105 protein-coding genes and 1 tRNA gene (2 of these 106 running past the window's edge) are annotated in these 114087 nt (G+C 71.3%); 34 read left to right on the top strand and 72 right to left on the bottom strand.

The features are described 5' to 3' along the window. From ACFZBU_RS28240 to ACFZBU_RS28195, 10 genes are all read right to left on the bottom strand, one after another. A protein-coding gene (locus ACFZBU_RS28240) for an acetoin utilization protein AcuC (protein WP_391586473.1) crosses the window boundary here: on the bottom strand, nt 1-636 show its 5' portion. It extends 567 nt beyond the left edge of the window; only the first 636 of its 1203 coding nucleotides appear in the window; it begins with the start codon at nt 634-636; its stop codon lies beyond the left edge, outside the window. Nucleotides 637-668: 32 nt separating this feature from the next. After that, entirely contained in the window at nt 669-1868 is a 1200-nt protein-coding gene (locus tag ACFZBU_RS28235; RefSeq protein ID WP_391586472.1) for an MFS transporter, read from the bottom strand. A gap of 65 nt (nt 1869-1933) precedes the next feature. Then, entirely contained in the window at nt 1934-2617 is a 684-nt protein-coding gene (locus ACFZBU_RS28230; RefSeq protein ID WP_391586471.1) for an HAD family hydrolase, read from the bottom strand. Then, nucleotides 2614-3423, bottom strand: coding sequence for a pyrroline-5-carboxylate reductase (gene proC / locus ACFZBU_RS28225; RefSeq protein WP_391586470.1), 810 nt, complete (start codon nt 3421-3423; stop codon nt 2614-2616). Before proC ends, ACFZBU_RS28230 begins: the two co-directional genes overlap by 4 nt. Nucleotides 3424-3507: 84 nt before the next feature. Beyond that, entirely contained in the window at nt 3508-4245 is a 738-nt protein-coding gene (locus ACFZBU_RS28220) for an ABC transporter permease (RefSeq protein ID WP_391586469.1), read from the bottom strand. Further along, entirely contained in the window at nt 4242-5057 is an 816-nt protein-coding gene (locus ACFZBU_RS28215; protein ID WP_391586468.1) for an ABC transporter ATP-binding protein, read from the bottom strand. The genes ACFZBU_RS28220 and ACFZBU_RS28215 overlap by 4 nt, the downstream gene beginning before the upstream one ends. Nucleotides 5058-5195: 138 nt before the next feature. Further along, nucleotides 5196-7049, bottom strand: coding sequence for a dihydroxy-acid dehydratase (gene ilvD, locus ACFZBU_RS28210; RefSeq protein ID WP_391586467.1), 1854 nt, complete (start codon nt 7047-7049; stop codon nt 5196-5198). A 146-nt stretch (nt 7050-7195) separates the two neighbouring features. After that, nucleotides 7196-7813, bottom strand: coding sequence for a TetR family transcriptional regulator (locus tag ACFZBU_RS28205; RefSeq protein WP_391586466.1), 618 nt, complete (start codon nt 7811-7813; stop codon nt 7196-7198). Next, complete coding sequence (locus tag ACFZBU_RS28200; protein WP_391586569.1) at nt 7806-8621, bottom strand: sugar phosphate isomerase/epimerase family protein; 816 nt, start codon at nt 8619-8621, stop codon at nt 7806-7808. Before ACFZBU_RS28200 ends, ACFZBU_RS28205 begins: the two co-directional genes overlap by 8 nt. Nucleotides 8622-8791: 170 nt before the next feature. Next, a complete protein-coding gene (locus ACFZBU_RS28195; RefSeq protein WP_391586568.1) occupies nt 8792-9718 on the bottom strand; it encodes a Ppx/GppA family phosphatase in 927 nt (308 codons plus the stop codon). Nucleotides 9719-10012: 294 nt separating this feature from the next. On the opposite strand from ACFZBU_RS28195, the gene ACFZBU_RS28190 reads away from it, so the two are divergent. Beyond that, complete coding sequence (locus ACFZBU_RS28190) at nt 10013-10756, top strand: hypothetical protein (protein WP_391586465.1); 744 nt, start codon at nt 10013-10015, stop codon at nt 10754-10756. Nucleotides 10757-10778: 22 nt separating this feature from the next. Here ACFZBU_RS28190 and ACFZBU_RS28185 read toward each other — a convergent pair whose 3' ends face one another. After that, complete coding sequence (locus ACFZBU_RS28185; RefSeq protein ID WP_391586464.1) at nt 10779-12368, bottom strand: hypothetical protein; 1590 nt, start codon at nt 12366-12368, stop codon at nt 10779-10781. A gap of 186 nt (nt 12369-12554) precedes the next feature. Beyond that, entirely contained in the window at nt 12555-14060 is a 1506-nt protein-coding gene (locus ACFZBU_RS28180) for a hypothetical protein (protein ID WP_391586463.1), read from the bottom strand. A gap of 133 nt (nt 14061-14193) precedes the next feature. Between ACFZBU_RS28180 and radA the strand changes: the two genes are divergently transcribed. Continuing rightward, the gene (gene radA, locus ACFZBU_RS28175; protein ID WP_391586462.1) at nt 14194-15585 is read left to right on the top strand and encodes a DNA repair protein RadA; all 1392 of its coding nucleotides are present in this window, start codon (nt 14194-14196) and stop codon (nt 15583-15585) included. Between the two features lie 335 nt (nt 15586-15920). Beyond that, nucleotides 15921-17030 (top strand): DNA integrity scanning diadenylate cyclase DisA, encoded by a 1110-nt coding sequence (disA, locus tag ACFZBU_RS28170; RefSeq protein ID WP_391586461.1) that lies wholly within the window; start codon nt 15921-15923, stop codon nt 17028-17030. A 79-nt stretch (nt 17031-17109) separates the two neighbouring features. Here disA and ACFZBU_RS28165 read toward each other — a convergent pair whose 3' ends face one another. Further along, entirely contained in the window at nt 17110-17970 is an 861-nt protein-coding gene (locus tag ACFZBU_RS28165; RefSeq protein WP_391586460.1) for a hypothetical protein, read from the bottom strand. Nucleotides 17971-18151: 181 nt separating this feature from the next. Here ACFZBU_RS28165 and ACFZBU_RS28160 point away from each other — a divergent pair, with 181 nt between their 5' ends. After that, nucleotides 18152-19105: an A/G-specific adenine glycosylase gene (locus ACFZBU_RS28160; RefSeq protein WP_391586459.1), complete on the top strand. Its 954-nt coding sequence runs from the start codon at nt 18152-18154 to the stop codon at nt 19103-19105. On the opposite strand, the gene ACFZBU_RS28155 is transcribed toward ACFZBU_RS28160, so the two are convergent. Next, the gene (locus ACFZBU_RS28155; protein ID WP_391586458.1) at nt 19029-20801 is read right to left on the bottom strand and encodes a hypothetical protein; all 1773 of its coding nucleotides are present in this window, start codon (nt 20799-20801) and stop codon (nt 19029-19031) included. The genes ACFZBU_RS28160 and ACFZBU_RS28155 overlap by 77 nt on opposite strands. 498 nt (nt 20802-21299) lie before the next feature. Here ACFZBU_RS28155 and ACFZBU_RS28150 point away from each other — a divergent pair, with 498 nt between their 5' ends. Next, the gene (locus ACFZBU_RS28150) at nt 21300-21536 is read left to right on the top strand and encodes a hypothetical protein (RefSeq protein WP_391586457.1); all 237 of its coding nucleotides are present in this window, start codon (nt 21300-21302) and stop codon (nt 21534-21536) included. Between the two features lie 88 nt (nt 21537-21624). Here the strand turns inward: ACFZBU_RS28150 and ACFZBU_RS28145 are convergent, their stop codons facing one another. Continuing rightward, on the bottom strand, nt 21625-23895 hold the full coding sequence (locus ACFZBU_RS28145) for an MMPL family transporter (RefSeq protein WP_391586456.1): 2271 nt from the start codon (nt 23893-23895) through the stop codon (nt 21625-21627). 175 nt (nt 23896-24070) lie between these two features. Here ACFZBU_RS28145 and ACFZBU_RS28140 point away from each other — a divergent pair, with 175 nt between their 5' ends. After that, nucleotides 24071-25243, top strand: coding sequence for a sensor histidine kinase (locus ACFZBU_RS28140; protein WP_391586455.1), 1173 nt, complete (start codon nt 24071-24073; stop codon nt 25241-25243). Then, entirely contained in the window at nt 25218-25880 is a 663-nt protein-coding gene (locus ACFZBU_RS28135; RefSeq protein WP_391586454.1) for a response regulator, read from the top strand. Before ACFZBU_RS28140 ends, ACFZBU_RS28135 begins: the two co-directional genes overlap by 26 nt. Nucleotides 25881-25921: 41 nt before the next feature. On the opposite strand, the gene ACFZBU_RS28130 is transcribed toward ACFZBU_RS28135, so the two are convergent. Next, complete coding sequence (locus ACFZBU_RS28130) at nt 25922-26377, bottom strand: GNAT family N-acetyltransferase (RefSeq protein WP_391586453.1); 456 nt, start codon at nt 26375-26377, stop codon at nt 25922-25924. 414 nt (nt 26378-26791) lie between these two features. Between ACFZBU_RS28130 and ACFZBU_RS28125 the strand changes: the two genes are divergently transcribed. From ACFZBU_RS28125 to ACFZBU_RS28115, 3 genes are all read left to right on the top strand, one after another. Beyond that, nucleotides 26792-27949, top strand: a complete 1158-nt coding sequence (locus tag ACFZBU_RS28125) for a DUF2382 domain-containing protein (protein WP_391586452.1) — start codon at nt 26792-26794, stop codon at nt 27947-27949. Nucleotides 27950-28117: 168 nt separating this feature from the next. Beyond that, the gene (locus ACFZBU_RS28120) at nt 28118-28978 is read left to right on the top strand and encodes a sterol desaturase family protein (protein ID WP_391586451.1); all 861 of its coding nucleotides are present in this window, start codon (nt 28118-28120) and stop codon (nt 28976-28978) included. Continuing rightward, nucleotides 28975-29655, top strand: coding sequence for a lysoplasmalogenase (locus ACFZBU_RS28115; protein WP_391586450.1), 681 nt, complete (start codon nt 28975-28977; stop codon nt 29653-29655). Before ACFZBU_RS28120 ends, ACFZBU_RS28115 begins: the two co-directional genes overlap by 4 nt. 7 nt (nt 29656-29662) lie before the next feature. Here ACFZBU_RS28115 and ACFZBU_RS28110 read toward each other — a convergent pair whose 3' ends face one another. From ACFZBU_RS28110 to ACFZBU_RS28095, 4 genes are all read right to left on the bottom strand, one after another. Then, nucleotides 29663-30013 carry a tetratricopeptide repeat protein gene (locus tag ACFZBU_RS28110; protein WP_391586449.1) on the bottom strand — a complete coding sequence of 117 codons (351 nt, stop codon included), beginning with the start codon at nt 30011-30013 and terminating at the stop codon, nt 29663-29665. Nucleotides 30014-30106: 93 nt separating this feature from the next. Next, on the bottom strand, nt 30107-31147 hold the full coding sequence (locus ACFZBU_RS28105; protein WP_391586448.1) for an NAD(P)-dependent alcohol dehydrogenase: 1041 nt from the start codon (nt 31145-31147) through the stop codon (nt 30107-30109). A gap of 144 nt (nt 31148-31291) precedes the next feature. After that, nucleotides 31292-32044, bottom strand: coding sequence for an SDR family NAD(P)-dependent oxidoreductase (locus ACFZBU_RS28100; RefSeq protein ID WP_391586447.1), 753 nt, complete (start codon nt 32042-32044; stop codon nt 31292-31294). A gap of 74 nt (nt 32045-32118) precedes the next feature. Beyond that, on the bottom strand, nt 32119-32808 hold the full coding sequence (locus tag ACFZBU_RS28095) for a TetR/AcrR family transcriptional regulator (RefSeq protein ID WP_391586446.1): 690 nt from the start codon (nt 32806-32808) through the stop codon (nt 32119-32121). 142 nt (nt 32809-32950) lie between these two features. Here ACFZBU_RS28095 and ACFZBU_RS28090 point away from each other — a divergent pair, with 142 nt between their 5' ends. Next, nucleotides 32951-35131: an MMPL family transporter gene (locus ACFZBU_RS28090; RefSeq protein WP_391586567.1), complete on the top strand. Its 2181-nt coding sequence runs from the start codon at nt 32951-32953 to the stop codon at nt 35129-35131. Between the two features lie 129 nt (nt 35132-35260). Here ACFZBU_RS28090 and ACFZBU_RS28085 read toward each other — a convergent pair whose 3' ends face one another. Continuing rightward, nucleotides 35261-37783, bottom strand: a complete 2523-nt coding sequence (locus tag ACFZBU_RS28085; protein WP_391586445.1) for an ATP-dependent Clp protease ATP-binding subunit — start codon at nt 37781-37783, stop codon at nt 35261-35263. A 460-nt stretch (nt 37784-38243) separates the two neighbouring features. Here ACFZBU_RS28085 and ACFZBU_RS28080 point away from each other — a divergent pair, with 460 nt between their 5' ends. Beyond that, nucleotides 38244-38957, top strand: coding sequence for an SCO3374 family protein (locus tag ACFZBU_RS28080; protein WP_391586444.1), 714 nt, complete (start codon nt 38244-38246; stop codon nt 38955-38957). Between the two features lie 112 nt (nt 38958-39069). On the opposite strand, the gene ACFZBU_RS28075 is transcribed toward ACFZBU_RS28080, so the two are convergent. The 4 genes from ACFZBU_RS28075 to ACFZBU_RS28060 form a co-directional block, all read right to left on the bottom strand. After that, the gene (locus ACFZBU_RS28075) at nt 39070-39411 is read right to left on the bottom strand and encodes an Lsr2 family protein (RefSeq protein ID WP_391586443.1); all 342 of its coding nucleotides are present in this window, start codon (nt 39409-39411) and stop codon (nt 39070-39072) included. Between the two features lie 230 nt (nt 39412-39641). Beyond that, nucleotides 39642-40151 carry an amino-acid N-acetyltransferase gene (locus tag ACFZBU_RS28070; protein ID WP_391586442.1) on the bottom strand — a complete coding sequence of 170 codons (510 nt, stop codon included), beginning with the start codon at nt 40149-40151 and terminating at the stop codon, nt 39642-39644. 221 nt (nt 40152-40372) lie between these two features. Continuing rightward, the gene (locus ACFZBU_RS28065; protein ID WP_391586441.1) at nt 40373-41242 is read right to left on the bottom strand and encodes a DUF11 domain-containing protein; all 870 of its coding nucleotides are present in this window, start codon (nt 41240-41242) and stop codon (nt 40373-40375) included. A gap of 162 nt (nt 41243-41404) precedes the next feature. Continuing rightward, a complete protein-coding gene (locus ACFZBU_RS28060; protein WP_391586440.1) occupies nt 41405-41809 on the bottom strand; it encodes a BlaI/MecI/CopY family transcriptional regulator in 405 nt (134 codons plus the stop codon). A 267-nt stretch (nt 41810-42076) separates the two neighbouring features. Between ACFZBU_RS28060 and ACFZBU_RS28055 the strand changes: the two genes are divergently transcribed. After that, nucleotides 42077-42955, top strand: a complete 879-nt coding sequence (locus tag ACFZBU_RS28055) for a M23 family metallopeptidase (protein WP_391586439.1) — start codon at nt 42077-42079, stop codon at nt 42953-42955. 71 nt (nt 42956-43026) lie between these two features. Here ACFZBU_RS28055 and ACFZBU_RS28050 read toward each other — a convergent pair whose 3' ends face one another. The 12 genes from ACFZBU_RS28050 to ACFZBU_RS27995 form a co-directional block, all read right to left on the bottom strand. Then, the gene (locus ACFZBU_RS28050) at nt 43027-43656 is read right to left on the bottom strand and encodes a GDSL-type esterase/lipase family protein (RefSeq protein WP_391586438.1); all 630 of its coding nucleotides are present in this window, start codon (nt 43654-43656) and stop codon (nt 43027-43029) included. A gap of 126 nt (nt 43657-43782) precedes the next feature. Beyond that, nucleotides 43783-45291 (bottom strand): bifunctional lysylphosphatidylglycerol synthetase/lysine--tRNA ligase LysX, encoded by a 1509-nt coding sequence (gene lysX, locus ACFZBU_RS28045; protein ID WP_391586437.1) that lies wholly within the window; start codon nt 45289-45291, stop codon nt 43783-43785. A 254-nt stretch (nt 45292-45545) separates the two neighbouring features. Beyond that, nucleotides 45546-46757: a hypothetical protein gene (locus ACFZBU_RS28040; RefSeq protein WP_391586436.1), complete on the bottom strand. Its 1212-nt coding sequence runs from the start codon at nt 46755-46757 to the stop codon at nt 45546-45548. 90 nt (nt 46758-46847) lie between these two features. Continuing rightward, nucleotides 46848-47636, bottom strand: a complete 789-nt coding sequence (locus tag ACFZBU_RS28035; protein ID WP_020549599.1) for a type III pantothenate kinase — start codon at nt 47634-47636, stop codon at nt 46848-46850. Nucleotides 47637-47751: 115 nt separating this feature from the next. Beyond that, a complete protein-coding gene (gene nadC, locus ACFZBU_RS28030; protein WP_391586435.1) occupies nt 47752-48642 on the bottom strand; it encodes a carboxylating nicotinate-nucleotide diphosphorylase in 891 nt (296 codons plus the stop codon). Further along, the gene (locus ACFZBU_RS28025; RefSeq protein WP_391586434.1) at nt 48639-50288 is read right to left on the bottom strand and encodes an L-aspartate oxidase; all 1650 of its coding nucleotides are present in this window, start codon (nt 50286-50288) and stop codon (nt 48639-48641) included. The genes nadC and ACFZBU_RS28025 overlap by 4 nt, the downstream gene beginning before the upstream one ends. Next, a complete protein-coding gene (panD, locus tag ACFZBU_RS28020) occupies nt 50285-50716 on the bottom strand; it encodes an aspartate 1-decarboxylase (RefSeq protein ID WP_391586433.1) in 432 nt (143 codons plus the stop codon). The genes ACFZBU_RS28025 and panD overlap by 4 nt, the downstream gene beginning before the upstream one ends. After that, nucleotides 50713-51573, bottom strand: coding sequence for a pantoate--beta-alanine ligase (gene panC / locus ACFZBU_RS28015; RefSeq protein WP_391586432.1), 861 nt, complete (start codon nt 51571-51573; stop codon nt 50713-50715). Before panC ends, panD begins: the two co-directional genes overlap by 4 nt. Continuing rightward, entirely contained in the window at nt 51570-52508 is a 939-nt protein-coding gene (locus ACFZBU_RS28010; protein WP_391586431.1) for a Rossmann-like and DUF2520 domain-containing protein, read from the bottom strand. Before ACFZBU_RS28010 ends, panC begins: the two co-directional genes overlap by 4 nt. 64 nt (nt 52509-52572) lie before the next feature. Further along, nucleotides 52573-53007, bottom strand: a complete 435-nt coding sequence (locus ACFZBU_RS28005) for a hypothetical protein (RefSeq protein ID WP_391586430.1) — start codon at nt 53005-53007, stop codon at nt 52573-52575. A 196-nt stretch (nt 53008-53203) separates the two neighbouring features. Then, entirely contained in the window at nt 53204-54385 is a 1182-nt protein-coding gene (locus tag ACFZBU_RS28000; protein WP_391586429.1) for a cytochrome P450, read from the bottom strand. Between the two features lie 34 nt (nt 54386-54419). Further along, complete coding sequence (locus tag ACFZBU_RS27995; protein ID WP_391586428.1) at nt 54420-54878, bottom strand: 2,4'-dihydroxyacetophenone dioxygenase family protein; 459 nt, start codon at nt 54876-54878, stop codon at nt 54420-54422. A gap of 140 nt (nt 54879-55018) precedes the next feature. Here ACFZBU_RS27995 and ACFZBU_RS27990 point away from each other — a divergent pair, with 140 nt between their 5' ends. Then, nucleotides 55019-55828, top strand: a complete 810-nt coding sequence (locus tag ACFZBU_RS27990) for an SDR family NAD(P)-dependent oxidoreductase (protein WP_391586427.1) — start codon at nt 55019-55021, stop codon at nt 55826-55828. 97 nt (nt 55829-55925) lie between these two features. On the opposite strand, the gene ACFZBU_RS27985 is transcribed toward ACFZBU_RS27990, so the two are convergent. The 3 genes from ACFZBU_RS27985 to ACFZBU_RS27975 all read right to left on the bottom strand — a co-directional run bounded on the left by ACFZBU_RS27985 (nt 55926) and on the right by ACFZBU_RS27975 (nt 59149). Further along, on the bottom strand, nt 55926-56624 hold the full coding sequence (locus tag ACFZBU_RS27985) for a response regulator (RefSeq protein WP_391586426.1): 699 nt from the start codon (nt 56622-56624) through the stop codon (nt 55926-55928). Beyond that, nucleotides 56621-57853, bottom strand: coding sequence for a sensor histidine kinase (locus ACFZBU_RS27980; protein WP_391586425.1), 1233 nt, complete (start codon nt 57851-57853; stop codon nt 56621-56623). The genes ACFZBU_RS27985 and ACFZBU_RS27980 overlap by 4 nt, the downstream gene beginning before the upstream one ends. Before the next feature lie 117 nt (nt 57854-57970). Continuing rightward, on the bottom strand, nt 57971-59149 hold the full coding sequence (locus ACFZBU_RS27975) for a sensor histidine kinase (RefSeq protein ID WP_391586424.1): 1179 nt from the start codon (nt 59147-59149) through the stop codon (nt 57971-57973). A 106-nt stretch (nt 59150-59255) separates the two neighbouring features. On the opposite strand from ACFZBU_RS27975, the gene ACFZBU_RS27970 reads away from it, so the two are divergent. Beyond that, nucleotides 59256-60230: an SAM-dependent methyltransferase gene (locus ACFZBU_RS27970; RefSeq protein ID WP_391586423.1), complete on the top strand. Its 975-nt coding sequence runs from the start codon at nt 59256-59258 to the stop codon at nt 60228-60230. Between the two features lie 228 nt (nt 60231-60458). Here the strand turns inward: ACFZBU_RS27970 and ACFZBU_RS27965 are convergent, their stop codons facing one another. Genes ACFZBU_RS27965 through ACFZBU_RS27955 form a run of 3 tightly spaced genes read right to left on the bottom strand, consistent with a single transcriptional unit; the run spans nt 60459 to nt 63613 of the window. Further along, on the bottom strand, nt 60459-61712 hold the full coding sequence (locus tag ACFZBU_RS27965; protein WP_391586422.1) for a CaiB/BaiF CoA transferase family protein: 1254 nt from the start codon (nt 61710-61712) through the stop codon (nt 60459-60461). A 36-nt stretch (nt 61713-61748) separates the two neighbouring features. After that, the gene (locus tag ACFZBU_RS27960) at nt 61749-63119 is read right to left on the bottom strand and encodes a PH domain-containing protein (protein ID WP_391586421.1); all 1371 of its coding nucleotides are present in this window, start codon (nt 63117-63119) and stop codon (nt 61749-61751) included. After that, nucleotides 63116-63613 (bottom strand): PH domain-containing protein, encoded by a 498-nt coding sequence (locus ACFZBU_RS27955; RefSeq protein WP_391586420.1) that lies wholly within the window; start codon nt 63611-63613, stop codon nt 63116-63118. Before ACFZBU_RS27955 ends, ACFZBU_RS27960 begins: the two co-directional genes overlap by 4 nt. A gap of 70 nt (nt 63614-63683) precedes the next feature. Between ACFZBU_RS27955 and ACFZBU_RS27950 the strand changes: the two genes are divergently transcribed. Further along, on the top strand, nt 63684-64835 hold the full coding sequence (locus ACFZBU_RS27950; RefSeq protein ID WP_391586419.1) for an NADH-quinone oxidoreductase subunit D: 1152 nt from the start codon (nt 63684-63686) through the stop codon (nt 64833-64835). Nucleotides 64836-64878: 43 nt separating this feature from the next. Here ACFZBU_RS27950 and ACFZBU_RS27945 read toward each other — a convergent pair whose 3' ends face one another. The 4 genes from ACFZBU_RS27945 to ACFZBU_RS27930 form a co-directional block, all read right to left on the bottom strand. Next, the gene (locus tag ACFZBU_RS27945) at nt 64879-66489 is read right to left on the bottom strand and encodes a hypothetical protein (RefSeq protein WP_391586418.1); all 1611 of its coding nucleotides are present in this window, start codon (nt 66487-66489) and stop codon (nt 64879-64881) included. 212 nt (nt 66490-66701) lie between these two features. Next, on the bottom strand, nt 66702-67598 hold the full coding sequence (locus ACFZBU_RS27940; RefSeq protein ID WP_391586566.1) for an ABC transporter substrate-binding protein: 897 nt from the start codon (nt 67596-67598) through the stop codon (nt 66702-66704). Nucleotides 67599-67648: 50 nt separating this feature from the next. Next, the gene (locus ACFZBU_RS27935) at nt 67649-68323 is read right to left on the bottom strand and encodes an ABC transporter permease (RefSeq protein WP_391586417.1); all 675 of its coding nucleotides are present in this window, start codon (nt 68321-68323) and stop codon (nt 67649-67651) included. Beyond that, a complete protein-coding gene (locus ACFZBU_RS27930; protein WP_391586565.1) occupies nt 68320-69060 on the bottom strand; it encodes an ABC transporter permease in 741 nt (246 codons plus the stop codon). Before ACFZBU_RS27930 ends, ACFZBU_RS27935 begins: the two co-directional genes overlap by 4 nt. A 168-nt stretch (nt 69061-69228) precedes the next feature. On the opposite strand from ACFZBU_RS27930, the gene ACFZBU_RS27925 reads away from it, so the two are divergent. Beyond that, on the top strand, nt 69229-70377 hold the full coding sequence (locus ACFZBU_RS27925) for an ABC transporter ATP-binding protein (protein WP_391586416.1): 1149 nt from the start codon (nt 69229-69231) through the stop codon (nt 70375-70377). 120 nt (nt 70378-70497) lie between these two features. Here the strand turns inward: ACFZBU_RS27925 and ACFZBU_RS27920 are convergent, their stop codons facing one another. The 11 genes from ACFZBU_RS27920 to dacB all read right to left on the bottom strand — a co-directional run bounded on the left by ACFZBU_RS27920 (nt 70498) and on the right by dacB (nt 81051). After that, nucleotides 70498-70983, bottom strand: coding sequence for a DUF3180 domain-containing protein (locus ACFZBU_RS27920; RefSeq protein ID WP_391586415.1), 486 nt, complete (start codon nt 70981-70983; stop codon nt 70498-70500). Then, nucleotides 70980-71567, bottom strand: coding sequence for a 2-amino-4-hydroxy-6-hydroxymethyldihydropteridine diphosphokinase (folK, locus tag ACFZBU_RS27915; RefSeq protein ID WP_391586414.1), 588 nt, complete (start codon nt 71565-71567; stop codon nt 70980-70982). The genes ACFZBU_RS27920 and folK overlap by 4 nt, the downstream gene beginning before the upstream one ends. Next, on the bottom strand, nt 71564-71926 hold the full coding sequence (gene folB / locus ACFZBU_RS27910) for a dihydroneopterin aldolase (protein ID WP_391586564.1): 363 nt from the start codon (nt 71924-71926) through the stop codon (nt 71564-71566). The genes folK and folB overlap by 4 nt, the downstream gene beginning before the upstream one ends. A 192-nt stretch (nt 71927-72118) precedes the next feature. Beyond that, nucleotides 72119-72583 carry a nuclear transport factor 2 family protein gene (locus tag ACFZBU_RS27905; RefSeq protein ID WP_391586413.1) on the bottom strand — a complete coding sequence of 155 codons (465 nt, stop codon included), beginning with the start codon at nt 72581-72583 and terminating at the stop codon, nt 72119-72121. Then, entirely contained in the window at nt 72580-73464 is an 885-nt protein-coding gene (folP, locus tag ACFZBU_RS27900; protein WP_391586412.1) for a dihydropteroate synthase, read from the bottom strand. Before folP ends, ACFZBU_RS27905 begins: the two co-directional genes overlap by 4 nt. A 108-nt stretch (nt 73465-73572) precedes the next feature. Beyond that, complete coding sequence (gene folE, locus ACFZBU_RS27895) at nt 73573-74178, bottom strand: GTP cyclohydrolase I FolE (RefSeq protein WP_020549572.1); 606 nt, start codon at nt 74176-74178, stop codon at nt 73573-73575. Nucleotides 74179-74180: 2 nt separating this feature from the next. Then, nucleotides 74181-76235, bottom strand: coding sequence for an ATP-dependent zinc metalloprotease FtsH (ftsH, locus tag ACFZBU_RS27890; RefSeq protein ID WP_391586411.1), 2055 nt, complete (start codon nt 76233-76235; stop codon nt 74181-74183). A 307-nt stretch (nt 76236-76542) separates the two neighbouring features. Beyond that, nucleotides 76543-77109, bottom strand: a complete 567-nt coding sequence (gene hpt, locus ACFZBU_RS27885; protein ID WP_078979398.1) for a hypoxanthine phosphoribosyltransferase — start codon at nt 77107-77109, stop codon at nt 76543-76545. A gap of 46 nt (nt 77110-77155) precedes the next feature. Beyond that, nucleotides 77156-78136: a tRNA lysidine(34) synthetase TilS gene (gene tilS, locus ACFZBU_RS27880; protein WP_391586410.1), complete on the bottom strand. Its 981-nt coding sequence runs from the start codon at nt 78134-78136 to the stop codon at nt 77156-77158. 228 nt (nt 78137-78364) lie between these two features. Further along, complete coding sequence (locus ACFZBU_RS27875) at nt 78365-79513, bottom strand: zinc-dependent metalloprotease (protein ID WP_391586409.1); 1149 nt, start codon at nt 79511-79513, stop codon at nt 78365-78367. A 134-nt stretch (nt 79514-79647) separates the two neighbouring features. Then, nucleotides 79648-81051 (bottom strand): D-alanyl-D-alanine carboxypeptidase/D-alanyl-D-alanine-endopeptidase, encoded by a 1404-nt coding sequence (gene dacB / locus ACFZBU_RS27870; protein WP_391586408.1) that lies wholly within the window; start codon nt 81049-81051, stop codon nt 79648-79650. Between the two features lie 151 nt (nt 81052-81202). Here dacB and ACFZBU_RS27865 point away from each other — a divergent pair, with 151 nt between their 5' ends. Further along, nucleotides 81203-81694, top strand: a complete 492-nt coding sequence (locus ACFZBU_RS27865; RefSeq protein WP_020549566.1) for an inorganic diphosphatase — start codon at nt 81203-81205, stop codon at nt 81692-81694. 113 nt (nt 81695-81807) lie between these two features. On the opposite strand, the gene ACFZBU_RS27860 is transcribed toward ACFZBU_RS27865, so the two are convergent. The 4 genes from ACFZBU_RS27860 to ACFZBU_RS27845 form a co-directional block, all read right to left on the bottom strand. Further along, nucleotides 81808-83202, bottom strand: coding sequence for an NlpC/P60 family protein (locus ACFZBU_RS27860; RefSeq protein WP_391586407.1), 1395 nt, complete (start codon nt 83200-83202; stop codon nt 81808-81810). Between the two features lie 219 nt (nt 83203-83421). Then, the gene (locus tag ACFZBU_RS27855; RefSeq protein WP_391586406.1) at nt 83422-84360 is read right to left on the bottom strand and encodes a hypothetical protein; all 939 of its coding nucleotides are present in this window, start codon (nt 84358-84360) and stop codon (nt 83422-83424) included. Between the two features lie 40 nt (nt 84361-84400). Beyond that, nucleotides 84401-85120 (bottom strand): DedA family protein, encoded by a 720-nt coding sequence (locus ACFZBU_RS27850; RefSeq protein ID WP_391586405.1) that lies wholly within the window; start codon nt 85118-85120, stop codon nt 84401-84403. A gap of 146 nt (nt 85121-85266) precedes the next feature. Next, nucleotides 85267-86145 carry a metal-dependent hydrolase gene (locus tag ACFZBU_RS27845; protein ID WP_391586404.1) on the bottom strand — a complete coding sequence of 293 codons (879 nt, stop codon included), beginning with the start codon at nt 86143-86145 and terminating at the stop codon, nt 85267-85269. Nucleotides 86146-86263: 118 nt separating this feature from the next. Between ACFZBU_RS27845 and ACFZBU_RS27840 the strand changes: the two genes are divergently transcribed. After that, a complete protein-coding gene (locus ACFZBU_RS27840; RefSeq protein ID WP_391586403.1) occupies nt 86264-87022 on the top strand; it encodes a hypothetical protein in 759 nt (252 codons plus the stop codon). A 110-nt stretch (nt 87023-87132) separates the two neighbouring features. Here ACFZBU_RS27840 and ACFZBU_RS27835 read toward each other — a convergent pair whose 3' ends face one another. Continuing rightward, nucleotides 87133-88113: an LLM class flavin-dependent oxidoreductase gene (locus tag ACFZBU_RS27835; RefSeq protein ID WP_391586402.1), complete on the bottom strand. Its 981-nt coding sequence runs from the start codon at nt 88111-88113 to the stop codon at nt 87133-87135. A gap of 120 nt (nt 88114-88233) precedes the next feature. Further along, nucleotides 88234-88650 carry a MarR family winged helix-turn-helix transcriptional regulator gene (locus ACFZBU_RS27830; RefSeq protein ID WP_391586401.1) on the bottom strand — a complete coding sequence of 139 codons (417 nt, stop codon included), beginning with the start codon at nt 88648-88650 and terminating at the stop codon, nt 88234-88236. 111 nt (nt 88651-88761) lie between these two features. Here ACFZBU_RS27830 and ACFZBU_RS27825 point away from each other — a divergent pair, with 111 nt between their 5' ends. The 3 genes from ACFZBU_RS27825 to ACFZBU_RS27815 all read left to right on the top strand — a co-directional run bounded on the left by ACFZBU_RS27825 (nt 88762) and on the right by ACFZBU_RS27815 (nt 92037). Beyond that, the gene (locus tag ACFZBU_RS27825; RefSeq protein WP_391586400.1) at nt 88762-89613 is read left to right on the top strand and encodes an SDR family NAD(P)-dependent oxidoreductase; all 852 of its coding nucleotides are present in this window, start codon (nt 88762-88764) and stop codon (nt 89611-89613) included. Between the two features lie 94 nt (nt 89614-89707). After that, complete coding sequence (locus tag ACFZBU_RS27820) at nt 89708-90631, top strand: TIGR03619 family F420-dependent LLM class oxidoreductase (RefSeq protein ID WP_391586399.1); 924 nt, start codon at nt 89708-89710, stop codon at nt 90629-90631. Nucleotides 90632-90771: 140 nt separating this feature from the next. Beyond that, nucleotides 90772-92037: a TerD family protein gene (locus tag ACFZBU_RS27815; RefSeq protein ID WP_391586398.1), complete on the top strand. Its 1266-nt coding sequence runs from the start codon at nt 90772-90774 to the stop codon at nt 92035-92037. Nucleotides 92038-92144: 107 nt separating this feature from the next. On the opposite strand, the gene ACFZBU_RS27810 is transcribed toward ACFZBU_RS27815, so the two are convergent. Continuing rightward, nucleotides 92145-92846, bottom strand: a complete 702-nt coding sequence (locus ACFZBU_RS27810; protein ID WP_391586397.1) for a L,D-transpeptidase family protein — start codon at nt 92844-92846, stop codon at nt 92145-92147. 94 nt (nt 92847-92940) lie between these two features. Beyond that, nucleotides 92941-93621 (bottom strand): HAD-IA family hydrolase, encoded by a 681-nt coding sequence (locus tag ACFZBU_RS27805; RefSeq protein WP_391586396.1) that lies wholly within the window; start codon nt 93619-93621, stop codon nt 92941-92943. Nucleotides 93622-93841: 220 nt separating this feature from the next. On the opposite strand from ACFZBU_RS27805, the gene ACFZBU_RS27800 reads away from it, so the two are divergent. Both ACFZBU_RS27800 and ACFZBU_RS27795 read left to right on the top strand, forming a co-directional pair. After that, the gene (locus ACFZBU_RS27800) at nt 93842-94174 is read left to right on the top strand and encodes a hypothetical protein (RefSeq protein ID WP_391586395.1); all 333 of its coding nucleotides are present in this window, start codon (nt 93842-93844) and stop codon (nt 94172-94174) included. 54 nt (nt 94175-94228) lie between these two features. Then, nucleotides 94229-95002: a phosphotransferase gene (locus tag ACFZBU_RS27795; RefSeq protein WP_391586394.1), complete on the top strand. Its 774-nt coding sequence runs from the start codon at nt 94229-94231 to the stop codon at nt 95000-95002. A gap of 240 nt (nt 95003-95242) precedes the next feature. On the opposite strand, the gene ACFZBU_RS27790 is transcribed toward ACFZBU_RS27795, so the two are convergent. Beyond that, a complete protein-coding gene (locus ACFZBU_RS27790) occupies nt 95243-95512 on the bottom strand; it encodes a DUF4235 domain-containing protein (protein ID WP_391586393.1) in 270 nt (89 codons plus the stop codon). A gap of 53 nt (nt 95513-95565) precedes the next feature. Next, the gene (locus ACFZBU_RS27785; protein ID WP_391586392.1) at nt 95566-96351 is read right to left on the bottom strand and encodes a hypothetical protein; all 786 of its coding nucleotides are present in this window, start codon (nt 96349-96351) and stop codon (nt 95566-95568) included. 798 nt (nt 96352-97149) lie between these two features. On the opposite strand from ACFZBU_RS27785, the gene ACFZBU_RS27780 reads away from it, so the two are divergent. Continuing rightward, a complete protein-coding gene (locus ACFZBU_RS27780) occupies nt 97150-97662 on the top strand; it encodes an Ig-like domain-containing protein (protein ID WP_391586391.1) in 513 nt (170 codons plus the stop codon). Nucleotides 97663-97774: 112 nt separating this feature from the next. Here ACFZBU_RS27780 and ACFZBU_RS27775 read toward each other — a convergent pair whose 3' ends face one another. Beyond that, entirely contained in the window at nt 97775-97969 is a 195-nt protein-coding gene (locus ACFZBU_RS27775) for a DUF5708 family protein (protein ID WP_391586390.1), read from the bottom strand. Between the two features lie 748 nt (nt 97970-98717). Between ACFZBU_RS27775 and ACFZBU_RS27770 the strand changes: the two genes are divergently transcribed. After that, complete coding sequence (locus ACFZBU_RS27770) at nt 98718-101390, top strand: SdrD B-like domain-containing protein (RefSeq protein WP_391586389.1); 2673 nt, start codon at nt 98718-98720, stop codon at nt 101388-101390. 133 nt (nt 101391-101523) lie between these two features. After that, complete coding sequence (locus tag ACFZBU_RS27765) at nt 101524-102324, top strand: hypothetical protein (RefSeq protein ID WP_391586388.1); 801 nt, start codon at nt 101524-101526, stop codon at nt 102322-102324. A 37-nt stretch (nt 102325-102361) separates the two neighbouring features. Here the strand turns inward: ACFZBU_RS27765 and ACFZBU_RS27760 are convergent, their stop codons facing one another. Beyond that, on the bottom strand, nt 102362-103669 hold the full coding sequence (locus ACFZBU_RS27760; RefSeq protein WP_391586387.1) for a right-handed parallel beta-helix repeat-containing protein: 1308 nt from the start codon (nt 103667-103669) through the stop codon (nt 102362-102364). A 160-nt stretch (nt 103670-103829) separates the two neighbouring features. Between ACFZBU_RS27760 and ACFZBU_RS27755 the strand changes: the two genes are divergently transcribed. The 7 genes from ACFZBU_RS27755 (at nt 103830) to ACFZBU_RS27725 (ending at nt 112978) form a co-directional block, all read left to right on the top strand. Beyond that, a complete protein-coding gene (locus ACFZBU_RS27755; protein WP_391586386.1) occupies nt 103830-104972 on the top strand; it encodes a Dyp-type peroxidase in 1143 nt (380 codons plus the stop codon). A 1129-nt stretch (nt 104973-106101) separates the two neighbouring features. Beyond that, nucleotides 106102-106392, top strand: coding sequence for a lactococcin 972 family bacteriocin (locus tag ACFZBU_RS27750; RefSeq protein WP_391586385.1), 291 nt, complete (start codon nt 106102-106104; stop codon nt 106390-106392). A gap of 110 nt (nt 106393-106502) precedes the next feature. Then, nucleotides 106503-108593: a hypothetical protein gene (locus ACFZBU_RS27745; protein WP_391586384.1), complete on the top strand. Its 2091-nt coding sequence runs from the start codon at nt 106503-106505 to the stop codon at nt 108591-108593. Continuing rightward, nucleotides 108590-109261, top strand: coding sequence for an ABC transporter ATP-binding protein (locus tag ACFZBU_RS27740; RefSeq protein ID WP_391586383.1), 672 nt, complete (start codon nt 108590-108592; stop codon nt 109259-109261). The genes ACFZBU_RS27745 and ACFZBU_RS27740 overlap by 4 nt, the downstream gene beginning before the upstream one ends. Nucleotides 109262-109490: 229 nt before the next feature. Continuing rightward, nucleotides 109491-109838, top strand: a complete 348-nt coding sequence (locus ACFZBU_RS27735) for a hypothetical protein (RefSeq protein WP_391586382.1) — start codon at nt 109491-109493, stop codon at nt 109836-109838. A 189-nt stretch (nt 109839-110027) separates the two neighbouring features. After that, entirely contained in the window at nt 110028-110681 is a 654-nt protein-coding gene (locus ACFZBU_RS27730; protein WP_391586563.1) for an ABC transporter ATP-binding protein, read from the top strand. A 101-nt stretch (nt 110682-110782) separates the two neighbouring features. Then, entirely contained in the window at nt 110783-112978 is a 2196-nt protein-coding gene (locus ACFZBU_RS27725) for an FtsX-like permease family protein (protein ID WP_391586381.1), read from the top strand. 141 nt (nt 112979-113119) lie between these two features. Here the strand turns inward: ACFZBU_RS27725 and ACFZBU_RS27720 are convergent. Continuing rightward, nucleotides 113120-113193: transfer RNA gene (locus tag ACFZBU_RS27720), tRNA-Thr, on the bottom strand. An 81-nt stretch (nt 113194-113274) separates the two neighbouring features. Beyond that, nucleotides 113275-114087 carry the 3' portion of an alpha/beta hydrolase gene (locus ACFZBU_RS27715; RefSeq protein ID WP_391586380.1) on the bottom strand. The gene runs 738 nt beyond the window's last position, so 813 of the gene's 1551 nt are visible here — the last part of the coding sequence; its start codon lies off the right edge, out of view — the gene reads right to left on this strand; its stop codon occupies nt 113275-113277.

Raw genomic sequence — 114087 nt, 5'->3', positions numbered from 1 at the left:
GTCCGGGAAGCCGGTGCCCGGGAACAGGAAGCGCGGGCTCTCGTGCAGGCTGACGGTGAGCACGCGCGGGTCGTCCCAGAACGCCCGCTGCACCCCGTCGCCGTGGTGCACGTCGATGTCCACGTAGGCGACCCGTTCGGCGCCGAGTTCGAGCAGGCGTGCGATCGCCAGCGCGGGGTCGTTGTAGACACAGAATCCGGCCGCGGCGGCGGGCATCGCGTGGTGCAGACCGCCCGCGAAGTTGATCGCGTGGTCGGCGCCGTCCGGGTGTTCTGGTCCCAGCCACACCGCGTCGGCCGCGGCGATCGAGGCGCCGGCGATCAGCGCGGACACGTCGTGCATGTCCGCGAACGCGGGGGTGTCCTCGGTGCCGATCCCGAACGCCGGATCGGCGTTTCGGGGGTCGAGCGAGGCGGCGCGCACGGCGGCGACGTAGGCGTCGGTGTGCACCATGGCCAGTTGCTCGTCGGTGGCGACGTGCGGTGCGCGCACCCGCAGTTCCGGCAGGTTGTGCAGGCCGAACGCGCGGATCAGGTCGATGGTCAGGCGCAGGCGTACCGGCTTCATCGGATGCCACGAGCCGAAGTCGTAACCGGTCATCCGGTCGTCCCACATCACCTGCACGGCTCGACTCATGCGGTCACGCTACCGTCCGGGCCGGCCCGCGATCATCGGTCGTGAGCGGGTTCACCGTGCGGGGCGAAGGCGCGGGCCAGCGGCACCACGGCGAGCACCAGGAACAGCGGCACCAGCATCGCGACGCGGAACGAGGCGAGGTCGGCGATCCCGCCCACGAGCGGGGTGCCGACCAGGAAGCCGACGTAGTTGAAGATGTTGAGTCGGGCCACCGCCTCGTCCGCGTCCTGCGGCGACTGGCGCCCGCCCGCGGCGAACGTCTGCGGGACCAGGACGCACAGGCCCACGCCCAGGATCACGAAGCCGAGCAGACCCACCGCGGCGTGCGGGGCGGCCAGGACCACCGCGAAGCCGGCGGCGGCGACCACGGCTCCGCCGCGGACCACGTTGACCATGCCCCAGCGGCGGACGCCCAGGTCGCCCACGCTGCGGCCGATCAGTGTGGTGATCATGTAGGCGATGTAGGGGACCACCGCGAACGCCTCGGAGCTGTCCAGCACCTTCTCCAGGTAGACCGCGCTCCAGTTGGCCACCGTCGAGTCGCCGATGTAGGCGAACGTCATCACCAGGCACAGCGGGATCAGCGGGCGCCAGGGCAGCCTGCGGGCGGAGCGATCCGGGTCGGCGACCGACGTCGCGGTGTCGGTGCCCAGGTAGCCGGGGCCGACCACGAGCAGGGCCGGCACGGTGACCACGACGGCTCCCGCGTACATCCACACCAGCGGGACGTCACCCCACGCACACAGCCCGGCGGCGCCGGCGCCGGCCAGGCCGCCGAGGCTGTACGAGGCGTGGAAGCCGAGCATGATGCTGCGCCCGGCCCGGGCCTGGATCGCCACGCCCTGCATGTTCATCGTGGCGTCCACCGCACCGAGGGAGAGCCCGAACACGAAGAGCACGATGGCCAGTTGCCACAGCCGATCGCCCGCACCGACGCCGATCAGGACCGCGCAGACGATCGGCTGGGACACCCGCAGCACCATCCGACTGCCGAAGCGCCTGGCCAGCGCGCCGGCGATCACGCTGCCCACGCCCGCCACGATCGGCACCACCGACAGGACCGCGGTCAGCGTGCCGTCGCCCATGTCGTAGCGGCGCTGGATCGCCGGGATCCGGGTCACCAGGAGGGCGAAGGACGCGCCCTGGATCAGGAAGCACGCGAGCAGGCTGAACCGCGCGCGGCGCAACATCTCGTCCTTGGACGGCCCGGCCGCCGGTTCGGTCACCTGCATGGGCGTGCACGCTACCGACGGGTCACTTCGACGGACAGAGGCCGGGAAGATCTTTTGATGAATCGTCAGATTCCGCGGCCCGGAAAACCGGGTGAAACCGTCCCGATTCCCAGCAGCTCCGGCAGGTCGGCCATGTCCTTGAACAACGAATCGGCGTCCGCCAGCCGCTCCGGCGGGGTCATCGCGGCATAGCCGTGGACGGTCATCCCCGCCGCCCGCGCGGCCTCGACCCCCAGCGGGCTGTCCTCGATCACCACGCAGCGCGCCGGGTCGACGCCCATCGTGGCCGCCGCGTGCAGGAACAGATCGGGCGCGGGCTTGCCCTGCGCGACGTCCTGGCTGCTGAACCGCACCGCGTCGGGAAAGTGCCCGATCAGGTCGGTCCGGGTCAGCGCGAGCCGGATCCGCTCGTGCGTGCCGGACGAGGCCAGGCAGTACGGGACACCCGCGAGGTCGAGTGCGGCGAGCACGTCGGCGATCCCGGCCACGGCCCGCAGTTCGGCCCGGAACCCGGCGAACACCCGCTCGTGGTAGACGTGATCGAAGTCGTCGGGCAGCGTGACGCCGGCCCGCTCGCGCACGATCGTGTGCACGCGGGCCATGGTGCCGCCGAGGTAGTCGCGCAGCGAGTCCTCGTAGCTGGTGGGCACGCCCAGCTCGGTGAGCAGGCCGGCGAGCGCGCGATTGGCGATCGGCTCGCTGTCCACCAGCACCCCGTCGTTGTCGAAGAGCACCAGCCCGGGCTTCACTTGAGGCCCTCGGCGATCTCCTGCGACCGGTTGCTCGCGGCCTCCAGCGCGGCCAGCAGCGCGGCCCGCACGCCGTGGTTCTCCAACTCGCGGATCGCGGCGATCGTGGTGCCGGCCGGGGAGGTCACCGCCTCGCGCAGCAGCGTGGGGTGCTCGCCCGAGTCGCGCAGCATCACCGACGCGCCGATCGCGGCCTGCACGATCAGGTCGTGTGCGGCGGCGCGCGGCAGCCCGAGCAGGATGCCGGCGTCGGTCATCGCCTCGACCAGGAAGTAGAAGTAGGCCGGGCCGGAGCCGGACAGCGCGGTGACCGCGTCCTGCTGCTTCTCCGGGACACGGATGGTCTTGCCGACCGAACCGAAGATCTCCTCGACCCGCGCCAGGTGCTCCTCGGTGGCGTGCGCACCGCCGGAGATCGCGCTCATCCCCTCGTCCACCAGTACGGGCGTGTTCGACATGACCCGCACCACCGGGGTGCCGGCGGCCAGGCGTGCCTCCAGGAAGGAGGTGGTGATGCCCGCCGCGCCGCTGACGACCAGCCGGTCGGCGGGCACGTGCGGGGCCAGCTCGTCCATCAGCGCGGCCATGTCCTGCGGCTTGACCGTCAGGATCAGGATGTCGGCCGCCTTGGCGGCCTCGGCGTTGCCGACCGCCTCCACGCCGTAGCGGCGGCGCAGATCCTCGGCACGCTCGGCCCGGCGCGTGGTGACCAGGAGATCGCCCGGGCTCTTGCCCGCCCGGATCATCCCGGACAACAGCGCTTCACCGATTTTCCCGGTGCCGACGACGGCGACCCGCTGAGCCATGGCCCCACACTTTCTCGCGTCCGTTGCTCCACCGGAGGCACGCCGGGTGCCTCCAGTGGCCACCGTACGGTACGTACACGTGTCCTATGGGGTGCGCCGGCGCAGGGTCAGCGCACCGAGCCCGAGAGCCGCGAGCGCACAGCCGGCGACCACCGCGATATCGCGAAGCAGCAGGCCGGAGACCTCGCTGTCGGTGGTCAGTCGGAGCATCGCGTCCACCGCGTAGGACAGCGGAAGCACGTCGGAGACGGCTTCGAGCGCCGGCTGCATCTGCTCCCGCGGCACGAACAGCCCGCACAGCAGGAACTGCGGCAGGATCACCGCGGGCAGGAACTGCACGGCCTGGAACTCGGTGTGGGCGAAGGCGCTCACCAGCAGTCCGAGGGCGAGTCCGAGCAGCGCGTCCAGCACCGCGACGCACAGGATCAGCCAGGTCGGCCCGGCCACGTCCAGACCCAGCAGTGCGATCGCGAGACCGGTGGCCACGGCCGCCTGGACCACCGCGACCAGACCGAAGGCGAGCGCGTAGCCGCCGATCAGTTGCAGCTTGCCGATCGGCATGGTGAGCAGCCGCTCCAGCGTGCCGGTGGACCGCTCGCGCAGCGTGGCCACCGAGGTGACCAGGAACATCACCACGAACGGGAAGATCCCCAGCAGCGGTCCGCCGATGTGGTCGAACTTGCGCGGGTCGGCGTCGTAGAGCCAGTACAGCAGCGTGAGCAGCACGCAGGGCACGAGCAGCATGAGCGCGATGGTGCGCGGGTCGTGCCGCAACTGGGCGAGCACGCGGCGCGCGGTGGCGGTGGTGGCGGTGCCGGTCATGACGCGCTCCCGGAGGCCGAGGCCGAGGACTCCGCCGAGGACTCGGGCGGGGACGAAGGCGAGGGGGTGGTGGAGGTCGAGCCCGGCCCGGCCGCCGCGTCGACCAGTGCGAGGAAGGCCGACTCCGCGTCCCGCGTCCCGGTGCGCGTCAGCAGCGCGGCCGGGGTGTCGTCGGCGAGCAGCACACCGTCGCGCAGCAGCAACAGCCGCTCGCAGCGCTCGGCCTCGTCCATCACGTGGCTGGACACCAGCAGCGTGACGCCGGTGTCGGCGAGCCGGTGGAACAGGCCCCACAGGTCGCGCCGCAACACCGGGTCGAGGCCGACCGTGGGCTCGTCCAGGACCAGGAGCTCCGGTGCCCCCAGCAGCGCGGCGGCCAGCGAGACCCGGGCCCGCTGCCCGCCGGACAGCCGGGCCACCGCCGCGTCCTGGCGGTCGACCAGGTCCACCTCGCCGAGCACCCGGTCCACCTCGCTCGCCGCGGCGCCCAGGATCGAACCGAAGTAGCGCAGGTTCTCCCGCACGGTCAGGTCCGCGTAGACCGACGGCGCCTGGGTCACATAGCCGATCGCGCTGCGCAGCCTGCGGTGACCGGCGGGCCGGCCCAACACGTCCAGCCGCCCGCTCACCCGCGACTGCACGCCGACGATCGCGCGCATCAGCGTGCTCTTGCCGCAACCGCTCGGCCCGAGCAGCCCGGTGACGCTCCCGCGCGGCACCACGAACGAGACGTCGTCGAGCACCACGCGCCCACCACGTACGACCCGCAGCCCCTCGGCCCGGATCGCGTCGCCTCCGGAATAATTCATCATGTGTTGAATATGAGCCTGTCGCCCCACGCCGTCAAGCGTTCCGGGCATTCCTGTTCACCGCGTCGGCCCGATGAGTGCGAACGCCGAAAGGGGCGCCCCGGCCGCAGCCGGGACGCCCCTTTCGAAAAGCGCCGTGGGTCAGTCGAACATCGACACGTCGCGCACCGCGCCGCGGTCCGCGCTGGTGGCCATCGCCGCGTACGCCTTCAACGCGGTGCTGACCACCCGGTCGCGGTCGACCGGGCGGTACTTGCCCAGGTCGTGCAGCAGCCGCTCGCGACGCTCGGCCAGCTCCTCGAAGGAGACCTCCAGCTCGATGCGCCGGTTCGGGATGTCGATGGTGATGATGTCGCCGTCCTTGACCAGCGCGATCGTGCCGCCGGCCGCCGCCTCCGGTGAGACGTGCCCGATGGACAGACCCGAGGTGCCGCCGGAGAAGCGCCCGTCGGTGATCAGCGCACACTTCGCGCCGAGCCCGCGGCCCTTGAGGAAGGACGTCGGGTAGAGCATCTCCTGCATGCCCGGACCGCCCTTGGGGCCCTCGTAGCGCACGACCACGACGTCGCCCTCCTTGACCCGCTTGGTCAGGATCGCGTCGACGGCCGCCTCCTGCGACTCGACCACCACGGCCGGCCCGGAGAAGGTCCAGATCGACTCGTCCACGCCCGCGGTCTTGACCACGCAGCCCGCCTCGGCGAGGTTGCCGTACAGGATGCCCAGGCCGCCGTCCTTGCTGTACGCGTGCTCGACGTCGCGGATGCAGCCTGCGGCCACGTCCAGGTCGAGCGAGTCCCAGCGCTCGGACTGGCTGAACGCGGTGGCCGAACGCACGCAGCCGGGCGCCGCGTGGAACAGCTCGACCGCCTCGGCGGAGGGCGAGCCGCCGCGCACGTCCCAGGTCTTGAGCCACTCGGCGAGCGAATCGGTGTGCACCGAGCGCACGTCCTCGTGCAGCAGCCCGGCGCGGTACAGCTCGCCGAGCAGCGCGGGCACGCCGCCCGCGCGGTGCACGTCCTCCACGTGGTACGGCGCGTTGTTCGGCGCCACCTTGGCCAGACACGGCACGCGCCGCGAGAGCGCGTCGATGTCGGCCATGGTGAAGTCCATCTCGGCCTCCTGCGCGGCCGCGAGCAGGTGCAGGATGGTGTTGGTCGAGCCGCCCATGGCGATGTCCATCGCCATCGCGTTCTCGAACGCCTGCCGGGTCGCCACGTTGCGCGGCAGCACGCTCTCGTCGTCCTGCTCGTAGTAGCGCTTGGTGATCTCCACCACCGTGCTGCCCGCGTTCTCGTACAGCGCCCTGCGCGCGGTGTGCGTCGCGAGCACCGAGCCGTTGCCCGGCAGCGCCAGGCCCATCGCCTCGACCAGGAAGTTCATCGAGTTGGCGGTGAACATGCCCGCACACGAACCGCACGTGGGACACGCGGCGTCCTCGATCCGCTCCAGGTCCTCGTCGGAGACCCGGTCGGAGGCGGAGTCGGAGATCGCGGTGATCAGGTCCAGGTGCGGACGCACCCGGCCGTCCACCATGACCGCCGTACCGGCCTCCATCGGACCGCCGGAGACGAACACGGCCGGGATGTTCAGCCGCAGCGCGGCCATCAGCATGCCGGGGGTGATCTTGTCGCAGTTCGACACGCACACCATGGCGTCGGCCTGGTGCGCGTTGACCATGTACTCCACGGCGTCGGCGATCAGCTCGCGCGAGGGCAGCGAGTAGAGCATGCCCGAGTGGCCCATCGCGATGCCGTCGTCGACGGCGATCGTGTTGAACTCGCGCGGGATGCCGCCCGCCGCGGAGATCGCCTCGGACACGATCCGGCCGACCGGCTGGAGGTGGGTGTGCCCCGGTACGAACTCGGTGAAGCTGTTGGCGACCGCGATGATCGGCTTGCCGAAGTCTTCACGCTTGACGCCTGCGGCCATGAGGAGCGCGCGAGCGCCCGCCATTTCGCGACCGTGGGTGACCGTCCGAGACCTGAGTTGCGGCACTGCACACACCCTCTCAGCAATTGGTCCGGTGGATCCGGGGTGCTTTCGAGCTTACGTCCGCGAACGGGAACGACGGGGCGGACGTCCACCATGCGACCCGCCGCGGGCCGGTCCCGGGTGGGCGTCCGCCCCCGCCCGGTCGGCGCTCAGCCGGTCAGATGGCGCTGCAGGATCGGCGCGAGTCGGTCCGCGACGTGGGCCGCCGACGTCGAGGCGATCGGCTCCAGCCGCAGCACGTAGCGGGTGAGCGCGACCCCCAGGAGTTGGCTCACGCACAGGTTCGCCCGCAGCGCCCCGTCCTCGCCGCCGATCCCCTCGGCCAGGCGCGCGATCAGTTCGGCGCCGACGAACTCGCGAAACGCCGGGTTGCCGCCGTCGGACACCGCGGTGCGCAGGATGGCCAGCAACCGGGTTCCGGTGTCCGGGTGCTCCCACAACGTCACGAACGCCTCGGCCAGGCGCTCGCCCGCATGCTCGACGCCCGCCGCGAACACCCGGCCGATCAGCTCCTCGGGCTCCAGCGGCAGGTCCATCGCGGCGATGAACACCCGGTCCTTGGGGCCGAAGTAGTGGTGCACGAGCGCCGGATCCACCCCCGCACCGCGGGCGATCGCGCGCACCGACGCACCGGCGTAGCCGCGCGCGGCGAACTCGGCGCGGGCCGCCTCCAGGATGCCCTCGCGGGTCGCCGAGGCGTCGCCGCGCCGGCCGGGCGGTCGGCCCGGACCGCGCCGCGCGCCGGCCGCGGTTCGCGCCTCAGCCATAGCGCCGCTCCGCCTCCGCCTCGGCCGCCAGATGCAGCCGGGTGTACGCGAGCGCCTCGGCCAGATCCCCCTCGCGTTCGGCGCGCGAGGCGGCTCGGCGGGTGTTGACCTCCAGCACGATCGCCCCGGCGAACGAGGTGCGGGCGAGGTGTTCGAGCAGTTCCGCGCACGGTTGGGTGCCGCGCCCGGGCACCAGGTGCTCGTCCTTGAGCGAGCCGCTCCCGTCGGCCAGGTGCACATGCCCCAGCCGGTCGCCCATCCGGGCCAGCATGTCCAGCGCGTCCGAGCGCGAGGTCGCGGTGTGCGACAGGTCGAGCGTGAAGTGCCGGTAGTCCTCGTCGGAGGGGTCCCAGTCCGGCGCGTACGCGGCGACCTCCTTGTCCCGGTAGCGCAGCGGGAACATGTTCTCCACCGCGAACAGCACGTCGGTCTCGCCCGCCATGCGGTCGATGCCGCGCACGAAGTCGCGGGCATAGCTGCGCTGCCAGCGAAACGGCGGATGCACCACGACGGTCTTCGCGCCGAGTCGCTCCGCCGCGTCCCGCGCACGCACCAGCTTGGTCCACGGGTCCGTCCCCCACACCCGCTGGGTGATCAGCAGGCAGGGCGCGTGTACGGACACGATCGGCACGCCGTGGTGGTCGGACAACCGGCGCAACGCCTCGATGTCCTGACTGACCGGGTCGGTCGAGACCATGACCTCGACCCCGTCGTAGCCCAGCCGGGCCGCGATCTCGAAACCGTCGGCGGTGGACTCGGGATAGACGGAGGCGGTGGACAGGGCGATCTTCGCGTCGGGGACGCGCAGAACCGCGTCCGGCACCCGCGCCTCGGACGTGTCGGCCCCCGTACCGTGGAGTATGTCGTGGTCGGCCACGTCGCCCAGAGTAGAACCATCCGCCGCCCACCCGGCCATTTCCCACCCATCGGTACGGGCGATCCGCGCGCCGGCCACGGCATCCGGGTGACCGGCCGGCCTCAGTCCATCCAGTCCAGCCGCCGCAGGATGATGCCCTCGCGCAGCGCCCACGGACACACCTCCACGGCGTTCACGTCGAACAGGTCCAACGCCGCGTCGGCCACTATCGCGCCCGCGACCAGTTGCGGGGCCCGACCCACGGACACCCCCGGCAGACCGGCCCGCTCGCTCGCGGCCATCGCCGCGAGCCGGGGCAACCATTCGGCCAGGCCGGCCCGGCTGAGCGAGCGCTTGACGTAGGGACCCTCACCCGAGGACGCCGCGCCGGCTATCCGGGCCAGCTGCTTGAACGTCTTGGACGTGGCCACCACGTGGTCGGGCCGGCCGAGCCGGCTGAACTCGGCGACCGTGCGGGCGATCTCCGCGCGCACGTGCTTGCGCAGTACCCGCATCTCGTCCGGCGACGGCGGGTCGGTGTGCAGCCAGGACCGGGTGAGCCGGCCCGCGCCCAGCGGCAGCGAGGCCGCCGCGTCCGGCTCCTCGTCCACGCCCGCCGCGATCTCCAGCGACCCACCGCCGATGTCGAGCACGAGCAGCCGCCCGGAGGACCAGCCGAACCAACGACGCACCGCCAGGAACGTCAGCCGGGCCTCGTCGGCGCCGGTGAGCACCTGGAGGTCCACGCCGGTCTCGCGGCGCACCCGATCGAGCACCGCCTCGGAGTTGGCCGCCTCGCGCACCGCGGACGTGGCGAACGGCAGCAGGTCCTCGACGCCCTTGTCCTCGGCGATCTCCAGGGCGGCGGCCATCGTCCGGACCAGCAGATCGACCCCGTGCGGGGCGATGCTCCCGTCCGGCTCCAGGAGCTCCGCCAGGCGCAGCTCGCGCTTGTGCGAGTACGCGGGAAGGGGTCGAGCACCCTGATGGGCGTCGACCACGAGCAGGTGGACCGTATTGGAGCCCACGTCGAGAACACCGAGTCGCATGGTCATGAAGGTAATCCGTCGCCCCCGGCGCGCGAGCGGGGGCGTTCCCTCGGTTGCCACACCTTTGCCCGACGGACCCCCCGGCCGCGAGCCCGAGGCCGGGTCCGGCGGATCCCGGTGGGGCCGCGCCGCCCGGCATCCGGCCTACGGGCTCCGCGCTGCGCCCGCCTCGCCGCACCGGGGAAACAGCGAAGGGAACGACTGTGCGGCCGCTTCTCCGGCACGCCGAGCCACGGCACCCGACGACGCGACCTGATCCACCAGGATCCGCCGGACACGGCCTAGGCTTGTCCCGTGCCTGAGGTAGACCTGGATTTTCCGCGCGCTTGGTTCGAATTCCCCGACCCCGAGGACGCCGATCAGCTCTTTCGCTGCGACCTGACCTGGCTGACCTCGCGTTGGCAGTGCATCTTCGGCTCCGGCTGCCACGGGGTGGTGGCCGGGCGGGCGCCCGACGGGTGCTGCTCGCTGGGCGCGCACTGGTCGGACGAGGACGACGAGACACGGGTGCTGACGTGGGCCGAACGGCTCACCCCGCAGACCTGGCAGTTCCACGACCTGGCCATGGAGCAGGGCGTCAGCGAGTTCGAGGACGGCGACAAGCGCACGCGCCTGGTCGACGGAGCGTGCGTGTTCCTGAATCGGCCCGGCTTCGCCGGCGGCACGGGCTGTTCGCTGCACGCCCTCGCGCTGCGGGAGGGCGTGCACCCGCTGGAGACCAAGCCGGATGTCTGCTGGCAGCTGCCGGTGCGCCGGACCTACGACTGGATCGACCGGCCGGACGAGACCCGCGTGCTGATGGTGACCATCGGCGAGTACGACCGCCGGGGCTGGGGACCGGGCGGCCACGACCTGCACTGGTGGTGCACCGGAAGCACCGAGGCGCACGGCGCGGGCGAGCCGGTGTACGAGTCGTACGGCCCGGAGCTGCGTGAATTGATGGGCGAGGCGGCATACGCGGTGCTGGTCGCGGCATGTCAGGCCAGGCTGGCGGCCGGCCGGCCGTTCGCCCCGCACCCGGCGGATCCGATCGACTGAGCCCGGCCGGGTCGGGTTCGGCTCAGCCGGTCGGCTCGGGGCTGCGCGGCGGCGGCGTGCTCGCGGGGGGTGTGCTCGGCGGCGGGGTGGAGGGCGTCGGCTCACCGGTACTGCCCTCGACGGTGATCACGGTGCCGCCCGGATCCACCACCATCCTGGCCGTCCACGCCCCCCGCGGGGCCCGCTTGGAATCGACCGAGACGGTGACGGTGTCCTGCTGCCCCGGGGCGAGCGTGCCGTGTGCGGGGCTCGGGCGCAGCCAGGTCGCCGCCGTGCGGGCCTGCCAGTCGACCGGGACCGAGCCGATGTTGCGCAACGTGACGACCGTGCGATCACCGGTGTGGGTGGCGCTGACCAGAGGCGGCACGGGAGCGGGCGGCCCGGGCTGCGGGAGTACGGCGACACCGGGCGCGACCACCTCGGCGGCGAGCGGGGCGGGCGCCGGCGCGGAGGAGGTCGGGGCGAAGCCGGGTCCGCGCGGCGCGCCCGGGGCGGCGGGGCTCCCCGTCGTCGCCGGCGATCTCGCCGGCCCGATCGGCGGCGAGGCCGTGCCGGGGCCGGCCGGGCTCTCCACCCGTGCGGAGGCGATGGTGACCGCCTTGGCGCCGGACTCGCCGGCGGATCCGCCGGACGCCTGCCACAGGGCCAGCGCGGGCGCGGCGACCACCGCGGCCACCACGACCGCCGCGATCACCGTGGCCCGGCGTCGGTTGCCGCGCTCGACCACGCCGGCCCGAAAGACCGGGAAGCCGGCCCGGTCGAACTCGGCGACCCGCCGGGCGATCTCCGGCGGCCGCTGGGCCGAGCGCCCCTTGCCGACCTCACCCAGCACCTCGATCCGCAGCGCCGCCGGCGGCGCGACCAGCGCAAGGGCGACCGGCGCCGCCGCCGCACCCGTGGTCGGCGCCAGGTAGGTCGCGGCGCGGCGCACGTGCGGTCCGCACCGCCGACACGTCTCCACGTGCGCGATCAGCCGCTCGCGCAGCGCGGAGGTGAGCCGCCCGGTGGCCAGTTCCTGGCCCTCTGGGCACCCGGACGAGGCCTCGACGCCGGCGATCGCCGCCCGGGTCCGGTCCACCTCCCGACCGGCCGCCAGCAGCAGGCTGCGGGCGTGCTGTTCGTCGCAGCCGAGCACGGCGGCCAGGCCGCGCGGGTCGAGCCCGTGTCGCACGGACAGTTCGAGCGCCTCGCGCTGCTCCGGTACCAGGCCCACGGCGTCCGGCCAGGCCAGTTCGTCCAGGTCGCCGCGCCGGGCGGGAGGGCGGCCCGCCTCGGTGCCGGGAAACAGATCGGCGGGCTCGTCGGCGCCCGCGGCCAGCGGCGGCAGGCTGCGCTCGTGTGCCCACACCACCCGCACGTCCTCGGGCCGCCCCGGCCCGGTGCCCACCCGCACGTGGGCGTCCAGGCGGACCAGGCACTCGTACCGGGCGAGCGCGTACAACCACGGTTTGAGCAGGTCCAGGTCGGGGAGCCGGCCGATGTGACGATCGGCCAGCACGAACGTGCTGCGCAGCGACTCCGCCGCCGCGTGGTGATCTCGGAGCACCGAGAGGCAGTAGGTGTAGAGCCCTTCGGCGTAGGCGTCGTAGGCGGCGCGTCCCCATGACAGCACCGCGGCGGGGGGAGCGGAGCAAGGAGCTCCGCCAGGAGCGGCTCCCGGGCCGGTTACCGAATCCGTCACGCTGGTGAACGTAGGTGTCCGAGAGCCGTCGACTCAGGCGATTTGCACTTTCATACGCCTTTCGAGGTCGACAATCATACTTTCGAGTGAATGTCCGTCACCTTTGGCCGGATTCTTTCATCGAACGTCCGCACGACGCCCCTCGCCGTTGACCACGAGCGAAGCACCCGTCGGATTCGCCGAAAGGATCACCTTCCACGTGGTGGCCGGGGTCCTGTCCGAATTCGCGGAGATCGTGATCGATATCGACTGACCATTGGCCAGCGTCCCGGAATTCGGACTCACCGTGAGCCAATCATTTTCCGCCATGCCCACGGACCACGTGACCGGCCCGCCGGTCGCGGTGAGCCGGACGGTCTGCGCGGCGCCGTCCGCGCCGAGCTCCACCGACGTGCGCGACCACGCGAGCGTGCCCCGCGGCGCCGGGTTGCCCGTCGTCTCCAGCGCCCGCGGCCGATTCACCGGCACCCCGCCCGCCGACGCGGGGCCGGCCGTCGAGGGCTTGGCGCTCCTGCTGGTGCGGGCGGTCGGCTTCGCGCTGTCGGCGCGCGTACTCGGCACCGAGGTCGGCGCACTCGACCCGGGCGACCTCGACGGGGCGACACTCGGGGCGGGCGCGAGCGCGGACACCGCGGGCGGCCGGCCGACCACCGGCTGATCCGGCGCCTCGGTCGAACCCAGCGCGACCGGCGATCCCGCGTCCCCGTCGCCCGGGCGCACCAGCACGGCCAGGCCGAGCACCAGCGCCACGGCCACCGCCCCCGTCACCACGACCGGAACCCGCGAGCGGGGCCTGCCCATCCCCTTCGGGAAGCCGCTCCGGTCGACCGGCCCGCCGCCCTCCCACCCGCCTGCGGCCGTCGTCCCGGCCCCGAGCAACCCGGTCCGGATCGAATACGGCGCCGCGGGCGGTACTGCGGCGACCAGCACCGCCCGCGCGTCCACCTTCCCCGGCCGCAACACCACACAGTCGGGGCACGAGTCGACGTGCAGGTAGAGCGGTTGGCGCAGCGACGCCTCCACCGCCGCACCCGCGTCCGGCAGCAGCAGCGCGAGTTCGGGGCAGTCCCGCCGCGCGTGCGTGGCCACCGCGTACACCGCGAGCGCGTGCTCGAACTGCTCCCGAGCGCGGATCAACGCCCGCTCCACCCGCCGCTCGGAGAGCGCCAGCACATCGGCCAGTTCGCGCTCGTGCAGGCCGTGCCGTACGGACAGGTCCAGCGCGATCCGCTCGACCTCGTCCACCGCCCACAACGCGTACGGGACCAGGGGCACCAGGCGCCGGCGATCGGGCACGCTCCAGGCCGCCCCGCCCGCGGCCAACACCTGCTCGACCACCCCGGGCCCGCGTCGGTCGACCGCCGTCAGGGCACACTCGGCCCGGGCCAGCCCGTACAGCAGCGCCCGGGCCCGGCCCGGCTCGCGCAGCGCGCGGATCCGCTCGGGCGCCACCGCCAGCGTCGCGCGCACCGCCTGTGCCGCGACCCCCGGCTCGTATCCCAGCGCCACGCAGAACCCGAACAGGGCGTCGCCATGGGCGTCGTACAGCGCGACGGCATCGGGCGCCGCACCGCTCACGTCCGTCGTACCCGACCCCTGCCCCGCAACGTCCCCACCCGCCATGCCGCCTCACGGTAGGGAGAACGTCCCATGGTCACCATCGCTTTGCCGGCTCGGTGACAGGATCAAGACATTCCGACCATGATCGATCGGCGGCCGGCGATCGATGTCGGCGCGGGCCGTTAACGTTCCTGGCATGGCCAGGACCACCACGAAGGATCGCCCGTCGTACCGCTGCACCGAATGCGGCTGGACCGGGCCGAAATGGCTGGGCCGCTGCAACGAGTGCCACGCCTGGGGCACGGTCGAGGAGTTCGGCGCGCCCAAGGCCCGTTCGATCGTCGCCGGACCCGTCACCACCGCCGCGCTGCCGATCGGCCGGATCGACGTCCAGGCGGCCAAGTTCCGCTCGACCGGCGTGGAGGAACTGGACCGCGTGCTGGGCGGCGGCCTGGTCCCGGGCGCGGTCGTGCTGCTCGCGGGCGAGCCCGGCGTCGGCAAGTCCACCCTGCTGCTGGACGTGGCCAGCAAGTCCGCCTCGCCGGCCGCGCGCACGCTCTACATCACCGGCGAGGAGTCCGCCGCCCAGGTCCGGCTGCGCGCGGGCCGGATCGGCGCGCTGAACGAGGAGCTCTACCTCGCCGCCGAGACCGACCTCGCCGCGCTGATCAGCCACGTCGACGCGGTCAAGCCCGCACTGCTCGTGGTCGACTCGGTGCAGACCATCGCCTCGCCCGCGATCGACGGCGCGCCCGGCGGCGTGTCCCAGATCCGCGAGGTCACCGGCGCGCTGATCCGCATCGCCAAGGAACGCAACATCGCCACCGTCCTGGTCGGCCACGTCACCAAGGACGGCTCGATCGCCGGCCCCCGCGTGCTGGAGCACCTGGTCGACGTCGTGTTGCACTTCGAGGGCGACCGGCATGCCCGGCTGCGCCTGGTCCGCGCGATCAAGAACCGCTACGGCACGGCGGACGAGGTCGGCTGCTTCGAGCTGCACGACGAGGGCATCACCGGGCTGACCGACCCCAGCGGCCTGTTCCTGACCCAGCGCCAGGAGCCGGTCTCCGGCACGTGCGTCACGGTCACCCTGGAGGGCAAGCGCCCGCTCGTGGTCGAGGTACAGGCGTTGGTGGCACCGTCCCAGATCCCCACCCCGCGCCGGGCCACCTCGGGGCTCGACTCGGCCCGGATGGGCATGGTGCTCGCGGTCCTGGAGCGACGCGGCGGGGTGCGGCTGGAGAAGACCGAGATCTACACCGCCACCGTCGGCGGCGTGAAGCTCACCGAGCCGGCCGCCGACCTGGCCGCGGCCCTCGCGCTGGCGGGCGCCGCCGCCGACCACCCGCTGCCGTCCAAGCTGGTCGCGGTCGGCGAGGTCGGCCTCGCCGGCGAGATCCGTCGGGCCACCGGCGTGCAGCGCCGGCTCGCCGAGGCATTCAGGCTCGGCTTCACCCACGCGCTGGTGCCGCCCGACCCGGGCAAGATCCCCAAGGGCATGAAGGTGATCGAGGTGGCCGACATCCGCGAGGCACTGCGCGCGTTCAACCTGGTCTCGCACCGCGAGCGCAAGGCCGACCGCGAGTGAGCGGGCCGCCGCGGGCCCGCCCGGACACGACGCAGGCGGTACCGCGCCATGCCGGCCGGCAACTTTCCGGTGCCCCGAGGAGTGACCACGTGTCGCCTCGGAGATACTCGACAAGCGGAACGGCATGCGCGACCTGTGCCGAAACACGGCTTCGGGCCGGATAAGGCGACCGGTCGGCGGCCGGGAGGCACTAGACTTTTCCACCGATCTTCCGACGTAGCGGCCGACCTGTGTCGACCGCAGGTCCTGAGGCGCTCCCGGCCGTGCATACCGGAGCAAATGCCCGGGTGACGGCCGATGGCCGGCCGAGGATGGCAACGACCACGGGGAGTTCTGTGGCTACGAATGACCGGACCGACAAGGGCACGAGCGCCGATGCGGCCCTCGTGAGGGCCGCGCTGCAGTCCGTGGCCCCGGGCACCGCACTGCGCGACGGCCTGGAGCGCATTCTCCGGGGCAACACGGGCGGCCTGATCGTGCTCGGTTTCGACAAGACGGTGGAGGCGCTGTCCACGGGCGGCTTCGTGCTCGACGTCGAGTTCTCCGCGACCCGGCTGCGCGAGCTGTGCAAGCTCGACGGCGGGGTCGTGGTCGACCGCGAGTGCACGAAGATCGTCCGGGCGGGCGTCCAGCTCGTCCCGGACCCGTCGATTCCGACGGAGGAGACCGGCACCCGACACCGCACCGCCGAGCGGGTCAACAAACAGACCGGCTATCCGGTGGTCTCGGTGAGCCAGTCCATGCGGCTGATCGCGCTCTACGTCAACGGCAAGCGGCACGTGCTGGAGGACTCGGCGGCGATCCTGTCCCGGGCCAACCAGGCGCTGGCCACCCTGGAGCGGTACAAGCTCCGGCTCGACGAGGTGTCCGGCACGCTGTCCGCGCTGGAGATCGAGGACCTGGTCACCGTGCGGGACGTGTGCGCGGTGTCCCAGCGGCTGGAGATGGTGCGCCTGATCGCCCGCGAGATCGACGGCTACGTCACCGAGTTGGGCGTCGACGGGCGACTGCTCTCGCTGCAACTCGAAGAGCTGATCGCGGGGGTCGAGGACGACCGCAAGCTGGTCGCCCGCGACTACGTGCCCGAGCGGGCGATCAAGCGCGGCCGCACCGAGGCCGACGTGCTCGCCGAGCTCGACGGTCTCGCCCATGCGGATCTGCTCGATCTGCAGACGGTGGCCCGGGCGCTCGGCTTCACGTCGGGCCACGAGGTGCTCGACTCCGCGGTCAGCCCGCGCGGCTACCGACTCCTCGCCAAGGTCCCCCGGCTCCCACCCGTGGTGATCGAGCGGCTCGTGGAGCACTTCGGCGGCCTGCAGAAGCTGCTCGCGGCCAGCGTCGACGACCTCCAGGCCGTGGACGGCGTCGGCGAGGCCAGGGCGCGCAGCGTGCGCGAGGGCCTGTCCCGACTCGCCGAGTCCTCGATCCTGGAGCGCTACGTGTAGCCGCGGTCGTACGCAGGACACCAGAAGGGCCCCGGCGCGTGCGCCGGGGCCCTTCTCGTACTCGGATGCGGACGTCCCGCTACTTGCCCACCGTCGCGGTGAACACGAACTCGCCGGACGGCTCCAGGCCCGCCAGCGTGCCCTTGGCGCGGTAGGCGGCCTTGTCCGCGGGAGCCGCCTTGGTCTGGCCGCCGTTGGTGGCGCACTGCCCGGCGTTGGAGCGGGTCCAGGCCCAGTCCCGGGTGATCGACACGGCCTGGGCGGCGCCCTGCTGCAACTGCCGCACGTCGGTGGGGGCACCGGCGGCACAGTCGGCCGAACTCCACAGCCGCTCGCTGCCCGAGAGCACCTCGATGTAGGCGCGGCTCGGCGCGAGGTCGACGTAGCAGGTCGGGCCGGACTCGTTGGTGACGATCAGCTTGAGCGCCACGTTCTGCGAGGCGTTGTACGCGCTCTTGCCCGACTCCACCGGCTGGATCTGCACCCGGATCATGCTCGGCGTGCACCAGTTGCCGCCGGCGGGGGGCGCCGCCTTGCCACCGCCGGGCGCGCCGCCACCGGGTGTGGTGCCGCCGCTGCCGGCACTGCCCGCGGACTGCCCGGCGCTCTGGCCCGTTTGCCCTGCGGACTGGCCGGCCGTGCCCGCCGACGCGCCGGCGCTGCCCGCACCGGGCGTGCCGGTACCACCACCCGGGATCGGCGGATTGGCACCGTTGGTCGGGTTGGGCCCCGGCGTGATGGCGCTCGGACCGGGCGAGCCCGATCCGGTCGCGATCGGCTTCTTGTCCGAGGCGTTCTTCTTGTCGTCGGAGTCCCCACCGGCAGTACATGCCCAGGCCACCAGCGCGATCAACAGCGCGAGGGCGAGCAGCACGACGACCCGCCGTCGCCAATACACGGTTGACGGCAGGTGACCCACGGGACGGCGCATCGAGTCCACGCGCAAACTCTAGGGGTAATCGTTACGCCGTCCGGTGTAGCCACACCGTCGAAAGCGTTGGAATTTCGCGCCGTGTCGCGGCCGAAGAAGCCCTGGTCGCAGGCTCATTCCGGCATTTGCGGGCAGAAGCCCCGGTCACTCGCCCGAGTGACCCCGCGTAACGTGCGAGGATCAGGGAGAGATGTCACACGCACTGCACGAGCCGATCCTGGACTGGTACTCGGCCCATCGACGCGATCTGCCCTGGCGCGCCCCCGACGCATCCGCGTGGGCGGTCGTGGTCAGCGAGTTCATGCTGCAACAGACCCCCGTGGCCCGGGTGTTGCCGGTCTACGACGCCTGGTTGACCCGCTGGCCCACGCCGGCCGCGCTGGCCGCCGACGAGCCGGGCGAGGCGGTACGGATGTGGGGCCGACTCGGCTACCCGCGCCGCGCGCTGCGGCTGCACGGCGCGGCCGTCGCGATGGTCGAGCGCCACGACGGCGAAGTCCCCTCCGCACACGCGGATCTGCTGGCGCTGCCGGGCGTCGGCGAATACACCGCCGCGGCAATCGCCTCGTTCGCGTTCCGGCAGCGGCACATCGTGCTGGACACCAACGTGCGCCGGGTGATCGGCCGGGCGATCGACGGCGTGGAGTACCCGCCGCAGGCCACCACGCCGGCCGAGCGGCGCACCGCGACCACACTGTTGCCCGCCGCCGCGGAACGTGCCGCGACCTGGGCGGTGGCGATCATGGAACTGGGCGCGCTGGTGTGCACCGCGAAGTCGCCCAAGTGCGTGGGCTGCCCGATCGCCGCCCTGTGCGCATGGCGGCTGGCGGGCAAGCCCGCGTACGACGGCCCGCCCCGGCGCGGCCAGACCTATGCGGGCACCGACCGCCAGGTCCGCGGTCGGCTGCTCGCGGTGCTGCGGGAGAGCGCCGGCCCGGTCTCCCAGGCCGCGCTGGACGCGGTGTGGGACGAGCCCGTCCAACGCGCACGGGCACTGGACGGGCTGGTCGCGGACGGACTGGTCGAACCGCTGGCGGCGGGCGTGTACCGACTGCCCGCCGGTCCGCTCAGTGGCAGTACTGCTTCTCCGCATCGATCGGATTCGTCGGAATCCGCATCGAGTTCCGTTTCGGCGACCCGATGAGGTTCTTCCAGAATCGCGATACCGACATGGGTTCGCGGGTCGCTTCCCGGAGTTCGCGAATACCGCCGCAGTTCAATGCGCGCCGAGCCGCCTCGACCTTGGCCGGATCGACATTGCGCAGGTCCAGTGCGGTACCCGGCTCGGTGAAGTCGGCCAGAATCCATTCGATGTAGGTCAGCTTGTCGTGCCCGGACCGGGTGCGATAGTCGAGGTCCAGGTGCGCGCCGAGCGGATTGGCCAGGCCGAAGATGTCGATCGCCAGTCCCGAGGTGGGCACCAGCACCGCCGGCTGCCCGAGCGCGCCGTAGACCACCGAGTCGGTGACCGGGACGTGGTACTTGAGCGGCGCCGAGCGGAAGTCGAAGTTCAACATCCAGAACTTGTCGGGCTCGTGGTAGTAGGTCAGGTAGACGAACTGCGCGCCGGGCGTCGCGGTGTCCTTGCGCCACTCGGTGCCAACGCCTTCGAGCCGCTTCACGAAGGCGTCCCGGTAGGCCTTCGAGGTGACCGGGTTCCGCTCGCCGGTCCAGGTCACGTACCACGAGCGGGTGTCCTCGATGTTCTTCGGACCGAAGCCCTGGTACGGCACTCGCATCGAGGCCGCGCAGATCACCGACCACACGGCCAGCCCCGCCGCGGTGCTCGCGTACAGCCGCTGCAACGGCAGCACCAGGACCGGCAGTAGGAACGCGAAGGTGCCGGGCAGCAGCAGTCGGGCGTGCATGAAGTCGCCGCCCACCACGATCACGTAGCCGAGCAGCACCGTGCCCACGACCAGCGCGGTCGCGGTCAGCACCCGGATCCGGTAGCGCTCGAAGTCGCCGATCGAGCGGCCCACACCGACCAGCAGACCGACCGCCACCACGGTCAGCAGCAGCGGCGCCCAGATGTTGTACGGGCTCGCGTAGTCCTCGAAGTAGGTCCAGCCGCGACCGACGTCGGTCTTGGTGCCCTCCTTGGCTATCGCCGTGTTGGGTAGCAGGACGCCGTAGTAGCCCATCCGGAAGATCTGGTAGAGCACCGGGAGCAGGCCACCGCACAGCGCGAGCAGGGCCAACCGCCTGCGGGAGGGCCGCAGCAGCAACCACGCGGCCACCGCGAAGACGATCGTGCCCAGCGCGAGGTCGGGCCGCACCAGCACACCCATCCCGAGCGCGAACGAGGTCCACGCCTGGCGGGTGAGGGAACTGTCCCGGTCCAGCCGGCCCAGCAGCAACCAACTCGTGCCCAGCCAGACGAAGATCAGCCCCATCTCCAGGCCGGACGTGGCGAAGTCCCAGAACGGCGGCAGCGCGGCGATCACCAGCGCCCCGGCGGGCAGCGGCCATCCACCACCCGGAAGGTCGCGGTACAGCCGCCGCGTGCCCATCGTGGCGATCGCCAGACCGGCGACCGCGCACACCAGTGAGCCGTACACCGCGACGGCGACCAGGTCGATCCCGGTCACCCCGCCGACCAGCGCGAGCAACCACGGCCACAGCGTGGACGTGGCCGCCTCGGCGCGCTCGCCCACGTTGAAGTTGGGCCCGTTCCCGTCCAGGATCTGCTGCGAGACGCGGACGAAGATCAGCCCGTCGTCGCCGATCCAGCGTCGCCGGAAGGCGGCCAGTCCGAGCAACAGGGCCGGGACCAGCACGACGGCCAGGGCCCATCCGGTCCGCGCATCCGGCCGATACCACGGCCTTTTTCGCGACATTTCCGGATCGGCATTCTCCGTGCCCTCGGTCGCATTCTTTTCGACCAAGGCGTTTTCTACGCCCATCGCCTTGCTCCCGAGCTCTTGTCGTCCCGCACACCGATCGGCGGCATAATATCATCGTGGAAATAGCCGCCTGAAATTGACCCTCATCGATGTTCGGCAATTCGATCGAAAACTGTATCGACGATCCGAGCGGCGCGTGTCATTTCGGCGACCATTATTTTCCAACGCGGCGGAACGACCGGGCAAACGGATTGCAATGCGCATGCCGGCCGGCCGACCCCGGGTGCCGCAGCCCCCGCGCCGCGGCCGAGCCCGTCGGCCCGTCGACCCGACCCGCCGGCCCGCCGCACCCCGGCCGCGACCGACCCGGAAACCTTTCTGTCCCGAATCCCGGCGCCCGGCGCACGGCCCGCGAATACTGGGTGTACACACGCCCATCACGGAACGCGATACGGCTCGATCGTGGGCGCACACCGATCGAAGGGGAACGCGGTGACGGAGGAAGCCGGACGCGACGAGTCCACGGCGGGCGACGCGATCCGCTGCATGGGGTGCCAGGGCACCGGCCTGGACACCTCCGGCCGGGTGTATCGCAGCCGGCATCGCGAGGTGTCGACGATCTGGGCCGGTACCCGCTGTCCGCACTGCCGAGGCACCGGTTGGCTGCACAACGGCCCCGCCGACCCCCCGGAGGGCTCCCTCGGCGGCCCCTGGCGCACCGGCAGGTGACGCCAGGCGGACGCGGCTGTGGCGAGCGAGCGCGGCAGCGGTTCGAGGGCGTGATCCGGCGGTTCGGGACGGGCGGGCAGGAGTTGTGTCAACGGTCGACCAGCCGTGGCCGCGGGGCCTCACCCGTGGATCCCGCGTCGGTGTCGTCGGTGCCGACCGGGCCGCGGGGAAGCATCCGGTCCAGCCACTTCGGCAGCCACCAGTTGGTCCGACCGAGGAGTGTCATGGTCGCCGGTACCAGCACCATGCGTACGACCGTGGCGTCGATGAAGATCGCGGTGGCCAGGCCGAGCCCGAACATCTTGATCGAGGGGTCCTCGGAGACGGCGAAGGACAGGAAGACCGCCACCATGATGAGAGCGGCCGAGGTGATGATCCGGGCGGTGCCCGAGATGCCCTCGACGATCGCCGTGCCGTTGTCGCCGGTGCGCAGGTACTCCTCGCGTACGCGGGAGAGGAGGAACACCTCGTAGTCCATCGACAGGCCGAACAGGATGGCGAAGAGGAACATCGGGATGAACGACACGATCGGAACCGTCGCTTCCAGCCCGATGAGTGCGCCTCCCCAGCCCCACTGGAAGACCGCGACCATGATGCCGTAGGCCGCGCCGATGCTCAGCAGATTCAGCAGTACCGCCTTGAGCGGTACGAGTATCGAGCGGAAGACCAGCATCAGCAGCAGGAACGACATCGCCAGCACGGCGGCGACGAACGCCGGCAGGCGTTGGCTGGTGCGTTGGCCCACATCGGACAGGCTCGCGGCGGCGCCGCCGACGTGGGCCCTGGCCGGGCCGTGCCCGATCGCCGTGGGCAACACGTCGGTGCGCAGCCGGGCGATGGTGTCGGCCGTGGCCTTGTCCTGAGGGCTGGTGGTCGGGAACACCACGAGGGTCGCGATCCCGGTGGCCCGATCGATGTGCGTCGGCGCGACGGACGCGATGCCCGGATCCGCCGCGACCGTGGCGACGAGTCGGTCCAGCACTCCCGGATCGCCGGTGGGGTCCGCGGCGATGACGAGGGGACCGTTGGTGCCCGGGCCGAACCCCTCGGCGACGAGGTCGTAGGCCCGGCGCTCGGTTCGGCTGTGGGGCAGTGAGCCGTCGTCGGGCAGGCCGACGCGCAGCCCGAGCACGGGCAGCGCTGCGGTCAGCAGCAGCCCCGCCGCGCCGACCGCGTACGGCACCGGGTGTCGGCTGACGTGCCCGATCCAGCGACGCCACCCGGCGGCGTGGGCGGCGCCCGCCGCCGGGTCCCGCCGCCGTGCGAGTCGGCCCGGCTTCCCGGTCCGCAGAGCCCGGCCGATCCGGCCGGCCCTGCCCAGACGTGGGCCGGCGGCGCCGAGGAAGGCCGGCAGCAGCGTCACCGACGCGAACACCATGGTCAGCACGACGATCGAGACGGCGAACCCGCCCACCGTCATGAACGGTACGTTCGCGACCGCCATGCCGAGGATCGATACGACGACGGTGCCGCCGGCGAAGACCACGGGCCTCCCCGCCGTGGCCACCGCTCGCCCCGCCGCCTCGCGGGGATCGAGCCCGCGCGCGAGGTACTCCCGGTGCCTGGCGAGCACGAACAGCGCGTAGTCGATGCCCACTCCGAGCCCGACCATGCTGCCCAGGACAGGGGCGAAGGTCGGGACGTCCGTCACCCCCGCCAGTACCGTCATCGTGGAAACCCCGACGGTCAGCCCGAAGACCGCCATGCCGATCGGCAGCGCGGCGGCGACGAGCGAACCGAACGCCAGGAACAGGATCGCGGCCGCGGCGAGGATGCCGATCAGCTCGCTCACGCCGCCGTCGGGGTCGGAGAAGGCGTAGAAGAGATTCCCGCCCATCTCGATGCGCAGGGGCAGTTCGGCACGCAGCCGGCCGCCGAGATCGACGAGGGCGTCGAGGTCTTCGGCCGACAGCCGGCTCTGGTCGGGGTACTGCACCCGCACGACCGCGATCCGCCCGTCGGCCGAGACCAGGCCGCCGCGCACGCCGGTGTCCCCGCCTGCGTCGAGTGCCCCCGCCGGGTCGCTCGTGCCGAGCACGTGCGGCAGCCGCCGCACCTCGGTCTGCAGCCGCGTGAGAGCGGTGCGCGCGCTGCCGTGGTCGAAGAACGTCGCACCGCCGTCGAGGGGGGTGACGACCACTTGGGCGGTCATCCCCTCCTGGCCGGTGCCGGCCCGCTCGATCAGTTGCGCGGCCCGTTGGGAGTCCAGTCCCGGAGCGGTCATCGAGTCCGCGGTCCGCCCACCGAAGGCGATCGCGGCAAGGACGGCAAGCGTGGCGGCGATCAGCCATGCCGCGATCACCCGCCAGGGATGGCAAGCGGCGCTTGTGCCCAGGCGCAACAGGGCTTTCGAGAGCATCGGTTCCTCCAACCACCTCGGCGGCCGTCCTTGTACGGCCGCCGATGCCGAGGTTCCTCGCCACGGCGCTCTGCGGCATCGGCTCGCGGGCCGCGGATCGGTCGGCCCCACGGCGGAGTGACGCCCCGTCCTTTCGGCCGATGCGCGGCACGCCGCGGTCCCTAGGCTGAGAACCGTGCTGCGAGACGACCTGCGAACCCTGTGGACCGAACCCCCGCCGCCCGACGCGCCCGCCCGGGTGTGGCGGGACTGGGCGCTGCTCGCCGCGAGCCTGGGCGCCGTGGTGCTGGAGGCCACCCTGCGCGACAACGTCCTGTGGCGGCCGGTGGCGGTGGTGTGCGCCGTATGGCTGTGCCTGCTGCCCCTGTGGCGCCGGACCCGCCCACTGGCGATGGTCACGCTGGCATTCGGCTCGGTGATCCTGCTCCAGCTGGCCTCGCTGGTCGCCGGACCGCGCGAGCCCGTCGGCCTGGACACCGGCGCGGTCGTGCTCATGCTGGTGTATGCGCTGTCCCGGTGGGGATCGGGACGGGAGATCGTGCTGGGCGGCGCGGTGATCCTCACGGCCTTCGCGCTGTGTGCCGTCATGGGCGAAATCCCGGCCGCCGAACAGGTCGGGGGCTTTGTCTTCCTGTTCCTGCCCGGCTTGATCGGGGCTGCCGTGCGGTTCCGGGTGACCGCTCGCGAGCGCCAGTTGGAGCAGGTACGTTCCCGCGAGCGTGAGCAGCTCGCCCGGGAACTGCACGACACGGTGGCCCACCACGTTTCGGCCATGGTGATCCGCGCCCAGGCGGGCCAGGTGCTCGCGGGCACCGACGCGTCCGCCGCCGTCGAGGCGCTGGAGGGGGTCGAGGAGGAAGGGGCGCGCACGCTGGAGGAAATGCGAGCCATGGTCGCCACGCTGCGCAACCGCGGGACCGGCGCCGAGCTGGCGCCGCTTGCCGGTGTCGCGGATCTGGAGCGCCTGGTGCGCACCCCGGGTGGTCGCCTCAGCGTCGACCTGGGGCTCGACGGTGAACTGGACACGCTGCCCCCGGCCGTGGACGCGGCCGTCTACCGCATCGTGCAGGAGTCGATGACCAACGCCATGCGCCATGCGGTCGACGCGACCGAGGTCGTCGTCCGGGTCACCGCGGAACGGCACACGGTACGGGTGAGTGTGCGCGACAACGGCCACCGCACCGGCCGAGGCCGTGCCGGATACGGACTTGCCGGACTGCGCGAGCGCGCTGCCCTGCTCGGCGGCAACCTGCAAGCCGGCCCCGGCGCCGACCAGGGCTGGCATGTCGAAGCCGAGCTGCCGAGAGGGAGGACCGAGAGCGGTGCCCATCCGCGTCCTCGTCGCTGACGACCAGACCATCATTCGCACCGGGCTGCGGATCATGCTGAACGCCCAGCCCGACATCGAGGTGGTCGGCGAGGCCGCCGACGGACGGGAAGCGGTACGTCTGGCCCGCGAACTGCGCCCCGACGTCTGCCTGTTCGACATTCGCATGCCCGTGATCGACGGGCTCGAGGCCACCCGGTCGGTCGCCGGCCCGGGCGTCGCCGACCCGCCGGCCGTGGTCGTCATCACCACTTTCGACCTCGACGAGTACGTCTACGGCGCGCTGCGTGCCGGCGCCCGCGGATTCCTGCTCAAGGACACGGGACCGGACCTTCTGGCCCAGGCCGTACGGTCGGCGTCCGGCGGTGAGGCGCTCATCGCGCCCAGCGTCACCGTTCGTCTGCTCCAGGCATTCGCGGACCTGCCCGCCGGCCGGCCCGTGACCCAGCCGGTCTCCCCCGTCACCGCCCGCGAGGAGCAGGTGCTCCTCGCCGTCGCTCGCGGGCTGACCAACACCGAGATCGCCGATGCACTGCACATCAGCCTCAGCACGGTGAAGACGCATCTGGCGAGCCTGATGGCCAAACTCGGCGCCCGCAACCGGGTCGAGATCGCGATGTGGGCCTACGAAACGCGCCGTATCCTCCCCGGGGCCTGAGCCGGGTGCCGGGCCATGTCCCAAGGCCCGCCGGACACGGCCTAGTCGGGCACGACGGATCGCAGGTATCGACGGAAGCCGAGAGCCGTGGTCCCGAAGCCACAGGCTCGGTAGAACTCCTGCGCCTCGCCGGTGTCGGCGGCCAGGAGTTGCAGCTTGTAGCACCCCGCATCGCCGGCGAGCGTGCCGGCGGCGGCCAACAGCCGGCTGCCGGTCCCCTGTCTGCGGCGGGCCGCCGCCACCACGATGTTCTCCACGAACATGATCGAGTGCCCGCCCCGGGTGAGGTTGGGCAACACCACGCAGTCGGCGGTGCCGACGATGTCCCCGTCCAGATCCGCGACCAGCACCGTACGACCGCGCTGCGTGGCGATGTCCGCCCAGATCAAGTGGGCGTCCTCGATCGGCAGCGGCACGTCGTCGGGATGGAATTCCGCGTACAGCGCGAGCAGCCCGGGCAGATCCCGAGCCGTCGCGGGGCGGATGGTCATGGTCATAACGAAAGCCTACAAATCCCGAACCGCCCACCCCGAGTGCGCGCCGACCCGATCGTCGCCGAATCGGTCATCGGGCATCCGTCGTCGGCCATCGGGAACCCGACCGCCCGCCCGGCCCTCGCCGCACTCCCTCCACAGGCGCCCCGAGCAGCGCCGATCCTCTTCCTGGTAACCGCTCCAGCCCGACTGGTCACTCACCCACACGGGTGAATCTCGCCGACCCCGCTCGTCGGCCGACACGGGTTGCATTCCCGCTGATGACAGCGCCGCGACGGGCCCTCGGCCGGCACCGCCCCGACCGCCTCCGGTTGTCGCTTCGGCCGAATCGCCGTCTGCTGGTGATCGGAGCTCCCACACGACGACCGCCATGTCGCGACACCCTTGCCGCGACGCCGGGAACAGGAGCGTTGGCTCGTGAAGACGAATGTCACCCCGCAGGAACTCATCGGCCGCAAGGTCGTCGATTCCGAAGGCAACAAGATCGGGACCATCGGTCAGGTGTACCTGGACGACCGCACCGGCGAGCCGGAATGGGTCACCGTCAAGACCGGCATGTTCGGCGGACGCGAGAGCTTCGTGCCGCTGGGCCCGGCCGACATGCAGGGCGACGACCTGCGTGTGCCGTTCGACAAGGAACTCGTCAAGGAGGCGCCGAGCCTGGGCACCGACGAGCACCTCTCGCCGGAGGAAGAGGCCCGCCTCTACCGTCACTACAGCGTCACGCCGTCCAGCGGCATGACCCGCACCGAGACCTCCCAGGGCACCGGCACCGGCACCGGCACCGGCACCGCCGGTACGGCCGCCGGAACCGCCGGAGCGGCCGGCGCCGCCGGTGCGGCCGGCACCCACCGGCGGGCGGACATGTCCAAGTCCCAGCTCGCGGGTTCGGACGACGGTTACGAGGAGCTGACCGGCAAGCACGATCCGTCGGTGCGCACCAACGACCCGCCGACCGGCCGCACTCGGACGCCGTCCACCACGGCCACCGGGCTCACCGGCACCACGACCGGCCGGCACGCCCGGTCGGGCATGGATCCGGATGCCAAGGCAGGCATGGCGTCCTCCACCACGGCCCGCACGACCGGTGCCGGCACGGGCACGGCCCGGGCCGGGTCGATGTCCGGCAAGGCCGGTTCCGACGACGTGATGACCCGCTCCGAGGAGCGGCTGGACGTGCACGTCGAGATGGTCGAGGCCGGGCGGGTGGCACTGCGCAAGGTGATCGAGACCCAGCAGGTGGAAAAGGTCGTGCCGGTGATGCACGAGGAGTGGGAGATCGTCCGCGAGCCGATCGACAGCTCCAACCGCGGCGCCGCGCTCGAAGGTCCGGACATGCGCGAGAGCGCGCAGGAGATCGTGCTGCACGCCGAGCGGGTCGTCGTCCGCAAGGAGGTCGTCCCGATGGAGCGCATCCGGCTGGTCGCCAAGCAGGTGCAGGGCGAGCAGCGGGTGACCGAGGAGGTTCGGCGCGAACGCATCGAGTTGCACGACGGGGACAAGGTGCAGGTCCTCGACGGCAAGGGCGAGCGACTGGACAAGAACGAGCGCATGGACAAGAACAAGAACATGTAGGCCCGTTCCGCTCCGCCTCCCGCGAAGCCCCCGATCGCCCCGCCCCCGGCACGTCCGCGACGGCGGCCGGGGGCTTCGGCCGTATTCGGGGACGACCGGCACGACCGGGGGAAATCAGCGGGAAATCACCTCTTCCGCCCGGCGTTACTCGCCAGTAGGGTCCGAGACATGGACCTCACGGTGTTCGCCATTCCGGCCTTCACCCTCCTCCTGGTCGTCGAGTGGGTGTCGTACCGCTTCGCCCCCGACGACGACGAGCGCGGGTACGCGGTGAAGGACACCGCGACGAGCCTGACCATGGGCCTCGGCAGCATCGCGGCCGGGCTCGGCTGGGGGTTGTTGACCGTACTGGCCTGGGACGGGCTGCACGAGCTCACCCCGCTGCGGTTGGGGCACACGTGGTGGGCGTGGGTGCTCGTGATCGTCGGCGTGGATTTCTTCTACTACTGGGAGCATCGCGCCGGACACGAGATCCGGCTGTTGTGGGCCAGCCACGTCGTGCACCACTCCAGCCGGCACTACAACCTCTCCACCGCGCTGCGACAGACCTGGACCGGGGCGCACCACATCGTGTTCATCGGGCCGATGTTGCTGCTCGGGTTCCCGTTGGCGATGGTGGTCACGTCCTTCTCGATCAACCTGCTCTACCAGTTCTGGATCCACACCGAGCGGATCGACAAGCTCTGGAAGCCGATCGAGTACGTCTTCAACACGCCGTCCCACCACCGCGTGCACCACGGTTCGAACCGGCAGTACCTGGACCGCAACTACGGCGGCATCCTGATCCTGTGGGACCGGCTGTTCCGCAGCTTCGAGCCCGAGGGCGAGCCGGTGAACTACGGGCTCACCAAGAACATCGAGACGTACAACCCGCTGCGGGTGGCCTTCCACGAGTACGCGGCCATCGCGCGCGACGTCCGGGCCGCGGGCACCTGGCGGGTGCGGTTCGGCCGGGTGCTGCGCGGACCCGGCTGGCAGCCCGCGACCGAGGCGGTCGAGGCGGCGGCCGTCGCCCGGGCCGGCGCGTGAGGGCGCGCGCGCTGCTCGCCACGTACCTGACCCTGGGCGTCGTCGACACGGTGCTCGCCGCGAGCGGTGTCGACGGGCCCCGCTGGGTGACCAAGACGTTGCTGATGCCGGTGCTGATCGCCTTCGTGTGGGTGGCCGCACGCCCCGGTGCGCGGCCCGACCTGCGGCTGGCGATCGGTGCCCTGGCGGGTGGGTTCGTCGGCGACGTCGGGTTGCTCGTGGACCACGACGCGACCTTCATGATCGGAATGGCCGGGTTCGCGGTCGGCCACGTCTGCTACCTCCTGGCCTTTCGGCGCATGGGCGGCACGCTCTCCGCACGCCGGGCCGTCGGGTACCTGCTCGCCTGGGGCGCGACGATGGCGCTGGTGTGGCGCGGCCTGGACGACCTCCTGCTGCCGGTGCTCGGCTACAGCCTCCTGCTCACCGCAATGGCGGCGTACGCGGCGGGGGTCGGCCGGCGCACCGGACTCGGCGGCGCGTTGTTCCTGCTCTCGGATGCGGTGATCGCACTGGGCATCGCCGACGTGGACCTGGTGCCGGGTCAGGACGCGGTGGTGATGCCCACCTACGTGGCGGCCCAGTTGCTCCTCGCCCTCACGTGGGCGACGTGGCCGTTCGGCCGCCCACGCGCCGACGAGGCGGTGGACCGTCGGTCCACCGCCTCGTCGGGCTGAGTCGGCCTCAGTCGGCGTACTTCGCCGCTGCCGCCGTGTACTGCGGCTCCGGGTTCATCGCCGCGGCGAGCCGCAGGAACGGTGCGGCCTCCGCACCGCGGCCGGCCCGCTCCAGGGTCCGGCCCAGTGCGTGCGTGGCCCACGCGTCACACGGGTCCAGCTCGACCACCCGCCGCAGCGTCGCCTCGGCCCGGCGCAGTTGGAGCGAGAGGAAGTACGCGCGGCCGGCCAGCTGCTGCACGGCCACGTTGTCGCGCTCGTCCTCCAGCACCGGCTCCAGGATGCGCAGCGCGCCCAGCGGGTCGCGTCGCTCGACCAGTTCCTCGGCAACTCGGTAGTTCTCCAGGGTCAGCGTCACGGTGGCTCCCTTCGCAATGCTCGTGACGGCGTCGGACACCAGACAGAACCGAGTACCCCGGCCGGGTATTCCGCAGGTGGCTCGGTGCCCGGATCAGGCCCCCGGGACGAGCACGGCGCGGCCGTTGATCCGGCCGTGGTGCAGCCGGTCGTACACGTCGGGAGCCTGGTCGAGCGGGAACTTCTCCACATGCGCGCTCACCGCGCCGCGCCGGGCCAGCTCGATCAGTTCGATCAGTTCGGCGCGGGTTCCCCAGTAGGGCGTGCTGACCGAGCACTCGAACGGGATCAGGCCGAAGCCGACCGGGAGGGTGCCGCCGCCGATGCCGACGATGGTCAGGTCGCTCTCCGTGGCGGCGCACTTCGCGGCCAGGTCAACGGTGGGCTGGACACCCGCGAAGTCCAGCACGAGCTGCGCGCCGACGCCGTCGGTGGCCTCGCGGACGATGTCGGCGGCCTTGTCATCGGACCTGATCGCCAGATGCGCACCCGAGGCGCGGGCCAGTTCCAGCTTGTCCTCGCTCACGTCCAGGGCGATCACCCGGGTGGCGGACAACGCGCGCAGCAGCTGCACACCGATGTGGCCGAGGCCGCCGACGCCCAGGACCACGGTCGTGCTGCCCGCGTGGAGCTTGTCCAGCGAGCGCTTGATCGCGTGGTACGGGGTCAGCCCGGCGTCGGTGAGCGGAACGGTCTGCACCGGGTCCAGGTCGCCGATCGGGACCAGGTGCCGGGCGTCGTCGATCAGCACGTAGTCGGCGAGCGCGCCGGGAGCGCCCAGCCCGGGCGGGCGGATGCCCAGCTCGGCGGCGCGCGTGCAGTAGTTCTCCTTGCCCTGCGCGCAGGCGTGGCAGGCGCCGCAGCCCCACGGTCCGTAGACCACGACGGCGTCGCCGACGGCGAAGCCGCTGACCCCCTCGCCCAGGGCGGCCACGATGCCGGCGCCTTCGTGGCCGAGGGTGAGCGGGGCGTTCGGGCCGAAGGTCCCCGGCGGTTGACTCATCACGAAGATGTCGGAGTGGCAGACACCGCCGGCGGTGACCTCGAGCAGCACCTGCCCGGGGCCCGGTTCGGGCGCGGGGATCTCCCGCACCTCGACCGGCTTGCCGAACTCGACGTATTGCACGGCCTTCATGGGTTTCTCCCTTTCCGGCGTACCGGTCCCCACGTGGGTACCCGGGTGGTGCTCGGGTGGCACGGTGGGCCGGCGACGTCAATGGTCAGGCTATTACTCGCCAACCGATTGGATTACCGGGGCGGGGTATCCGCACGCCCGGCTCTACGGCGCGGTGTAGCCGCCGTCCACCAGGTGGTAGCTGCCCGTGACGAAGGAGGCCCGATCGGAGAGCAGGAAGGCGACCGGTTCGGTCACCTCGTCGACCGTGCCCAGCCGGCCCATGGGATGCAGCCTGGCCAGTGCGGCGTGCGCCTCGGCGTCGGATTCCTTCAGCAGCGGGGTCTCGATGAAGCCCGGGCCGATCGCGTTGATCCGGATCCCGCGCTGCGCGTACTCGATCGCGGCGGTCCTGGTCAGGCCCAGCACGCCGTGCTTGGCCGCCACGTAGCCGACCGCGTTCGGGAAACCGACCGAGGACAGGATCGACGCCATGTTGACGATCGCGCCGCCCCCGGATTCCAACATCGCCGGGATCTGGTGGCGCATCCCGTAGAAGACGCCGCTCAGGTTGATGTCGATCACCTTGCGCCACCCGTCCGTCGGGTACTCGCCGGTGTGCGCGTGCGGGCCGGTGATGCCCGCGTTGTTCACCGCGAGGTGCAGTCCGCCGAACGCCTCCACCGCCGCCCGCACGAGCGCGGCGCAGGATTCCGGCTCGGCCACGTCCACCCGCATCCCCCGGGCGGTTCCGCCGGCCTCGGTGATCTCGGCGGCGACCCGGGCCGCACCGGCGTCGTCCAGGTCGGCGACCACGACGCTTGCGCCGTCGGCGGCGAGCCGGCGGGCGATCGCGGCACCGATGCCCGAGGCGGCACCCGTGACGATGGCGGTCTTGGTTGCGAAGTCGGCGCTCATGCCTTCGATCCTGCGAGCGGGCGACCGCCGGCGCCCGTCGGACGGGACCTAATGGGGGACGGCGGCGACCGGCCTCACAGACCGCTCAGGGCCACGTCGATGCCGCGCCGGACGATGTCCGCCTTGATCTCGTCCGGGAGATGGGCCAGCTCCGTGTCCAGCAGCAGCACGCTCAGACCGTGCACGGCGGACCACATCACCACGTCCGAGTACTTGCGCCGCTCGGCGGGGAGTCGTCCGAGCGCGACCAGTTCGTCCAGCGCCTGGGACATCAGCGAGTAGGACTCCTCCGACTCGTCCGGTGTACCGGGCAGATGCCCCTCGTCGTCGCCCGCGGCCCGAGCCGCCTGCCGGCGACCGATCATCGGCTCGCCCTCGGTGACCCCGTGGAAGATGGTCCGGAACAGGCCCGGCTCGGCGAACGCGAAGCGCACGTAGCCCAGCCCCGCCGCACGCAGCCGACGCAGTGCCTCGTCCCCCGGATCCGGACACGGCTCGCCCGCGGCCAACTCGGCCCGCATCGTCGCCGCGAGCATCGCCAGGCCGCGATCCTTGACCGCCACGACCAACTCGTGATGGTTGGCGAAGTGCCGGTAGGCGGCAGTGGAGGACACGCCCGTCGCGCGCGCGGCCTCGCGCAGCACGATCGCCTGCGGACCACCCGCCCGGGCCCGTTCCACCGCGGCCTCGGTCAGCGCGTTCCGCAGGTCGCCGTGGTGATATCCGCGACGACCCGAGGTGCCTGCCGCGTGTTCGCTTGCCATGGTTCTCCGTTCGATCCAGCCCCATGTTGACACTGCGCACATTCGATGCCAAGTTATCAATGCAAACATTGTTATCGGCGTCAACATGGCTTCTCCGGCTCTGGCACGCCGTCCCCACGGACCGCATGGAAGGTCGATGATCATGCTCGAACGACTGGGGGATCTCGTATTCCGCCGGGCACGCGCGGTGCTCGTGGTCGGCGCGTTGTTGTTGCTCGTCTCGGCCGGGGTGGGCTTCGGAGCCTTCGGCAAGCTCCAGGCCGGCGGATTCGACGCGCCGAACTCGGCCTCCACCCGGGCCCAGGACGAGATCAAGCACACCTTCGGCGGCAGGCCCAACCTGGTGGTCGAGGTCCGGGCCAAGGACGGCTCGAACGTCGACGCACCGGCCGTCGCGGAGGCCGGCCGCCGCCTCACCGCGTCCCTCGCCGCCGTACCGGGCTTCGACCAGGTGGCCTCCTACTGGACCACCAACGCGCCCGGGCTCAAGGCCGACGGGGGCCGCGGCGCGCTGCTCGTCGCCCACTCGGTCGAGGACGACGTCAGCGAACTGCCCAAGGCCGCACAGCTGCCCCCGGACAGTCCGCTCAAGGTCCGGGTCGGCGGCGACGCCTCGATCGGGCCGGCCGTCAACGGCCAGGTCGGCAAGAGCCTGGCGATCGCCGAGTCGATCGCGATACCGCTGACCCTGCTGCTGCTCGTGCTCGCCTTCGGCAGCCTGATCGCGGCCCTGGTCCCGCTCGTGATCGGCTTCATCGCGATCATGGGCACCTTCGCCGAGTTGTTCGTCCTCGGCAGCCTGACCGACGTGTCGATCTTCTCGATCAACCTCACCACGGCGCTCGGCCTGGGCCTGGCGATCGACTACGCGCTGTTGATCGTGGCACGACACCGCGAACTGCTGCACGCGGGGCACGACCTGCACGACGCGGTGGTGGGCACGCTGCGCACCGCCGGGCGGACCATCGTGTTCTCCGCCGCGACGGTGGCCGCCGCGCTCGCCGTGCTCCTGGTCTTCCCGCAGTACTTCCTGCGCTCGTTCGCGTACGCGGGCATCGGCGTGGTGATCGTCTCCGCGCTCGCCGCGCTGATCGTCGCCCCGGCCCTGCTGACCGTGCTCGGACCGCGCGTGGAGTCGATGCGGATCAAGGGCGTCCGAGGCGTCCAGGGCGCGGAGGCGCCGATGTGGTCGCGGCTCGCCGGCTTCGTCACCCGCCGGCCCGCGCTCACCGCGCTGCCGGTGCTGGCGGTGTTGCTGCTGGCCGCGTCACCGCTGCTGGGGGTCACGTTCGGCACGCCCGACGAACGGGTCCTGCCGACCGACACCCAGGCGCGCCAGGTCGGCGACACGCTGCGCGCGGACTACAGCCTCGACGACACCCGCACGCTGGACGTGGTGCTGCTCGGCTCCGGCGCCCAGGCCCCGGTGGACGCCTACGCCGCCCGGCTCGCCACGCTGCCCGGGGTGACCCGGGTGGACAGTGCGGGCCCGGACCGGATCCGGCCGAACGCGCGTCTGCTGTCCGTGGTCACCACGCTGCCCGCCAAATCGGATGCCGCCCAGGACCTCGTCCACGACGTCCGGGCGATCCCGGCACCGGACCGCACCGAGGCCCTGGTCGGCGGCACGGACGCCCGCCTGGTCGACACCAAGACCTCGATCGGCGACCGGCTGCCGCTCGCCTTCGGGTTGATCGTGCTCAGCACGTTCGTGCTGCTGTTCCTGTTCACCGGGAGCATCCTGCAACCGCTGCGTGCGTTGCTCCTGAACGGGATCAGCATCACGGCCGCGGTCGGCATCACCGTCTGGGTCTTCCAGGACGGACACCTCTCCGGCCTGCTCGGCTTCACCCCGCTGCCCATGGACACCTCGATGACGGTGCTGCTGTTCTGCATCGCGTTCGCGCTGTCGATGGACTACGAGGTGTTCGTGACCAGCCGGATCAAGGAGCTGCACGACGCCGGCGCGTCCGACGAGGACGCGGTCCGGCAGGGTCTGGGCCGCACCGGACGGATCGTCACCACCGCCGCGGCGCTGCTCGCGGTGACCTTCGTGGCCTTCCTGACCAGCAGCGTGAGCTTCCTCCAGCTGTTCGGCTTCGGTGCGGCGCTGGCGATCCTCCTGGACGCGACCCTGGTCCGGGGCATCCTGGTGCCGGCCGCGATGCGCGTGCTGGGTCGGCACGCGTGGTACGCCCCGCGGTTCCTGCGCCGGGTGCACGACCGGGTGGGCCTGCACGAGTCGACCGAGCCGGCGGTGCCGTCGGCCCGGTCGGCTGCCGCGAGCGAGACCGGCGAGCGCGTATCCGACGGCATGCGCTGACCCGGCGCGGCCGATCGGCCCTGCCCGGTTCGCCGACGGCTCGGTCGGCAAAAAAGGGGCCGCCTCCGGGAAGTGATTCCCGGAGGCGGCCCCTCCGTCGTTGCCGTGCGCGGTTTCCCGCGGGCCCGACTACTCCTTGGTCAGGTTCGGGCCCGAGCCGGTCGCCTCGATGGGCGGTGCGTCCGGCAGCGGGGCCTTCTCCATGCCCTCGAAGGTGAACTTCTCGTCCTTGCCCTCACCCTCGGTGTCGACCACGATGATCGACCCGGAGCGCAGCTCGCCGTAGAGGATCTTCTCGGAGAGGTTGTCCTCGATCTGGCGCTGGATCGTCCGCCGGAGCGGACGGGCACCCAGCAGCGGGTCGTAGCCCCGCTTGGCGAGCAGTGCCTTGGCGGCGGGACGGAGCTCGATGCCCATGTCCCGGTCGCGCAGCCGCTCGTCCACCTTGGCGATCATCAGGTCGACGATCTGGATGATGTCTTCCTCGGAAAGCTGGTGGAAGACGATCGTGTCGTCGACACGGTTGAGGAACTCGGGACGGAAGTGCTGCTTCAGCTCTTCGTTGACCTTCGCCTTCATCCGGTCGTAACCGGTCTTGACGTCGGACGATCCGGAGAAACCGAGGCCGAAGCCCTTCGAGATGTCCCGGGTACCGAGGTTGGTCGTCATGATGATGACGGTGTTCTTGAAGTCCACCACCCGACCCTGGGAATCGGTCAGTCGACCGTCCTCCAGAATCTGCAGCAGCGAGTTGAAGATGTCCGGGTGGGCCTTCTCGACCTCGTCGAACAGAACCACCGAGAAAGGCTTGCGACGGACCTTCTCGGTGAGCTGGCCACCCTCTTCGTAACCCACATATCCGGGCGGCGAACCGAACAGCCGGGAGACCGTGTGCTTCTCGGAGAACTCGCTCATGTCCAGCTGGATGAGCGCGTCCTCGTCGCCGAAGAGGAACTCGGCGAGCGTCTTGGACAGCTCGGTCTTACCGACGCCGGACGGGCCGGCGAAGATGAACGAACCACCGGGACGCTTCGGGTCCTTGAGCCCGGCGCGGGTGCGCCGGATGGCCTGCGAGAGCGCCTTGATGGCGTCCTTCTGGCCGATGACCCGCTTGTGCAGCTCGTCCTCCATGCGGAGCAGACGGGCCGACTCCTCCTCGGTCAGCTTGAAGACCGGGATGCCGGTGGCGGTCGAGAGGACCTCTGCGATCAGTTCCTCGTCGACCTCGGCCACGACGTCCATGTCGCCGGCCTTCCACTCCTTCTCCCGCTTCGCCTTGTCGGCGAGCAGCTTCTTCTCGCTGTCGCGCAGGGACGCGGCCTTCTCGAAGTCCTGCGCGTCGATCGCGGACTCCTTGTCCCGACGCACGTTGGCGATCTTCTCGTCGAACTCGCGCAGGTCCGGCGGCGCGGTCATGCGCCGGATGCGCATCCGCGAGCCGGCCTCGTCGATGAGGTCGATCGCCTTGTCCGGCAGGAACCGGTCGGAGATGTACCGGTCCGCGAGCGTCGCCGCGGCCACCAGGGCCTGGTCGGTGATCGACACGCGGTGGTGCGCCTCGTAGCGGTCGCGCAGACCCTTGAGAATCTCGATCGTGTGCGGCAGAGACGGTTCCGCGACCTGGATCGGCTGGAACCGGCGCTCCAGCGCCGCGTCCTTCTCCAGGTGCTTGCGGTACTCGTCGAGCGTGGTCGCACCGATCGTCTGCAGCTCGCCGCGCGCCAGCATCGGCTTGAGGATGCTCGCCGCGTCGATCGCGCCCTCGGCGGCGCCCGCACCGACGAGCGTGTGCAGCTCGTCGATGAACAGGATGATGTCGCCTCGGGTGCGGATCTCCTTGAGCACCTTCTTCAGCCGCTCCTCGAAGTCACCGCGGTAGCGGGAGCCCGCCACCAGCGCGCCGAGGTCCAGCGTGTAGAGCTGCTTGTCCTTGAGCGTCTCGGGCACCTCGCCCTTGACGATCGCCTGGGCCAGGCCCTCGACGACGGCGGTCTTGCCGACGCCGGGCTCGCCGATCAGGACGGGGTTGTTCTTGGTGCGGCGGGACAGCACCTGCATGACCCGCTCGATTTCCTTCTCGCGCCCGATGACCGGGTCGAGCTTGCCTTCGCGCGCCGCCTGGGTCAGGTTGCGCCCGAACTGGTCGAGCACGAGGGACGTCGAAGGCGTCCCCTCCTGGCCGCTTCCGCCCGGCGCGGTGGATTCCTTGCCGGTGGAGTAGCCGGAGAGCAGCTGGATGACCTGCTGGCGGACCCGGTTCAGGTCGGCGCCGAGCTTCACGAGGACCTGGGCGGCGACGCCCTCGCCCTCGCGGATCAGGCCCAGCAGAATGTGCTCCGTGCCGATGTAGTTGTGGCCGAGCTGGAGCGCCTCGCGAAGCGACAGCTCGAGGACCTTCTTCGCACGGGGCGTGAAGGGGATGTGACCGGACGGGGCCTGCTGACCCTGACCGATGATCTCCTCAACCTGCTGACGCACTGCCTCAAGCGAGATGCCGAGGCTCTCCAGGGCCTTCGCAGCGACGCCCTCACCCTCGTGGATGAGGCCGAGGAGGATGTGCTCAGTACCGATGTAGTTGTGGTTGAGCATCCGGGCCTCCTCCTGAGCCAGGACGACAACCCGCCGCGCGCGGTCGGTGAACCTCTCGAACATCGTTATCGCTCCTCAGAGCGGTCGTGCAGATCGGGGACGGTCCCCTCCCTGTCCTTCCGCATGCTAGTCCTGCACGCAGGACCGCTCGATTCGTCCGTGAAGACGTGCGACCCACGTGTTGCGGACCGCGTTGGACAACTAGTCAAACCCGATGGTGCGTGTCGGTGTTCCCGCCGGCCACGTCCTGAGGCCGATTCCGAGTACGCCAGAAGCGAACGCGGCTTTTTCCGGCACACACCCGCCCCGGCACCGGTACCGATTCCGCCTCCCCGACTCCCCACCATGTCCGGGTCATACCCAGGACGACACCCGCTGTATACCGGCAGGTCACGACCACCGTGCAGGCAATCGTGCGGGCGCTCGGCGAGATTCGGCGCGGCCGTGCCGCGCGTCGTGTCACTCATCGCGGTTGCCATGTCACCTTTCGTAACCTCGCTGTCGTCCCGGAGTTGAACACGTTATGGCAGCCACCCTTGTTTTCGCGTCCCGTTCGGCGCCCGTCGTGCCCGGTCCGTTGGACGAGGCCCTCTGGTACGCGCGGGCCCTCGGCTGGCCGGCGGGCCCGGGATCGCCCGACGCGGCGGGCGGGCTCGCGGTGGCGACCACCGATCCGCAGGCGCTCGCCCGGTACTGGGCGGCCGACCCGGCGGCCTCGGTACGACTGGCCGCCGGGGTGCGGTTCGACGTGCTGGATGTTCCCGGGGCGGCCGGCGTCCGGGCCCTGGACCGGGCCGAGCGGCTCGGGGTCCCGGTCGGGCCGGTGGCCGCGACCGGCACGGGGCGGATCCAGTTCTTCGTGGCCCCAGGGGTCGCGGGCGACCTGCCCGCCCTGTTGGACTGGCTGGACTGGGCCGATCTGGACTTGGACCTGCGCGCGTACGGCGAGGGCGACACGGTGGCCGCGCCGTCGCCGTGGCCGGCCACCTGGCGGGCGCCGTGGCCGCGCTCGTGGGAGCACGCGCGCTGGTTGCGCCCGCCGGTGGAGCCGGGCCGCGTGCGCCCCGTCGGCGACCTCGGGGCCCTCGGCGCGGTGCTGCACGTGGACGTGCGCTTCCCGGACGTCACCCGGCTGCTGAGCACGTTGGCGCACGCGTGCCAGCACGTGCGGCTGTTCCCGCGGCCGCGCGCCACCGAGCCGAGGCCGCTGACCCACCACCGTCCGGTACCGGCCTGAGGCACGGCCGGCCACCGGCCCCGGCGCCGATCCGGTCCCGGGAAAACGACATGAGCGGTGCCCTCCCCCGGTTCGTTCGGGGGAGGGCACCGCTCGATGATGGCGTCGACGATCAGGCGTGGGCCTTCTCGTAGGCGTCGCGGATGTTGCCCGGCACGCGACCGCGCTCGCTCACGTCATAGCCGTTCTCCTTGGCCCAGGCGCGAATCTTGGCGGTGTCGCCGGAGGCGGCACCACCCTTGGCCACCTGGCGGACGCCGCGGCGAGCCGCGACCCGGCCACCGGTCTTACGGCCGGCCTCGACGTAGGTCGTCAGGGCCGCGCGGAGCTGCTCTGCGTGCGTGGCGCTCAGGTCGATCTCGTAGGAGACACCGTCGAGCGCGAACGTCACCGTCTCATCGGCCTTGCCGCCGTCGAGGTCGTCAACGAGAAGAATCTGGACCTTCTGTGCCACCAGGATTCCCTTTCATCGGGAGGGTTCAACCAACTCAAGAAAAGGAAACCGCTTTCTGCGGGAAAATACAAACCCACCCGCGCGGAACCCGTCGAGTCGGCAATACGTTACCGGGTTTGTGGTTGCGACTTCACCGCACACCACACCGTCATGGGCAAGAAGCGTCAAGGGGTTCGCCGGCGTGGGGCACGCGATCTCCACCACACTCACGCGGTCTACGCGGATCGAGATCACTGCCAGAGATGGAGCAGCATCCGCGTGTTGCCAAGGGTGTTGGGTTTGACGCGTTCCAGATCCAAAAACTCGGCGACGCCCTCGTCGTACGAACGCATCAGTTCACTGTAGACATCGCGGTCGATCGGGGTCTCCTCGATCTCGACGAAGCCGTGCTTCGCGAAGAAGTCGACCTCGAAGGTCAAGCAGAATATCCGTCGAACACCGAGCCAACGCGCGGTCTCCAGGAGTTTGCTGAGCAAGAGGTGGCCCACTCCGTGGCCGCGGCACACCGGATCCACCGCGAGAGTGCGCACCTCGGCGAGGTCTTCCCACATCACGTGCAGCGCACCGCACGCGACCACCTCACTGTCCGCGTCCCGCTCGGCGACCCAAAACTCCTGCACGTCTTCGAAGAGGGTGACCGTGGGTTTGTCCAGAAGGATACGCAGCCCCACGTACCCATCCACAAGGCGTCGAATGGCCCGCACATCGGACGTTCTGGCACGTCGGATCGTCACTTCCATGGGCTGACGCTATCGCGATCACGATAGCCGTCGCCGCTCCGCCCTGTTTACCACCGATCTGCCCCGGTGGAAGCGGAAACACCCGGACCGACGACGGAGGTCCGGGCGGGGTTTCGCACCGCCCGGACCTCGCGTTCTTCATACATCCGGCACCGATACCCGCAGCCCGCCGCCACCGTCGTGGAGTGATCGGGTCGGATATGGACCGATTCCCCCGGTGATTACCGGGTCTTGGAATCGGCCACCCGCGTGCTCGCGCAAGCCGCCTCGGCGTCGTCGCCACACGCGTTGCGGATGACCGGCTTGGCACCCGGCGCACTGACGAAACTCGATCGCGCGGTCATCTCGGATCCGGCCGCGCCTTGCGGCACCTGGAACACGAGAATCAGGGTGACCTCGGAGCCGCCCTTGATCCCGCCGGTCTTCCACACTCCGGTCGCCGCGTCGAATTCCCCCTGCGAGACCTTGGATTTCGTCGGTTTCACACCCGCCGGCAACGCGTTGCGCACGACTGCGGACTTCGCCTCGTCGCCGCCGGAGTTTCGTACGGTCACCGTGTGGGTGACCGTGTCACCCGGCTTGGCCTGCACGGGGTCGGCCGTGCGGCGCAATTCCAGCTTGGCCGTCGAGGCCGGATCCACCGCCCGGGTGGGCGGCTGGTCCGGCAGCGTCACCGAGGTCGTGTCCACCCCGAGGTCGGCCGGGTTCGGCAGGTCCGGCAGCGTCACCCCCGGCGGCAGCGACGTGGCCGGCGTGCCCATCAGGCTCCCGAGCGTGTCCTGGAGCCGCTGCCCGAGCGTCGCTCGCAGCTGATCGAGTTGGCCGCGCAGGTCGGCCATCGCGTCGTCCAGCGCGGTCATGTCGGACCGCGAGGGTGCGGGCACGCGCGAGGTCGACCACAGGGACCACCCGTGCGACGTGGTCCACCCGTTCGCGGTGGTCCACTCGTACGACCTCGTGACCGGGTCCGGCTGCTGCCGGGGTGCAGCTGCCGCCTGGCCGACCGTGGCCGGAACGGCGCCCAGCACCGCGCTGGCCGCGACGCCGGCCACCACGAGGGCGCGTCCCGTCCGGGTTTTCACTCGCATCATGTCGGTCCACTTTCCGTTCCGCCGTGCAGAAGTCGCATTTCTTACGTAGATCATTAATACGATTACGCAGAGTTGCACTCCGAGGCGGCGCGAGCTGCGCCGAACGAATTGGCAACGCCTCCGAACAGCCCACGGCCGCATCGAACGGGCCGTCGATTCGGCTCAGGGCAGCGCGACCCGCAACGCGTCGCGCAACGCCTGGATCTGTTCCGGCGTCATGCCCTCGACGAAGTGCACGAGAGCACCGGCGCGACTGTCGCCCGCCGCCCAGTCCGCGCGCATCAACTCGGCGGTATACGCGTCCCGCGAGCGCACGGCTTCGTACCGAAAGGCCCGCCCGTGCAACCTGCGGCGCAGCAGACCCTTGCGAAAGAGTTTGTCGAGCACGGTCATCACCGTCGTATAGGCGAGCTCGCGTTCCGGCAGCAGCGCCTCCTGCACCTCGCGCACCGACGACGGGCGATTGAGCCGCCAGATGCAAAGCATCACCCGGGCCTCGAGTTCGCCGAGACGCTGCATGCCGACCTCTTCCCGAAACCTCGTCGCGTGGTGAGCTGCATCACGCATGGCGCGCGATCTCCTACGCGGCATCGTAGACACGGTTTCGTCCGGAATTGTGGCATTGGGCTCGCCTGTGCCTCGGATGCGGCTCGGATGCGGCGATTCGAGACTCAGGCGTATGCGCGAGCACGGGACGGACTACTACGCAGCCACGTAGTGTCCGCTCCGTCACGACTTGGTCGATGTGCGGTGGATTGTTACCACTGATCCCGGCCCAGTCGTCGATTCCCCGAGGTGTTCGTGCCGCACTCCCCCGAAGCTCCGCACACGTCCGTGTCCACGTCCACGTCCACATCCACGTCCGCCGATCGGCTTTCGCGGCTGAAGACGCTGCGTCCGAGCCGTCCGGTCACCATGGTCGCCGGCCTCGCGCTGCTGGCCATGGCCGTCACCACCGGGGTGCAGGCGTCGGGGTCGGATTCGGGCACGAAGCGGGCGGCCGGCTCGCCGAGCGCCGATCCGGAAATCGCACAGCGGCTCGCCGGCCGCGGCGCGGACGTCGCGGCCCGCTCGCAGGAGCGCCCGGCGTTGGACGCCGCGCGGGAGGCCGAGCGACAGGCCGCGGCGGACGCCTCCGCGCGGGCGGAGGCGGAGCAGGCCCGGGAGGCCGAGCGAGCCGAGCAGGCGGAAGCCGAGCAGGCCGAGCAGGCCGAGGCCGAGCGGGTTCGGGAGGCCGAGCGGCAGGCCGAGGCCGAGCGGGTTCGGGAGGCCGAGCGGCAGGCCGAGGCCGAGCGGGTCGCGGCCGAACGGGCCGCCTCGGGATGGGTCGTGCCGACGTCCGGCTACACGCTGACCGGCCGCTTCGGCAACAGCGGCGCCCGCTGGGCGCACACGCACACCGGCCTGGACTTCGCGGCGCGTTCCGGCACGCCGATCAAGGCCGCCGCCGCCGGGAAGATCGCCTCCGCGGGCACCGCCGGCGCGTTCGGCAACCGGATCGTGATCACCCACCCCGACGGCACCCAGACCTGGTACTGCCACCAGTCGCGATTCGCGAAGACCTCCGGCTCGGTGACGGCGGGCGAGGTGATCGGCTACGTCGGTACGACCGGCAACTCCACCGGTCCGCACCTGCACTTCGAGGTGCATCCCAAGGGCGGCGCGGCCGTGGACCCGAACAAGTGGCTGACCGGCAAGGGCGTCGCGCCCTGATCGCCCTGGCCTGAGCGCGCTGCCCCCGGCGCCCGCATCGAGCGGGCGCCGTGCGCGCTTCGGCCGAGCCGTCAGCTCCCGACCGCGAGCGAGTCCAGCCAGTCCCACCAGCCGCCCACGGCGATCAGGGCGGCGAGCTTGGCGTAGCCGGCCGAGTCGCAGTGTGCCCCGTCGCCGTACGCCTCGATGCTCGCCCACCACTCGGGGTCCTCGCGCAGGGTGCGCTGGAGGGGCACGAAGGTGATGCCGCGCGCGGCGCACGTCTTCGCGTACGCGTCCTCCAGGGCCAGCGCGTCCTCGCCGCCGTCCACCTCGCCGGGGACCGGCGGCGCGCCGACGACCAGGCAGGTCCAGCGGGCGCCGGTGGCGGTGTCCAGTATCGCGTCGAGGTTGGCGACGCTGTCCTCGTGCCCGACCCGGCGCCGGCCGCGCTCGATCCTGACGTCGTTGACGCCGAACGCGAAGACCATGCCGGTGCCGTCGGCGTGCCGCATCCGCGGGACCGCCTCGCCGTACCAGCGCTCCGCGACGTCGGCCGAGGTCTCCAGCCGCACGCCGAGGTTGTACGCGGTCAACTGCCGGCCCCGGCGACGGGACTCGGCCGCGAGGCGACCGACCCATCCGCCGCCGGCGAGATCGCCGACGCCTTGGACGAACGAATCGCCGGCGACGCAGATCCGGAGATCGGGGGCTGCTTCCATGCGGCCGACCCTATGCGTACGAACGGGTGACGCGCCCGGGAATACGACAGGAGCCCCCTCGGGGGCGACGATCGGTCACCGAGGGGGCTCTCCTGCGCCGGAGCGGCGGACCCGCCCCGGGGTGGATCAGTCGGTGGTCGGCTTCACCAGCGGGAACAGGATCGTCTCGCGGATGCCGCGGCCGGTGAACGCCATGATCATCCGGTCGATGCCCAGGCCCAGGCCGCCGCTCGGCGGCATCGCGTATTCGAGCGCGCGCAGGAAGTCCTCGTCGATCCGCATGGCCTCGACGTCGCCACCCGCGGCGAGCAGCGACTGCTCGGTGAGCCGACGACGCTGCTCGACCGGGTCGACCAACTCGGAGTACGCGGTGCCCAGTTCCATGCCGAAGCCGATCAGGTCCCACTTCTCCGCAACGCCCGGCGTACTGCGGTGCTGGCGGGTCAGCGGCGACGTCTCGATCGGGAAGTCGCGAACGAAGGTCGGCTCGGCGAGGGTGTGTTCGACCAGCGCCTCGTAGATCTCCTGAACCAGCTTGCCCTGGCCCCACGCCTTGTCGTACTCGATCTCGCGCGCGTCGGCGAGCTTGCGCACGGTCTCGATCGGCGTCTCGGGGGTGACCTCCTCGCCGACCGCCTCGGATACCGAGCCGTAGACGGTGATCTCGCGCCACTCGCCGGAGATGTCCACCTCGCGGTCGCCGTAGCGGAAGGTGTGCGTCCCGAACACGGCCTGGGCCACGTGCTGGTACACCTCGCGGGTGAGCGTGGCCATCGTGTTGTAGTCGCCGTACGCCTCGTACGCCTCGAGCATGGTGAACTCGGGGTTGTGCGTCGAGTCCGCGCCCTCGTTGCGGAAGTTGCGGTTGATCTCGAAGACCTTCTCGGCGCCGCCGACCACCAGGCGCTTGAGGTACAACTCCGGCGCGATGCGCAGGTAGAGGTCCATGTCGTACGCGTTGATGTGGGTGACGAACGGACGCGCGGTGGCGCCGCCGTGCACCGGCTGCAACATCGGGGTCTCGACCTCCAGGAAGTCCCTGGTGTCGAACCACTCGCGGATCGAGCGCACGATCCGGCTGCGGGTGCGCAGCATCGCACGCGACTCGTCGTTGACGATCAGGTCGACGTAGCGTTGGCGAACCCGGGCCTCGGGGTCGGTCAGGCCCTTGTGCTTGTCCGGCAGCGGGCGCAGGCACTTGGACGTGATCGCCCAGGTGTCGACCATGATCGACAGCTCGCCGCGGCGGGAGGTGATGACCTGGCCCTCGACGCCGACGTGGTCGCCCAGGTCGACATCGCTCTTCCAGGCCGCCAGCGACTCGGCGCCGACGCCGTCGAGCGAGACCATCACCTGAATGTCGCCGTCACCGTCGCGCAGGGTCGCGAAGCACAGCTTGCCGCCGGTGCGGTACAGCACGACCCGGCCGGTGAGGCCGACCCGACGCCCGGTCTCCACATCGGCCTCGAGACCGTCGAACTCCGCGCGCAGGGCGGCCACCGTCGTGCTGCGGGGGAATCCGACCGGGTACGGGTCGGTCCCCTCGGCGCGAAGTCGATCGAGCTTGTCGCGGCGGACCCGCATCTGCTCGGGAAGGTCGTCGATCTGCGGCTGCGCTGCGCTCTGCTCGGTCACGGGACAAGGCTACCCATGGCCGACCGGCTCCCCGAACCGATATCCGCCGGACCGGACAGGGCCCGGCCGTGAAACAACCCCGGCGGCGGGCTCCCGGGTCGGGGCTGCGACGAGGATCGCGTGGGGGCGGCGCCGACTCCGACGGTCGGGGTCGGCGATGAAGCCGTCCCGGCTCTCCTACGGCGGATCCGGGCGGGAAGGAGCGCCGAACGGGGCTTCGCCCGCCCGCCGCGCCCGAACTCGGTGTCGCAGCGTCAACCGGTGCCGGTGTGCAGGATTTCCGGGGCCGGGAGTTGGCCGAGGGGGCGGCCCTGACGGCGGTGCGGAATGACCGGGGAGAGGGTTTCCCGGGTGGGGGCGGGCCCGGTGGAGGGTCGGGCGGGCTCGGGTTCGGCCGCGTCGGGTTCGGCCCCCCGGGCTTCGGCGGGGTCGGGCTCGGGGTCGGCGCACTCCGCTTCTGCGCACTCCGCTTCTGCGCACTCGGGTTCGGTGCGCTCGGGTTCCACGCACGCGGGGTCGGCGCGCTCGGGTTCGGTGCGCTCGGCTTCGGCAGGCTCGGGGGCGAGAGTTGCGCGCTCCGGAGCCCCGTCGTCCGGGGTCTCCTGGGCTGCCGACTCGGGTCCGCAGGCTTCGCGTTCGGCCGGCTCGGGTGGGCAGGATCCGGCTTCGGCGGGCTCGGGTTCGGGGGCTTGGGGTTCGACCGGCTGAGGTTCGACCCCTTGGAGTTCAACCCCTTCGAGTTCGACCTTTTGGGGTTCGCTCGCTCCCGATTCGGCTGCCTCGGGTTCGGCCGGTTCGCAGTATTCGGCCGTCTCGGGGGTGTCCGTCGCCGATCGGGCCGGTTCGAGGGCGGCCGGGTCGCCGTGGGTGGTCGGCGTGGGGGCGGCCTCCGGGAGTGGTGGTGCCGCGAAGGGGGTTGCCGGCGGCGGGGCGGCCTGGGCGGCGGGAGCCCGGCGTCGGGGTTGCGCCGCGGGGCGGGGGCGGGTGGGGATCAGGATGTCCAACGGGTCGGTGCGGGTGGCCCGGTCGGCCTCGGCGGCGGCGCGGCGGTGGGCCCGGGCGGCGAGGCGCTGTTCGAGGTCGACCTCGGCCAACCGGGTGCAGCGGTGCAACAGCGCGATGCGGCTTGCCCGTTCGCGCTCACCGCAGGGCAGGTCGACGGTGCTCCGCAGGGCGGCCAGGTCCTCGGCCGACGGGATGTGCGCGACCTCGTCCACCGCGTTCCGCAGGCAGTCCAGGAACGTGGACGCGGTTCCCGGCAGCGCGGCCCGATAGCGCCGCAACTCGGCCGTCATGAACGTGCGCAGCCGCTCCCGCTCGTCCTGCGCCTCGCCGATCGCCCGGCCGAGCAACCAGAAGTCGACCGAGTCGCGACCGCCGCGCAGCGCAACGGCCAGCGCGCGGCGCAGTACCCGCACCTCGTGCGCACTGAAGGCCATCCCCTGGTCACCATGTGGCGTCGGCATAACACGCACTGTATGTGGCGAGATGGACAATCCGGCTTATTTGATGCGTGTGTTTTTCCGATTTGGAGCCGGCCGCGAGGCCGGCTCCGCTCAGACCGCCGCGTTGCGCTCGTAGACCATGCGCAAGCCGATCAGGGTCAACCACGGCTCGTGCACGTCAATCACCGAGGCCTCGCCCAGAACCAGCGTGGCCAGCCCGCCGGTGGCCACCACGGTGACCGCGTCCGGGTCGTCCGGGGACAGTTCGGCCGCCATGCGCTTGACCACGCCGTCCACCTGCCCGGCGAAGCCGTACAGGATGCCCGCCTGCATCGCCTCGACCGTGCTCTTGCCGATCACGCTGCGCGGGCGCATCAGCTCGATCTTGCGCAACTGCGCGCCGCGGGCGCCCAGCGCGTCCACCGAGATCTCGATGCCGGGGGCGATCGCGCCGCCGACGTACTCGCCCTTGGTGCTGACCGCGTCGAAGGTGGTCGCGGTGCCGAAGTCGACCACCACGCACGGGCCGCCGTACAGCTTGACCGCCGCGAGCGCGTTGATGATCCGGTCGGTGCCGACCTCCTTGGGGTTGTCCATCAGCACCGGCACGCCGGTCTTGACCCCGGGCTCGACGACCACCGTGGGGATGTCGCCGTAGTAGCGCCGCACCATGTCGCGCATTTCGTGCAGTACGGACGGCACGGTGGAGCAGATCGCGATGCCGTCGATGCCGTCGGCACCGATCAGTGGGTGCTGGCCGAGCAATCCCGCGAGGACGACGGCGAGTTCGTCCGCGGTCCGCCGGGCCTCGGTCGAGATGCGCCAGTGCTCGACGATCTCGTCACCGTCGAACAGGCCGAGCACGGTATGCGAGTTACCGACGTCGATGGTGAGCAACATCGTGGGCGTCCTTGGTGTTCTGGCTCGGGCCGTGGGGGACGGAGCGCGGCTTCGGAAAGGGAAGAGCGGCGGGGCGGGGCGGGGACGGGCTGATCCGGTGAACGGTACCGGTCGCTCAGGCGCGCAGATCCACGCCGACGTCCAGGATCGGGGCGGAGTGGGTGAGCGCACCGACCGCGATGTAGTCCACGCCGGTCTCGGCGACCTCGCGGGCGGTCGCCAGGGTGAGGCCGCCGCTGGCCTCCAAGCGGGCCCGGCCCGCAACCAGGGTCACCGCCTCGCGCATGCGGTCCGGCGTCATGTTGTCCAGCAGGATCAGGTCGGCGCCCGCGTCCAGGACCGGCGGGATCTGGTCGAGGTGGTCCACCTCGACCTCGACCGGCACGTTCGGGAAGGCCGCCCGCACGGCCTTGAACGCCTCGGCGACGCCGCCCGCGGCGACCACGTGGTTGTCCTTGACCATCGCCGCGTCGGACAGCGACATCCGGTGGTTGACCCCGCCGCCGCAGCGCACCGCGTACTTCTCCAGGGCGCGCAGCCCCGGCGTGGTCTTGCGGGTGTCCCGGACCGAGGCACCGGTGCCCTCGATCGTGTCCGCCCACGCGCGGGTGGCGGTGGCCACGCCGGACAACCGGCACAGCAGGTTGAGCGCGACCCGCTCGGCGGTGAGCAGCGTGCGGGTGCTCGCCTCGGCGGTGAACAGCACCGTGCCGGGGGTCACCGCGTCGCCGTCCCGGACGTGCCGGGTGACCACCAGGTCGGCTCCACAGACCAGTTCGAGCACCGCCTCGGCGACCGGGAGGCCCGCGACCACGCCCGATCCGCGGGCGGTGAACTCGGCGTGACCACGCGCGTCCTCGGGCACGGTGGCCACCGAGGTGACGTCCACGCCGCCGTCGAGGTCCTCGGCGACGGCGGCGGTCACCAGCGCGGCGACGGCGAGCGGGTCGAGCCCGGCCTCGGCCAGGCGCGACGTGAGATCGGCGGACAGCTGGGCGGTACTCACGCGGTCGACTCCTTGGGTTCGAGTGCCTGGTAGGCGACGTGCAGGGCGCCCTCGCGCAGCGACGTGACCAGGTTGCCGCGCCACGCGGCATCGTCGAGGTCCGGGCGGTCCTCGCGCCAGTGGCAACCGCGCGTCTCCTCGCGGATCAGCGCGGCCCGGGCGAGCGCGCTCGCCACCAGGTGCAGATTGGTGGTCTCCCACGTCTGCGTGCACGGATCGGCGCTGGTCCGGGCGGCCAGCGCGGACAGCGCCTCCTCGGTGTCGGCCAGGCCGGCCGCGTTGCGCAGCACCCCGGCGCCCGAGGTCATCGCGCGTTGCAGGCGCAGCCGGACCTCCTCGCCGAGCAGCCCCGCCGGGCCCTCGGGGGCGACCGGCGCGGCGAACGGCGGCATGTCCCGGGCCAGATCGGCCGCGATCCGCTCGGCGAAGACCAGGCCCTCCAACAGCGAGTTGGACGCGAGCCGGTTGGCGCCGTGCACACCCGTGCAGGCTACCTCGCCGCACGCGTACAACCCCGGCACGCTGGTCCGACCGTGCAGGTCGGTGCGAACGCCTCCACTCGCGTGGTGCGCGGCGGGCGCCACCGGGATCGGCTCGGTCACCGGGTCGATCCCGTGGGCACGGCAGGCGGCCAGGATGGTCGGGAAGCGGTGCTTCCACATCTCCGCGCCGAAGTGCCGGCCGTCCAGGTACATGTGCTCGGCGCCGGTCTCGGCCATCCGGCGCATGATGCCCTTGGCCACGACGTCGCGCGGGGCCAGTTCGCCGAGTGGATGACGATCCGTCATGAACCGGATGCCGGCCGCGTCCACGAGGTGCGCGCCCTCGCCGCGGACCGCCTCGGAGACCAGCGGCTGCTGGCCCTCGGCGCCCGCGCCGAGCCACAGCACGGTCGGGTGGAACTGGACGAACTCCAGGTCGGTGACCTCGGCCCCGCCGCGCAGCGCGAGCGCGACCCCGTCGCCGGTGGACACCGACGGGTTCGTGGTGGAGGAGAAGATCTGACCCATGCCGCCGGTGGCGAGCACGACGGCGCGCCCCACGGCGGCGCCGACCCCGTCTCGCGCTCCCTCGCCCATCACATGCAGGGTGACCCCGCAGGCGCGCCCGGTGGCGTCCTTGAGCAGGTCGAGCACGAGCGCGTTCTCGATCACCTCGATGTCCGGCGTGGCCTGCACGGCGGCGACCAGTGCCCGCGATATCTCCGCACCCGTCGCGTCGCCGCCGGCGTGCACGATCCGGTTGCGCAGGTGACCACCCTCGCGGGTGAGCAGCACGTCGCCGTCCGGTCCCCGGTCGAACTCGGCGCCGGTGTCGATCAGTCGGCGCACCGCGTCCGGACCCTCGGTGACCAGGACCCGGACCGCGTCCTCGGCGCACAATCCGGCGCCCGCCACGAGCGTGTCGTGCAGGTGCTGTTCGGGGCTGTCGCCCTCGCCGAGCGCGGCCGCTATCCCGCCCTGCGCCCAGCGTGTGGAGCCCTCGTCGAGCTGTGCCTTGGTCACCAGCAGGACCCGGCCCGCCCGGCGCGCCCGCAGCGCGACGGTCAGGCCGGCCACCCCGGAGCCGACCACGATGACGTCCGCGCGCACGCTCCACCCGGGATCGGGGGCGGCCAGGCGCGCGGGAAGTGCGGGCGTGTTCATTGCGCGGCCCGGTCGCCGACCACGCGGTCGCCGCGTACCGTTTCGCCACCGGGAAGGGCCTCGGCCGGGTCGTGACCGGTTCCGGTGATCGTGTTCGCCGCGTCCACGAACACCACGCGCGGCTTCAACGCCCGCGCCTCGGCGTCGGTGACCTGGGCATAGGCGATGATGATCACCAGGTCGCCGGTGTGCACCAGGCGGGCGGCGGCACCGTTGATGCCGATCACGCCGGTGCCGCGCGGGCCCGCGATCGTGTAGGTCTCCAAACGGGCGCCGTTGTCGATGTCGACCACGTGCACCAGTTCGCCGGGGAGGATGTCGGCGGCTTCGAGCAGATCCTCGTCGATGGTGATCGAGCCGACGTAGTGGAGGTCCGCCTGCGTGATCGTCGCGCGGTGGATCTTGGACTTGAACATCGTGCGCATCATGACCGGGGGACTCCCGTGATCTTCAGGCGGGCGTTGTCGATGAGCCGGGTGGCGCCCACGCGGGCCGCGATCGCCAGGATCGCCGGGCCGACGTGGTCGGCGGCCACCGGGGTGAAGTCGTCGATGTCGACCAACTCCACATAGTCGGGTTCCAGCACGGCGCGCAGCACGTCCTCGGCGGCGGCGCGCACGGCGTCCGCACCGTCGCCGGCGCGCCGGGCGCCCGCGTCGAGCGCGCGGCTGAGCGAGAGCGCGATCTCCCGCTCGGCCGGGGACAGGTAGCGGTTGCGGCTGGACCGGGCCAGCCCGTCGGGTTCGCGGACGGTGGGCACGCCCACGATCTCGACGGGGAAGTTCAGGTCGCGCACCATGCGCCGGATCAGCGCGAGTTGCTGGGCGTCCTTCTCGCCGAAGAAGGCGACCTTCGGTGCGGTCAGGTGCAGGAGTTTGGCGACCACGGTGAGCATGCCGTCGAAGTGGCCGGGTCGAGAGGCCCCTTCGAGCACCGCGCCGGTGGGTCCGGCGGCGATCCGCACCCGCGGCTCGCCGCCGGGGTAGACCTCGTCCACCGAGGGCGCGAACACCACGTCGGCGCCCGCCTCCCCGCTCAGTTCCAGGTCGGCGTCCAGAGTGCGCGGGTAGCGGTCCAGGTCCTCGCCCGCGCCGAACTGGAGCGGGTTGACGAACACGGTGACCACGACGTGGCCGGTCGGACCGACGAACTCGCGTGCCGCCCGGATCAGCGCCGCGTGGCCCTGGTGCAGCGCACCCATCGTCATCACCACGGCGCGCAACCCGTACGGCCGGGTGTCCTCGGTGAGCTCGGCCGCGGTCCGGGCCACCCGTACGGCGGTCACGGTCGGCCTCCCTCGGCCAGCACGCCCAGCAGCGCCTCGGCCGCCTCGGCCTTGAGCAGGCCGGCGTTCAGCGCCCGGTCGGCGGTCAGCCGGGCCATCGCCACGTAGGCGGCCAGCGCCTCGGGCGAGACCCGGCGCAGTTCGGCCACGTGCGCGGCCACGGTGCCCGCGTCGCCGCGCGCGACCGGGCCGGTCAGCGCCTGATCGCCGGCGCGCAGCGCGTTGTCCAAGGCGGCACCGAGCAGCGGTCCGAGCATGCGGCCCGGGGCGCGGACGCCGGCCGCGCCGAGCAGTTCGATCGATTGCGCGACGAGGGTGACCAGGTGGTTCGCGCCGTTGGCCAGGGCCACGTGGTAGAGCGCGCGGTCGCGCTCCTCGATCCACTCGGGTTCGCCGCCCATCTCCACCACGAGCGCCTCGGCGACCGGGCGCAGCGGCTCGGGCGAGGTGACCCCGAAGGAGCAGCCGACCAGTCGTTCGAGGTCGATCGTGCTGCCGGTGAAGGTCATCACCGGGTGCAGCGCGAGCGGGAGCGCACCGGCGCGCGTGGCCGGTTCCAGGACGTCGACGCCGTAGCGGCCCGACGCGTGCACCAGGAGTTGACCGGCCTTGATCGCGCCGGTCTCGGCCAGGCCCTGCACGAGCGCTTCGAGCGCGTCGTCGGGCACGGTCAGCAGGGTCAGGTCGGAGGCCGCGATCACCTCTTGCGGGGTGACCAGCGGAACACCCGGCAGGAGGTCCTCGGCGCGGCGCCGGGAGGTCTCCGATACGCCGGAGGCGGCCACCACCGAATGCCCGGCGAGGGCGAGGGCGGCGGCCAGGGTCGGGCCGACGCGGCCGGCGCCGACGACTCCCACGCGCAGCCGCGCGGGGCGGTCGGCGGGGTCGGGCGAGCGGCCGTGTGGATGCGGACGTGCGGTGATGTCGTTGTTCACGCGAGCGAGCCTTCCGTTCCAGTCCGCGGCGGGTACCGGACGAGTACTGGCCCGATCAGGGTACTCACGCGCCGCGCGAGCCGGTCCCCGGGTTGGTCGGCAGGTCGGTCGGCAACGGGCCCGGCGGTGCCCACCGATAGCGGGTGGAGCCCGCCTGGTGGACGACGCGGTGCACGACCTTGCGTCGGATCAGCTCGGGCCCGCGCATGCCGATCGCGCCGAGCGCGGTCAGCACGAGGCCGGTCAACAACATCGTGCCGGTGACCACCCGGGCCACCCGGACGCTGCGCGGGCCGCCCTGGGTCTGCAGTGTGTAGGCGGAGGGGGTCGAGCGATCCGCGTCGGCGGTCGATTCCACCGATGCGGCGCTACTGCGCTCGGGTGACGGCGAAGGGGTCGGGCCGGCGTCCAGGGCCCCGGCCGCCGCGACGATTCCGACCGCGGCGACCGCGAGCGCACAGCGTCGACCCGCGCGTATGACCAGCTGACGGCTTCCCATGGGGAGCCTCCCGGAGACCGGTGACGATTGACCAGGGGCGAGGGTTCGGCCCTCTTCTTTCCCCGAGTCGGTCGCTTATGTGTCCCCTTTCGACCGCCTTCGCATGCCTCCCGTCCTGCGCAGGACCCGGCGGCCGGGCCCTGCCGGGGCGGGGCCCGGGCCACCCGGCCGCCGGTCACCGAAGGTCATCCCGGCGCTACCCGAGTCGGACCGGCAATCGGGTGAGCGCGTTGTTGAGGTTCGAGCGCAGCCGCTCGGGCTCGCCGATCGCCTCGATCGTGGGGTACCGCGCGAGCAGCTCCTCGAAGAACACCCGCCCCTCCAGCCGCGCGATGTGCACGCCCAGGCAGAAGTGCTCGGCGAAGCCGAAGGACAGGTGCGGGTTGGGCCTGCGGGTGATGTCGAAGCGCTGCGGGTCGGTGAACACCTCCTCGTCGCGGTTCGCGGAGGTGTAGTACATGGCCACCTTGTCGCCCGCCTTGATCGGCACGCCGCGCAGCTCGGTGTCCCGGGTGGCGGTCCGGCGGAAGTAGTGCAGCGGGTTGGCCCAGCGCAGGATCTCCTCGACCGCGCCCGGGACCAGGGCCGGGTCCGCGCGCAGTGCCGCGAGTTGCTCGGGGTGGGTCAACAGCGCGTGCAGCCCGGCGGACAGCATGGTCTTGGTGGTGTCGTTGCCCGCTGTGACCAGCTGCACGAAGAACTGGCCGAAGTCGAGGTCGGTCATCATTCGGCCGCCGAACTCGGACTCCAGGATCAGCGAGGTGACGTCCTCGCGCGGCTCCTCGGCCCGGCGCGAGGCGGCGAAGCCGATCGCGTAGCGGGCCATCTCGATCGCCGCCCGGCCGCCCTCGCCCGCCGTGTTGCGCTCGGCGAGCGCGTGGATGTGGTCCCAGTCGGCCGGCGGCAGACCCATCAACTCGCCGATCACCTGGGTCGGCAGGCTGGAGGTGACGTCGTGCACGAACTCGACGTCACCGGTGCCCACGCGCGCGAAGATCTCCCGACAGATGGTCCGGATCCGGTCCTCCATGCCGCCGACCACCTTCGCGGTGAAGGACTTCACCAGCGGCTTGCGGTAGGCGCGATGGCGCGGCGGGTCCATCGACAGCAGCGTGCCGCGCAGGGCTTCGAGCCGCTCGGGTTCGAGGTCCTCCAGGATGATCCCGCCGGCCTCGGCGGAGAAGATCGCCGGGTTCTGCGACACGTACTCGACGTCGGCGTGCCGGAGCACGGCCCAGTAGCCCGGCTGTCCGGGGATGTCCTGCCAGTGCACGGGGTCGGTCCGGCGCAACTCGGCGAACAGCGCGTGCGGCGGGCCGTCCAGATACAGCTCGGGGCTGTAGAGATCGGGTCCGGTCGGGGCGGGCGTGACGGTCATGACATCTCCCTCGCAACCTCGGATCGGACCGTCGTCAGCCCACGACCACGTTCGGCCGGCCGAAACCCTGCGCCTCGCACAGGGCGTAGTAGGCGCGCAGCGTGCCCGCGCCGTCGGTCACCGAGGTGATGTTGCCGTCGGCGTCCAGGTTGAGGTTGGCGCCGTACATCTGGAACCACACCCGGGTGTCCGGCTCGACGCAGGTGAGCGTGTGCACGGAGCCGGCGGGCTCGTACAGGAACGAACCGGCCCGGTTCACGTAGTCGTACTCGGTGTATTTCCAGGCACCGGACACGGTGTATCCGTAGACGGGGCCGGTGTGCCGGTGCGTCTCGACGGCGAAGCCGGGCTGGAAGATGTTCTCCACGATCCACAGGCCCTCCTCTTCCTTGACGCACAGCACCTTGAGCTTGTTGCCGCCGCCGATCTCGACGAACGGCAGGTCCTCGGCGCCGATGTGCACGGCGGGGCGTCCGGTCTCGGTGGTGGTCATGCGGGTTCCTCCCGAAGGCGAGCACTGCTCCTGTAACGGTGTAACAGCATGCCTCAAGGACCGGTGAGTTTCGAGGGCCGCGTGGGATGGGCAACACCATCGATCGCACATGCGGCGAGGATGGAGACGGGGAGCGGGAGATGGGACAGCTCGACGGGAAGGTGGCCGTGGTCACCGGCGGCGCCAACGGAATCGGTCGCGCGTGTTGCGAGCGCTTCGCCGAGGAGGGCGCCGACATCGTGATCGCCGACCTCCTGGACGAGGCCGCGATCGGCACCGTCGAGGCGGTCGAGAAGCGCGGCCGACGGGCCACCTACATGCACACCGATGCGAGCAGCCCGACCGACATCGGGACGGTGATGCAGCACGCGATCGACACGTTCGGGGCGATCGACGTCCTGGTCACCGCGGCGGGCATCAGCACGGCCGACTACGTCAGCGGCCGACCGAGCAACACGGCCGCGGTCGAGCGGGATCCGATCAAGCGGTTCGTGGACAGCCCGCTCGCCGAGTGGCAGCGCGTGCTCGACGTGAACCTGACCGGGACGCTGCTCGCGGTCCAGGCCGCCGCGCGCTGGATGGCGGCCCAGGGTCGCCGCGGCTCGATCATCACCATCGCCTCGATCGCCGCGAAGCACCCCGAGGCGGGGTCGGCGGCCTACTCCGTGTCCAAGGCGGGCGTGTGGATGCTGACCAAGCAGGCCGCGCTCGTACTCGGCCCGGCCGGGATCCGGGTCAACGCGATCGGTCCGGGCTTCATCGAGACCAACATGACCGCGGTCCTGCGCGGCATGCCCGAACTCGAACAGCGCCTGCTCGGCAGCGTGCCGCTGGGCCGGATGGGCAGCGCCCGCGAGGTGGCCAACGCGGCGCTGTTCCTGGCGAGCGACCAGTCGTCCTACTTCACCGGCGAGATGTTGCACCCGGACGGCGGCTTCTACACCGACTGAGCCACCGCGTGCCCGCACCCGCACGCGGGTCGCACGATCCGCCTGCGGGTGCGGCCACCGGTGCGGGTGCGGGTACCACCGGTGTGATCGGCGGGACTTACCGTCCCCGGGCCTTGACCAGGCCCGTCTCGTACGCGAGCACCACGACCTGGACCCGGTCGCGCAGTCCGAGCTTCATCAGGATGCGACCGACGTGGGTCTTGATGGTGGCCTCGGACAGGAACAGCCGCTGGGCGATCTCCGCGTTGGACAGGCCCTGGGCGACCAGCATCATCACCTCCAGCTCGCGTTCGGTCAGCGCGTCCACCACGTCCGGCCGCGGCTCGTGGTCGCTGGGCAGGATCGGCGCGAACCGGTCGAGCAGGCGCTTGGTCGTGCTCGGCGCGACCACCGCGTCGCCGGAGGCCACCGCCCGGATCCCGGACAGCAGCTCCGGCGGCGGGACGTCCTTGAGCAGGAAGCCGCTGGCTCCGGCCTTGAGCGCGGCGAACGCGTACTCGTCCAGGTCGAAGGTGGTCAGCATGAGCACCTTGGGCCGCAGCCGGCCCTCGGGCAACACCAGCGCGTTCTCACCGCCCTCGGCGCAGATCCGCCGACACGCCTCGACCCCGTCCATCCGCGGCATCCGCACGTCCATCAGGACCACGTCCACGTCCACGTGCCGAAGCTTGTCCAGCGCCTCGACCCCGTCGCCGGCCTCGGCGACCACGCTCATGTCCGGCTGGGCCTGCAACACCATGGTGAAGCCGGTCCGCAGCAATTCCTGGTCGTCGACCAGCATCACCTTGATGCTCACTGAGCTCCTTGAAGAGTCGTCCTGATGGGCGTGGCGGAGGAGATGGAGGAGTCGTCGGGACGGCCGGCGTAGGGCAGCATCGCACTGACCGACCACCCGCCCCCGATGCTCGGCCCGGTCCGCAACCGGCCGCCCAGCATCGCGACCCGCTCACGCATGCCGACCAGGCCGTGGCCCATCCCGTCGCCGGGGGCCGCCGCACCTCGGCCGTCGTCGCTGATCTCCATTTCGAGCCCATCTTCCCCGTAGCCGACACCGACCGTCGCGGTGGCATCGGGACCGGCGTGTTTGCGCGTGTTGGTCAGCGCCTCCTGGACAATGCGGTAGGCGGTCAGCGCGACGCTCTGCGGCAGTTCGACCGGCACCCCCTCGACCCGGAGCTCGACGTTGAGGCCGGTGGTGCGCACCTGCTCGACCAGTTCGCCGAGTTGTTCGACACCGGGCTGCGGTACGTACGCGTCGGTCTCGCTCTGCGAACGCAACACCCCGAGCAGTCGGCGCATCTCGGCGAGCGCCTCGCGCCCGGTCGACGCGATCGTGCCCAGCGCCTCGCGGGCCCGGTCCGGCGACGACTCGATCGCGTACGCGGCGCCGTCCGCCTGCACCACCATCACCGACACGTTGTGCGCGACCACGTCGTGCAGCTCGCGGGCGATCCGGGCCCGCTCGGCCGCCGCGGCGATCTGCGCCTGCTGGTCCCGTTCGAACTCCAGCCGGGTGGCCCGCTCCTCCAGTTCGGCGTAGAACGCCCGTCGGGTGCGCATCGAATCGCCCAGCACCCACGCGATCGCGAGCAGCACCACGAGGAAGCCGAAACCGATGACGTTGTCGCGGAACGAGGCGTCGTCCGATTCCGGGAAGCGCCCGAGCAGGATCGCCGGTCCGAGCAGGATCATCACGAGCCCGGTGCGCGAGAGCCATCGCGGGCCGGACTTGGCGGCCGTGTACAGCGCGACGAGCATCGCGTAGTTGGCCGAGGTGAGCGTGTCGTCCCAGACCAGCTGCATCAACCCGCCGACCACGACCAGGGCGGTGGCGGTCAGTGGCCGCACCCGGTGCAGCACCATGCCCAGACTGAGCAGCACCACGATCACGAGCCACCACCAGCGCGGAACGGATGCGGCGGGGTCCTCCAGGACCTGGAGCAGCGCAAGGCCGAAGACCGGAATCGTGCATACCGAGTCGACCCACAGGGGGTGTGCTCGCAGCCACGCATAGATTCGTTGCACACTTCGACGCTACGTGGCGCCGGGCCGTATGCGCGTCAACCGACGTACCGAATCGTTCCTCCGCCACAAGTCGCACCCGACCATGCGGCGCGCACACCCCTGGTGCCGTCGGGGCGCTCAGACGCCCTCCCCCGGGCGTACCGGCAACCGGGCCAGGACCTGCCAGCCGCCGCCCGACCGGGGCCCGGTCTCCAGCCGGCCGCCGAACAGGGCGACCCGCTCGCCCATGCCGACCAGGCCGTGCCCCATCCCGTCGCCGGGAGCCGCGGCGCCCCGACCGTCGTCGCCGACGTGCAGTTCGACGTCCTCGCCCAGGTAGCGCAGCCGCACCAGCGCCTTGACGTTCGGCCCACCGTGCTTGCGGGTGTTGGTCAGCGCCTCCTGAACGATCCGGTACACGGTCAACGCGACGCCCTGGGACAGTTCGACCGGCACCCCCTCGACGGTCAGGTCGACCGCCAGGCCCGCGCTGCGCACCCGCTCCAGGAGGTCTTCCAGCTGCTCGACGCCCGGTTGCGGGACGTAGGCGTCGCCCTCGTTCTGGGCGCGCAGCACGCCCAGCAGTCGGCGCATCTCGGCGAGCGCCTCGCGTCCGGTGGCGGAGATCGTGCCGAGCGCCTCACGGGTCAGCTCGGGCGCGCCGTCCAGCGCGTATGCCGCGCCGTCGGCCTGCACCACCATCACCGACACGTTGTGCGCGACCACGTCGTGCAACTCGCGGGCGATCCGGGCCCGCTCGCTCGCCGCGGCGATCTGCGCCTGCTGGTCCCGCTCGCGCTCCAGCCGGTCGGCCCGGTCCTCCAGCTCGACGTAGTACGCCCGCCGGGTGCGCATCGAATCGCCCAGCACCCACGCGATCACGAACGGGCCCATCAGCAGCAGCGTGAAGAAGACGATGCCGGTGGTCGGCACATCCGGGTTGTCCCACCAGCGCAGCATCGCCGCGATCGGCGCGAGCACTCCGCCGACGAGCGCCGAGCGCGAGGCCCAGCGCGGGCTGTAGGCGGCGGCGCTGTAGGCGATCGCGGGCATGGCGAGCGCTTCCAGACCGGGCGGTATGTCGTCGAAGAGCTGGAAGATCCCGATCGCGAGGGTGACCACCAGCGCGTGGGTGGGCAGGCGCCGCCGGATCAACAGCACGAGCGACATCGTGCCGAGCGCGATCAGATGCGGGACGTCGGGCGGGCCGGGCTGGTCGATGATCACCTCGAACAGGCCGAACATGAGCAGCAGCAGCGCCCACGCTCCGTCCACGAGCAGGGGGCGTCCGCGGAGCCAGGCGTACAGGTGGTGCACACAGGCAGGGTAGACGGGCACATCCGGCCGTCCGCAGGCCGGACGGACCGGCACGGACCGACCTCGCTCGCACGGCGGCGATCTCGGGCCGGTACCGTCGGGAGCGATGGAACGACGGCTGACCTGGAAGGAAGCCACCCGTCGGGCGTTGTACGGAGCCGAGGGCTTCTACCGCCGGGCCGAGGGCCCCGCCGGGCATTTCCGCACCTCGGTACACGCCTCCCCGCTGTTCGCCCGCGCACTGGCCGAGCTCGCGCGCACCGCCGGTCTCGACACGATCGTGGACGTGGGCGCCGGGCGCGGCGAGTTGCTGGTCGCGCTGCGCCGGGTCACCCCGCACCTGGAGCTGATCGGCGTGGACATCGCCGGCCGGCCGGAGGCGTTGCCGCCGTCGATCGGCTGGGAGCCGGAGACGCCCCCGGGCCGGACCGCGCTGCTGATCGCCAACGAGTGGCTGGACAACGTCCCCGCCGACGTCGCGGAGGTGGACGAACACGGCGTGCCCCGGGTGGTCGAGGTGGACGTGCGCACCGGGGAGGAGCGGCTGGGTGCGGCCACCCGCGATCGGGACGCGCGCTGGCTGGATCGCTGGTGGCCGCTGGTCGGCGCGGAGCCGGGCACGCGGGCCGAGATCGGCGAGCCCCGGGACGCCGCGTGGGCGCACGCGATCGAGCGTCTGGAGCGCGGGGTCGCGGTGGCGATCGACTACGGGCACCTGTCCGGCGGGCGTCCGTCGTACGGCTCGCTCACCGGGTATCGGCAGGGCCGGCAGGTGCCGCCGGTTCCGGACGGCACCTGCGACGTGACCTGCCATGTCGCGATGGACGCGGTGGCGGCGGCGGGCGAGGCGGCGGGGGCGCGGGACACGGTCCTGACCAGCCAACGACACGCGTTGCGCGCGCTGGGCCTGACCGCCCACCGCCCACCCTACGAACTGGCCCGCACCGACCCCACCGCCTACCTGGCCGGCCTGCGCGACGCGGGCGAGGCCGGCGAACTCACCGCCCGCGGCGGCCTGGGCGACTTCCACTGGCTGGCCCAGGGCGTGCGGATGCCGGTCCCCGAACAACTCCACCCCTGAACCGGGCGACCGTCGACGGGGCCGGCACTCGAACCGGCCGACGCACGAAGCACCAGCCGACCCGAGCCACCCGGCCCCGCCGGCGTTCGAGGCCGCCGTTCGGCCCGGCCGGCGCTCGGGACCACCCCACCGGGCCGACGCACGAGGCCGCCAACCCGCCGAAGCCGACCCGGCCCGGCCGGCGCTCGGGGCCACCACCCGGCAGACCCGGCCGGGCTCGGGTCGCCGTCAGCTCTCGCCGAGGACGCCGGCCGCCCGAAGCTCGGCGATCCGGGCCTCGTCGTACCCCAACAGGTCCGCGAGCACGGCCGCACTGTGCTGCCCGACCGTGGGTGCCCGCTCCGGGACGGGCAGGGACTCGCCGACGAACTTGATCGGCGACGGCAACTGCTCCGCACCGAGCCGGTCCTGCCCGATCCACGGGAAGCGGTGCTGGAACTGCGGGTCCTCGGCGATCGTCTGCGGCGTGTTCACCGGCGCGATCGGCGTGTTCGCCTCGTTGCCGAACTCGATCCACTCGCGCGCGGTCCGGGTCGCGAAGATGTCCCGCAGAATGCCGCGCAGTTCGACGTTGCCGACCGCGTGGTCCGCGTACTTGGAGCCGGGCCAGCGCTCGAACAGGTCGGCGCGGTCCACCGCCTCGCAGAAGTTCTTCCACAACGACTGCTCGGACGCCATGAACAGCACGTGCCGATCGTCCTTGGTCGCGTAGATCTGGTAGCGGACACCCTTCTCCATGCCACCGGTCCCGGGCGCACGCCGCTCGTAGTTGTCCGACTTGTTGCCGGTCACCTCGGACTCCGGGCGCTCGTACGCCTTCCAGGTCTCGCTGCGCAGCCAGTCCATCGACGCGGCCGCGTCCGACTGGGCGATGTCGATCACGCTGCCCTCGCCCGTGGCCCGGGCGCGGATGATGCCCGCGAGCACACCGAGCGCGCCGAACATCGGGCCGGCGTGGATACCGATCGAGGCGTGCTCGGGCAGGTACGGGAAGCCGTCCTCGTCGATCGCCGGCTTCACCACGCCGGCCCAGGTGTCGTAGGCGACGCCGTGGCTGGGCATGTCCCGGTAGGGGCCGGTGGCGCCGTAGCCCGAGATCGTGCAGAACACGATCCGGGGGTTGATCTTCTTCAGGTCCTCGTAGCCGATCCCGCGTCGGGCCAGTCCGCCCGGCCGCATCGCCTCGATCACCGCGTCGGCGTCCTTGACCAGCGCCTTGAAGGTCTCGATCGCCTCCGGCTTGCGCAGGTCCAGGACCAGTGACCTCTTGCCGCGGTTGACGTGCAGGTGCATCAGTGACGTGCCCTCCACGATCGGCCACGTCATGTCCCGGATGTAGTCGCCCTGCGGCGGCTCGATCTTGATCACCTCGGCGCCCAGGTCCACCAACGACGAGGTGATCGCGGCCGGCCCCAGCATCGAACACTCGATGATGCGCACCCCTGCGAGCGGGGCCCCACCCTTCGACTCGACCTGACTCATCGCTGCCTCCCTGCGAATATGACGATGCGTCAGATATTAACCGGCGCCCTCGCCGAGGGAAGAGGCGGAACCTGACGAACTGTCAGATGCGGGTGCGATCCAGCGCTCCGCACCCGCCTCGCGACGGCCGGTACGCGAGCGTTCGGCCTGTTCGGCGACCATCGCGTGCGCCTCGGCCGCGTCCCGTCGGGCCGCCTTGACGTGTACCGGACCCGGCGTGGAGTCCAGGTGCACGGTGGCCAGGCCGAGCCGGCGCTCCCACGGCCCCTGGGTCCGCCGCACGCTCTGCACCTTCGCGTGCGGGATCACGTCCAGGATCCGGTGGAACCGGCCGCTGCGCGCCACGAACACCTCGGTGTCGGCGCCGTAGGCGTATGCCGACCAGCCGACGGGATCGTGCCATCGGGCCCGACGCGGCGCCGGGATCAGCTCGACCGCGTCGATGTCGACGCCCGGCAGGATCTGTCCGAGCAGCCCGTGGGCGACCGCGCGCGGCGCGACCGGCAGCAGGATCGTCTCCTTGTTGTCCGTGTCCTTGCCGCCGTAGCCGGCCACGTTGATCTCGACCCGGACCCAGCCGCGCAGCCGCCACAACCACGGCTGCACGATCCGCACCGCCTGGACCCGGCCGGGCGGCACCGTCTGATGCCGCTGTTCGAGCAGGCCGTGCCGCAACCGCAGACCGTCCGGCGAGCGGGCCACGGTGAAGTCGAAATTCCGGATCACCCGCCCGGCGGTGAACTGCCACGCGGCCAGGAACAGCGGCACCGACCCGAACACGAAGGCGGGCGCGTGCAGCGCGAAGGCCAGGACCACCACCGCCACGCTGGGCGCGAGCGCGGCCCAGGTGCCGACCGAGAGCAGCACCGAGCCGACCACCGCCGACAGCGGCACCGACACCAGTGCCTGTTCGGGCGCCTCCCCCACGTCCGGGTGCACCCCCGCCGCACGCGCGAGCAGCTCGGCACGCAGCTTCTGCGCGTCCGCCTCGGCCAGGTACGACAGGCTCGCCTCGGCCTTGTCCCCGCCGGCGACCTGGAGTTGCAACTCGGCGAGCCCGAACAGCCGGGCGGCCAGCGGGCGGACGATGTCCACCGCCTGGAGCCGGGACAACCGCACGTGCCGGGTCCGGCGGAACAGCACTCCCGAATCCAGCCGCAGGTCGTCGCCCTCGATCCGGAACGTGGTGAACCACCACGAGACGTAGCCGTAGCCGAACGCGAGCGGCACCACCACGGCGAGCCCGATCATCAGCCGACTCGGGGTCGCCCACCCGGAGTTGACGTTGTGCACGACCACACCCAGGCAGGCGGCGATCACCACCCAGCCACGGGCGGGCGGGGTCAGCGGGTGCAGTCGGCGCGGCTCGCCGACGCCGCCGACCGGCCGCTCGACCCCGGTGCTCACAGCCCCGCCGATCGGGCCTCGCCCAGCGCCGCGAGCCGATCGCGCAGCCGCGCGGCCTCGGCCGGCGGCAGGCCGCGCACGACCGCGTCCGAGGATGCCGATGCGGTGTGCAGGGTCACCGTGGCGATGCCGAATCGGCGCTCCAGCGGGCCCGCCTCGACGTCCACGAACTGCATCCGCCCGTACGGCACCACCACCAGCCGGCGAAACAGCACGCCGTGCGCGATCAGCAGGTCGTCGGCCCGCTCCGCGTAGCGCCACGAGCGCTGGTTGCGCCGGATCGCCGGCAGGCCCCAGGCACCCGCCCCGACGCAGGCGAGCACCACCACCGCGCCCGCCCACCAGGCCACGAACCAACCGAGCGGACCGCCGGCGAGCACGGCGAGCAGCACACAGCCGGCGAGCAGCAGGGCGCGGCGCATCCGGTACAGCTGCTCCGAGACGGCCAGCCAGTCGAGGTCGGGCGGAGCCAGGGCGTCATCGGCCGGTTTCATAGGGGCAACCTTCCCAGGTGGGCATACAAGGGTGCGAAGGAGCACACGACTACTGGCAGACTCAGGGTCCATGACCGCCAGGACCGTGGGCGTGGGTATCGGCGCCGACCAGCTCGACACGACCGACATGGTGCTCAACATCGGGCCCCAGCACCCCTCCACGCACGGCGTGCTGAGGTTGCGACTCGTCCTCGACGGCGAGCGGATCCTCTCCGCCGAGCCGATCGTCGGCTATATGCACCGCGGTGCGGAGAAGCTCTTCGAGGTGCGCGACTACCGGCAGATCGTGATGCTCGCGAACCGGCACGACTGGTTGAGCGCGTTCGCGAACGAGCTGGGCGTGGTGCTCGCGGTGGAGCGCATGCTGGGCATGGAGGTGCCGCAGCGCGCGGTGTGGGCACGGACCCTGCTCGCCGAGCTGAACCGGGTGCTCAACCATCTGATGTTCCTCGGCTCGTATCCGTTGGAGCTGGGTGCGATCACCCCGATCTTCCACGCGTTCCGCGAGCGCGAGGAGATCCAGGCGGTGATGGAGGAGATCTCCGGCGGCCGGATGCACTTCATGTTCAACCGGGTCGGCGGGCTCAAGGAGGATCTGCCGGCGGGCTGGACCGGGCGGGTGCGGCACGCGGTCGCTACCGTGCGCACGCGGCTGGCCGGGCTGGACGGCCTGGTCTCGGGCAACGAGATCTTCCGCGCCCGCACCCGGGGCGTGGGGGTGCTGACACCGGCCCTGGTGGCCGCGTACGGGGTCAGCGGTCCGATCGCGCGGGCCTCGGGGGTCGACTTCGACCTGCGCCGGGACGAGCCGTATCTGGCCTACGGCGAGCTGGCCGACGTGCTGCGCGTGGTCACCCGCGAGGAGGGCGACTGCCTGGCCCGGTTCGAGTGCCTGCTGGAGCAGGTACACGTGAGCCTGGACCTCGCCGACGCGTGCTGCGACCGACTCGACGACCTCCCGCAGGGTCCGGTGAACCTGCGGCTGCCGAAGGTGCTCAAGGCGCCCGAGGGCCACACCTACGCGTGGACCGAGAACCCGCTCGGCCTGAACGGCTACTACCTGGTCTCCCGGGGCGAGAAGACCCCGTGGCGTCTCAAGCTGCGCTCGGCGTCCTACAACAACGTGCAGGTGCTGACCGAGCTGCTGCCGGGCTGCCTGATCGCGGACATGGTGGCGATCCTGGGGTCGCTCTTCTTCGTCGTGGGCGACATCGACAAGTGACACCTCGGACGCCGGTCGGCGGTCGGGCGGGGTGCCGGCCGGGTCAGGCGTGCTTGCGGATGTCGATCCGGGGGATCTCCTCGGTGTCGTCGTGTGCGGTGAGGTCCACCGGCAGCGGCTTGGGCCGTGGCGCGCCCGGACGGGCCCGGTCGGATTCGCTGGGCGCGAACCGTACGCCCTGCCCGCGGTGCACCGGAGCCGGCTGAGCGGTCGGCGCCTGCTCGGTGGGCACCGGGTCGGCGAGCCGATCGGCCTCGATGTCGTCCACGGCCGCGTCCGGGGCGGACATCGCCTCGGCCGGCTCGATCTCGTCCCCGTGCGGGCGCCCGGCGACGAGCGCGTCGTAGTGCGCGTCCGAGCCGAACAGCTCGTCGGTCAGGAAGCCGGTCGCCTCGGGATCGGCCAGGGCGGCGCGCGGCGCGAAGAAGTCGAACCGCCCGGAGGCCCCGGAGCCGGCCACGCGGCGAGTCACCTCCAGCACCTTGTCCCGAACCATCCGGGTGACCTCGGCGGTATCGGACACGGGGCCGAGCGCGGTCGGCTCGGCGGGTGTGGGCGCGGTCGCGCCGGCCGGCGCGAGGGCCGCGGACGCGGGCTCGCCCTCGGGCTCGGGCGTGGCGGCGGGCGCCGGCGAAGCGAAGGCGGGTGTGGGCGCCTGCGTGGGCGCGGCGGCGGGGGCCGAAGCGCCGGGCGGGGCGATGTCGGGCACGGGTGGTTTCGCGAGCGAGGGCACGGTGGTGGAGTCGGCCGGGGTGACTTCCGTCGAGGGCGCCTCGGGGGCCCTCTCCGCGGTCGCTCCGCCGGCCGCGCGGGCGACGCTCCGGCTGAGCTCCGCAGGCGGCGCGATCGGCGCGGCGGGACGCACCCCGGCGGTCGACCCGACCTCGGCGCCGGCCTCGGACCCGGCCTGGGCGGCGGAACGAGTGGCGGCGGCCGAAGTGCCCGGCGTCGCGGCAGTCGACCCCGTCCCGGCACCAACCTCGGACCCGGCCCGCGCGGCCGAGCGCGCGGCTTCGGATTCCGGCCGTGCGGGGGAGGGTGCCGCGGTGTGCGCTGCGACGGTGGGCCGCTCCGCTGCGGTGGCGACCTCGGCCCGCCCCCGCGAAGCGGGGTGCGCAGCGGAGCGCGTCGGCGGGCCGAAGACCGAGGCCGCGTAGGCCGGGACCAGGTCCGGCGCGGACACGGGCGGCCGGCGCACGGCCGGGACGATGGAGGGAGCCGTGGGACGTACCTCGCCGCCCCGGCGGTCCAGCAGGTCCAACACCGCCGCACCACGCGCGAACAGGTCCGGGGTCAGCCGCTGCGGACGCGACACCAGGTGGGCGGCGGCCAGTTCGCCGGCCTGCACCGCGGCGAGTTCCTGTTCGTCGGCCCGCTCGACCGCGGCGCGCAACTCGTCCGCCATGCGCTCGCGTTCCCGACGCCGGGCGATGCTCTCCTCGGCCATCCGTCGGTGGTGTGCGGTGCTCCCGCGAACCACCCACGCGATCGCGCCGGCGGCGGACAACACACCGAGCAGCACGGCAAGTCGAAGTGTGGTCGCACCTCCCGCAACGACCGCCAGGACGACGGCGACGAGCGCCGGCGCGCATATGGCGGCAAGCAGGGATATGCGTGTGGCGGTCGAGACCGAGCGATGGCGTCCACGTGGCATGCACCAGACGTTAGCGCGATACGGCCTTCCCCTCGGTGCGGGGGTTGCCGTGGGCGCGGGTTTTTTGCTTTCCGTGGAAGGAACTCGGTTGGGCCGGCCTCGAACGCGGCCGGGCCGATTCGACCTCGAACGCCGGCCGGGCTATTCGAACTGCCCGGCCGGCGTCGAGTGTTACCCCGGCCTCTGAGAATTCACCGTCGCCAATTCGGCGATCAGATCAGGTTCTTGGACTTCAGGTAGGCCTTGGCGACGTCGGCCGGCTTCTTGCGGTCCTCGTCGACCTGCTTGTTGAGCGCGGTCAGATCCTCGGTGGTGAGGATCGGGGCGAGCTTGTCGACCAGCGGCAGGATCTTGTCGGCCTTGCCGGAATTGACCACGGGGAGAACGTTGTCGGCGTTCTGCAACTTCTTGTCGTCGGTGAGGACGACCAGGCCGAATTGGTCGAGCGTGGCGTCCGTGGAGGTGGTCAGGACCAGTTGGTCCTTGCCGTCCTTGACCGCCTGCTTGGCGGCGGTCGTACCGACGCCGAGCGGGTCCACGCCGCCGACCTTGATGCCGTAGGTCTTCTCCAGGCCCGGCGCGCAGAACGGGCGCGTCTTGCACTCCTCGCCCGCCGCGATCTTCACCTCGATGCCGGCCTTGCCCAGATCGGAAAGAGTCTTCAGGTTGTTCTTCGCGGCGAAGTCCTTGGTCACCGCGAACGCGTTCTGGTCCACCGCCTGCGACGGGGTACCGGACTTGAGCCCGGCCGGGCCCGCGAGCGTGTTCAGCGCGGCGACCGTGGCCGCCACGTCCGGCGAGGCGACCGGTGCGGCGTCCGGACCGTTCTTCTTGCGGTTCAGGAACTCCGCCATCGTCGCCGCGTACTCCGGCACGACCGCGATCTTGCCCTTCTCCAGCTCGGGTTCGTAGAGCTCACGGTTCTTGACCGTCTTGATGCTCGCCTTCACCCCGCCCTTGTCGAGCAACTGTTTGTACATCTGCGCCAGGATCTCCGACTCGGTGAAACCGGCCGAGCCGACCACCGTCTTGTCGTCGTCCGAGGACGAACACCCTGTCGCGCCGACCAGAAACACCAGGGAGAGCCCTGCCGCCACACCGACCGTCATGCCCGTCTTGCCGCGCCGTATAAGCACGCGATGCACCGCCCTTTCCGTTCTCACGAGGTCACACCGCCACGCGGTGTCCGGGCCGTGAACCGCTGCACGAGCGCGAACAGGCCTTCCACCACCAGAGCCAACGCGGCCACGAGGATCGCCCCCGCCACCACTTGACCGTTGTCCTGCAGGTCGAAACCGGCCGTGACGATGCGCCCGAGACCGCCCCCCGCGACGAGCGCCGCGAGTGTTGCGGTGGCAACAACCTGAACGGCACACGTTCGAATTCCCGTCATGATCAACGGAAGTGCCAGGGGCAACTCGACGCGGAACAACATCTGCCCGCCCGTCATACCCATGCCGCGCGACGCCTCGACCACGTCCCGGTCCACCCCGCGCATGCCGACGTACGCGTTGGTGAGCACCGGTGGGATGGCGAACAGCACGAGCGCGATGATCGTCGCGGTGTCGCCCATGCCGATCGGGCTCAGCCCGAGCAGCACCAGCACCGCGAACGTCGGAATCGCCCGCCCGACGTTGGAGATGTTGATCGCCAGCGCGCCGCCCTTGCCCAGGTGCCCCAACCACAGTGCGACCGGCAGCGCGATGGCGACCGCGATCAGCACGCACACCACGGTGAGCACGATGTGCTCGACGAGCCGATTCCACACCCCGCTCTCGCCGCTCCAGTTCGCGCCGTCGGCCAACCAGTCCCAGGCATCGCCGAGTACGTTCACGCCGCGGCCTCCGCCTTCAGGTCGACCTCCGCCGTCGGCGCGGGCACCGCCGGCAACCGCCGCTTGCGCCCACCGGCCCGCTCCCACGGGGTCAACAGCCGCTGTACGCCTAGCAACAGCAGGTCGGCCACGATCGCCAGCACGACGCACAACACCGATGCGGTCAGCACCTGCGCCTTGAAGAGCGTGTCGATGCCCTTGTAGATCAGGTTGCCCAACCCGCCCGAGCCGACGATCGCACCGACCGTGGTGAGCGCGATGGTGGACACCGTGGCGACCCGGACGCCGGCCATGATCGCGGGCAGCGCGAGCGGGAGTTCGACCTGGAACAACAACCGTCCGGGCCCGTAGCCCATCCCCTTCGCCGCCTCCACCACATCCGGCGGCACCGATTGCAGACCGGCCAGCATGTTGCGCACCAGGATGGTCAGCGAGTACAGCACCAGACCGATGATGACCGTCGTCTCGGTCAAGCCCGTGAACGGCTGCAGAATCGCGAACATCGCCAGCGAGGGAATCGTGTAAAGGATCGTGGTCGAACCGAGCAGCACGCTCCCGGTCAATCGCCAACGCCGGGCAGCCAGGGCCATCGGGAACGCGACGAGCAGACCGATCGTCACCGACACGACGGTCAGATGGATGTGTTCGCGCAACGCGGTGGTGATCTCCCCGGAGTACTCGTCGAAGTACTTCCCGCAGACCCACGAGTTGCGCTTCAGGCAGTCACCGGAGGCCACAATCACGGGCGGACAGTACCCCAGCGGTCGGACGGGCATTCCCGTGACGGCGGACACACCCGGTGTGTGAACGGGGCCACCCGGGTACGTTGCCACCCCTGGGGGTCGGGAATCACCGGGTCTCCGGACACCTGCCACGGCTGCCTGCCATACCCCCGGAGGGTCCCCATGATCCGGCTCGACCGCGTCACGAAGCGGTACCCCGACGGCACCGAGGCGGTCGCGGAACTGTCGCTGGAGGTCGCCACGGGCGAGCTGGTCACCCTGGTCGGCCCGTCCGGCTGCGGCAAGACCACCACGATGAAGATGGTCAACCGGCTGATCGAGCCCACGTCCGGGCAGATATTCCTGGACGACGAGGACATCACCCGGGCCGACCCGGTCAAGCTGCGCCGACGGATGGGCTACGTGATCCAGTCCGGCGGCCTGTTCCCGCACCGCACCGTGCTGGAGAACACCGTCACCGTGCCCAGCCTGCTGGGTTGGGACCGCAAAAAGGCCCGGGCCCGCGGCGTCGAACTGCTGGAGCTGGTCGGCCTGGACCCGAGCAAACTCGGCGATCGCTACCCGCACCAGCTCTCCGGCGGCCAGCGCCAGCGGGTCGGCGTGGCCCGCGCCCTCGCGGCGGACCCGCCCGTGCTGCTGATGGACGAGCCGTTCGGCGCCGTGGACCCGGTGGTGCGCGAACGCCTGCAGACCGAATTCCTGCGGCTCCAGGACGAGTTGAAGAAGACGATCCTGTTCGTCACGCACGACATCGAGGAGGCCGTCCGGCTCGGCGACCGGATGGCGGTCTTCTCGATGGGCGGCCACATCGAGCAGTTCGACACACCCTCCAGCGTGCTCGGCGCACCCGCCACCGACTACGTCGCCGACTTCGTCGGCGCGGACCGCGGCCTCAAGCGCCTTTCGGTGACCGAGATCACCCCCGAGGACCTCGAACTGCCGCCGATCGTGCACTTGGACGACCCGATGTCCGAGGCGCTCGCGAAGCTGCGCGCGGCCGATTCGCGCTGGGCCGTGGTGCTCGACGACGCGGGCAACCTGCACGGGTGGGTGGACGACCGCCCGGCCGGCGGCACGGTGCGCGACCGGGCCCGCCGGATGGAGGCGTGGGTGCCGGTGCGCGCCTCGCTCAAGCAGGCGTTCGGCGAGATGCTCCAGCACGACGCCGGGTGGATCGCCGTGGTGGACGGCGATCGGTTCGTGGGAGTGCTCACGCCCGCGCGGCTGCACGAGGCCCTGCGGCGGTCCGTCGGTGCGGAGGAGCGGGACATCCCGTTGGCCGAGGTCGTGCTGGACACCATCGAGGGGTGACGGGCCGGCCCTCGGCCGAGGTTCTGTCCTCGACGGCCGGCCGGGCCGGCTCGGCCGCCCCGGACTTCGTCGTTCCCGACGTTCCCGGGGAGGTCGACCCGGCCTCGGGCCGAGCGGTCCTCAGGCGCCCGACCGGCCGGCCTTCTTGTCCTCGGGGTCCTCGGGGATGCGCAGTATCCGCTCCAGGAACAGGCACCCGCCGACCAGCAGCACGCCCGCGCCGACGGCGAAGGCGCAGCGCTGGGCCTGGGCCGAGCGCTCGGTGACCTCCAGGAAGCCGGTCAGGTAGAGCGCGTAGCCGCCGTACAGGCCCACCACGAGCGCGCCGACCAGCGAACCGGCCTTGGCGAAGACCACCGCCCGGGCGGCGACCAGCGGATCCACCGGGCGCGCGTTCGGCCGCCGCTCGCGCTGCGCCTTCAGCCGCGAGCGCAGCGACAACGCGGTCGCCAGCGCGATCGCGGCCAGGCACAGGAGCACGATCGGAGCCAGGATCGGGACCACGGGTGGCGTGCCGCGCGAGTCCCACAGGTCGATTCCGGCATACGCGATGCCGCCCGCACCCAGCGCGAGGGCGAGCAGGAAGAGCGGGCGCGTGGGCTTCATCGGTCTGCGGTCAACTCCAGGTCGTCACGGCGATGCACCCCGCCGAGGCCCACCTGCGCGAGCAGGTCGGCGACCCGGCCGTGGCCCGGTACCTCCGCCTCGGGGTCGATGTCGTGCCACGGCGCGAGCACGAAGGAACGCTCGTGCGCGCGCGGGTGCGGCAGGGTCAGGTGCGGGTCGTCCTGCTCCACGCCCTCGAACCGGATCACGTCCACGTCCAGCGTGCGCGGCCCCCAGCGCTCGACCCGGACCCGCTGGAACGCCTCCTCGATCGAGTTGGCGCGCTCCAGGATCAGATCCGGGGTGAGCAGCGTGCGCACCTCGATCACCGCGTTGAAGTAGGTGCCCTGGTCGGGGCCGCCCACCGGGTCGGTCTCGTAGACCGGGGACACCCGCAGCAGGCTCACGCCCGGGGTGTCGGCAATCTCGTCGATGGCACCCTGGAGGGTCTCCAGGCGGTTGCCCAGGTTGCTGCCGAGCGCGAGCACGACCCGACTCCAGGTCGGCAGCGCACGCCGGCCGGTGGTCTCGGCGGGCTGCTCCGGGGCCGGTTCGCGGGTGGGTTCGCGGACGGTGTCGGTCATCGGTCCCGCCCCCGCACGATGGTTACCGTCACGTCGTCGAACGGAACGGTGATCGGGGCGTCGGGCTTGTGCACGATCACTTCCACCTCCTGCACGAGCGGGCGGGCCAGGCACACGTCGGCGATCCGCTGCGCGAGCGTCTCGATCAGATCGACCGGGTCGCCCTGGACCACGCCGACCACGTCCTCGGCGACCTCGCCGTAGTGCACCGTGAGGGTGAGATCGTCGGACTGCGCGGCCGGACGGGTGTCCACGCCCAGCACGACGTCCACGACGAAGGTCTGGCCCTCTTCGCGTTCCTTCGCGAACACTCCATGGTTGCCGCGGGCCTTCAGTCCCCGCAGCGAGACGCGGTCCAGCATCAGTCGCCTCCTCGGCGCTATCCCATCACTGCGCACCCCGACCGGTCGGTTGTCGACCCGTCGAGGGGCGGTCGCGCCGACGGCCGGACCACCTCTGTGCGGTACGAATGTACCCAGCGATCCCGACAGGTTCGCTCGGCCGGGTACCTCGAAGGCACCCGAACGACGCATCGAAGCGGTCGGGATCGGTCAGATCTCCTCTTCGGCGTCGACCTCCGCCATCACCGGCGACGCGTGGTGCAACCACAGCCGCCAGCCCGAGGGGGTGCGTCGGAAGACGTTGGTGACCACCGCCCGGCCGCCCGCGAACCCGGCCTCGTCGCCGCCGTCCTCCTCGGCCATCCCGGTCAGCATGTTCGCCGTGCAGGACAACACCGCGACCTCGCCGGCCAGCTTGACCTCGACGTCGGTCAGGAAGAACTGCACGTACGCGGTGTTGGCCATGATCAGCGCATACGAGCGCAGAATCTCCGCGCGTCCGTGCAACGCGGGCCAACCCGGATGCACGCACGTCACGCTCGGCGCGTCGGGGCCGTCGGCCCAGATCGCGCCGAGGGCGTCGATGTCGCCCTCCTCGACCGCCGTCCACAGCGCGAGGTTGACCTCGCGTACCGCGTCCGCCTCGGGCGACGTCTGGTCGTCAATCGGGTTCATCGGGCCTCCTGCCAGGCAGCCGCCACCTTGACCGCGTCGAGCGAAGCGGGCACCTCGTGCACACGGACGGCCCACGCGCCCGCGGCGGCGGCCAGCGCGGAGACCGCGGCCGTCGCATCGTCGCGTCCGCGGGGCGGACGCAGTGTGCCGTCCTCGGCGGCGAGCAGCCGCCCCAGGAAGGTCTTGCGGGACGCGGCCACGAGCAGCGGACGACCGAGCTCGTGCAGCGCGTCCAGGTGGGCGAGCAGCGGCCAGTTGTGCGCGGCCGTCTTGGCGAAGCCCAGACCGGGGTCGAGCACGATCGCATCGGGATGCACGCCCGCCGCGATCACCTTCTCCATCCGCTCGGCCAACTCGGTGCGCACCTCGGCGACCACGTCGGTATAGACCGCGCGCTCCTGCATCCCGCGCGAGTGCCCACGCCAGTGCATGACCACCACGGGCACCCCGCTGTCGGCCACGTACGCGGCCATCGCCGGGTCCGCGAGCCCGCCGCTGACGTCGTTGACCAGGCGGGCGCCGGCCTCGACCGCGGCGCTCGCCACCTCGACCCGGGTGGTGTCCACGCTGACCACCGCACCGGCCGAGGCCAGCTCGCGGACCACCGGGACGACCCGGCGCAATTCCTCGTCCACATCCACCCGACCGGCCCCCGGCCGGGTCGACTCGCCGCCCACGTCGATCAGGTCGGCTCCCTGGTCGAGCAGCGCGAGCCCGCGCGTGATCGCGGCCTTCGAGTCGAACCACAGGCCGCCGTCGGAGAACGAATCGGGGGTCACATTGACCACACCCATGACCGCGCACCGGCCGAACTCGGGCAGGCCGCGCACCCGTGGTGGGCGGTCGGGAGCCCGATGTCGCGGGCCGGTCGTCGCTGTCATGGGGAACAGAGTAGGGGTTGACCGGGCACTGCCCGGTCAACCCCCGAGTACTGCGTCGCGACTTGTTATCGGCGCCGTGCCGGCCCGCGACCGTGCGCCGTGGAGCCGTTAACGGCTCAGGATCAGGCTCATCGCCTCGGCCCGCGTGGCCGCGTTCAGCAACTGGCCGCGCACGGCGGAGGTGAGGGTGCGGGCACCCGGCTTCCGTATGCCGCGCATGGTCATGCACAGGTGCTCGCACTCGACGACCACGATCACCCCGCGCGGGCGCAGGATGTTCACCAGCGCGTCGGCGATCTGGGTGGTCAGCCGCTCCTGCACCTGCGGACGCTTGGCGTACACGTCCACCAGGCGCGCGAGCTTGGACAGGCCGGTGATCTGACCGTCCTCCGACGGGATGTACCCCACGTGCGCCACCCCGTGGAAGGTCACGAGGTGGTGCTCGCACGTGCTGTAGACCTCGATGTCCTTGACCAGGACCATCTCGTCGTGGCCGAGATCGAAGGTCGTGGTGAGCACGTCCTCGGGATCCTGCCGCAATCCGGCGAAGATCTCCTGATACGACCTGGCCACTCGGGCCGGGGTGTCCTTGAGACCCTCGCGGTCGGGGTTCTCCCCGACCGCGAGCAGCAGCTCCCGGACCGCGCGCTCGGCGCGGTCCTGGTCGAACTCACCCACGGCACGACCGTCGAAGGTGACCGGGTCGATCGTCACGTTCAGTTCTCCGGAGAATCGGACGGTGGTTCGGGGTGCGCTACCGCCCCACCGGACCCCGTCGTGGTGCCCGTCGCAGAGGTCGAGCCGCCGTTGAGAATCCCGTTGTCGCTGCCGCCACCGGAGAGCGTGAGCTCGCGGGGCGTCATCACGGGGGGACGGCTGGACGGCTGACGCCGGCTGGAACCCGTCCACGCGGGACGGGCCGGCCGCTTGGTGACCGGAGCGAAGATCTCGGCGACCTGGGCCTTGTCCAGGGTCTCCTTCTCCAGCAGCTCCAGCACCAGATTGTCCAGCACGTCGCGGTTCTCGACGAGAATCTCCCACGCTTCGTTGTGGGCGGTCTCGATGAACCTCTTGACCTCTTCATCGACGATAGCCGCGACCTCTTCGGAGTAGTCGCGCTGGTGACCCATTTCACGACCCAGGAAGGGCTCGGCACCGTCGTTGCCGAACTTGATCGCACCCAGCCGCTCGGTCATGCCGTACTGCGTGACCATCGAGCGGGCCAGACCGGTGGCCTTCTCGATGTCGTTCGAGGCACCCGTGGTCGGGTCGTGGAAGACCAGTTCCTCCGCCGCGCGCCCGCCCATCATGTAGGCGAGCTGGTCGAGCATCTCGTTGCGCGTGGTGGAGTACTTGTCCTCTTCGGGCAGGACCATCGTGTAGCCGAGCGCGCGACCGCGGGACAGGATCGTGATCTTGTGCACCGGGTCGGTGTTCGGCAGCGCGTGGGCCACCAGGGCGTGGCCGCCCTCGTGGTACGCGGTGATCTTCTTTTCCTTGTCGCTCATGATCCGGGTGCGCTTCTGCGGCCCGGCCACGACACGGTCGATCGCCTCGTCCATCGCCAACGCGTCGATCAGCTTGGCGTCCGCGCGGGCGGTCAACAGTGCGGCCTCGTTGAGCACGTTCGCGAGGTCGGCACCGGTGAACCCGGGAGTACGCCGAGCGACCGCCTTGAGGTCGATGTCGTCGGTGACCGGCTTGCCCTTGGCGTGCACCTTGAGGATGTCCCAGCGGCCCTGCATGTCGGGACGGTCGACCGCGATCTGCCGGTCGAAGCGGCCCGGACGCAGCAGCGCCGGGTCGAGGATGTCGGGCCGGTTGGTCGCGGCGATCAGGATCACGCCGCCCTTGACGTCGAAGCCGTCCATCTCGACCAGGAGCTGGTTGAGCGTCTGCTCGCGTTCGTCGTGCCCGCCGCCCATGCCCGCGCCGCGGTGTCGACCGACCGCGTCGATCTCGTCGACGAAGACGATCGCCGGCGCGTTGGCCTTGGCCTGCTCGAACAGGTCGCGCACCCGGGAGGCACCGACACCGACGAACATCTCGACGAAGTCGGAACCGGAGATCGAGTAGAACGGCACGCCGGCCTCACCCGCGACCGCGCGGGCGAGCAGGGTCTTGCCGGTTCCGGGCGGGCCGTACAGCAGCACGCCCTTGGGGATCTTCGCGCCGACCGCCTGGAACTTGGCGGGCTCCTGGAGGAACTCCTTGATCTCGTGGAGTTCCTCGACCGCCTCGTCCGCACCGGCCACGTCGGCGAAGGTCGTCTTCGGCGTGTCCTTGGAGATCAGCTTGGCCTTGGACTTCCCGAAGTTCATGACCCGGGAGCCGCCGCCCTGCATCTGATTCATCAGGAACAGGAAGACCACGACGATGAGCACGAACGGCAGCAGGGAGAACAGGATGCTGACGATCGTGCTCTGCTTGCTGAGCTTGACCGTGTAGGAGTCCTGGATCTTGCCCTGCTCGTACTTGGACTGGAGCAGGCGCTGGATCTCCACGCCCTGCTCGTCGATGTACGAGGTCTTGATCTTGCTGTGCTTGTCGACCTTCACCCCGGGAATCAGGGTGAGCTCGAGTGACTGGTCGTTACCGCCGATGAGCTTGGCTGACTTGACCTGGTCGTTTTGGATCGCCTGGATCGCCTTGCCGGTGTCGACACCCTTGAAGCCGCTCGAAGAGGAGACGAGCTGCATCAGGAGGATCACAGCAATGACGGCCAGCGCGATCCACATGACCGGCCCGCGGAAATAGCGCTTGACGTCCATCGATGCGGGGCAGCAGACGCCCCGTCCCTCCTGCCGACTTTTGACCCGGACGCCTTATGGCCCCCGGGTACGTTGCCTGTCCGGTATCGCCCGGCACGGTCGCCCGTGCTGATCGGATGTCGCTGCGTTAGACGGTACACCGGGTGTCCGCACGTCAACGCGCCGCGCGTTCACTCACCTTGCGCGCCTTCGTGCATCGACCCCCGACGCACCCTCCAACGAGGGAAAACGTTCCCCTTGTTCCCGGATGCTGTTACAGGATGTCGATCGCGCAAACCCGAAGCCGTATTCCATGCGCCCGAGCGGGTCAGGTCGGCTTCGAACCGCCGTACACATGCTCGGCCAGTGTGCCCACGAACGGCAGGTTGCGGTAGCGCTCGGCGTAGTCGAGGCCGTAGCCCACCACGAACTCGTTGGGGATGTCGAAGCCCACGTACTTGACCGGGATGTCGACCTTGGCGGCCTCCGGCTTGCGGAAGAACGCGCACACCTCCAGCGAGGCGGGGCCTCGCGAGGTGAGGTTGGCGAGCATCCACGACAGGGTCAGGCCCGAGTCGATGATGTCCTCGACGACCAGGACGTGCCGACCGGCGATGTCCGCGTCGAGGTCCTTGAGGATGCGCACGACGCCCGAGGACTTGGTGCCGGAGCCGTAGGAGGACACCGCCATCCAGTCCATCTTGACCGGCGAGTGCACGGCCCGGGCGAGGTCGGCCATGACCATGACGGCGCCCTTGAGCACGCCGACGAGCAGCAGGTCCTGACCCCGGTAGTCCTCGTCGATCCGTTCGGCGAGCTCTACGAGCTTCGCCTCGATCTCCTCCTGCGTGACGAGGACCCTTTCGAGGTCGGCGCCCATGTCCTTCTCGTCCACCACATGCCTTACTACGAAGTTTTCGACTGAGCCCCGCGGTCACCGGTCAGGATTGAGCCGGCCGGTGAAAGAGAAGCCTGCCACACCGCCTGCGTATCTCGACGCCCCCGGGCAGGTGGATGGGCCCCTGGCCGTGCCAGGAGATGACCAGCTTCTCCACCGCCTCCACGTGCCGGGCGAACAGCGCGCCGGAGGGGCTGCCCGCGCCGACCGCCGTACGGCGCAACACCCGGCGGCGGACCGCGGCGGGCAGCTCGGCCAGCCCGGCGACCTCGAGCTCGCCGTCGTCGTGCGTGACGTCGGCCTGGGCCCGGTCGGCCCACTGGTCGAGTGCCTCGGCATCGTCGCGGAACAGCCGCGCGGTGCGGGCCAGCGCCTCGGACACCCCGGGGCCGAGCGCCTTCTCCAGCACCGGGAGCACCTCGTGGCGCACCCGTGCCCGGGTGTAGGCGGGGTCGGCGTTGTGCGGGTCCTCCCAGGGCAGCAGGTCTTGCGCGACGCACGCCTGCCGGGTGATGTCGCGGCCCAGCTCCAGGAACGGGCGCTGGTAGTGGCCGGTCAGCGGTGGCATGCCGGCGAGCGAGCGGGCTCCGGAGCCTCGGGCCAGCCCGAGCAGCACCGTCTCGGCCTGGTCCTCCAGGGTGTGGCCGAGCAGCACGAGCGCGGCGCCGTGCTTCTTCGCCGCGGTGTCCAGCGCGGTGTATCGGGCCAGCCGCGCGGCGCCCTCCGGGCCGCCCCGGGTGCCGACGGTGACGCCGAGCGCGTCGACCGGGCCCAGGCCCAGGTCGCGCAGCCGGGCGACCAGATCCACGGCGCGGCGGGTGGAGCCCGCCTGGAGTCCGTGGTCGACGGTGATGGCTCCGGCGCGCAGACCCGCGCGGGGGGCCTCGAACGCGGTGGCCGCTGCGAGCGCCAACGAGTCCGCGCCACCACTGCAGGCCACCAGGACGAGGTCACCCGGTTGCAGCTCGCGCAGGGTCTTGCGGACGGCCAGCCTGGTGGCGGCCACGGCGGGATGGGGTCCCACGACTCGACGACACCTCCTTGCACGTCCGGTTCGGCCGGTTCGCGGAGGTCGCGGCCTCCGCGAGAAATGCCGAAGAGAATTGGTTTGCCCACGCTACGTCACCCGAAGCGCCCCGGGCCGCAGACACCACCGGATGTCGCCCGGATGAGGACGCGGGCGGGCCGGCGTCGGCCCGCCCGCGGCGCGAGAAAGCGCGCGGAGGCGCCGCGTCGGGTGTCGCGCGCCGCCTCACGCGGGGTCGGCGGGGTCCTCGGTCGGCGCGGTTCCGGCCTTGCCGTGCACCCGGTCCACCCACATGCCCGGCTCGGCCACCTCGGCCTTGGTGGGCAACGTGTTGGGCGAGGTCCACACCCGGTTGAAGCCGTCCATGCCGACCCGCCCGACCACCTCGCGCACGAACCGCTCGCCGTCGCGGTATTGGCGCAGCTTCGCGTCCATGCCGAGCAGCTTGCGCAGTGCCTGGTCGAGCCGCCCGGTGCCCTGGGCGCGCCGCTCGGCGAACTTCTCCCGGATCTCCGTCACGGTCGGGATGACCTGCGGCCCGACGCCGTCCATGACGAAGTCGGCGTGCCCCTCCAGAAGCGACATCACCGCGGTGATCCGGCCCAGGATCTCGCGTTGCTCGGGTGTCTGGACGAGTTCGACCAGCGAGCCGCCCTCACCGTCGCCGTCGGTGCCCGCACGGCGCGCGCCCGCGAACGTGGAGACCGCCTCGCGCAGCCGGCCGAGCAGCGCGGACGGGTCGAGCTCGGTCTGCCCGAGGAAGCCGTGGATCTCCTGCTCCAGGTGGTCGCGCAACCACGGCACGGCGGTGAACTGGGTCCGGTGGGTCTCCTCGTGCAGGCACACCCACAGCCGGAAATCGTGCGCGTCCACGCCGAGTTCGCGCTCGATCTGGACGATGTTCGGGGCGACCAGGAGCAGCCGCCCGGGGCCGCGCCCGCTCGCGCCCGGGCTCTGCGGCGCGAAGGTCTCGTACTGGCCGAGCACGCGCGAGGACAGGAAGGCGAGCAGGGTGCCCAGTTCCAGGCCGGTCACCTTGCCGCCCACGGTGCCCAGCGCGGCGCCGCCCGGCACGCTCTCGCGGCGCTGTTCGACCTTGTCCAGGAGCGGTCGCAGCACGTGCCGGAAGCCCTGCACGTTGGCCCGGGCCCAGCCCGGTCGGTCCACCACCAGGACCGGGGTGTCGTTGTCGCCCGAATCGAGTCCCGTGAACGCTCGTACGTGTCCTTCGGACGTCTTGGCGTGGGCACGCAGCTCCGCCACGACCGCCCGTGCCTCGTCCCGTCCGACGTCCGGTCCCGGCCGCACGAGCCGGTTCGCCGTCGCCACGGCCAGGTCCCAATCGATCATGTCCGCACCGTTGCCGCTCGTCATACGGCCACGGTACGTGCTCGGCGCGGCATCGAAAGAGGAACCGGGGGCCACGACTTCATCGGGATCGGGATTTGTGGGCGCGCGGACCGGCTCGGCCGCCGGTGCGAAGCGGGCCGGTCGCCGCGACCCGCGGGTCAGGCGGTGGTACAGCCGCAGTCGGCCAGCGCGGCGGCCATCCGGTCGATCGCCGCGCGGGCAGGGTCGGGGTCGCCGGTGAATTTGTCGGCCAGGATCGCGAAGGCGAGCAGCCTGCCGTCCCGATCGCGGACCAGGCCGGACAGCGTGCTGACCCCGGTCAACGAGCCGGTCTTGGCCCGGACCACGCCGGCCGCGTCGGCGGAGCCGCTGTTCGGGCCGTACCGCTCGGTCAGGGTGCCGGTGAAGCCCGCGATCGGCAGGCCGGTCAGGGCCCAGCGCAGTTCGGGGTGCGGCTGGGACGCGGCCACCGCGAGGGTCTGCACGAGCGTCTGCGGGGTGAGCCGGTCCTCCTTGTCCAGACCGCTGCCGTCCTTGAGGGCGGACGCCCCGTAGTTCACGCCCAGGCCCTCCAGGACCTTGCGTGCCGCGACGGTTCCGCCCTGGAAGCTCGCGGGTTGGCCGCCGGCGATCGCGACCTGCCGCAACAGGGCCTCGGCCAGGTCGTTGTCGCTGAAGGTCAACATCTGTTCGACCATCGCGGACATCGGCGGGGACTGGACCGAGGCGAGTTCGGGCGCACCGCCGGTGGGCGCGGTGCCCTGGGCGGGCGTGCCGTCGACGGTGATGCCCGCGGTCTTGAGCAGCGCCGCGAACTTCTTCGCGGCGTCGATGCCCGGGGACGGCACCCGGTTGCTCTCCTTGCCGACCACGGTCGGGTCCACCCGGCCCTCGTCGACCATCAGCGACACCACCGGGGCGATGTTCTCGTTGACGCCGATCGCGTGCAGGGCCGGGCCGGTGTACAGGGTGGTGTCGTACTGCAGCTTGACCTGGGTGGTGCCGGTCGCCTTGAGCGCGTTGGCGGTCGCCGCGGCCAGGTCGGACAGCCGGGCGGGCCGGTAGGCGCTGCCGTACTGCTGCCCGTCGAGCGCGGTCAGCGTCGGGTCCCCGCCGCCGACCAGCACGATGGTGCCCGGCGTCGCGCCCGGCACCACGCGGGTGGCGATTCGATGATCGGGGCCCGGCGCGGTGAGCGCGGCCACCGCCGTGGTGATCTTCGTGGTGGACGCGGGGGTGGCCGCCCGGTCCTGGTTGGCGCCGTACAGCGCCTTGCCGGTCAGCGCGTCGACGACGGCGATCGCAGGCGGGGCGCCCAGTGCGGTGGCCTTGGTCAGCGGGTCCAGCGCGGCCCGGATGCCGGCCTCGGTCGGGGTGGCGCCCGCGGCTTCCCCGGACACCGGTGCCAGCACGGGCTGCGCGCTCGCGACCCGCTTGGTCTTCTCGTCGGCTCGGGCGGCCAGGGGCTCGCCCCTCCACGACCCGTGCACGAGCGTGGTGAGAACGGCCAGCACGATCGCCGCCAGGGCCGCGGCGATCGCTTTGCTCCTTATGCCGGCCACGCGAGACCATCCCCTTCCGCCGGACCACCGGCCATGCGAGACACTGAGATCAGATCAGGTTCTGTCCGGGACCTGTGCCGGGTTCGGCCTCGCGGACAGAACGACCCTAACGGTCCCGGCAACGGTCCCGGCGCAGCACTATGGAGGAGCCTTGGAGTTCGACGTCACCATCGAGATCCCCCGGGGATCGCGCAACAAGTACGAGGTGGACCACGAGACGGGCCGCATCCGGCTCGACCGGATGTTGTTCACGTCGACGCGCTACCCGGCGGACTACGGCTTCATCGAGGACACCCTCGGTGAGGACGGTGACCCGCTGGACGCGCTGGTGCTGCTGGACGAGCCGACCTTCCCGGGCGTCCAGGTCCGGTGCCGCGCGATCGGCATGTTCCGGATGACGGACGAGGCCGGCGGCGACGACAAGGTCCTGTGCGTGCCGGCCACGGACCCGCGCGTGGAGCACCTGCGTGACATCCACCACGTCTCGGAGTTCGACCGGCTGGAGATCCAGCACTTCTTCGAGGTCTACAAGGACCTGGAGCCGGGCAAGTCGGTCGAGGGCGCCAACTGGGTCGGCCGCGACGAGGCCGAGGCCGAGGTCGAGGCCTCCCGCAAGCGGCTCACCGAGCAGGGCCACCACTGACCGGGTAGCCCCTCGCACGAACGCCGGTCGCCGGCGGGCACCCTCCGGGGTGGCTGCCGGCGACCGGCGTTCGTCGTGGTGGCGGTCGGTCGACCGAGCGGTCGTGGGCACGGTCAGGACGGGCGGGCGTAGTAGTCCGGGGTGCCCATGTAGAACATGTTGCTGATCTTGACCACGTCGCCGGTGCGCGGGGCGTGGATCATCCGGCCGCCGCCCAGGTACATCGCGACGTGGTGGATGTCGGAGGCGCTCTTGGTCTCCGTCCAGAAGATCAGGTCGCCCGGACGCAGGTTCCGATACGACACCGGGGTGCTCTGGGAGTACTGCGTGGCGGCGAAGTGGGTCATGCTCACGCCGGCCTTGCGCCACGCCTGCATGACCAGGCCCGAGCAGTCGTAGCCGCGTGGGCCCTCGCCGCCCCAGACGTAGGGCTTGCCCAGTTGCGCCTTCGCGTACGCGACCGCGGCGGCCGCGCCGCCGTTGTCCGCGGCGGTCTTGCCGGAGGTGTCGGGTCGGGCGGCCGGGCTCTTGGCGGGCTTGGTCGGCTTGGCGGGTTTGGCGGGTTTGGCGGGCTTGGTCGACTTGGTCGGCGCGCTCGGCGTGCTCGGCTTGGCCGGCGTGCTCGGCTTCGCGGGTTTCGCCTCCTGCGCGCGCGCCTCCTCGGCCTGTCGGTCGGCCTCCCCGCGGGCGTCCTCCCGGGCCGCCTCGGCCTCGGCCCGGGCGCGGGCCTCCTCCTCGGCGCGGCGCCGAGCCTCGGCCGCCACACCGTCCCGGCGCTGTGTCTCCAGTGCGACGGACGTCTGCTTCAGCGTGGCCAGTTCGGTCAGCAGCGCGGTGCGCCGGGCGGCGATCTCGCCGACTCGGCGTTGTTGTGCGGCGAGTTCGGCCTCGACCCGGTCCTTGGCCGCGCGGACCGCCTCGGTCGCGCGGGCGGCTGTGTCCGCGCTGTGTTCGGCGTCGGCTTTGGCGGTTGCCGCGTCCTGGACGGCGATGGTGCCGCGGCGCAGGGTGTCGTCGCCGTCCTGGGAGATCCGGCGCATGCTCTCCATCCGGGAGACCAGGTCGGCGGGCGAGTCCGCGCCCAGGACCGCCTGGAAGGTGCCCAGTCGGGCGCCGCCGCCCATCCGGTAGGCCTGCGCGGCGAGCCGGCCGAGTTCGGCTCGGGTGCCGACCAGTCGGGCGTCCGCCGAGCGCAGGTTTTCGTCGGCGGCCTCGGCCCGGTCGTGGGTCTGCTGCCGCAACACCACGGCCCCGTTGTACGCCTCGACGGCGGCGCCGGCGCGAACGTCGAGCCGTTCCAGATCGTTTGCCTCGCGGTCGAGTTCGGCCTCGATCCGACCGATGTCGTCGACCTTGCCGGTGACCGCGTCCTGCGCCCGGCGAACCCGGTCGGCGCCGGGGTGGGCGGTGCCGGAGGGATCGTCGGCGAGGGCTCCGGGGGTGATCGTGAAGACGAGGACGGCGGCGAGTCCGGCCGGGACTGCGGCGCGGATGAACGGTCGAGGCATGCGGTCTCCCTCCAAGCGGCGGGCACCGAGGGGAACCGGACGTTCCGATTCCGGGCAGGTCTCCTCACGCTAACGATCGGTGATCGCAATCGCACCATAAGCGACATATTTCCCGCTAATGGGCTTATCCCTCACGCACCACTCGAACATCGGTGCGCCACCCGGGACTCGGCGTTCGCCCGCGCCGGCCCGGGCGCCCGAGCGCACCCCGCGGTCGGTTCAGCCGGTGGCCGCCGGCTGCTCCAGGGACCACATGCACACCGTGCCCGACTCCGCGTCGGCGGTCAGCCAGACACCGTCGGAGCGCACCACGAGCCATTCGCGCGGCGCGTCCTCGGGGTACTCGACCTCGGCGATGGCCCGCAGGTCCGGCACCGAGAACAGCACGTGCCGCTCGCCCGAGGAGGCCGCGAGCACCAGGTCTCGGCGTACGAAGCCGGCGTAGATGTCGAACACCTCGTCCGGGTCCGGGAAGACCTGCTCCCCCGGCCGGGCCGCTATCACCGCGCCGTCCGGGTAGCGCACCAGGGCAAGCGGGCCGGCCTCGATCGGCGTGGTCAGCATCATCCGACCGGAGCCGTGGATGTCGGTCAGCACCCGACTCTCCCCCGGCGGCACCTCGGCGACCCGGTCCGGGGCGTCCGCGCCGAGCACGAAGACCCGGTACGCGTCGTCGGCGTGCGAGGCGGCCAGGCCCACATGCCCGCCGTCGGGGTGCGGAATGAGTTCGGAGCCGACGGTGGCCGGATCCAGCGGCCACACCGCCCGCGCGGTGCCGTCCGCGCCGTCCAGCAGCACGCACCGGTCGCCCTCGGCGGTGCGCACCACGGCCCAGATGCCGGCCGAGGTGACGGCGCAGGAGCCGGCCTCCTCGAACTCCCACGGCTGGTGCGGGTGGGCCCACACCTCGCTTCCCTGCGCGTCCAGCACCACCACTCGGTCGGGTGCCGAGGCGACGAAGTACCCGAGGTCGGGAGTGACCGAGTGGCCGCCCCGCCAGTCCTCGGGCAATCGCACCTCGCGCACGATGCCCAGCGAGTCGTCGAGCACGACGAGCGAGCCGTCCACGCCGTGCGCGAGCCAGGCCGCCGCGCCGGGAATGCGGTCGAGACTCCACAGGGACGGCAGGGTTGCCCGGGCCAGAAGTTGAGCGCGCATGGCGTGAACTCTATTGGCGCCCGGCACCAACCCGTACGGCTCAGCGCCGATGACCCGGTTCCGGGTCCGGCCGGTCGTCGCTCGCGCGGTGCCGACCCCGCCCCGGGGCGGGCTCCGACCCGTCCACCGCGGCCTGCTTGCGCGACGCCGAGCGGGCGCGCAGGAGTTCGATCGCGACCGGAATCACCGAGATCAGCACGATCGCGACCAGGATGAACTCGATGTTGTCGCGGACGAACCGCACCTGCCCGAGCGAGTGGCCGAGCAGGGTGACCCCGCACGCCCACAGGAATCCTCCGACCACGTTGTAGACCACGAATGTGCGGTACCTCATCCGAGCGACACCCGCGACGATCGGCGTGAATGTGCGCACGATCGGCACGAACCGGGCCAGCACGATCGAGCGCGGTCCGTACTTCTCGAAGAACTCGTGCGCCTTCTCCACGTTCTCGCGCTTGAAGAGCCGCGAGTCGGGTCGGTTGAACAGGGACGGCCCCACCTTGCGACCGAACAGGAAGCCGACCTGGTCGCCCGCCACCGCCGCCACCCACAACAGCAGGCACACCAGCCACAGCGGCTGCGAGAACTTGCCGTCCGAGACCAGCAGACCGGTGGTGAACAGCAGCGAGTCGCCCGGCAGGAAGAAGCCGATCAGCAGCCCCGACTCGGCGAAGACGATCACCAGGATGCCGATCAGGCCGAATGTGGAGATCAGCTTGTCGGGATCCAGGAACGATGGACCCAGGGCGATGGTGTGCACGGCGCGAGCCTCCCGGAACGGGTGATGGCGGACGTCGGAAGTCCCCCGACCAGGTCATGGTTAGGCAAAGAGAATTCCTTCCGAAGGTAACGTCCGCATCGTGGGACCGGTTCCCGACGGGCGCTGCGGAAGTCCTCGGACGGGTCTCAGGCGCGGTCGGGCCGGGTCCGCGCGACGAGCGCGCCGTCCTCGTCCAGGTTCAATTCGATCGTCAGGGCCCGGAGTTCGCCGAGCCGGCCCAGGTGCGAGCCGCCGCACGGGATGTGCGCGTCGCCGTCCGGAAGGCCGCAGTGCCACACCCGACGGGCGGTGAGCGCCGGGCCGGGCACCTCGATCCGCACCTCGGCATCGGTTTTCAGCCATTGCGCCAGCAGCGCCTCGACCTCGTCGCGGATGCCGGGCAGGTCCTCGGCCAGGCCGTCCGCGGTGAAGCCCTTCTTGCGCAGCGACTTGCCGATCCGGTAGTCGTCGCGGCTGCCGCCCTCGTCCATCCGGGACGAGGTGATCGCCAGGTTGTCGAAGTCGGGGCGGCCGAGGCTGTCGGTGCGCACCTCCTTGCGCCAGCGCGGCGCGAGCACCGCGTTGAGCGCGAACGCCAGCAGGTGGCACGAGGTGTGCGCGGCGCTGAGCGCGGCCCGACGGTCGGCGTCCACGGCCAGTTCGGCACTCGCCCCGACCAGGTCGCCCACATCGCCCGGGGCCCGGTCCAGGACGTGCAGCACCAGCCAGGACCAGTCCTCGTCGCCGCGCCGGACCCCGATCGCCTCGCCGACCGCGAACTCGCCGTCCGGGCCGACCGCGCCGGTCACACAGTCCGACACGACCAACTCCGCGCCCGCCACCCGGATCACCCCGGTGTCGGCGGGCTGGTCCGGCCAGGTGTGGTCCAGCGGGTGGAACGGCGTCCTGGCCACCACCAGGGCGGTCCGCCCGTCCGGCAGCACGGGCGCGGCCAGGATCGGCGCGTCGCCGGTGGTCGCGCCCGCGGGGAAGGTCACCTCGGTGGAGGTCGTGGGGAGAGCCATCTGCGTCCTAACCTCGATTCGATCCGGTCGCCATCGTGCCGGTGCGGCAATGGCGCCGTGCAGTCCATTCGATCATGGACAATCCTCCTCACACAGGAATCGCGAGCAGGGACGGTTTGTGCAACACCACGGCTGGATCTCGACCACGGCGCGGCTGGCGGGCGACGCCGAGCCCGGACCGCACGGTGTCGGCTGGATGCTCGTCGCATTCATCTTCACGTTCGCGGTGACCCGCCTGATCACCCGGCTGATCCGGGCGGGCAAGGGCCCGTTCCGCAACATGGTGGTGGGCAAGGTGCACGTGCACCACCAGGTGTACGGGATCTTCCTGATGTTGATCGCGGGCGCGCTGGAGTTCGCCTACGAACCGGGCGGCGCGCTGCGTCAGGTGCTCGCCGGGTTCTTCGGGATGGGCGCCGCCCTGACGCTGGACGAATTCGCGCTGCTCGTACACCTGGACGACGTGTACTGGGCGGCGGACGGCCGCAAGTCGGTGGACGCGGTACTGATCACCGCCGCGATGGGACTGCTGCTGTTCGTCGGCGCCAACCCGCTGGGCCTGGGCGACGGCGACAGCAAGCCGGTGGCCGCGACGGTGGTGGTGTTCAACCTGGCCTTCGCGCTGTGCGCGCTGGCCAAGGGCAAGGTCGCCACCGGACTGATCGGCGTTTTCGTACCGTTCGTCGCGATGGTGTCGGCGATGCGCATCGCCAAGCCCGAATCACCGTGGGCGCGCTGGCGGTACAAGGAGGGCCCGGGGCGCACCTCGCCGCACGCGGACACCAAACTGGCCCGCTCACTGCGCCGCTTCCCGCCCGACCGGCGCACGTGGTGGGACCACACCAAGGACTTCGTCGCCGGCGCACCGCACCGCTGACCGCAGGGGGGTGGCCCTCCGGTGCGGTGCGGTGCGGTGGCGGCACGCGGCCGGCCGATGTCGCCGACGTGCTGCGGCTCTCGACTGCGGTGCGCACCACGGGTGCGGCACTACAGGTTCGGGAGCACCTCGTTCTCGAACAGGCGCAGGCTCTCCCACGCGAGCTCCGGCGGAATGCCGCCCATCATCGGGTGCAGGATCGCGAACGCCGCGTCGCCCTGGGCCTTGAGTTCGGCCACCAGGGTCTCCGGGGTGATCACCCGGTACTGCCCACCCGCGCGCAGCGCGTCGGCATCGGTGACGCTCGCATAGCCGCCCACGCCCGAGGTGCCCGCCGCGGCCATCGTCTCGCCGTAGGCGTTGACCTCGTGCAGCGCGTGCGGCGCGATCCGGTCCCAGTCCCGGTCGGGGTCGTTCGAGAGGTGGAAGAAGCTGGTGTCGCCGCCGAAGTAGGGACCCGGGTCCTCCTCGCCGAGCTTGACCTTCTCGTCCCGGTAGAACTCCCAGATCGCCGGATTGGACGGCATGAACCCGTCGGCGATACGCGCGGCGCGGCGCGCGGCGGCCTCGACGCTGCCGCCGAGAATGATCGGCGGGCCACCCTTTTGGAACGGCTCCGGGGTCACCCGCACCGTCCGGCCCCGGAATTCGAACTCCTCGCCCGTCCACGCCTTGCGCAACGTCTCGACGGTCTCCACGGTGCGCTTGACCCGCTCGCGCATCGGCACGTCGTACATCGCGAACTCGGCGTCGACGTAGCCGTTGGTGAGCACCACGTTGACCCGGCCCTGGCTGAGCAGGTCGAGCACCGCGAGTTCCTCGGCCAGGTGCAGCGGATCGTGCAGCGGCGCGGGTATCGCCGCGATGGTCACGCCCATGTTGCGGCTGCGCGCGGTGATCGCGGCGGCGAACTGGAGCGGGGCGGGCAGGTAGCCGTCGGCAAAGCCGTGGTGCTCGGACAGCGTGACCATGAAGAATCCGCGCTGATCGGCCCATTCGACCATGTCGAGTGCCGCCGCGTAGCGCTCCCCCATGCTCGTCCCGGCGAAAGCCGGATTGCGGAAGTCGAAACGCAGCGCGAACACAGCCATGCCGTACTCCTGTCCCCGGCGTCGCCGGGATGAGCGGCGCCGCACTCTCTGATGGGGCGTCAGGTTAGTCGTGCACGTCGAGGAGAACCAGGGCCGGCCCAGTGCCGGGTGCGGCACTGGTCAACCGGTGCGCAGCGCCCGGTCGAGCAGTACGCGCAGGGCACGCCGGTCGGCGTCCGGCAGGCCGGTCAGCGGCGGATCACTGGCGAGCGCGGCAAACAGACGCTCGCGCAACGCGGCGCCGGTCGGGGTGAGTGCGATCAGTTTGGCCCGGCGGTCCCCCGGATGCGGCCGGCGCTCGACCAGGCCGCGGTCCACCAGGCGGTCCACCACGAAGGTCACATTGGGTGGTTCGCAGCACATCCGCCGCCCCAGCTCGCGCATGCCCAGCGGCTCGGCGAGTTCGTGCACCGCGTTCGCCTGGGATGCGGTCAGGCCGACGGAGCCCGCGCACGCGGCGAAGTGCGCGTCCAATCGTGCGGTGGCCGCGTAGAGCAGCGCGGTCAGTCCCGGCAGCTCGCCTTTCCCCGTGGTCATGGCCACACTCTAGCCGAACTTCGTTACAGCTCGAATGATTCGAGGTGTAACGTCTGCTCGGAGCTGACATGTCGTCAGTTCTCTTGGTCACCCCGGGAGAGGAACCCGCCCATGCCCGCAATCCTGGCCGGCCGGATGGCCCTGGTCACCGGTGGCAGCGGCGGCATCGGCTCCGCCTGCGCGGCCCGACTGCTGCGCGACGGCTGCTCGGTCACCCTCACCGCCCGGCGGGCCGATGCCCTAGCCGCGACCGCCGAACGCCTGCGTGCGCAGGCCCCGGCCGGCACCGAGGTGCGCATCGTCGCGGCCGACGCCTGCAGCACCGACGGGATCCGTACCGCGGTCCGGGCGGCGGGCCCCGAGCTCGCCGTCTGCGTGGCGACCGTGGGCGGCGGGAGCACCGCACCGATCCTGGCCATGGACGACGACACGTTCCTGACCGACCTGCACCGCAACACGCACAGCGCGTTCCTGGCGATCAAGTACGCCGCACCCGTGATCGCCGCGCGCGGCGGCGGCGCGATCGTGTGCGTGTCCTCGACCGCGGCCAAGCTGACCATGCCGTTCCTGAGCGGCTACGCGGCCGGGAAGGCGGGCCTGGAAGCGCTGGTCCGGGCCGCCGCGGACGAGTTGGGCGCGGCCGGCGTCCGGGTCAACGCCGTCCGTCCCGGCCTGGTGCGCTCGCACGAGGAGGCCCGGATCTTCCGCGACGACGAGATGATCGCGCACTTCCTGGCGAACAAACCGCTGGGCCGCACCGGCCTGCCCGAGGACATCGCCGAGGCGGTCCGCCATCTGGCCGGCCCCGAATCGTCCTGGACCACCGGCCAGAGCCTGGCCGTGGACGGCGGCAACGAGCTGCGCCGGGCTCCGTCCTTCGAGAAGTACGCCCGGGCCGCGCTCGGCGACGCGGTGATCGACGCCGCGACGGCCGGCCGCGATCCCTACGCCGAATCGCGCTGAACCACCGGCAAACCCGGGCCCGCCGGCCCGCCGACCCACCTCGATCCCACTTCGACCCGACCTCGACCCGACCTCGACGCGACGGAGCATCCGCATGACCACCGACGTGCAACTTTCCATCGGCCTGCCGAACTTCGGCACCTGGCCCGCCGGCGACTGGCGCGGTTTCGTGGACGTCGGCCGGGCCGCCGACGACGCGGGCATCGACCGGATCGTCCTGGTCGACCACGTGGTGATGGGCCCCAACACGCAGAACTACACGTGGGGCCGCTTCCCCACGCCGCCCGAGGCGGCCTGGCCCGAGCCGCTCACCCTGCTCGCCGCGATCGCCGCCGTCACCTCGAACGTGCGCCTGGCCACCGGCATCCTGGTCGCCCCGCTGCGCAGCGCCACGCTGCTCGCCAAGACCGCGGCGACGCTGGACCAGGTCTCCGGCGGCCGGCTGGAGTTGGGGGTGGCCACCGGATGGCAGCGCGAGGAGTACGACGCGGCCGGGATCGACTGGGACGCGCGCGGGCGGCTGCTGACCGACACCCTGGCCGCGTGCAAGGCGCTGTGGACGAACCTGCCCGCGTCCTTCGCGTCCGAGACGGTGAACTTCGCCGACGTCTACTGCGCACCGCAGCCGGTCCAGGCGGGCGGAGTGCCGCTGTGGATCGGTGGCACGCTGAACAAGCGCAACCTGGAGCGGATCGTGCACAGCGGCGACGGCTGGATTCCGATCATGGGCCTGTCCACCGCCGACATGGCCCGGGACGTGGTCCGCATCCGCGAGGCGCTCGCCGACGCCGGGCGCGACCCGGCGGCGCTGCGGGTGCAGGGCCCGCTGCCGATGGTCAAGGACGACGCCGGGCGCTTCGACCTGGCCCGCACGATGGCCGGTGCGAGCGAGGTGATCGCCGCCGGTGCGACCGCCGTGCACCTGCCCATCCAGGTGTTCTGCTCCGGTCCCCGGGACGCGCCCGCGTTCTTCACCGAGGCCCGGAAGTTGTTCGACCGGGTGGTGTCCGGGGGCTGAGCCCCCGGGTGGCGCTTTCCACCTGGGGCTTTACCCCTGCTTGGGGAAAGTTGCGGGATTGCGGAACGTCGTCGGTGGGAGGGTCGTTCCCCTGATCAGGGCGCGAAACGGCGCCTTTGTCCAACGCGGGAGGGCCCTCCATGTCCGACGTCACGCTGCCCACCGGCGCCAACGCGCCCCTGACCGGCGACCGCGCCGAGGTCTCGATCGGGTGGGGCTCGACCGACGTCGTGGACGTGTCCGCCGTGCTGCTGACCGACGCGCACAAGGTACGCACCGACGAGGATCTGGTCTTCTTCAACAATCCGGTCGGCGGCGACGGCGCGGTGCGCACTGCCGCCGGCCCCGCGGGAACCACCCACGTCAGTGTCGAATTGGCCAAGCTGCCCGCCGAGATCGCGCGCGTGGTGGTCGTGGTGAGCTCGGACGCGGACCGCCCCGGGATGACCCTGGGCCAGGTGCCGGGTCTGGGCGCGGTCACCGTGTCCGGGGACGCGCGGATCGGCTACACACCGGACGCGTTCGCCGGCGGCGAGACGGTCGCGGTCCTGGTCGAGCTGTACCGCCGCGGTGACGCGTGGAAGGTGCGCGCGGTCGGTCAGGGCTATGCGAGCGGCCTCGCCGGGCTGGCGACCGACTTCGGCATCTCGGTCGAGGACGAGCCGGAGCCGGAACCGACCCCCGCTCCTGCCGCGCCCGCGCACGTGATGGTCAAGGAGCCCGCCGCGGCTCCCGCACCGGCCGCGCCCGCGCCGATCTCGATGGCCAAGGAGCCGCTCGGCCGGGTCGACCTGGCCAAGGGCGGCCGGGCGACGATCAACATGGACAAGGCCGACCGCTCGATCACCGTGACCGCGTCGCTGGTCTGGGACGGCGGCGACGACGCGCGCCGCAAGACCGGCGCCGACCTGGACCTGTACGCGCTGTTCGTGCCGCGCTCCAAGGTGGGCGCGAAGAAGGGCGACAAGGACGGGGTGATCTACTACCGCGAGCTCGGCAGCCTGACCGCGGCGCCCTACATCCAACTGGACGGCGACTCGCGCGTGCCCGGCCGGGAGACGGTCCGGATCACCCGCCCCGACGAGCAGGGCTACGTGCTGATCTGCGCGTACAGCGCGGTCGAGAACGGCTTCGGCAGCTTCAAGTCCTACGGCGCGCACGCCGAGGTCACCGACGGCCAGGGCTCCACCGTGAACGTGCCGCTGTTCAACAACAAGCGCGCGGTGTTCTGGGTGGCGATCGCGCTGGTCGACTTCACCGACCCCGACGGGGTCTCGATCCAGCACGTGGAGAAGTACTCGAAGCTGATGCAGGAGCGCCGCCCGATGCTCTACCCGGACGGCACCTTCGAAATGGGCGCGGGCCCCGCGGAGTTCAAGACGGTGCGCTCGCCGCGCGAGCGCTGATCCGGTGGCCCGGCAGGGCACCACCGCTCGGTCGTCGTGGCCGAGCGGTCGTCGATCGCGGGGCTCGCCGGGACGGCCGAGCGGTGGACGATCCTCGGGATCCCGGGCTACTTGGCCGAGCGGTAGACGATCACCTTGTCGCCGACGCGGGTCTCGTTGAACAGCTGCTGCACCAGGCCCTTGTCCCGGACGTTCACGCAGCCGTGCGAGGCGCCGTTGTAGCCGTGGGCGGCGAAGTCTGCCGAGTAGTGCACCGCTTGGCCGCCGGAGAAGAACATCGCGAACGGCATCGGCGTGTGGTAGAGCGTCGACACGTGGTCGCGGCTCTTGAAGTTGATGCTGAACGCGCCCTCGCGGGTCGGCGTCTCGGCCGAACCGAAGCGCACGGCCGTGGAGTACTGGGCCTTGCCGTCGATCACCCAGGTGAGCCGGTCGGTGCGCTTGTCGATGCAGATCGCCCGGCCGGTCAGGCACCGCTCGTCCAGTCCGGCCTGGGCGGCCGGCGGCTTGGGCGAGGCGGGCTTGGTCGTCGGCGGCTTGCTGGTCGGCGGCTTGCTCGTGGCGGGCTTGCTGGTGCTGGGCTTGGCGGACGTGGGGGTGGCACTGGTCGGCGCACTGGTCGTGGGTGCGGCGGAGGTCGGCGCGGTGCTCTCCGGCGCCGGCGTCACGGGCGCGGACGAGGAGGTGACGGGCAGCGACGACTGCGCACCGGCCTTCGCGGTCGAGTCACTCGACGAGCCGGAGTTGCAGGCCGACAAGGCCAGGATCGCGGTCACGGTGACCGCGAGGGATATACGAGTCTTCTTCATCGAGTGGTGCCTCTCCCGACCCAAACCCAAATGTGGAGTGTTCCCCGAGTCGTGCACCCTTGTAGACGCCGATGGGGCTCGGGAGGTTGCGTTCCTAGTTTGACCCATTCGTGTGAATGTTCAGCCGGACATGTCCCGCCGTGACCAGTTCGGGATTCACCGGACGCAGATCCGCCGCCCATGCGTCCAGGGCGGCGCCGATCCCGCCCCCGGCCAGGGCCGCCCCGATGCCCAGGCACCGCATCCCGGCCGCCTCCGCGGCCCGTACCCCGCTCTCCGCATCCTCCACGACCAGGCAACGATCCGGCCGCACACCCAGCAGATCGGCCGCGCGCAGGTAGCCCTCGGGGGCCGGCTTGCCCTCGCGGACGTCCTCCGCGGTGACCATGTACACCGGTTCGGGCAGCTCCGCCGCGCGCAGTCGGCCACTGGCCACACGCCGGGTGCCGGACGTGACGATGGCCCAGCGCGCCGCGGGCAGCATCGCCAGCAGACCGGCCGCGCCGGGCATCGGGCAGATGCCGGTGAAGTCCCGTTCCTCGCGCTCGACGATCCACGCCGCCTCGACCTCGGCGTCCAGCGTGGGGGCGACCACGCGCACCAGGTCGATGTCCCGTCGTCCGTAGGAGGCGGCGACGGCCGCGTCCGGATCGACGCCGCGGTCGAGCGCCCACATCCGCAGGATGCGTTCGATCAGGGGATGGGAGTCCACCAGCACGCCGTCGAGATCGAACAGGATCGCGTCGCAGTCGAGCGTCGTGCCGTCGTTCACCATGCGGCCAGGCTGTCAGGAGCGGCGGCGCGGCGTCGAGGTCTTCCCGCCGGATGATCACGTTACGGGGCTCAATCACCCACACAGCTCTGATATCGCTCCGAATCGACCATCTTCGGACCTGGGTCAACGAGCTCCGTTGCCTAACTGTCACGTTTGCGCCGATCCCTACCGGCTAGGGGGTGACTACGGCCCGGACGCGCTCACCCCCAGGCGGCAGCTCATGTACTTGGTTCTCGCTTTGCTGGCATTGATCGTGATGTTCCTGTTGATACCCGGGCTGGCCTGGTTCGAGGACCGCATGCTGGGGCCCCAGTCCCTGCCGACCCCGACACCCCCGCCGTCGACCACTCGACCTGCGATCGAACCCGCCGCCGCCTCCGCCGCCGCGTCCGCCGCGCCGGCCGCACTCGCCCTGCCCGCCGTGCCTCGGCCGACCGGGCACACCGTGCGATCGGGTCGAGCCCGCCACGCCCGCCGCCCGACGACCTCCCTGCACGCCTACCGGCACCACATCGGTCGCCGCCGTCCACCCCGAGCCCCGGTCTTCCGTTGACCGCCGGCGCACGTCCCGGAGTCGACCCTGAGCGAGCCCCCCGCGCCGCCGCCCGTGCGGATCGAATCCGTACCGCCCGAGCTGGGTTCTCCGCTGGGCGCCGCACCGCTGTCCACCCGCTCCGACGTCTGGCACGTGCTCGGCAGCCGCGCGGACGCGGTGCTCAAACTCGCTACGCCGGACGGTACGGCGCCGGCCAATCCGCGCTACTGGGCCCGCGAGGTCGAGGCGTACGAGAGCGGCTTCGCGGCCGAGGTGTACGCCGCCTACGGCTTGACCGCGCCCAGGGCGCTGCGCGCCGATCGGCGCGGGGACGGGTCGGTGGCACTGTGGCTCGACTACGTGCGCGGCTGCCCCGGGACCGCGTGGGACCTGACCCGATGGATCGACTTCGCCCGCCGGCTCGGCGCGGCACAGGCCGCTCCCCGACCGGCCGGGCCGTCCTGGCTGTTCGAGCGCCCGCCTCCGGTCGGGCGGCTGGCGGCGCGCGCCGCCGAACTGCCGTACGTGCAGTGCCACCTGGATCTGCGGCCGGTGGATCTGATCGCGCGGGACGAGGACATCGTGCTGCTGGACTGGTCGCACGCGGGTTACGGACTGCCGGGCGAGGACCTGGCCGGGCTGATCCTGGCGCACTCGGCCGAGCCCGAGTCGGCCTCGGCGCTGGACGCCGTGTTGCCGGCCGAGTACGCGCGGGGCGCGGGCCGGTCGGAGGCGGACGTACGGGTCGCGATCGCCGCGACGGCGCCCACGAAGTACGGGCCCGGCGCGGACGAGGCGACCCGTCGGATGTTGCGGATGTGGACGCGGAGCGCGGCGGCCGGCTGAGGCGGGCGAGTTCGCCCGTGCCGCGACGCACCCTTCGCCGACCGGTCGCTCGAGCCGGACGACGAGTTCGTCGGGCGGTGGTGTCTGCTCGCCCAGGCGCAAGGCGGACGGCCCGCGCACGCGAGGCCGGACGGACCGATGGGGCGGGTCGCCTCGGGCAAGGGGGACGGCCCGCGCACGCGAGACCGGGCGCGCCGGTGGGGCGGGCCTGTGCGCCCGCCCCCTCCGCCGGCCGATCGTTCAGTGACCGGGCCAGATACCGGTGCCGCGCCGGAAGGCGATGGCACCGCCCCGGTTGACGGCGGCGTGCACCACGGCGTAGATCGCGCCCTGAACGGCGGCGGCGGCCAGGATCTCGCCCCAGCCCCGGTCGCGGTCCATCGCGTCGGGCGCGTCCTCCTGGTGGGTGAGCAGTTTCCAGGTCTTGTTGAACATCCTGGTCGCCGCTATCCCGCCCACCACACCGACAACCATGCCGATCGGGCGGTACATCAACTTTCCGGTACGCATGGCGGACTTGGTGTTCACCTCGTCCGAACGCCCTCGGGACCCGGATCCGCCGCTCACCGGCGGGACCTTCGAATCGCCCAGATCAGGAGTGCGACGGTCGCGACCGCGGCGGCGATCGCGGGCAACGGGCGCTTGCGGACCTCCGCCGACCCGGTGAGAGTCGCGTGCCGAAGCGGGTCGGGGGTGTGGTCGAAGAGTTGGTCGCGGCCGGTGCGCCCGACCTCGACGGTGCGGTCCTTGGCCTCGACGATCCGGTCGCCGGCCGTCTCACGGACCCGGTCCGCCTTGTGCCCGGCCTGCGCGGCCTTGTGCCGGGCGGCCTCCTTGACCTGATCGCCCGCGTGCGAGGCGGCCTCCTTGAGCTGTTCGGCCCGGTGCAGCGTCGCCTCCTTGGCCCGCTCGGCCCCGTGCTTCGCGGCCTCCTTGGCCTGATCCGCCTTGTGCGCCGTGCTGTCCTTGGCTCGCTCGGCTCCGTGCATTGCGGCCTCCTTGGCCTGCTCGGCCCTGTGCGTCGCGGTTTCCTTGGCCCGGCCGGTCGCCCGCTGCGCGCTCTGCTTGGCCCGGTCGACCCGCCGGCCGGTGTTCTCGGCGGCTTCGCCGACCTTTTGGTGCACCTCGGCCGGCAATTCCGCCTGGGTCAACTCCTCGACGGCGTGCGCAACCTGCTCCTGCTTGCGGTTCGGCCGCCGATCCGGCCCGGTTTCCCGGTCCGGTTCCTGCCTGGGGAGGCGGGGTTCGCCGAACGCCGCCGTGGCGGGTTCGCTCGGTGGCGCGACGACGGTTTCCTCCGGCTCGCCCGACGCGGACTTGCCGCCGGGGTTCCGGCCTGGGGTACTCATCGGTGCGTACTCCTCTTCACGGTCTCGATGTCCTCGCGCCGTCGCCGAGGACCGCGCCCTGCGCCTGCCCGGCGGAAGGCCGGTCATTCGTCCTCGGCGGGCCTTCGACGGCCGGGGCCGTCTCCCCGATCCTGCCGGGGGCGCAGACCCGGCAGGACCGAGGACACGGTCCCGGCGTTCGGTGCGTCGATGCCGGAGTCGGTGTCTCCCGGTCGAGGCTAGGAACAACCGAGCCGCAGATCCGGGAATGTCACCCGGATGCGCGGCGGCGTGTCCGACGGATCACCCGCTCGGCGGGTTCGGGGGGCCGTCGGGACGGGGTCGCTGTCGGGACCGAGCGGTCCACGCGTGTGGGTGAAGCTCGACGCCGCTCCGCGTGCCGTGTCCCGAACCGGCGGGCATTCGGCACAGGATCGGGCTTCGAGAGCGGCTCCCTCGGCCGGCATCGGCTCCGGCGGGCGCCGTCGAACCCACCCGAGATCCGGCCGCGCCCGGATGGCAGTGCCGGAGGTATGCGTGCCCGCCGTGTCCGGAACACCCGAACCGCCCAGCCGGGTGCATCGAGTCGGGGCGGTACTCGCGTGCTGCGCCGTGCTGTTCGGCGCGAGCGCCGGCATCGGACATCCCGCCGCATCCGTGATCCCCATCCCGTCCCTTCCACCCGTCGGGGCCGACCGGCCGGACGCGTCCGGTACCCCCGCCGTCTCCGGCCGGCCCGTCGTATTCGGGACGCCCGCCGGATCCGCCGCAGGCCGAGCCGGCGACCGGACGTGGCCGACCGGCGGACCCGGAGCCCGCGTGCCGCCCGCGCCGCGGGCCGTCGCGGACCGGGTCGGCACCCGAACCGGGCAGTCCGTGGACGTCCCGGTCCTGGCCGGGGACACGGGAGAGGGGCTGGTCGTGCTGTCGCATACCAACCCCGAGCACGGGCTGGTGCTCGACCTCGACGACTCCCGGGACGCGACGGCGACCGAGTCCGTGTTGCGCTACACGCCGGGGCCGGGCTTCGCCGGTCGGGACGGCTTCCACTACACGGTCGTCGACCGACTCGGTCGCCAGTCCACCGCGAGCGTCCGGATCGACGTGGCGGCCGAGCCGGGTGCGGCGGGACGCACGGCCGAGCCCCGGCCGGGCAGGATCGGCGCGCATCGCGGCGTGGACGAACTCCGGGCCCCCTCGGCCGCACGGAGGCAGGCCGGACACGACTCGGGCGGCGGGCTGCTGCTCGTGGCCTTCCTGTCCTCGGCCCTGCTCGCCGCGGGCATCCTGGCCTGGGTGGCGCACCGTCGACCGGGCCGGCACGTGCACTGAGCCGGGGCGGGGCAAGCCGGGGCGGTTCGGTTCGGTCGGATCCGGCGGGTCGGGGTCGGTTCGGTCGGGTCGGGTCGGGTCGGGCCGGGGCCGGTCTGGTGGGCCGGTCGGCTCAGGTCTTCCGGGCGTCCTGGGTCAACAGGTACAGCCCGTACAACACTTCGGCGATGCCGACGATCAGCAGCACAAGGCCGACCTTCCCGAGCGCGATCACAGGCGTATCCACGTCGTCCGCGAACACCTTCAAGGCACCCCCCACCACCGCACTCGCGAGGCCTGCCGCCAACGAACCACGCGCCTTGGCCACGGTCTTCCTCCTCCACTCGACCTGCGAAGACGCCTCCGAGGCTAGATCCGGGCCACGAGCCGGCACGCCCTCCGCGAGGACGACCCGCCATACACACTTCGGCCCACTCCCCACCCGAGGAAGCCTCCGCGCAGCCTGCCCCCAGGGCGGCCGTCGGTCACGGTGAATCCGCACCCGGCGCGATGCCGGACTCGTGACACGAGCGTGGGCAGGACGCATCGCGGGTCGCCCGGCCGCAGTTCCCACACGCGGGGCACAACGCGGCGCCCGAACGACCTCGCGCCCAGCAGGGCATGGCCGGGAACACACCGCCCAAGTGGCGATCGAGGTCGGATTCCGGGCAGCCGGTGGATCCCTCCGACCGGCGGGCCACTCGGCCGACTTCGCTCCGCCCGGGAACGGCGAAGCCGACGGCCTGGTGTGCGGCCGTGGCGGTGGTCGCCGCCCGAGGAATCCGGATTGGTCCTTGTCGTCCGACGGGGCTCCCCATCAGCACCACGCGGTCGCCGAGATCGTGGCGGAATCCGCTTCAACGTCAACTTCGCCTTGTCGTCATGCAGTTGGCGAATCCCCTTTAGGCTTCGCCCAACAAGATGGGTTACGGCTGATCCGTGGGGGGGTCCCTGCGGGATCGCGCGTCGAGCCCTTTCAGATGATGAGAGTGGGTATGACACCTTTAAGTGAACAAACGGGCGGCGCCGCGCAGGGGCGGAGCCGACTGCGATCGGCGTTACCCGCGCGGCGCTCCATGGGCGGCCTCGCGGCGCTCGCCGTAGGGTTCGGCGGTTTGGCGCTGGCCGCGGCGCCGGCGTATCCGCAGACGGACGACGGCTCCGTGACGGTCCGGGTGGTGCGGGCCGTGGACACGACCGGCGTGTGGAGTCCCGCTCTGGAACCGGGCTTGGGCGGCGTCACGGTGACCCTCACCAATGACGACGGCGCCAAGGTCACCGGCGTGACGGCCGCCGACGGCACGGTCACTCTCGCGCCCGGTACGGCTCGGTCGACGGCGGGCAAGTACCGCGTCCAAGTCGTGAATCCGAAGCCGGGTGTGCTGTTTCCGGCGTTCGCGTCGCGGCAGGGCTTGGACGGCGCACCGAACCAACTCAGCAGCAACGAGGAGTTCGTCGACCTCGGCAACGGCAAGCATGTGGCGTACACGACGGGGTTGTGGAGCCCAGGCGACTACTGCCAGAAGAACGCGCCGCTGGCGACCGCGTGCCAGCCCGCGACGAACGAACAGGCGTCCAAGCGGACGTTGGTGACGTTCCCCTACAGCGCACGCGGCGTCAACACGAACGTGACGGATCTGTCCACGAACGCCGAGACCGGCAATCTCTACGGCATCGGCTGGAGCAAGCCCGGCAAGCGCCTGTTCAGTTCGGCGCTGGCCAAGCGCGACACGATCTACGGTCCCGGCGGTGCCGGCGGCATCTATGTGACCGATGTCGCCCGCAAGACGACGTCGTTGTTCGCCACCGTCCCGAACGCCGGATCCTCGGCGCACGGCGTGGGCGCCAGTGACAACGCCTTCCTCGCCGCGCCGGGCAAGGAGAGTCTGGGCGACCTGGAGGTCTCCGACGACGGCCGCGACCTGTTCGTGGTCAACCTCGACAACCGCAAGCTGTACCGCTACGACGCCACGCTGCCGTCCGCGACGGCCCCGGTGGCCTCCTACGCCATCCCGGACCCCGGCTGCCCGGCTTCGGGCGACTGGCGTCCGTTCGGCCTGGGCCTGCAGGACGGAGTCGGATACGTCGGCGGCGTCTGCTCGGGCGAGTCGACCGGGAAGGTCTCGGACCTGCGCGCCGTGGTCCTGTCCTTCGACCCGGCGACAGGCGTCTTCGGCAAGACCGTGCTGAACCAGCCCCTTGACTACCCGCGCAAGGCCACGCTCGGCGGGGCCTGCCCCGGGGCGGGCTGGTTCCCGTGGACGGACACGTTCCCGACGCAGCAGAACGGGCAGCCGTGCAGCGGCGCCATGGCCAACCCCGAACCCGAGTTGGCCGACATCGCCTTCGAGACCGACGGCTCGATGTTGCTGGCGTTCCGCGACCGGTTCACCGACCGGACCACGGCGTACGCACGGCCCGGAGACCCGACGACCACCATTGCCATGGTGGCCGGCGGCGACCTGAACAAGGCGTGCCTGTCCGACGGCAAGTACGTCATGGACACCAATACCGGCTGTGGGAAGACGCCGCGGGGAACCAGGTTCTTCGACGTCAACACCATGGGCGGCGGCCACCCGAACGCCGCCTACGCCGGCCTCGCGCTGTCGAAGGTGGAGGAGTTCGTCGCGACCGCCGGTGTCGACCCCGTCGACACGGCGTGGGGCGCCGGCACGATGTTCACCAAGCGCGACGGGACGCGGCAGCCCGCCGCGGGCCTGCGCTTGAACACCGAGGGCAACGCCTCCTTCGGCAAGGGCGCCTCGATGGGCGACCTGGAGGTGCTCTGCGACCAGGCGCCGCTCCAGATCGGTAACCGGGTCTGGTACGACCCCGAGCGCAAGGGCATCCAGAGCCCGGGTCAGCGTCCGGTTCCCGGCGCCACCGTCAACCTCTACGACGAGTCCGGCAAGGTGGTCGGGACGACGAAGACGTCACCGCGCGGTGAGTACTACTTCGACGACTCGAACGTGACCGGCGGTCTGAAGCCGAAGACCAAGTACACGATCCGGATCGACAACCCGGCCGACTACGCGCCGAACGGACCGCTGTACCAGTGGGTGCCGACCGACGAGGGCGTCGGCGACAACCGCTTCGTGGACTCCAAGGGCAAGGTGCCGCCCGGCGGACGCTATCCGGAACGGGCGCTGACCACCGGCGGACCGGGCGAGAACGACCACACGTTCGACTTCGGATTCCGCCAACAGGAAGGCGCGGTGCGCCTGGTCAAACACGACCAGGACGGCAAGGCGCTGGCCGGGGCGACGTTCGAGTTGTGGCGGGAGACGAACGGGGCCGACGGATTGCAGTCCGACGGGACCACTCCCGATACGAAGGTCGGTGAGCCCTGCACGACCGGGACCGACGGCGGCTGCAAACGCGACGTGCTGCCCGGGACGTACTTCTGGAAGGAGATCAGTCCACCCCAGGGCTACGCCCCTCCGGAGAAACCGGTACTCGGCCCGCTGGTGCTGAACGCGCAGAATCTCGACGCCGGAGTCGAGGTGACGGCGGTCAACCGACTGCTGCCCACCACGCCTCCACCGACCACGCCTCCGCCGACGAGTACGCCGACGGCATCCGCCACGCCGACCACGTCGGGTGGGAACCACGGCGGCTCTTCGGGGCCGCTGGCCCGTACCGGTCTGGGCGGGAGCCTGCCCCTGGTCTTCGGCGTCTCGGCGGCGATGATCGCGCTCGGCAGTGGGGCGCTCGTGCTGTTCCGCAGGCGCGGGGTCCGGCAGCGGTAACTCCGGGCTCGGCGGCCCGGGTTCGAGACCGGACGCCGGGCGCCGGCTGACGAAAGAGATGGATCGGGCGGGTTCGTGGACCGAGGGTTCACGAACCCGCCCGTGTGTTGATCGACGTGAGGAAGGCATCCGCATGGCCCGGAAGAAGACCGGCGACCGCCCGCCGCGTCGGCGGCGGCTCTGGTTCGCGCTCTTGGCGGTGGTCGCGCTGGGCGGAACGACGGCAGGTGGCCTGGCCGTCCATCGGGCGCTCTCCGACGGCGGCGACACGGACCGGGCGGTGACCGTCGACGAGGCGTCACGCCTGGCGCTGTCGCGGCTGACGCTGTTTCAGGCGAGTCCGGTCGCGATGACCCTCACCGCCGACGAGGGCGGCGGTGTCTCGATCCGGGTCGAGGGGGTCGTGGACTACCGCAACCACCGGGGCGTGGGCGGCTACGAGGTCAGCGGAGCCGGCGGCCGAGTCGATCGCGGCCTGATCGTCTGGGACGGCGGCGGGCTGGGCCTGGCCCCGCCACCGCAGGGCGCCGGCGGCCCGGCGTGGGAGCAGGCCGAGCGCATCCCCCGCCAGGGCTGGTCCTCGCGCGCCTACACCGCGGACCCCCTGGACTCCGGGCTCCGCCTGCTGGTCCGGCTCGGCGCGGACCGGCCCGACAATCCGCTGCTGCTCGCGCAGTCCGGGGCGCGATGGCTGGGCAGCGATCGCATCCAGGGTCGCGACTACGACAGGTTCGCCGGCCCACGTGCCCAGGACGCCGCGCGCGGCGGGGCGACCGACGGCGAGTTGTCGCCGCTGACGTACTGGGTCGACGGTGACGGCGGGCTGCGGCGGGTGACGATGCGCATGCCGGGCCTGGGTACCCCCACGACCGTCGAGATCACCGGACGCGACGACAGGGCGCGCATGCCCGAAGCACCGTGGGTCGCCGGTTGAGCCTGCTCCCCACCGCACCGGTGTACGCCGGCCGGGCTCATCCCGGTTGCGGCATCGCGGCGGCGTCGGTCGGCAGCGAGTAGCGGTCGGGATCGACCGCGCCGGGCAGGTCGGTCGCCGGCCGGCCGGGCACCGCGGGGTCGGGCATCGAGGGTTGCGCGGGCGGGGCGGGCACGGCGTGGAACGGAACACCGGGCGGTGGCTGGACGGGCACGGCGCGACCCGCCGGGACGGCCCGCCGAGGGGCGACGCCGCACCCGGCGAGGTCCTCCAGGCCGTTCGGGCTCTGCGTCGCGGGCGAGTTGCCGGTGAAGCAGTTGCCGGCGTCGGCCGAGGCCGTCACCAGGTCGGCGCCGTTGCCCGTGACGCGGTTGCCTTCGACGCGGTTGCCGACGGCCGGGTGGCCGGCCGGGTCGGTGACGAGGACACCGGCCGAGCGGTTGCCCCGGATCAGGTTGCGCGCGATGCGGTTCTCCTGACCGCCACCGATCCCGATGCCGATCCCGAAGCCGCCGTCGGCCTGTTCGGGCGTGTCCGACGCGTTGTTGTCGGTGATCACGTTGCCGGCGATCACCGCGCCGTGTTGCGGCGCGAGCGCCTCCAGGTCGTTGGAGTTCACCGTGACGCCGACACGGTTGCCGACGACGCGGTTGCCGAGCACCGACAGGCCCTCCGAGGCGTTGGTGATCTCGATGCCGACCGCGTTGCGCTCCACCGTGTTACCGCGCACCAGCGTGTCGCACGGCTTGCACTGGCCGACGTAGATCCCGGAATCGGCCTGCCCGGAGGCGTACGAGTCCTCGATGACGCCACCGCGCGCGTCGAAGGCGTAGATGCCGTAGAGCCCGTTGTTGTACGCCGTCACCTTGGTGGCCCGGAACCCCTGCACCATCGGAAAACGAGTGGTGTCCAGCGGGTTGTACGCCGAGCCGCCCGCACCTCGCTGTTGCAGTCGCTCGTCGGTGACGCCGGTGAACAGGACGCCGTTGGCGAGGTAGCCGCGGACGGTGAGGTTCTCCACCACGGAGCCGGCGCCGGTGACGGTGATGCCGTTGGCGAGCCGCACACCGCCGTCGAAGACCACGGTGTTGCGATCCGTGCCGCGCAGCACCACGCGCGGCTTGGTGATCCGCACGCTCTCGCGGTATACGCCGGGGCCGACCAGCACCGTGTCGCCCGCCCGAGCGATGTCCACCGCCTTCTGCACGGTGCGGAAGTCCTGCGGCACACGAAGCACGTTCCCGGCGGGGTGCTTCTCGGCGGACGGTTCGGCGTCCGTCGACGACGAGCAGGCGGCGACCGTCGGCGCGAGACAAACGAGCGCCAGCGACAGGTGGCGCAGCATCGTCGTCCGCGTCCGAAGGACGACAGGTCGGGACGTCCATGGACGTAACGAGCTTTGCGGAGGCAGGAGTTGCATGACAGGTGTTCTATCGTCTGCAATGTCGCCCATGCATACCGACCCGGAAAGTCGACAGGAGCAGGCGCGACCTGCCACATCCGGTTTGGGACGCAGAGCCCTGCTCGCGACCGGAGCGGCACTGGCCGCGGCGGTCGGCGCGGCGGCGGAACCGAAGGCGAGCCGACCACAGCGCCGCGACATCGCGTCCGACGCCCCGCCGGCGGCCGCGATCCCCTTCCACGGTCTTCGCCAAGCCGGTGTGACGGGGCCTCAGTTACCCACCACGCACATACTGTCCTTCGACGTCCCGCCGACGACCGCCGGCGCGGACCGCGAGACGCTGCGCAACATCCTCACCGCACTGACCCACACCCTGTCCGGCGCGGCCGCCGGCACACTGCCCGACCCGCGCCTGCACACCGGAGAACCGACCCGCCTCGCCTGCGTCGTCGGCGTCGGCCCCGCCCTCGCGACCCGCCTCGCCCTGAACGTGCCCGCCGAACTGGCCGACCTGCCCGCCTTCCCCGGCGACCGCCTGGACCCGGCCCGCAGCAACGGCGACATACTCCTCCAACTCTGCGCCGCGGACCGCTGGACGCTCACCATCGTCGCCGAACTGGCCACCGCCGCCGCGCAGTCCGCCGGCGCCGTCCCCCGCTGGACCCAATCCGGCTTCCTGCCGCACATGCCCCCGGGTGCCACCCCGCGCAACCTCTTCGGCCTCAAGGACGGCACCGCCAACCCCGACGACCCGACCGCCGGGCGCTGGGTCTGGGGCCCGCCGGGAGCCCACGAACACGCGACCACCCTGGTGTTCCGCAAAATCCACATGGACGTAGCCGGCTTCGCGGCCATCCCCCAAGACCACCAAAACAAGATGATCGGCCGCCGAGCCACCGACGGCGTCCCCTTGACCGGCACCACCGAACACGACGACCCGGACATCTACGCCAAGCACCCGGACGGCTCCTACGTCATCCCGGTCACCGCCCACGTCCGCCTCACCAGTCCCCGCCTCGACGCCGGCGCGCGCATGCTCCGCCGCAGCTACAACTACGACGACGCCCCCACCGACAGAGGCCTCCTGTTCTGCGCCTACATGCGCGACCCTGGCCTATTCACCCGAGTCCAATCCCGCTTGGCAGCCCGAGACGCCCTCAACCCCTTCCTCGAACACCGATCCTCAGCAGTCGCCTACATCCTCCCGGGCCCCACCCCAAACCAACCCCTCGGCCACCACCTCTGAGCCCGAGAAGAAACAACAAGACCCAGGCCAGAAACCTACTGACCTGGGCCTTCGGGAAGCCGCCCAAGGGAGTCGAACCCTTGACCTACGTATGTACGAGTGCCCACCGGTTCACCCTGATCCGCCCCGGTCCCGCTCCACCTTCCGGCGAATCACGAGGTCAAGTGCCGTGCATTGCCCTCGCCTTGCTCAATCCTTCGGCATCGAACCTTCTTGTTGCATCCCCTGAGCATCCCCACACGGGGACGCTCGTGTCCCCGGGTGATCGAGGTCTGGGACATCTCCTCAGGTGAGTGATTGCGCGGCGTTCCGGCGGCTACGCGTCGCCATATCCACGGAACAGACGCCCTACCCCCTGCATCGAGACCGGTCCTTCAACCAGAACCTCAGTGCTGTCGACCGTAGGGCGCCCGCAGCGACGTTCACCGAGATCCAGGTCACCGAATGGCTGCGCGCACTCGGCGGATACGACTCGCCGTCCCCCGACCGCTGCGGGGTGCAACGGACGACCCGGCCCCATATCGCACTACTCGCACAACAACCCTGCGCTCCGCCTCGGCCTCGAATTGGTTTCTCGACGAAAAAACAACGCCGGGCCGTACGGCAGGACCTCAAGCTGATTTCGGGGTAGCGGGATGTGCTTCGGCAGCAGGTCGCCATGACGGCCAGGCGTCCGTTTCACTCGGCTGAAATCAGACGGTTGGGCACCGTTGCATATGGCGGAAACTTGGCGTTTGGCTCGTCAATTGACTAAAAATACAGCCCTGATTTCAGCTCGGATGCGCACAGCATGCTAACGGCTCAAGGAAAGGCCACCGGCAAGCCGTCAGCCTGCCGCCAACCCTCCAAGTACTCACCTGACCTGCAGCTAAGCAAGATCATCCGAGCCTGCACGCAAGGATTCGAAATCTCAAACCCGAGTGAAATACTTCCTGGTTGGACATGGTTTCGGCAGATATTTCCGGCGGAGGAATGCGTTGCATCACTCAATACGCGTTCTGCGGGCTGCGACCAAAGATCTTGGCTGTCTGGATTCTTACTTACCTTCAACGCCATTCCTTGTAATCATTTTTTGTGTTCAACCCGACAGGAACATCCATCCCGTTCGATTTCACTGAAAGGAAATTTCATGATGAAGCTCAAGCGCGCAGCAAAGCTCATGGCGGTGTCCGGTGCGCTGGTCGTGGCGGTCGCCACCCCCGCAATCGCGACCATCGACTACCCGAGCGGCGGGACCTGGGACCACGGGGCCGGCACAGCTACCGTGTGGTCGCACTACTACCACCCGTCCGTCTGTCACGGCTCGACCTCGGTCGGCACCTACACCGAGCGCGCATCGGCGGCCGCCGGATCCTGGTCCTACACGAGCGCCACCGCCAAGCTGTCCGGCAACGAGAGCTACTACAGGACCACTTGCTGAGTAGTCGGCACGCGTAAGAGCCTCCGAAGGGGCCGTACACCGCGGCCCCTTCGGAGGCATGCGCCCTCCACATGGCCGGCCAATTCCTCTCACAGCCTCGTAGGACACGCATGCCGCATCGTGGCGTCAAGTTTGCGCACTTCGTCATCCTGGCGTTCTCCCCCCTGTTTTCCTTTCTGTTCCTCAATAGCTTCGAAGAGCAGTGGACCCTGGGCTACGACGCGGTCGTCCAGGTCACCGAGTCACGGAACACGAGCACCAGCCAAGCCATAGAGCAAGCCGTCGAGACCTTCGCCCGCGACCATGACGTCACTGTGGGCCGGCAGGAGGTCGACCTGAAACGGCCGGACCGCAGCCGTGACCTGTACCTGACCATGGCCGGCCCGCGCGCGAGTTGGCTCGATGGCAGCTATCCGGCGTTCAATCCCGGCCAAACCACCGTAACTCGACCGCTTGTCGATCTCTCCAATCGCGACCCGCAGGGCCTGTACTACCTCTTCGGCGATCCTGGCGCCGTCGGACCCTTCCTCGAACTGCTGGAGCAGCACGGCCTGATCGCGCGACATGTCGAGCCGACCTCCTTCGACCAGCTCTCCCTTGCCTACGACGACAGCACCCTGGCCGGGTCCCTCGTCGTCGTCGCACTGGCATGCGCCACCATGACCGGTGCCGGCGTGTTGCTCAGCGCCAAGTCCTACGGAGTGCTGCGTCTGCACGGCATGTCCCTGCCCGCGATCCTGGCCCGCGACCTACGCCGCCTCGCGCGCTTTTGGACCACTACCCTCGCCGCCGTGGCGGTCGCCGCAACCGGGCTGCTCGGCTGGTATAACCACCTTGCCTGGTTCGGGCTGTTCGCGATCGTCACCGCCGCGACTGCTGCGGCGTTCACCGCGCTCGTCCTTGCCGTCCACGCTGCGACTCTCGCCCTGACCGCACGTATCGGTGTCCTGGCCGCCCTCAAGGGCGAGATCCCGGCCCGGGCCACAGCAGTCGCGGTCTATCTCGTGCGTGTGCCCGCGCTCCTGCTCACCTTGGGAATTGCCGTCACGGTCCTGCAGGCCGGACAGGATCTGGTCCGCCGTGAGGACTCTCTGGGGGTATACAAGAAGGCGGGCGACACTTCCTCCATCCGCCTCAGCGGCGCCCTCGGAGGCCCGGACGAAGTGACAAAGATGGAGGCAAAAATCGGCCCGTGGCTCCGCCAGGCCGACGCCGAAGGCCGGATCGTTCTCGCGGGCCACGTTGACCTTGCACGATCGAGCGATGCCCGGATGCTCCCTGTGAACGACCTGATGGTCGTCAACGAGTCCTTCCTCGAACAGCAAAAGATCCTGGCCCCGGATGGTCGGCGATACCCCGCCACCAGAAGCCGCGACGGCCACATCCTCCTTCTCGTCCCCGAGCACCTGGCGCCGTACACCGACAAGCTCACCACCATGGTGCCGAGCATCGTCACGCCGTCCGATCCAAGCCGGATCACACCCGGGCAGATCGATGTGCGGCCCAGCGCAGACAGCCAGAAAATCTTCACCTACAACGCCCGCGGCGCCCGCGAAGCGGGACAGTACCGGCCCTCGGACGCGTCCTTCCTTACCGACCCCGTCATCGTCGTCGTCCCCAACGGCACCAACTACATCAGCGACGTGGATTACACCGCCTACGCCTCTCAGCGCAGAATCGTCTTCCCGGACCCCGCCGACATCGCCGCCGGCATCGACGCCCATGATCTGCGCGATGAAATCATCGGCACCAGTCCCGTCGCCGCCGACGCGGCCCAGGCCATCCGCGAAATCACCGCCGACTTCCGCCTGAGGGTGTTCAACCTTGCCATCGCCCTCATGGTCCTGCTCGTCACCGGAATCGGCGTCGTCATCGTCCACACCCGGAGCAACGCCCAGCGGATCTTCGCCCGGCACATCCACGGCTGGACATTCACCGTGACCCACCGCACTCTCCTGGCCGCGGAAGCTGCGATCCTCGCTCTGCTCGCCTCCTGGATCCCCTACCAAATCCACAAGTCCAACCAGGGTCTCGAGCGATACAAGGCCATAGGTATCCCCCCGCCCCGGGACCCCATGACCATCACCGGTCAGGATCTGACCGCCATCGCCTGCGTTGCCGCGGTCGAGATCACCGTCGTCATGGTCGTCCTGGCCTTCTTCCACCGCCGTGTTGTCAAGGAAGGATCGACCGAAGCGTGATCGACCTGACCGGGCTGTCCAAGTCCTTCGGCCCCCGTACCCTGTGGCAGGACCTGGCCTTCACCATCGAAACCAGGCACATTCTCGCCCTCACCGGCCCCAGCGGATCCGGCAAGTCCACCCTCCTCAACTGCCTCGGGCTCCTCGACACCCCCACCGCCGGCACGATTCACCACAATGGCCAGGACATCACCAGGCTCAGCCACCGCAAGGCCCGCCTCTTCCGCCGAGACACCCTCGGCTACCTCTTCCAGAGCTATGCCCTGATCGACAGCGCCACCATCGCCGACAACCTCAGCCTCGCGACCAAGCCCGGCCGCTCGCTCCGCGCCTCCCGCCCCGCACTCGACCAAGCACTGGAGCAGGTCGGCCTCGCCGGCCGCGGAGACGATGTCGTCCACCGCCTGTCGGGTGGTGAGCAGCAACGCGTCGCTCTCGCCCGCCTCATCCTCAAGCGACCCGGTCTCGTGCTGGCCGACGAGCCCACTGGTGCCCTTGACGCCGACAACACCCGCATGGTCATCGCCATCCTTCGCAGCCTGGCCGACGCCGGCTGTGCCGTGGTGATCGCCACCCACGACCCCGCCGTCCGGGACCTGTGCGACAGCGTCCTGCAGGTGGGCATCGACACCGATCCCCACCCTGTCAAGGAGAGCGTGACTGCATGAACTGAGGTCCGGGGTGAGTTCGGCTTTGCTCTCGTGCAGTTGCCGGTGCGGGTGAAGGGAAGGCGGGCGAAGCATCGCGGCGCGGTCACGGGCCGGTCGCCTTCGGCCGCACCCCGGAGCGATGTAGCGATGGAGAAGGTGAAGTTGCCGGTATAGCCGGCTTCCTCTGACTCAGCCAATGGCCGGACAAGTGCACACCCCGTGTATACATCGCATGTATAGTCACGCCATGCCCATCGGCCACACCGTTCCGGTACCGCTCCAACAGCAGCCCGGCAACGGCTACGACCCCGAGCGCACATTCGACAAGTGCTTCCGGAGCAGTCGCCCGATCGCGTTTGGGCAGGCCTACGCGACGCCGACCCGCCTACTGCGTGTCGGCCTCGTCGGGGCCGACGCCCCGGAGCCCGGAGTCGGCTCCGAGCGCCAGGGCCTCGTGATCGGGCTCGCCCGGCGCGAGAAGCCCGGGCCGTACCTCTGGCACACGCCGTACACGAAGGTCGTGCCCGCCCTACTCTCCGGGCCCCGCCGGGCCGCCGGGCACCCCCACGTCGAAACATCGGCCGCTGATGTGTGAGCCGACCACGCGCAAGCCCGCGAACGGCATCACCGACCGGCTCATATACGATTACGCACTGTTACCCTTGGAGGTCGACATCCGCTGGTTCGAACCGACCCGGGCCAGGTTCGACCGTCTCGCTGCAGGGGTGTCCGCGTGAACGGCACCGAACTCGGGGCCCTGCTGACCGCGACGGACCTGCGCAGGATGTATGGCACCACACCCGCGCTGGACGGTGCTTCGATCGAGATAGATGCCGGTGAGGTCGTCGCCGTGATGGGTCCGTCCGGATCGGGCAAGTCGACACTGCTGCACTGCCTGGCGGCGCTGGTCACCCCCGACAGCGGATCGGTCGGGTATGCCGGCCGGGAGTTGAATACGATGTCCGATCGGGGCCGCAGCGCCCTGCGCCGATCCGACTTCGGATTCGTGTTCCAGTTCGGGCAGCTCGTCCCCGAACTGACCTGCGGCGAGAACGTCGCGCTGCCGCTACGCCTGAACGGCATGCCGCGCCGCAAGGCGAACGCGCGCGGCAGGAGGTGGCTGGAGCGGCTGGAGGTCGCCGAGCTCGCCGACAGGCACCCTGGGGAGGTATCCGGCGGCCAGGCTCAACGGGTCGCCGTGGCCCGCGCGTTGGCGCCCACGCCACGCGTGGTGTTCGCGGACGAGCCGACCGGCGCGCTCGACTCGCGCACCGGGGAACGCGTGATGCACCTGCTGACCTCGGCCGCCCGGGAGAACGGCGCGGCGGTGGTGTTGGTCACCCACGAAACCCGGGTGGCGGGGTACGCCGACCGTGAAGTGGTCGTGCGCGACGGGCGCACACGCACCGCACGCCGCGCCCCGGCGGCACGTCCGTGAGCGGCCCGGCCTCCCCCGCCATACCCTTCGGGTGGGCTCGGGCAACGTTGATGGGCGCGCGTTTCGCCGTCACCCGTGCATCGTGGCCGCGGACGCTGCTGATGGTTGTCGGCATAGGGTTCGGGACCGCGTTGCTTCTGCTGGCGTCGGCCCTGCCCGGCATGCTGGACGCTCGCGAGCGGCGCGGGGCCTCGATCGTGGAGACCGCAAGCGGCCAACTCACCGCCCCGGGCGAGAACACCCTCGTGATCGCCTATGCCAACACCCGCTTCCGCGACCGGGACGTGCGCGGCCGCCTTGTGCGCGCCGAGGGGGCGCGTGCGCCAGTGCCACCGGGGCTGCGGGCACTGCCCGGACCGGGCGAGATGGCCGTGTCACCCGCGCTGGCGCGGCTGCTGGAACGGCCCGCCGGCGCGCTGCTCCGCGAGCGCCTGCCATACCGGGTGGTGGCGACCATCGGCGACGCCGGGCTGATCGGCCCGGCCGAACTCTCCTACTACGCGGGCAGCGCCGCGCTGACCGCCGCCGACGGCTCGCGGGTCGACGGCTTCGGGACGCGACAGGGGTCCGCGAGGCTCGGTCCGCTGCTGACGCTGCTCTCGGTGACCGCCCTGGTGGTGGTGCTGACACCCGTAGCCGTGTTCGTGGCGGTCGCGTCGCGGTTCGGCGCGGACGCGCGCGAGCGGCGACTCGGGGCCCTGCGCCTGGTCGGCGCCGACCTGTCCACTACCGGGTGGATCGCGGCCGGAGAGGCTCTGGCAGCGGCGGGAGGCGGCCTGACCGCGGGCGTGGTGTTGTTCCTGCTGGGCCGCCGGGTGATCGGCTCGGTGGAGCTGTGGCGGCTGAGCGTGTTCCCCGCCGATGTGCAGCCCACGCCTGTACTCGCGACACTGGTCGTGGTGGCTGTGCCCCTGACGGCGGTGGTGGCGACCTGGGCAGGCCTGCGCGGCGTCGTGATCGAGCCCCTGGGAGTGGTACGCCGGGCCCCGCGCCCGCCGCGGCGCGGGTGGCGAATCGTGCCCGGTCTCACCGGCGCCGCGCTGCTGTTGACCCTGATGAACGGTGGCGGCGCGCGCGGCGGGAGCTTGGCGCCGTGGCTCGCCGCCGCCGGAATCGTGCTCGTGCTCGTAGGCCTCACCGCACTGCTGCCGGGGGGCGTGAGTGCGGTCGCGGCCCAGGGCGGGCGCGGCCCGTTGCCCTGGCTGCTGGCCCGGCGCCGACTGGCCGCCGACGCGGCAGGCTCGACGCGGCTGGTCGGCGGCGTAACCGTCGCGGTGGCCGGCGCCATTGCGGCACAGATGTTGCTGGTGGGCCTTACCGGCACCTTCACCACGCGGACCGGTCAGGACCGGAACCGTGCCGACCTGTTCGTGAGTACGAAGAGCGATCCGGCCGGCGCGACCGCACTCCCCGCCACAGCCGGCGTACGCTCCACGTTCGCGTTTACCGAGACGTCCGCGCGTGTGCGCGGGGTAGCCGGGGGCGGCGAGATACCCCTGGTCGTCGGCACATGCACGGCACTTCGCGAACTCGCCGCCGTGGGCGCGTGCGCGCCGGGTGACGTGTTCACCGTGGCATCACCGAACGGGGGACCGCGGGTTGCGCCGGGCAGCGTGGTGGAGCTGACCATGGCAGGTCGCGACGGCCCGGTGGCGTGGACCGTGCCGCGGTCGGCCGGCGACGTCGGCTCCGCGACCGATCCGATACGCCAGTCGCGATACGGGCTGTTCCTGACGCCGGAGGCGCTGGGGTCCGCCGGTCGGCCGGCCGCGGGACGGTTGATCAGCTTCGTACTCCTGGACCCGAATCGCCACGACGCCGCCGACCTGGTGCGCAACGCGGCGGCCAGAATCGACCCTTCGGCCTCGATCCTCACGCTGACCGCGACCACCGAGAATCGCATGTTCGCAAACATCCGCCGCGGACTCCTGGCCGGCGCGACGCTGACACTGGGCCTGGTCGCCGCAGGCATGCTCGTGTCCTCGTTGGAGCAGATGCGGGAACGACGACGCCCGCTGGCCGCACTGGCCGCACTCGGGACCCCGCGCCGCACCGTTGCGCTGTCGCTGATGGCCCAGGCCGCAGTGCCGATGGTGCTGGGACTGGCTCTCGCCGTGGCCGGGGGCCTCGGACTCGGGTCACTACTGCTGGCCGTGTTCGGCAAACGCCCGCACCTGGACCCGGGGTTCATCGCGTCGGTGACAGCCGTCGGCTGCGCCGCGGTCGTGACGGTAACGCTGCTGGGCCTGCCCGCTCTGTGGCGGCTGATGCGCCCCGAGGGGCTACGCATGGAGTAGAACCGAAGGCGTACCGGACGCCCACGCTCACCGGAGGGCGTCCGGAACGAGCTGGACACCTTGAGCGATCCCATTGCCGCAACCAAAAGCAATGGACAGGCAAAACCCCAGGTCAACGGAGTCTTACCTGTCCATATGTTGAGCCGCCTAAGGGAGTCGAACCCTTGACCTACGCATTACGAGTGCGTCGCTCTAGCCGACTGAGCTAAGGCGGCTTGTCGGTCCACCTCGAAGGTGGCGACAGGGAATGAGTGTACACACCCGTCGGGGTGGTCCACACGCGCGTTTGTCGGGGGTCAGCGGCAGGTCTTGCCCTTGGTGGGGACGGTGCCCTGGGTGAGGTAGTCGACCACCGTGCGGTCGATGCAGTCGCTGCCTCGGCCGAAGGCGGTGTGGCCGTCGCCGTCGTAGGTCAGGAGGGTGCCGGAGGCCAGTTGGCCGGCCAGGGATTGGGCCCATGTGTATGGGGTGGCCGGGTCCCGGGTCGTGCCCACCACCAGGATCGGGGCGGCGCCCTCGGCCCTGATCGGGTGTGGCCGGCCGGTCGGCGGGATCGGCCAGGAGGCGCAGGTCAGGCCGGCCCAGGCGAGGTTGCGGCCGAAGGTCGGCGAGTCGGCCAGGTAGCCGGGCAGCTCGCGCTCGACATCCTCCCGGGACGTGGCGGCCGGCGGCGCGTCCAGGCAGTTCACCGCCGCGTTGGCGGCCATCAGGTTCTTGTACTTTCCGTCCGGGCCGCGCTCGTAGTACTGGTCGTTGAGTTCGAGCAGCGGTTGCCCGTCGCCGCGCAGTGCCGCCTCCAGCGCCTGCCGCAGGTCCGGCCACTGGTCCTTGGAGTACAGCGGCGACAGGATGCCCGTGGTCGCGATCGACTCGGTGACCCTGCGGGTGGCGTCGCCGGGCAGCGGGCGCGCGTCGAGTTGTTCGAGCAGGCCGCGGATCTTGGCCAGGCCGGCCGCGCGGGTCGCGCCGAGCGAGCACGAGCCACCGCCGACGCAGTTGTCCAGGAACGCCGCCAGCGCGGTCTCGAAGCCGCCGCCCTGCACCTTGTTGGCGGCCACCGCCGACTGGCTCGGGTCCATCGCGCCGTCCAGGACCAGCCGGCCGACCCG

The organism is Embleya sp. NPDC008237, from assembly GCF_042956465.1.
Taxonomy (GTDB): Bacteria; Actinomycetota; Actinomycetes; order Streptomycetales; family Streptomycetaceae; genus Embleya.
Note: the sequence above shows the minus strand (reverse complement) of the source record. Positions and strands in the feature narration are given on the sequence as shown.

What these genes read in the sequence shown, in the direction of transcription:
- ACFZBU_RS28235 (WP_391586472.1), bottom strand. Translation starts at nt 1,868, where the DNA reads ATGCAGGTGACCGAACCGGCGGCCGGGCCGTCCAAGGACGAGATGTTG.
- proC (WP_391586470.1), bottom strand. Translation starts at nt 3,423, where the DNA reads ATGGCTCAGCGGGTCGCCGTCGTCGGCACCGGGAAAATCGGTGAAGCG.
- ACFZBU_RS28220 (WP_391586469.1), bottom strand. Translation starts at nt 4,245, where the DNA reads ATGACCGGCACCGCCACCACCGCCACCGCGCGCCGCGTGCTCGCCCAG.
- ACFZBU_RS28215 (WP_391586468.1), bottom strand. Translation starts at nt 5,057, where the DNA reads ATGATGAATTATTCCGGAGGCGACGCGATCCGGGCCGAGGGGCTGCGG.
- ACFZBU_RS28205 (WP_391586466.1), bottom strand. Translation starts at nt 7,813, where the DNA reads ATGGCTGAGGCGCGAACCGCGGCCGGCGCGCGGCGCGGTCCGGGCCGA.
- ACFZBU_RS28195 (WP_391586568.1), bottom strand. Translation starts at nt 9,718, where the DNA reads ATGCGACTCGGTGTTCTCGACGTGGGCTCCAATACGGTCCACCTGCTC.
- ACFZBU_RS28180 (WP_391586463.1), bottom strand. Translation starts at nt 14,060, where the DNA reads ATGGCGGGTGGGGACGTTGCGGGGCAGGGGTCGGGTACGACGGACGTG.
- radA (WP_391586462.1), top strand. Translation starts at nt 14,194, where the DNA reads ATGGCCAGGACCACCACGAAGGATCGCCCGTCGTACCGCTGCACCGAA.
- ACFZBU_RS28160 (WP_391586459.1), top strand. Translation starts at nt 18,152, where the DNA reads ATGTCACACGCACTGCACGAGCCGATCCTGGACTGGTACTCGGCCCAT.
- ACFZBU_RS28155 (WP_391586458.1), bottom strand. Translation starts at nt 20,801, where the DNA reads ATGTCGCGAAAAAGGCCGTGGTATCGGCCGGATGCGCGGACCGGATGG.
- ACFZBU_RS28145 (WP_391586456.1), bottom strand. Translation starts at nt 23,895, where the DNA reads ATGCTCTCGAAAGCCCTGTTGCGCCTGGGCACAAGCGCCGCTTGCCAT.
- ACFZBU_RS28130 (WP_391586453.1), bottom strand. Translation starts at nt 26,377, where the DNA reads ATGACCATGACCATCCGCCCCGCGACGGCTCGGGATCTGCCCGGGCTG.
- ACFZBU_RS28120 (WP_391586451.1), top strand. Translation starts at nt 28,118, where the DNA reads ATGGACCTCACGGTGTTCGCCATTCCGGCCTTCACCCTCCTCCTGGTC.
- ACFZBU_RS28105 (WP_391586448.1), bottom strand. Translation starts at nt 31,147, where the DNA reads ATGAAGGCCGTGCAATACGTCGAGTTCGGCAAGCCGGTCGAGGTGCGG.
- ACFZBU_RS28100 (WP_391586447.1), bottom strand. Translation starts at nt 32,044, where the DNA reads ATGAGCGCCGACTTCGCAACCAAGACCGCCATCGTCACGGGTGCCGCC.
- ACFZBU_RS28095 (WP_391586446.1), bottom strand. Translation starts at nt 32,808, where the DNA reads ATGGCAAGCGAACACGCGGCAGGCACCTCGGGTCGTCGCGGATATCAC.
- ACFZBU_RS28090 (WP_391586567.1), top strand. Translation starts at nt 32,951, where the DNA reads ATGCTCGAACGACTGGGGGATCTCGTATTCCGCCGGGCACGCGCGGTG.
- ACFZBU_RS28085 (WP_391586445.1), bottom strand. Translation starts at nt 37,783, where the DNA reads ATGTTCGAGAGGTTCACCGACCGCGCGCGGCGGGTTGTCGTCCTGGCT.
- ACFZBU_RS28080 (WP_391586444.1), top strand. Translation starts at nt 38,244, where the DNA reads ATGGCAGCCACCCTTGTTTTCGCGTCCCGTTCGGCGCCCGTCGTGCCC.
- ACFZBU_RS28070 (WP_391586442.1), bottom strand. Translation starts at nt 40,151, where the DNA reads ATGGAAGTGACGATCCGACGTGCCAGAACGTCCGATGTGCGGGCCATT.
- ACFZBU_RS28065 (WP_391586441.1), bottom strand. Translation starts at nt 41,242, where the DNA reads ATGATGCGAGTGAAAACCCGGACGGGACGCGCCCTCGTGGTGGCCGGC.
- ACFZBU_RS28060 (WP_391586440.1), bottom strand. Translation starts at nt 41,809, where the DNA reads ATGCGTGATGCAGCTCACCACGCGACGAGGTTTCGGGAAGAGGTCGGC.
- ACFZBU_RS28050 (WP_391586438.1), bottom strand. Translation starts at nt 43,656, where the DNA reads ATGGAAGCAGCCCCCGATCTCCGGATCTGCGTCGCCGGCGATTCGTTC.
- ACFZBU_RS28040 (WP_391586436.1), bottom strand. Translation starts at nt 46,757, where the DNA reads ATGCCGACGCCACATGGTGACCAGGGGATGGCCTTCAGTGCGCACGAG.
- ACFZBU_RS28035 (WP_020549599.1), bottom strand. Translation starts at nt 47,636, where the DNA reads ATGTTGCTCACCATCGACGTCGGTAACTCGCATACCGTGCTCGGCCTG.
- ACFZBU_RS28025 (WP_391586434.1), bottom strand. Translation starts at nt 50,288, where the DNA reads ATGAACACGCCCGCACTTCCCGCGCGCCTGGCCGCCCCCGATCCCGGG.
- panD (WP_391586433.1), bottom strand. Translation starts at nt 50,716, where the DNA reads ATGATGCGCACGATGTTCAAGTCCAAGATCCACCGCGCGACGATCACG.
- ACFZBU_RS28005 (WP_391586430.1), bottom strand. Translation starts at nt 53,007, where the DNA reads ATGGGAAGCCGTCAGCTGGTCATACGCGCGGGTCGACGCTGTGCGCTC.
- ACFZBU_RS28000 (WP_391586429.1), bottom strand. Translation starts at nt 54,385, where the DNA reads ATGACCGTCACGCCCGCCCCGACCGGACCCGATCTCTACAGCCCCGAG.
- ACFZBU_RS27995 (WP_391586428.1), bottom strand. Translation starts at nt 54,878, where the DNA reads ATGACCACCACCGAGACCGGACGCCCCGCCGTGCACATCGGCGCCGAG.
- ACFZBU_RS27990 (WP_391586427.1), top strand. Translation starts at nt 55,019, where the DNA reads ATGGGACAGCTCGACGGGAAGGTGGCCGTGGTCACCGGCGGCGCCAAC.
- ACFZBU_RS27970 (WP_391586423.1), top strand. Translation starts at nt 59,256, where the DNA reads ATGGAACGACGGCTGACCTGGAAGGAAGCCACCCGTCGGGCGTTGTAC.
- ACFZBU_RS27965 (WP_391586422.1), bottom strand. Translation starts at nt 61,712, where the DNA reads ATGAGTCAGGTCGAGTCGAAGGGTGGGGCCCCGCTCGCAGGGGTGCGC.
- ACFZBU_RS27955 (WP_391586420.1), bottom strand. Translation starts at nt 63,613, where the DNA reads ATGAAACCGGCCGATGACGCCCTGGCTCCGCCCGACCTCGACTGGCTG.
- ACFZBU_RS27950 (WP_391586419.1), top strand. Translation starts at nt 63,684, where the DNA reads ATGACCGCCAGGACCGTGGGCGTGGGTATCGGCGCCGACCAGCTCGAC.
- ACFZBU_RS27945 (WP_391586418.1), bottom strand. Translation starts at nt 66,489, where the DNA reads ATGCCACGTGGACGCCATCGCTCGGTCTCGACCGCCACACGCATATCC.
- ACFZBU_RS27940 (WP_391586566.1), bottom strand. Translation starts at nt 67,598, where the DNA reads ATGACGGTCGGTGTGGCGGCAGGGCTCTCCCTGGTGTTTCTGGTCGGC.
- ACFZBU_RS27925 (WP_391586416.1), top strand. Translation starts at nt 69,229, where the DNA reads ATGATCCGGCTCGACCGCGTCACGAAGCGGTACCCCGACGGCACCGAG.
- ACFZBU_RS27920 (WP_391586415.1), bottom strand. Translation starts at nt 70,983, where the DNA reads ATGAAGCCCACGCGCCCGCTCTTCCTGCTCGCCCTCGCGCTGGGTGCG.
- folK (WP_391586414.1), bottom strand. Translation starts at nt 71,567, where the DNA reads ATGACCGACACCGTCCGCGAACCCACCCGCGAACCGGCCCCGGAGCAG.
- ACFZBU_RS27905 (WP_391586413.1), bottom strand. Translation starts at nt 72,583, where the DNA reads ATGAACCCGATTGACGACCAGACGTCGCCCGAGGCGGACGCGGTACGC.
- folP (WP_391586412.1), bottom strand. Translation starts at nt 73,464, where the DNA reads ATGACAGCGACGACCGGCCCGCGACATCGGGCTCCCGACCGCCCACCA.
- ftsH (WP_391586411.1), bottom strand. Translation starts at nt 76,235, where the DNA reads ATGGACGTCAAGCGCTATTTCCGCGGGCCGGTCATGTGGATCGCGCTG.
- ACFZBU_RS27875 (WP_391586409.1), bottom strand. Translation starts at nt 79,513, where the DNA reads ATGACGAGCGGCAACGGTGCGGACATGATCGATTGGGACCTGGCCGTG.
- ACFZBU_RS27860 (WP_391586407.1), bottom strand. Translation starts at nt 83,202, where the DNA reads ATGCCTCGACCGTTCATCCGCGCCGCAGTCCCGGCCGGACTCGCCGCC.
- ACFZBU_RS27855 (WP_391586406.1), bottom strand. Translation starts at nt 84,360, where the DNA reads ATGCGCGCTCAACTTCTGGCCCGGGCAACCCTGCCGTCCCTGTGGAGT.
- ACFZBU_RS27845 (WP_391586404.1), bottom strand. Translation starts at nt 86,145, where the DNA reads ATGGCTCTCCCCACGACCTCCACCGAGGTGACCTTCCCCGCGGGCGCG.
- ACFZBU_RS27835 (WP_391586402.1), bottom strand. Translation starts at nt 88,113, where the DNA reads ATGGCTGTGTTCGCGCTGCGTTTCGACTTCCGCAATCCGGCTTTCGCC.
- ACFZBU_RS27830 (WP_391586401.1), bottom strand. Translation starts at nt 88,650, where the DNA reads ATGACCACGGGGAAAGGCGAGCTGCCGGGACTGACCGCGCTGCTCTAC.
- ACFZBU_RS27825 (WP_391586400.1), top strand. Translation starts at nt 88,762, where the DNA reads ATGCCCGCAATCCTGGCCGGCCGGATGGCCCTGGTCACCGGTGGCAGC.
- ACFZBU_RS27820 (WP_391586399.1), top strand. Translation starts at nt 89,708, where the DNA reads ATGACCACCGACGTGCAACTTTCCATCGGCCTGCCGAACTTCGGCACC.
- ACFZBU_RS27815 (WP_391586398.1), top strand. Translation starts at nt 90,772, where the DNA reads ATGTCCGACGTCACGCTGCCCACCGGCGCCAACGCGCCCCTGACCGGC.
- ACFZBU_RS27810 (WP_391586397.1), bottom strand. Translation starts at nt 92,846, where the DNA reads ATGAAGAAGACTCGTATATCCCTCGCGGTCACCGTGACCGCGATCCTG.
- ACFZBU_RS27805 (WP_391586396.1), bottom strand. Translation starts at nt 93,621, where the DNA reads ATGGTGAACGACGGCACGACGCTCGACTGCGACGCGATCCTGTTCGAT.
- ACFZBU_RS27800 (WP_391586395.1), top strand. Translation starts at nt 93,842, where the DNA reads ATGTACTTGGTTCTCGCTTTGCTGGCATTGATCGTGATGTTCCTGTTG.
- ACFZBU_RS27790 (WP_391586393.1), bottom strand. Translation starts at nt 95,512, where the DNA reads ATGCGTACCGGAAAGTTGATGTACCGCCCGATCGGCATGGTTGTCGGT.
- ACFZBU_RS27785 (WP_391586392.1), bottom strand. Translation starts at nt 96,351, where the DNA reads ATGAGTACCCCAGGCCGGAACCCCGGCGGCAAGTCCGCGTCGGGCGAG.
- ACFZBU_RS27770 (WP_391586389.1), top strand. Translation starts at nt 98,718, where the DNA reads ATGGGCGGCCTCGCGGCGCTCGCCGTAGGGTTCGGCGGTTTGGCGCTG.
- ACFZBU_RS27765 (WP_391586388.1), top strand. Translation starts at nt 101,524, where the DNA reads ATGGCCCGGAAGAAGACCGGCGACCGCCCGCCGCGTCGGCGGCGGCTC.
- ACFZBU_RS27760 (WP_391586387.1), bottom strand. Translation starts at nt 103,669, where the DNA reads ATGCTGCGCCACCTGTCGCTGGCGCTCGTTTGTCTCGCGCCGACGGTC.
- ACFZBU_RS27750 (WP_391586385.1), top strand. Translation starts at nt 106,102, where the DNA reads ATGATGAAGCTCAAGCGCGCAGCAAAGCTCATGGCGGTGTCCGGTGCG.
- ACFZBU_RS27745 (WP_391586384.1), top strand. Translation starts at nt 106,503, where the DNA reads ATGCCGCATCGTGGCGTCAAGTTTGCGCACTTCGTCATCCTGGCGTTC.
- ACFZBU_RS27735 (WP_391586382.1), top strand. Translation starts at nt 109,491, where the DNA reads ATGCCCATCGGCCACACCGTTCCGGTACCGCTCCAACAGCAGCCCGGC.
- ACFZBU_RS27730 (WP_391586563.1), top strand. Translation starts at nt 110,028, where the DNA reads ATGTATGGCACCACACCCGCGCTGGACGGTGCTTCGATCGAGATAGAT.
- ACFZBU_RS27725 (WP_391586381.1), top strand. Translation starts at nt 110,783, where the DNA reads ATGGTTGTCGGCATAGGGTTCGGGACCGCGTTGCTTCTGCTGGCGTCG.